This is a genomic window from Pseudonocardia halophobica (assembly GCF_050948485.1).
Classification (GTDB): domain Bacteria; phylum Actinomycetota; class Actinomycetes; order Mycobacteriales; family Pseudonocardiaceae; genus Pseudonocardia; species Pseudonocardia halophobica.
The window spans coordinates 4194049-4309391 of the sequence record NZ_CP192046.1 but is presented as its reverse complement, the minus strand read 5'-3'; the positions used below and the strand labels follow the sequence as shown (position 1 = coordinate 4309391).

Below are 115343 nucleotides of genomic sequence, written 5' to 3'. Positions count from 1 at the left end.
AGAACGACGACACCGAGAACGACGCCGCCGGTGGCGGTTTCGTCGAGCTGGGCCTCGCGCCCGGCATCCTCGGCGTGCTCGCCGAGCTCGGCTACGAGAGCCCCAGCCCGATCCAGGCCGAGGCGATCCCCTCCCTGATCGAGGGCCGCGACCTGCTGGGCCAGGCCGCCACCGGCACCGGCAAGACCGCCGCGTTCGCGCTGCCGATGCTGCAACGCCTGAGCGGAACCGACCGCCGGGGCGAGCGCCGCCCGTTCGGCCTGGTCCTCGCCCCCACCCGCGAGCTGGCCATGCAGGTCAACGACGCGATCACCCGCTACGGCGCCGAGATCGGCGCACGCGTGCTCGCCGTCTACGGCGGCGCCCCGATCGGCCCGCAGCTCGGCTCCCTCAAGCGCGGCGTCGACGTCGTCGTGGCCACCCCGGGCCGCGCGATCGACCTGATGAACCGCGGCGCGCTGTCCCTCGACGCGCTCGAGACCGTCGTCCTCGACGAGGCCGACGAGATGCTCGACATGGGCTTCGCCGAGGACATCGAGACGATCCTGCAGGCCACCCCGGACGAGCGGCAGGCGGTGCTGTTCTCCGCCACCATGCCGCGGCGCATCGAGTCGCTGGCCCGCGAGTACCTGCGCAACCCGGTCACCGTGCGGATCGCGCGCGAGGAGGTGCCGGCCGGCGAGGCGCCGCGCGTGCGGCAGACCGCCTACATGGTGCCGCGCACCCACACCACCACCGCGCTGGGCCGGATCCTGGAGCTCGAGCGGCCCACCGCCGCGATCGTGTTCTGCCGGACCCGGGCGGACGTCGACGCCGTCACCGAGACCCTCACCGCCCGCGGCCTGCGGGCCGAGGCGCTGCACGGCGGTATGGACCAGGAGCACCGCACCCGCGTCGTCGAGCGGCTGCGGTCCGGACGCACCGACCTGCTGGTCGCGACGGACGTCGCCGCCCGCGGGCTGGACATCGAGCAGCTCACGCACGTGGTGAACCACGACGTGCCGAAGTCGCCCGAGGCCTACGTCCACCGCATCGGCCGGGTCGGCCGCGCGGGCCGCGAGGGCGTCGCGATCACCCTGGTGCCCTCCGGCGCGATCCGGCACCTGCGCAACATCGAGCGGCTGATCGGCAAGAGCGTGCCGGTCGCCCCGGTGCCCACCGTCGCGGACCTCAAGCAGGCCCGCCTCGAGCGCACCCGCACCCAGCTGCACGAGCAGCTCGTCGCCGACCTGCGGGCCGACGCGGACTCGGACCCGGACGGCGTCCGGGCCATGGTCGAGTCGCTGGCCGGGGAGTTCGACGCGCTCGACGTCGCGGCCGCCGCGGTGCGGATCGTCCGTGCCGGCAGCACCACCGCCGACGACGAGATCGACATCCCCACGCTGTCCGCGCCCCGCGAGGGCCGTGGTCCCCGTGACCGGGCTCCGCGCGAGGGCCGTCCCGGTGGCCGGGGCCAGGGTGCCCGTCCGCCGAAGGCCGGGGCCACGCGCCTGTTCGTCTCCGCCGGGCGTGCCGCGGGCATCCGTCCGCAGGACATCGTGGGCGCGCTGGCCAACGAGTCGCGGCTGTCCGGCCGGGACATCGGGGCCATCCAGATCCACGAGCGGCACACGCTGGTCGAGATCCCCGAGCACGCGGCCGACGACGTGCTGCGCTCCCTGCGCGGCGTCACCACCCTGAAGGGCCGGCGGGCCAACGTCCGCCGGGACCGCGCCACGAGCTGACCCGCGCACGGCCGAAGGGCCCCGCACCTCCTCCGAGGTGCGGGGCCCTTCGTCGTGGAGCTAGTGGATCTCCACCTCGTCGCCGACCTCCAGGTCGGCGTACCAGGCGACGGCGTCGTCGTGGCCCAGGTGCACGCAGCCCGCAGACGGGTTCTGCGGGTTGCCCTCGTGGAAGGCGATGCCGCCGTCGGCGAAGAACACCGAGTACGGCATCGGGGCGTCGTTGAACTCCGCGGACCGGTGGTCCTTGTCCTTCCACTGGACCTCGAAGTCCCCGGTGGGGGTCTCCTTGCCCTGCCCGCCGTGCGAGATCCCGACCGGGCCGCGGGTGACCTCGCCGTCGTGGATCAGCCAGGCCTGGTTGTGGGCGAGGTCGACGCACGCCCGGGCGTGCTTCGAGCAGGGCGTGCCGTCGGTGTGGTTCCAGTGCCCGTCGTCGGCGAACGCCGCGCCGGTGAGGGCCGCCCCGCCGAGCAGCGCGGTGAGCGCGCCGGCCGCGGCGAACCCGGTGATGCGTCGCCGGCGGCCCTCGGCGCGCCGGGCGTGTCGTGCCATCTTCTCGTCGTCCCTTCGCCCGTTCCCGAAGCCGCAACGACGTCGCGCGATACAGGTGACGGGCCGTGACCGCAAGTCGACCGGACGTGCCCCGATTCCGGATCGTCCCCGTCGATCTTGTGCCTCCGAGGGGCTGCCGAGGCGGCCGTGAGGGAGCACGATGACCCCTGAGCCCACCACGGATCGCGATCGACGAGGAGCGCCGCCATGCCCGATCTGAAGCCCCGGTCCCACCAGGTCACCGACGGCATCGAGCGCACGGCCGCCCGCGGCATGCTCCGGGCCGTCGGGATGCGCGACGCGGACTTCGCCAAGCCGCAGATCGGCATCGCGTCGAGCTGGAACGAGATCACGCCGTGCAACCTGTCGCTGCAGCGCCTGGCGCAGGCGGCGAAGGAGGGCGTGCACCGCGCCGGCGGCTACCCGATGGAGTTCGGCACCATCTCGGTGTCCGACGGCATCTCCATGGGCCACGTCGGCATGCACTACTCGCTGGTCAGCCGCGAGATCATCGCCGACTCGGTGGAGACGGTCGTGGAGGCCGAGCGGCTCGACGGCACCGTCCTGCTCGCCGGCTGCGACAAGTCCCTGCCCGGGATGCTGATGGCGGCCGCCCGGCTCGACCTGGCCGGGGTGTTCGTCTACGCCGGGTCGATCCTCCCCGGCCACATCGACGGCCGCGAGGTCAACATCGCCGACGCGTTCGAGGCCGTCGGGGCGTGCGCGCGCGGGCTGATCAGCCGCGAGGAGCTGGTCGAGATCGAGCGGGCGATCTGCCCCGGCGAGGGCGCGTGCGGCGGCATGTACACGGCGAACACGATGGCCAGCGCGGCCGAGGCCCTGGGCATGGCGCTGCCGGGCTCGGCCAGCCCGCCCGCGGTCGACAGGCGGCGCGACGGCATCGCCCGCGCCTCCGGCGAGGCCGTGGTCGGGCTGCTGGAGAAGGGGATCACCGCCCGCCAGATCCTGACCCGGGAGGCGTTCGAGAACGCGATCGCGGTCGTCCTGGCGTTCGGCGGATCCACCAACGCCGTGCTGCACCTGCTCGCGATCGCCGCCGAGGCCGGGGTGCCGCTGGAGCTCGACGACTTCAACCGGATCGGCGAGCGCGTCCCGCACCTGGCCGACGTGAAGCCCTTCGGCGCACACGTGATGAGCACGGTCGACCAGGTCGGCGGTGTCCCGGTCGTGATGAAGGCCCTGCTCGACGCCGGCCTCCTGCACGGCGACGCCCTCACCTGCACCGGGCGCACGGTCGCCGAGAACCTCGCCGAGATCGACCCGCCGGGCCTCGACGGCACCGTGATCCGCGACCTCAGCGACCCCATCCACCCGACGGGCGGCCTGACCATCCTGCGCGGCTCGCTCGCCCCCGACGGCGCCGTGGTGAAGAGCGCCGGGTTCGACGCCGCCGAGTTCCGCGGGCGCGCGCGGGTGTTCGACGGCGAGCAGGGCGCGCTCGACGCCGTCACCGACGGCACCGTCGTTCCCGGCGACGTCGTCGTGATCCGGTACGAGGGCCCGCGCGGCGGGCCGGGGATGCGGGAGATGCTCGCCGTCACCGGGATGATCAAGGGCGCCGGGCTGGGCAAGGAGGTCCTGCTGGTCACGGACGGCCGGTTCTCCGGGGCGACGACCGGCCTGTGCATCGGGCACGTCGCGCCGGAGGCGACCGACGGCGGCCCGATCGCGCTGGTGCAGGACGGCGACCCGATCGTGCTGAACATGGCCACCAAGACCCTCGACCTCGACGTCGGTGAGGAGGAGCTGGAGAAGCGGCGGGCGGACTGGACGCCGCGCGACCCGGGGCGGCGTCTGGGCGTGCTGGCGAAGTACGCGAGACTCGTGGGGTCGGCGGCGCAGGGGGCGGTCTGCTCCCAGGACTAGCGCCGGAACGCGCACGAGGAGCGGTGTGGGGAAGAAGCAGCAGTCGCGGGGCCAGAAGCGGGCGGCGAAGGTCGCGGCGCGACGGAAGAAGGTCGGCCGGCCGCACGAGCCGCTGCGCCCTGTCACCACCCTGCCCGGCCTCGATCAGTACGGCCTCGATCAGTACGGCCTCGATCAGTACGGCCTCGATCAGTACGGCCTCGATCAGTACGGGCTCGACCACGATCCGGCCCAGGTCGAGGAGCTGCAGCCCGTCGACGAGATGCGCTACGCCGTCGCGGAGATCCGCACGGTACGCGCGGTCGGCCCGTACGACGGCAACCCGGAGTGGCTGGAGGTCCTGGAGGCCAACGTCGCCGCGCTCGTCGAGGCCGGGGAGGACGACCTGGTCGTCGAGATCATCGACGACCGGGTGCGGCGGGCCGTCGCGGACACCCTCGCCTCGTCGTCGCCCGGGCCGGCCCGGGAGGAGGTCCGGTGCCTGGTGGCGTCGGACGGCGAGACCGCGCCGGCCGACCTGGCCCCGGGCGAGCCCGGCGGCGCGCCCGCGCAGGCCCTGGCCTTCGCCGTCCTGCTCGGTTGGCTCGCCAACAGCGGTCCCCGGCCGATCCCGGCGGCCGCCCGCACGCGCGTCCCGGAGTGGGTCCGGTCGACCCTCGGCGAGGGGCCGGCCGCGGCCGTCGACCGGGTGATCGGGATCCTCGGCTCGGACGCCGACCGCGCGGAGGCGATCGGCCCGGTCGCCGAGGAGCTGGGCGACGACTACCTCGCCGCCCTCATGTGGATCTCCGCCGGCCTCGTCGCCCTCTACGGCGAGGGCTCCGTCGACGACTACCTGCCCCTGCCCGCCTGACGGTACGCACATCCGCGTATGGCCCGGCCCGAGGCACCGGCGGGACCATCCCGGCATGGCGACGGGGCCGATCGGGGCCGCGGTCATCCCCGGCGCGGGCTGGCGGGCGGCCGACGTGCGGGAGGTCGCCCGGGCGGCCGAGGACGCGGGTTTCGCGGCGGTGCTGAGCGCCGAGGTGAACAGCGACACGCTCACCACGGCCCAGGTCATGGGCGGCGCGACGAGCCGGGTCCGGGTCGGGACCTGGGTGGCCGACATCTAGGCGGTGCCGAGCCACCACGCGACGCTCGGGATGCACGCCGTCGAGCTGGCCGCTGAGGCCGCCGACGGGATCATGCCGACGATGTGGTCGCCGGAGCGGACGGAACGCAGCCGCGAGTCGATCGCCCGGGGCCGGCACCGGGCCCCGTAGCTCGGCCCGCTGGAGGTGACGCTCGGGATACCGACCTTCGTCGGCGACGACCTGCCCGCCCTCCGCGACCTCGCGCGGCAGAACCTCGCGCTGTACACGACCTTCCCGTTCTTCCGCCGGATGTGGCGCTCCGAGGGGTTCCACGAGGAGACCGAACGGATGGCGCGAGGCGAGGGCGGCGCCGCGCTGAGCGACCGCCTCCTCGACTCGTTCTGCCTGCTCGGCCCGGTGCCGCGGTGCCGGGAGCGGCTGGCGCGCTACCGTGAGGCCGGGGTGGAGCGGCCGATCCTCGTGCCGCCGATCGGTCCCGCCGCCGCCCTCGCCGTCCTGGACGCCCTCGTCCCTGGGTGACCGCTCACGCGGAACGGGTCCGGCCCTCCTCCCACGCCTTCTCCAGGAGCTGGAGGAGGGCATCGGCGGGCTGGGCACCGGAGGCGCCGTAGGTCGCGTCGACCACGAAGAAGGGGACGCCGGTGATGCCGTACCGGCGGGCCTGGTCCTCGTCGACGCGGACGGCGTCGAGGTATTCGTCGGAGCCCAGGAGGCGGTCGACGGCCGCGGCCGGCAGCCCGGCGTCGAGGGCGAGGCGGCGCAGGGCCTCGGGCTCGCCGATCGGCTCGCCCTCGGCGAAATAGCCGTGCTGCAGGCGCTCCTTGAGCGTCTCCTGCAGCGGCGCGCCGCCCTCGTCCCAGGCCAGGTGCAGGAGCCGGTGGGCGTCGACCGTCGACCCGTCCTGCGCCTTCTCGAACCGGAACTCGACGCCCTCCGCGGCACCCATGTCCGTCATCCGGTCGTGCATCGCGCGGACCTGGGCGCGGTCGCTGCCGAACTTCGCGGCGAGCCGCTCCTCGCGGTCGCCCTCGTGCCGCCGCGGCGCCCCGGGGGTCGAGCTCGAAGCTGCGGTAGCGCACCTCGACCTCGTCGGCGTGCGGGAAGCGGGCCAGCGCCGCGGCGAACCGGCGCCGGCCCAGCGCGCACCACGGGCAGACGACGTCGGACCAGATCTCGACCTTCACCCCTCGCCCAACCGCGGAGGCGTCAACCCGATTCCGCCGTCCGGCTCACAGGCTCCTCTCAGCGCCGTCCTACCGCTCGGCGAGCGGTTCGGGCCATGGTCGTGGGGTGGTGCTGAGGGGGAGACGGGAGACGGGGGAGCGCGCGAGACGGCCGGAGGGACCGGACCGGGAGATCGTGGCACGGGCGTCGGCGGGGGACCCGGCGGCCGCCGCGGAGGTCCTGCGGATCGTGCGGCCGTTCGCGCTGCGCTACTGCCGCGCGCGGATGGGGACGGTACTGCCGGGCCTGACGGCCGAGGACCTGGCCCAGCAGGTCTGCATCGGCGTGCTCGGGGCGCTGCCCCGCTACGAGGACCGCGGCCGTCCGTTCCTGGCGCTGGTGCACCGGATCGCCGTCCACGAGGTGGGCGACGCCTACCGCGCCGCCGCGCGCAGCCCGGAGCTGGCCGACCTGGTCCCGGACCGCCCGGACCGCTCGGCCGGACCCGAGGAGCGGGCGATGGTGCACGACGACGTCGCCCGCCTGCGGCCGGTTCTCGACCGGCTGAGCGCGGCCGCCCGCGAGGTCCTGGTGCTCCGGGTCGTCGTGGGCCTGTCGGCCGACGAGACGGCGGCGGTCGTCGGCAGCACGCCGGGCGCGGTCCGGGCGATGCAGCACCGCGCGCTCACCACCCTGCGCCGGCACGCGGAGGCGGAGGGGATGTCGCCGCCGACGAGCGCGGAGATCACATCCCGCTGAGCTGCGGCTCGGCGGGATGTCCGGCCCCCTTACCTCCCGGCAACACGCCGGACGCGGTGCCGACACACGGGAGATCCACCGTGGCGGTATGCAGGAGAGCGTCGGAGGCCCCGTGGGTGGCCCTGTGCACGGTGCGGAGGCCCTGGCCGCGTCCGGTCCGTCGCCGACCTCCGGGGTCGGCGTGATCGTGCCGTTCGACTTCGCGCTGGACCGCGAGCTCTGGCGCTGGGTGCCCGACGACGCCGCCCTGCACGTCACGCGCACGCCGTTCGTGCCGTCGCCGGTCACCGCCGAGATGGCGCGGGCGATCTCCGACCCGGAGCCGGTGCGCCGCGCCACCCGGGACGTGCTGGTCCCCGAGCCCGGGGTCGTCGCCTACGCCTGCACGTCCGGCAGCTTCGTCGACGGCGCGGCGGGCGAGATCGCGTTGACCGGGGTGATCCGCGAGGCGGGCGCGCCGCACGCGCTCACCACGGCCGGGGCGCTCGTCGAGGGCCTGCGGTCGCTCGACGTGAGCCGGGTCGCCGTCGTCACGCCGTACGTGGACGACCTCACCCGCCGGCTCGAGGAGTTCCTCGCCGCGCACGGGATCGACACGGTCGCGAGCGTCGGGCTGGGGCTGCTCGGCCAGATCTGGCGGGTGTCCTACGAGGAGGTCGTGCGCGCGGTCCGCGCCGCCGACCGGCCCGAGGCCGAGGCCGTGTTCATCAGCTGCACCAACCTGTCCACCTACGACGTGATCGCCCCGCTGGAGCGCCTGCTCGGCAAGCCGGTGATCACCGCGAACCAGGTGACGATGTGGGCCGCGCTGCGGGCGGTCGGGCACCGCGCCGTCGGGCCGGGCCAGTCGCTGATCCACGGCACCGCGGGATCGGTGCCGCCGCCGCACCTGCGCGTGGTGCCCGACCAGCCGATCCACGACGAGGAGCCCGGCGGTCGGGGTGGCGGCCCGGAGGACCCGCAGGTGCTGCACAAGGTCCGCGTCCGGCTGCCGGACGAGTCCGGCGCGCTCGCCCGGCTCACCGAGGCGGTCGCCCGCGCCGACGGCAACATCCTCGGGCTCGCGGTGCACGGGCAGGACTCGCGCTCGGTCGTCGACGAGATGTTCGTCGGGTCCTCGCGGGGTGCCGACGAGCTGGCCCGCGCCATCCGCGAGGGTCTCGGCACCCACGATCCCGGCGCCGTGCTCGTCACCCCGGCCGATCCGCACGACCTGGTCGACGCCCCCACCCGGGCCCTCGACCTCGCGGTGCAGGCGGTCGGCGGCGCGGCCGCGGGGGACGACTCCGCGCTGGCCCGCGGCCTGGGCGCGCTCGTCCACGCCGACGACGTCCGGTTCCGGCCGACCGAGCCCCCGCACCACCCGCATGTCCTGTCCGTGCCCGCGCCGAACGGCGGCTGGCTGGTCGCGCTGCGCGACTGGGCGCCGTTCACGGTCACGGAGCAGGCCCGCGCGGAGGCGTTCCTGCGCGCGGCGGATCTCGAGCCGGTGCGGCCGCGGTGGGACATCGTGCTGCTCTCCGGCGACGAGCTGGTCGCCGAGCCCGCCACCGGCGACGAGGTGGGCGCAGTGGAGGACCTGCTCTGCGCCTGCCTCGCCGCGCTGGGCCCGGCGGACAGCTACACCGCCAGCTGGACCGACCGCGAGCTGCGCAACCTGCTCGTCACGCCCCGGGGTCCGGCCCTCGTGGTGCGCGACGAGGCGGGCGCGCTCGTCGGGCTCGGTGCCGTGCTGGAGGGGTCGGCACCGGGCGCGGACGGCGAGCTGGTCCTGCTCGTGCACCCGGACTACCGCGGGATGCGGCTCGGGCGGTGGCTCCGCAAACGCCTCGCCGCGCGCGCCGTGGTGTGAGGGCGACGCTGAGGGACGTGTGGCGGATGATCCACCAGACGTCCCTTTAGGCTGAGGGTGTGCCGCTCCCCGAGAACTGGTCGCAGTGGAAGGACACGGTCGAGGTCGGCCGTTACGACGCGCGCTGGGACGCCCTCGCCGCCGCCGGGAAGAACGTCCACGGCGAGGCCGACCTCGTCGCCGCGTACTCCCCGGGATCGGTGCTCGACGGCGGCTGCGGCACCGGGCGCGTCGGCATCGAGCTGGCCCGCCGCGGGATCGCCGTGGTCGGCGTCGACCCCGACCCGGACATGATCGCCGCCGCGACGGCCAAGGCGCCGGAGCTGCGGTGGATCCGCAGCGGCCTGGAGGACCTGGACATCACCGACCGGTTCGACGTCGTGGTCCTGGCCGGCAACGTGATCCCCTACGCCCGGGAACGGGCCGGGGTCGTCGCCGGCAGCGCCCGGCACCTCGCGCCGGGCGGGCGGCTGATCGCCGGGTTCAGCCTGCAGGTGGGCTGGCCCGGCCTCGACGAGTACGACGCCTGGTGCACCGCCGCCGGGCTCGCGGCCGAGGACCGCTTCGCGACCTGGGACCGCGAGCCCTACACCGGCGGCGGCTACGCGGTCTCGGTCAGCCGGAAGCCCTCGTAACCCTTGGACGCGACGTCGTCGCAGATCTGCCGGTAGGGGCCCACCCCGCCGACGTACGGCAGCAGGACCCGCGGCTTGCCCGGCACGTTCGCGCCCAGGTACCACGAGTTCGCGTGGTGCATCAGGGTCTGCGCGCCGACCTCGGCGACGTGCGCGGTCCAGCGCTCCTGCGCCTGTTCGTCCGCCTCGATCGTCCGGCCGGCCAGCGCGGCGAGGCAGTCGGTGATCCAGTCGACGTGCTGCTCGATCGACACGAGCATGTTCGACAGCACGGACGGGCTGCCCGGCCCGGTGATGGTGAACAGGTTCGGGAAGCCGGCGATGCCCAGGCCCAGGTAGGTGCTCGGGCCCTCGGCCCACACGTCGCGCAGCCGCACGCCGTCCCGGCCCCGGACGTCGACGGCCAGCAGCGCGCCCGTCATCGCGTCGAACCCGGTGGCGAGGACCAGGTCGTCGACCTCGACGAGCTCGTCGGTGGTCCGCACGCCGGTGGGCTCGATCGCGACGATCGGCGTCTTCCGCAGGTCGACGAGCCGGACGTGCGGGAGGTTGTAGGTCTCGAAGTAGCCGGTGTCGAGGCAGGGGCGCTTGGTGCCGAAGGGGTGGTCCTTCGGGCCGAGCGCGTCGGCCGTCTCCGGGTCCGCGACGATCCCGCGGATCCGGCCGCGGATGTACTCGGCGACGGTGTCGTTGGCCTCCAGGGTGAGGCCGAGGTCGCCGAAGGACTGCCGGAACGACCCCAGCCCGCCCCGCTCCCAGGCCTGGTCGAACGCCGTGGTGCGCTCCTCGGGTGTCACGGACAGGGCCGAGACCTCGGACGGCGTGCCGAGCAGGCCGGCGAGCGACTCGCGGGCCAGCTTCCGGTAGGTGGGGTACTCCGCCTTGCGGGCGTCCTGGGTGGCGGCGTCGAGGGGGGCGTTGCGCGCGGGGACGACGTAGTTGGCGGTGCGCTGGTAGACGGTCAGCTCTGCGGCCTGCGTGGCGATCACGGGGATGGACTGCACGCCGGAGGAGCCGGTGCCGATCACCGCGACCCGCCGGCCGGTGAAGTCGACGCCCTCGTGCGGCCAGCGGGAGGTGAAGTACATCGGGCCGGCGAAGCTCCCGACGCCGGGCAGGTCGGGCTCCTTGGGCACGGACAGGCAGCCGGTGGCGAAGACGCAGTAGGTGGCGGTCAGCTCCTCGCCGCCGTCCGTCCGGATCTCCCAGTGGTCGTCCCGCCAGGTGGCGTGCGTGACCCGGGTGTCGAAGGTGATGTCGCCGCGCAGGTCGAAGCGGTCGGCGACGTGCTCGGCGTACCGGAGGATCTCCGGCTGGGCGGGGTAGCGCTCGGTCCACTCCCACTCCTGCTCCAGCTCGGGGGAGAAGGAGAACGAGTACTCGAGGCTCTCGACGTCGCAACGCGCGCCGGGGTACCGGTTCCAGTACCAGGTGCCGCCGACACCGCTGCCGGCCTCGAACACCCGCGCGCGCAGACCCAGCCCGCGCACCCGGTGCAGCTGGTACAGGCCGGCGAACCCGGCCCCCACGATGACGACGTCGGTGTCGGCCATCAGCACTCCCTCGTGTCGGCGGTCACTTGAATATGCCTCACGAACGGCTCCCTTGCTAAGCGTTCGTTCAGTCAATGTCGACGGGCCGCGCCACGGGCAGCGTCTCGCCACCCTCTGGTCGCTCGAACCCCACGTGTATCCGCAGCTGGGGAACGAGCCGGTCCGGGTCGATGCCGACGACTTGCATCTCCAGCCACGGGCCTTCGTCGAGTTCGACGAGGCCGACCGGAGTTCGAACGGTGCTTTCCTGCGACCGGGTGTGGACCACGGCCCAGGAGACGAGTACCCCCGTCCCGGCGGCCGGCTCCCAGTCCAGCTCCCGACCGGTGCAGGCGGGGCAGGTCTCGGTCGCGGGCTCCGAGGCGTGGCCGCAGGTGGTGCACCGGCGCAGCAGCAGCTCGCCGCGCGAGGTGCCGTCGAAGAACGCGGCGGAGGCCGCGTCCCGGTGGATGACTCCGACGGACATCTCGTCCTCCTTAGCTCGGACCCGTGCCGAGGATCAGGGTGCTGTGGTAGTCGAGGAAGCCGCCGTTGCCGCTCACCAGCACGACGTCGTGCCGTTCGGACTGGCGGTCGCCGCCCTGGCCGCGAGCCTGGATCACGGCCTCGGACAACGGGGTCATTCCCCAGAGGTAGTAGCTGGACAGCTCGCCGCCGCCGGTGTTGACCCGCAGGGAGCCGGACGGGCCGAGCGCCCCCGACTCCGCGAGGGGGCCGCCCTCGCCCTTCTCGCAGAAGCCGTAGTCCTCGAGCGAGACGATCGTCGTGTAGGTGAAGCAGTCGTAGATCTCGGCGACGTCGACGTCGGAGATCGTCACCCCGGCCATCTTCAGCGCCTCCGGCCCGGATCGGGTCGCGCCGGACACCAGTCCGAACTCGCTGTTCCGCTCCCGGATGTACCCGGGGTGGGCCTGCGCCCAGCCGAGGACGTGTACCGGCGGTTGCCGCAGGGCGGCCGCGCGGTCCGCCGAGGTGACCACCACCGCGATCGCCCCGTTGCTGACGAGGCAGCAGTCCAACAAGTGCAGGGGCTCGGCGATCCAGCGCGACGCCTGGTGGTCGGCGATCGTGATCGGCTCGCGCATCTGGGCGAGGGGGTTCCGGGCCGCCCACTCGCGGGCGGCGACCGCGACCGCGCCGAACTGCTCGCTCGTGGTGCCGTAGGCCTGCATGTGCCGGCGCGCCGCGAGCGCGTACATCGACGGTGCGCCGCGCAGGCCCGCCGCGAACGGCATCGCCGCGAAGCCGGCGGGGGTGGCCCGGCTGCTCGCGTAGGCGTCCCCGGTCCCGCCGCCCTCCTGCAGCGGGGCGTCGGCGAAAACGCACACGACGACGTCCACCATCCCCGACTCCACCGCCATCGACGCGTACTGCACCATCGCGCCCGCGGACGACCCGTACGCCTGGATCTCCGACAGCAGGCGCAGGTCGCGCAGGCCGAGGTCCTTCTGCAGGGACAGTCCGATGCCGCGGGTGATCCCCGCGTTGGTGAGCAGACCGTTGACGTCCCCGAGGGCGAGCCCTGCGTCGTCGAGTGCCAGCCGGACGGCGTCCACCGCGAACTGTGCTGCGGTGCGCCCGTAGATCCGCCGGGTCATGTCGGTGATGCCGAGGCCCGCGACGACGGGACGGCGGTGTGAGCGGGTCACGGCGGCTCCATGGGGTCGACGACGCCTGCCGCCCAGGTGTAAGCCGCCGCCCACCTGGGGATCAACGGCCTCCTCGGGATTCCGTGCAGAACCACGAATGGACGGCACCGACTTCGTGGCGTGCGCCAATCGACACCGAGTGTGACCTGGGTCATTCTCGTGGACGTCATGCCGCGCCGGTCCACCGGACCCGCGGCCGGGCCCCGCCGGTCGAGGCGACGGGTCCAGCCCTGCACCCCAAGCCCTGCACCCGAGCCCGAGGGGATCGCGCATGCCTTTCGCACCGCTGACCGGGGTCCGCGTCGTCGACTTCACCTGGAACGTCGCCGGGCCGACCGCGACGAAGGTCCTCGCCGCGCTCGGCGCCGATGTGGTCAAGGTGGAGTACCCGACCCGGCCGGACCCGGGCCGGGTGTTCTCGTTCTCACCCGTCGTCCCCGGCGTCTACGACAGCGGCGGGTTCTTCGCCGACCTCAACATCGGCAAGCGCAGCCTCACGGTCGACCCCCGGCAGCCGGCGGGACTGGCACTGGTCGAGGAGCTGATCGGCGCGGCGGACGTGTTGGTCGAGAGCTACTCGCCGCGCGTGATGGCGGGTTGGGGGCTGACCTTCGACCGGATGCGGGAGCTCAACGACCGGATCGTCTACCTGAGCATCTCCGGGTTCGGCCACTCCGGGCCGCACGGCAGCTACGTGAGCTACGGCCCCACCGCGCAGGCGGCCAGTGGGGTCACCTACGCGTCGGGCGAGCCGGGTCGCCCGCCCGCGGGCTGGGGCTACTCGTTCCTCGACGTCATGACCGGTTACCAGGCCGCCTACGCGGTCACCGTGGCGCTCGCCCCAACCGAGCGCGAGGCGACCCGGATCGACCTCTCTCAGGTCGAGACCGGTGCGGCGATGCTGGCCCCGCTCCTGCTTGACGCCGCGGTCAACGGCACCGACACCACCACTGGCGCGTTCCCGCCGGGCAACCGCAGCGCCTGGCCGGACGGCACGGTCGACGGCTACCGCTACGAACGCGGGGCCCCCTACGGCGTCTACCGCACCGCGGACGAGGGCACGGACGGCTTCTGCGCCATCACCGTGCTCGACGACGACCAGTGGGCCGCCCTGCGGGAGTGCCTCGGCGACCCGGAGTGGGCCCGCGACCCCCGGTACGCGACGGTGGCCGGTCGGGTCGCCGACCAGGACTCGCTCGACGCGCACCTCAGCGAATGGACCCGGACGCAGACCAAGTACGAGCTGATGGCGCGGCTGCAGTCGGCCGGCGTGCCCGCAGGGGCCGTGCAGAGCGGCCGCGACCGCCTCGAGCACGACCCGTCGCTCAGGGCCCGGGAGGTGTTCCAGCGCCGCACGCACGCGTGGGTGGGGGAGCACCGTTTCGGCTCGCTGCCGGTGCACGTCGACGGCGAGCCGCTCCCGCTCGCGGACCGCTGGCCGCTGCTCGGCGCCGACACCGACGCGGTGCTCGCCGAGTGGCTCGAGGCGGACCCGGCCCGCTGCGCCGAGCTGCGCGAGGCGGGCGTGACCTGGCCCGACGGCCTGCCCCTGCCCTCCTACTACCCCCAGGCGGTCTGAGATGTCCCTCCCGCTCGCAGGCGTGCGCGTGGTCGAGCTCGACGACGGCGACGCCCAGTACACAGGGATGCTGCTGGCGATCCTCGGTGCCGACGTGGTGAAGGTCGAGCCGCCGGGCGGCGCCCCGACCCGTTCGGCCGGTCCCTTCGTCGACGGGATCGACGACGGCGCGCACAGCCTGCCGTTCCTGCACTACAACACGGCCAAGCGGTCCGTCGTGCTCGACCTCGCACGGCCCGGCGACCGCGCGACCCTGCACGAGTTGGTCGCGGCGGCGGACGTGTTGCTGGACGGGCTCGGGCCGGACGGCGCTGCGGGCGTGGGGCTGGACGGCCGTACGCTCGAGCGTCTCGCGCCCGGCCTGGTGCACGTCGTGGTCACCCCGTTCGGCCGGACCGGGCCGTGGCGGGACTACCGGTCGTCGGACGTGGTGTCGATGTCGCTCGGCGGGGTCACCGGCCAGACCGGGTACGACGCGGTCGACGACGAGCCGGGCACCCCGATCACTCCGGTCGGGAACCAGCCCCGGCACTTCGGCGGCGTGCTGGCGGCCGTCTACGCGGTGGCGGCGCTGCGGGACCGGCCCGCCGTCGGCGTGCGGACGATCGACGTCGCGCTGCACGACAGCATCGCCGTGTCGACGGAGATCCCGGTCTCGGTGTGGGAGTTCGGCGGGCAGGAGGTGTTCCGCCACACCGGCCGACACGCGTCCGCGGTGATGCACAATCCGGAGTGGCAGTTCCGGTGCGCCGACGGCGGTTGGCTCTGCGCGCTCACGCTGTACCTGAACGACCGCCGGTTCGCAGCGGTCCTCGACTGGTTCGACGGCGCCGGGTTCGCCCACGACCTGCACGCCGAGCGGTTCGTCGCCGAGGCGGACCGGGTGGCGAACATGCCGGAGATCGTGGCCGCGATCGCCCGGTTCTGCGCGGAACGGGACAGCGTCGAGCTCTTCCACGAGGCCCAGCGCCGGGCGCTGCCGTGGGCCCGGGTCCAACCGGTGGCCGCCGTCACCGCCGACCCACACCTGCACGACCGGGACTTCTTCACCGCCGTCGAGGGGCCGGACGGGACGCCGCTGCCCCAGCCGGGGCTGCCCTGGCGGGGCATGCCGACGGTGTTCACAGCGGGGACCGGGCGCGTGCGTGCGCCGCGGCTCGGCGAGGACACCGCCGAGGTCGTGAGCGAGCTGCGCGCCGCCGACCCGGTGGCGGGGGGCTGAGCCGTGCGGCGACTCGCGCTCGCGGCCCTGTGCGTTCTGCTCCTTGCGGGGTGCGGTTCCGCCGCCGCGGCGCCGGGGAGCGACCGGATCCTGCGCTACGGCGCGGACCTCACACCCGGCGGCGGCCCGATCTTCGACCCCGTCCAGTCGTCCCGCTCCCTGACGCCCAACCAGAACTCGTGGCTGGACCTGATCTTCGACCGGTTGATCTACCGGAGCGACGACGGGACCCTGCGCCCGGGCCTGCTCGCGAAGTGGGAGGCGCCGGACCCGCTGACCGCGGTGCTCACCGTGCGGGAGGGCGTCCGGTTCCAGGACGGGACCCCGCTCGACGCCGAGGCGATCCGGTTCAACTGGGAGCGCGGCCTCGCCGAGCCCACCCTGTCCAAGACCCCGGACTTCCGGGCCTTCGAGTCGATGGAGGTGGTCTCGCCACTGGTGCTGCGGGTCCGTTACACCGCGCCCGTCACGGCATACGCGTTCAACGTGACGTTCACCCGGTCGTCGGCGTTCGGGCAGATCGCGTCCCCGACCGCCGTGCGGGAGAAGGGCGCCGGATTCAACGCGGCGCCGGTCGGGGCCGGGCCGTACCGATTCGAGCGGCTCGACCGCGGCGCCCTGCTGTCCGTGCGTCGGTGGGACGGCTACTGGGACCCTGCCGCGCAGCACCTCGACGGCGTCGACTTCGTGCAGAACGGCAGAGGCGCGCCGATGATCTCCGCACTCGCCGCCGGCCGGATCGACCTCGCCCCGGTGAGCCTGTCCGACATCCCGGTCGTCGACTCTCGCGAGGGGCTCACCACGCTGGTCAAGCCGGGGAACGAGGTCCTCTACTTCCAGATGCGGCTCGACCGGCCGCCCTTCTCCGTGCCCGAGGTACGGGAGGCGCTGTCCTGGGCCTTCGACCGGGACATGGTCAACGACGTCGCCTACGCCGGGGCGGGGCAGGCGACGCAGACCATGTACTTCCCCGGCTCGCCGTACCACTCCGCCGACCTGGAGGGGCCGCCACGCTACGACCCGGTGCGCGCCCGGGAGTTGCTCGCCGCGGCGGGATACCCGGAGGGCTTCCGTATCGGGATGCTCGTGCAGAACCAGCCGGTCATGGTCGCCGCGGCCGAGGTGCTGCAGGCCCAGCTCGACCAGGTCGGGGTCGAGGTGGAGATCAACGTCTCGCCGAACTACATCAACGACGCCCTGGCCAAACCGGACTCGATCATGGCGTCGACGATCAACTACTCGGTGCCGGACAGCTTTCTGGTCAGCAAGGCGCGACTCGGGCTCGGCTACAGCAGCCCGGCGTTCGACGCCGCGTACGCCAAGACCCTCGGCGCCACCGGCCGGGAGGCGGAGATCGCGGCGAACACCGCGCTGCAGACCGTCGAGGTGGCCGAGAAACCGATGCTCTTCCTCGCCCAGGAGCCCATCGCCGTCGGGATGCGGGCGGAGGTGGGCGGGGTCACCGAGGTCCGCGGCGACCTGGAGGGGCCCGACCTGCGCAACGCCTCGCTCGGCCCGCGCCCGTAGGAGGGGAACCCGTGCTCACACTCGTCGGCCGGCGGCTGCTGTCGCTCGTCCCGATCCTTCTCGTCGTCTCTTTCGCCGTGTTCATGCTGACCTCGCTTCTGCCGGGGGACCCGGCAGTGACCCTCGCGGGCGGACCCAACGCCACCCCACAGGCGGTCGAAGCGATCCGCGAGCGGCTGCACCTCGACCAGCCCTTCGTCCTGCAGTATCTGTACTGGCTCTGGGACGCCGTCCGGCTCGACTTCGGAACCTCGCTGTTCAGCGGGGTGCCGGTGATGGAGTCCATCGGGCAGCGGCTGCCCGTGACCGTCGGCCTCGTGATCGCGGCCGTCGTGGTGGCGCTGGTGATCGCAGTACCGCTCGGGGTGCTCGCGGGCACCCGGCCCGGCGGGATCGCGGACCGGGTCAACCGGGTCACCTCGACCCTCGGCGTCGGCGTCCCGAACTTCTGGTTCGCGGCGATCCTGATCGTGGTGTTCGCGGTCGGGCTGGGCTGGCTACCGCCCGCCGGGTACGTGCCCTTCACGGACTCGCCGGTCGGCTGGCTGCAGTCGATCCTGCTCGCCGCGATCGCGTTGGGCTTCTTCCTGTCCGCCGAGCTGTCCCGGCAGTTGCGCGCGGCGCTGATCGGCGAACTCGGCAGCAACTACATCCGCACGCTGTGGGCCAAGGGCGCGTCGGCCCGGCAGGTGATCGGCGGGCACGCGGTGCGCAACGCGGCGGGCCCGGCGATCACCGTGTTCGCGGTGCACGTCGGCTATCTGCTCGGCGGCACCGTGATCATCGAACAGATCTTCTCCATCCCGGGGCTCGGCTCGTACCTGCTCGACGGCATCGTCGGCGGCGACCTCCCGGTGATCCAGGGGGTGACCATGATCTTCGTCCTGTTCCAGGTCGGCATGAGCCTGCTCGTCGACATCAGCTACGCGCTGCTCAACCCGAAGGTGCGGGTGGCCTGATGGCGACCCCCACCCAGACGACGGCGCCGGCGGCCGCCGAGACCAGGAGCGTCCCGCAGCGACAGAGCCCGCCCGTGATCGCGGCCATGCGCAGGCTGTTCGCCAAGCCCGCCCCGGCCGCCGCGGCCGGATTCCTCGCACTCGTCCTGCTGGTCGCGGCGTTCGCGCCGTGGCTCGCGCCGCACGACCCGACCCTGCTCAACGTCGCGCCGCCGCTCTCCCCGCCGGGCCCCGGCCACTTGCTCGGCACGGACGACCTCGGGCGCGACATCCTCAGTCGGTTGATGTACGCGGCCCGGCTGTCGATGGCCGCGAGCTTCGCGACGGTCGGCATCGCCCTGGTGCTCGCGTTGGTCATCGGGTTGATCGCCGGCTACAGGGGCGGGTGGGTCGACAACGTCCTGATGCGGATCACCGACGCCGGACTGAGCTTCCCGCCGCTGGTCCTGGCGCTCGCGGTCGCCGGCATCCTCGGCGCGGGCCTGGACAAGATCATCCTGGCGCTGGCCGTGGTGTTCACCCCGGGCCTCGCCCGGCTCGTCCGCGGGCAGACCCTGGCGATCCGCGAGGAGACCTACGTCGAGGCCTCCCGGACCATCGGGACGCCGCGGCTGACGATCCTGCGGCACCGGGTGCTGCCCAACCTGCGGTCCCCACTGATCGTCTCGGTGTCCTTCTACCTCGGCACCGCGTTGTTGGCCGAGGCCGGGCTGAGCTACCTCGGCCTCGGCGCGCGGCCGCCGGAGGCGAGCTGGGGCAACATGCTGCGCCGCGCCTACGACCACGCACTGTTCACCGAGCCCTGGCAGCTCGTCATCCCCGGCCTGGCGATCACCCTGACCGTCCTGTCCTTCACCGTGCTGGCCGACGGCCTGCGCCGCGTCCTCGGCGGCGTGGACGAACCCCGGATGCAGCGCGGCGAGAAGCGCGGGCTGACGGTCGTCGACCGAGCGCCGGCCCCCACCGCGCCGGCGGGCGAGGGCTCGGCCCTACGCGTCCGGGACCTCGCGGTGCGATTCGCCCAGGGCACGGGGCACGCCGTCGTCGAGGGCGTGGACCTCGACGTCCCATCCGGTGCTGTTGTCGGGGTGGTGGGGGAGAGCGGGTCTGGCAAGTCCGTGACGCTGCTGTCCGTGCTGCGGCTGCTCCCACCCGCCGCCCGGATCACGGCGGGCCGGGTCGAGCGACGCGGCAAGGACCTGCTCGGCATGTCGTTCGACGAGATACGCGCGGTCCGCGGCAGCGACGTCTCGATGATCTTCCAGGACCCGATGACCAGCCTCGATCCCTCCCGCACCATCGGCAGCCAGGTCGCCGAGTCGGTGCGGCTGCACGGCGGTGCCGACCGGGCCACCGCGCGGTCCCGGGCGCTGGAGATGCTCGAGCGCGTCGGCATCCCTGCCGCTTCGGAACGGATGGACGACTACCCGCACCAGATGTCCGGCGGTATGCGGCAGCGCGTCATGATCGCGATGGCCTTGGCCTGTGAGCCCCGCGTCCTGATCGCGGACGAGCCGACCACGGCCCTCGACGTGACCATCCAGGCGCAGATCCTCGGCGTCCTGCGGGACCTGCAGCGCGAGCTGGACTTCGCGGTCGTGCTCGTCACGCACGACCTCGGCGTGGTCAGCGACCTGTGCGACCGCGTCGTCGTGATGTACGCGGGCGAGGTCGTCGAGGAGGGCGAGGTCACCGAGGTGTTCGCGCGGCCCCGGCACCCGTACACGGCGGGCCTGCTGGGCGCGATGCCGCAGGTCGGGCGCCGCGACGAGCGGTTGACCGTCATCCCCGGCACCGTGCCCGCGCTGGACCGGCTGCCGTCGGGCTGCCGGTTCCGGACCCGCTGCCCGTATGCGGTGGCCGCTTGCGCCGACGCCGTCGTCCCGCTGGCGGACCTCGGCGGCGGGGACCGGGTGCGGTGCCTCCGTTCGGACGAGCTGACCCTGGAAGGAGCCCGCTGATGACTGCGCCGCCCGTTCTGGCCCCGCCGCTGCTCACCGCGACCGACCTGACCAAGCGGTTCCCGATCCGCCGCGGGCTGCTGCGCCGCACCGTTGGTGAGGTCCGGGCCGTCGACGGCGTAGACCTCGCCCTGGCCCGGGGTACCACACTCGGGCTGGTGGGCGAGTCCGGCTCGGGCAAGAGCACCCTCGGCAGGCTGGTGCTGCGGCTGGCCGAGCCGACGTCCGGCTCGGTCGGGTTCGGCGGCCGGGACCTCGTCGGGTTGCCCGAGTCCGAGCTGCGGGGGCTCCGCCGCCGGATGCAGATGGTGTTCCAGGACCCGTACTCGTCCTTCGACCCGACCTCGACGCTGGCGGACAGCGTCGCCGAGCCGGTGCGCACGCACGAGGGCCTCACCACGGCCGCCGCCCGGCCACGGCTGGAGGAGCTGTTCGCGCGGGTCGGGCTGGCGTCGGAGCACTTGGACCGGTACCCGTCGCAGCTGTCCGGCGGACAGCTGCAGCGTGCGGCGATCGCCCGCGCGCTCGCCGTCGGTGCCGACCTGCTCGTCCTCGACGAGCCGGTCTCGGCGCTGGACGTCTCGACCCAGGCGCAGGTCGTCAACCTGCTCCAGGACCTGCAGCGGGACCTGGGCGTGACGTACCTGTTCATCGCGCACGACCTGTCGGTCGTCCGGCACGTCAGTGACCGGATCGCCGTCATGTACCTGGGCCGGATCGTGGAGGAGGGCCCCGCCGACGCCGTCTACACCGCGCCCCGGCACCCGTACACCGAGGCGTTGCTCGCGGCCGTCCCCGACCCGAACCCGCTCCGTCAGCGGGCTCGTGAACGGGTGGTGCTGCGGGGCGACCTGCCCTCACCGACCGACCCTCCCTCGGGCTGCCGTTTCCGCACCCGCTGCCGGTACGCGATGGACGACTGCGCTACGGAGCCGCCTGCCGGATTCGTGACGGATGACGGTGTGACCACGTACTGTCATCTGCACACCACGGGCCCGGAGCTGCGGGGTGCGCCCGCCGGGCGGCCTCCGCGACCGTGAGCCCGAGCCTCCGATGAGGGGGGCGGCGGGGTGCGCCCCGAGGGCGGCACGGAGGGCGGTGCGATGGCGCTTCGGACTCCCTCCGGTCCCGGCCGCCGCTTCCGCCGCCTCGGTCCTGTGGTGAGTGCGACCGAGCCGGTGCCGGTCGCCGACCTCTACGAGACCCTCGCCTCCTGGCTGCACACCCTCGGCGAGCTCGGGTCCGAGGTCGACCGGTTCACCGAGCTCGCGGACTTCCTCGACCACGTTGCAGCCACCGCGGTGACCATGCTCGGCTACGACCACGCCATGGTGCTGACCATGGACGACCGCGGCTCGATGCGCGCGGCGGGGTCGCACGCGCTGAGCCCCGACTACGTCCGCAACGTCTGGATTCCGCCACCGCGTGCGGGGACCCACCCCTGGACACCCGTCCGCGAGGCCTACCGGACGGGGGCACCATCGGTGGTGGCGGACGTCGAGCGGGAGCCGCGGCTCCACTACTTCCACGCGGTCTTCCGCCGTGAGGGCGTCCGGTCCTACGGCTGTTTCCCGCTCCGCTCGCGGGACGGCTGTCTCGGCGTGCTGACCGTCTACCTACGACGGGTCCACGAGTTCACGCCGCTGGAGACGACGGTGATGAGCGCCCTCGCGGGGTTTGCCGCATCCGCCGTGCGGGCCGCGACGCTGCGGCAGGAGAGGGACGCCCGGTTCGCCGAGCAGCAGGCCCTGCTGCGCTACCGCGAACGTGCCGCGGACATCCACGACACGCTGATGGGCGTCGTTCTTGCACGACGTGGCCTGTCCGGCGTGGTGGATGCACTCGCCCGGCTCCTCGAGGGCACTGTCGTCATCGGAGACCCAGCTGGGCGGGTCCTGGCGGTGGGCGACCGCCTCGACCGCCCGGCGGCGGTCCGCGATCTCGTGCGGGCGGTCTCAGCGACCGGAGCGGGCGCCGCACCGCCGGCCGGGGTGCAGCACGCGCCGGTGGCAGTGGAGGGGACGGAGGTCGGGCGCGTGTGGGCCGACGTTCCGCAGCACCTGGATCCCACGTTGGTCCGCCAGGCACTGGAGCATGGAGCTGTGGCGGTTGCCGTGCACATGCTGGGCGAGCGGGTCCAGCTGCAGAGCCGGCAGCGGGCGGACGCGGCGCTGCTCGGTGAGCTTGTCGCGGTACGCCCAGGCAGTGCTGTCGACGAGGTGCTCGACCGCGCCGACCGCCTCGGCTACCGCCTACGGGGACGGCTCGAAGTCCTGGTCGTCGGGACGGCGGGCCGGCTCGAACCCGAGGAGCAGGCGGCGCTGGTCCCCGCACTTCGGTCCCGAGTGGACGAGCTCGTCACGGGAGCGCTGGTTGCGGCGCACCAAGGGCGAATTGCCGCGCTCGTTCCGGAGACCGCTGAGCGGGTCGAGGACGGCCCCGCCCTGGTCGCCCAGGAACTCGCGAAGACGGCAGTCCGGTCCGCGCTCGACGGAGTTCGGGTGGTGGTCGCCGGAGCGTGCACGGACCTGGTGGAGCTCGACGAGCTGCTGGAGTTCGGGGATCGGATCGCGGCCTTGGCGGGTCGGGACCGCCGCACCGGACCGACCGTCGTCGACGGGCGCCGGTTCGGCATCTACCGAATTCTGTTGGCTTCGGCCTCTCCTGACCGGCTCTCCCGGCTGCGGGACGAGTTCCTCGGCCCCCTACTGGCCTACGACGCCGAGCATCGCACCGACCTGGTCGCGACCGTCGAGTGTTTCCTGCGGCACGGCATGCGAACGAAGGACACCGCCAGGGAGCTGGTCGTCCACGTGAACTCGCTGGCCTACCGGCTTCGTCGGGCGGAGGAGATCCTCGGCTTCGACGTCCGGGGTGCGGAGACCCTCGCACAGTTGCAGTTCGCGCTCCAGCTCGACGCGCTACTGCGGTCGGGTCCTGACTGAGCGAGGTCAGGCGCGCGCCAGGATCTCGCCGTGGGGGACGAGGAACCAGCCGTCGTCGTTTGCCGCCCAGGCCCGCCAGCCCTTGGACATGTCCTCCAGGTCGGCCCGGGTGGCGAGGCCGCGCTCCACCGCCTGTGTGGCGATCGACGACGACACGATCCGCTCCGCCCACAGCCCGCCCCACCAGGCACGGGTCTCCGGTGTGGCGTAGCACCACACCGAGGCGGACGGGGTGAGCTCGGTGAACCCGGCGGCCCGGGCCCAGGCGAGGAGGCGACGGCCGGCGTCGGGCTCGGCGTCGTTGCCGTGCGCCACGGCGCGGTAGAGGGCGAGCCAGGCGTCGAGCCGGTCGTCGTGGGGGAACCACGTGAAGGCCGCGTAGTCCGCGTCCCGGGCGGCGACGACCCCGCCGGGCCGCGCGACCCGGCGCATCTCGCGCAGCGCGGCGACCGGGTCGGAGAGGTGCTGCAGGACCTGGTGCGCGTGGACCACGTCGTAGGACTCGTCGGGATCGGCGAGGCCGTAGACGTCGTCGACGGCGAACTCGACGGCTCCGCCGAGCGCGCGGGCCTCGACCAGCGGATCCTCGACGACGTCGATCCCGCGGACCCGGCCCGGCGCGACGCGGGCCGCCAGGTCGTGGGTGATGGTGCCGGGGCCGCAGCCGACGTCGAGCAGGTCCAGCCCGGCGCGGAGCAGCGGCGCGAGGTAGGCGGCCGAGTTCTCGACGGTCCGGTTGCGGTGCGAGCGCAGGACCGAGTCGTGGTGGCCGTGGGTGTAGGTGTCGCTCACTCAGCGGACCCTACGGATCCTGATCGGTCCGCGGGCCGTGTCCGGGTCGACGACCTCGCCCTTCTGCGTGATCTCCACCTTCCCGGCCGCGACGAGGCGGCGGGCCGCGGCGCGGACCTCGTCCATCCGGTCCCGCCAGCCGTCCGGATCGACGGCGCGGGCGGCGTCCGACGGGCAGATCGTGCCGGTGCGGGGGGCCAGGAGATCGAGGATCGCCCGCTCGGCGGCGTCGGTCACGGGGCCGAGCATCGCACGAACGGCCCGTTCGTGCGGTAGGTCCGCACGAACGGGCCGTTCGTGCAACGGGAACTCAGGAGCGGGCGAGGACGGCCTCGTCGAGGGCGGTACGCATGGCCTCGACCGGGCCGGGGCGGCCGGTCATCAGCTCGACCTGCGCGACCGCCTGGTGCAGCAGCATGTCCAGCCCGCTGGCGACCCGGCAGCCCGCGGCCGCCGCACCGGCACCGAGGGCGGTCGGCCAGGGCGCGTAGATCACGTCGAGAACCACGGTGGTGGGGTTCCAGCGGAGGCCGCCGAACTCGTCGGCGGCACCGGCGGGCAGGGTCGACACGACGACGTCGGCCTCGGTCAGCAGTCCCGACGCGGCGGCGAGGTCGGTGCCGGCCCCGCCCAGCAGGGCGCGGACCTCGGGCTGGACCTCGAGGCGTTCGGCGGCGGCCGTCAGCTCACCGGCGCGGCCGGCGTCGCGGACCAGGACGACCGGGTCCTTCGTGCCCAGTTCGCGCAGCGCCGCGAGCGCGGCCTGCGCCGTGCCACCCGCGCCCAGCACGACGGCCCGCTCGACCGCCGAGACACCCGCCGCCTGCAGCGCGCGGACGATCCCGGCCACGTCGGTGTTGTCCGCCAGCCGCCCCTCGGGGCGCAGGACCAGGGTGTTCGCGGCACCGGTGGCGGCGGCGAGCGGGCTGACCCGGTCGGCGACCTCCAGGGCGACGCGCTTGAGCGGCATGGTCAGGGAGAGCCCGGCCCAGGTGCCGTCGAGCCCGTCGACGAACGCCGGGAGCCCGGCCTCGTCGACCTCGTGCGCGGTGTAGGACCAGCCGGCGAGGCCGAGCGCGTCGTAGGCCGCGCGGTGCAGCACCGGGGACAGCGAGTGGCGGATGGGGGAGCCGAGCACCGCGGCCCGTCGTTCGCCGGTCACCGGGTCAGTATGGTCCAGCGCCCTCCTAGCGGCGGAACGCCTCCAGCGTGACGTGCTCGTCGGCGGCGAACCGGGCCGCCGCCTGCTCGATGCCCGCCATGGTCGCGACGGACTGGGCGCAGCCGAAGCCGTACTTCTGCCGGACGCGCTGGTCGGCGATCCGCATGCAGGTCCGGCTGGTGTCGACGAAGTCGCCCACCGGGTACGTGTGACCTGCGTGGAAGTACTCCTCGACGATCAGCGACGGGGAGTAGAAGGACTGTGTGGAGCCGTCCGGCCAGCGGACGTCGAAGAGCACCTCGGGCACGGCTCGACGGTAGGTGGGCCGTGTTTCGCGGGTGTTGCGCCGCGCCGTCTACCTCATCGTGACGAAACGGCCGCGTTGGTGCTAATGGCCCCACCGCGGTCGCGATGGGCAGGGTGTCCGGCACCGCTCCCGAGGGGACCCCGATGACCACCACCCAGCCCGAGCGCACGGCCCCGAGGGCCGGCGTCCTGCCCGACGAGGTCGTGCGGGGCGAGGTGGCCGAGGACCCGACGATCGCGATCCCCGTGGTGCCGCGGCAGTACGCGCCGGTCCCGGCGCCCCACCCGCGGCCGATCGCCGACCCGTACGGCCCGCCCGCCGGCCTCGGGCCCGTGGCACCGCCGCCGGGCTACGGCTCCCTGCCCTACGGCGGGCCGATGTTCGAAATTCCCGGTGCCCCCGCTCCTGTGCGCTCCCGCAAGGGCGTGTTCGTCGGCGGGATCGCGGCCGGGTTCGCCGCGCTCGGCCTGGTGATCGGGATCGGGGCGGTGGCGTCCGCGGCCTCGTCGATGGACGTCACCGGCACCTTCCGACTGGTCGACGACGGCTACTACGGCTACGGCGGCTTCAGCTCCGGCTCCGTGTGCAGCGGAGACGGGGGCTACTCCGACATCCACGCCGGCACCGGCGTGACGATCGCGAACGCCGCGGGCGCCGTGATCGCCACCGGCTCGCTGTCGTCCGGCCGTGTGAGCAGCTCGACCACCTGCGACTTCACCTTCACCGTGGCCGACGTCCCGGCCGGCGAGGACTTCTACAGGTCGAGGTCTCGCACCGCGGCACGCTGACCTGCACCGCCGACGAGCTGCGCGCGGGACTCGGCCTCTCCCTCGGCGACTGACCGCCCCTGCGAGACTCCCGCCCGTGACCGGGACGCTGCTGGTGCTGGGTGGGCGGAGCGAGATCGGGGTCGCGGTGGCGCGGCGGCTGGCGGGGCGCGAGGCGTCGACCGTGGTCCTCGCCGCGCGCCGCAGCAGCGACCTCGACGCTGAGGAGAAGGTGGTCCGGGAGCAGGGGGCCCAGGTCGAGCGCGTCGAGTTCGACGCCGACGACCTCACCGCCCACCGCCCCCTGCTCGACGACGTGGTGGCGCGCCACGGCTCCGTCGACACCGCCGTCGTCGCCTTCGGGCTGCTCGGCGACCAGACCCGCGCCGAGGCCGACCCGGCGCACGCGGTGCAGATCGTGCACACCGACTACGTGGCGCACGTGCAGGTCCTCACCGAGCTGGCGCAGATCATGCGGGCGCGGGGGAGCGGCACGATCGTCGTGTTCTCGTCCGTGGCGGGGGCTCGCGTCCGGCGCGCGAACTACGTCTACGGCAGCGCGAAGGCCGGACTCGACGGGTTCGCCTCCGGCCTCGCCGACGCGCTGCACGGGTCGGGGGTCCGCCTCGTCCTGGTGCGGCCGGGCTTCGTGATCGGGCGGATGACCGAGGGCATGCGACCGGCCCCCTTCTCCAGCACCCCGGACCAGGTCGCCGACGCCACGGTCGCCGCGCTGCGCGCCGGGCGGGACGAGGTGTGGGTGCCCCGGGTGCTGCGGCCGATCTTCGCCCTGCTCCGGCACGCGCCTCGCGCGCTCTGGCGCCGCATGCCCCGCTGAGACCGGGCCCCGGTTCGTCGGCCCTGCCCCCTCCGACAGGGCCTGGTGATCTCTGCTTGCCGTCGGCCGGAACGAGCGGTCAACGCCCGGCGACGGGCTGAGCTGCCTCGGCGCCCAGAGGTTGAACGAGTGTTCAGCATGGTGCACGGTGAGGTGGGCGCCGCGGGGCGGTGCCGGACAGCGAGGTCGGAGGAGAGCGGTATGCGCACAGCCACCCGTGGCGCCGTGGTTCGCCAGGCGCCGGGCAAGTACGAGGTCGTCGAGCTCGAGGTCGACGACCCGAGGGACAACGAGATCCAGGTGAAGATGGTCGCCTCGGGGATGTGCCACTCCGACGACCACATCGCCACCGGGGACTGCCCGGTGGGCACCTACCCCATGGCGGGCGGTCACGAGGGTGCCGGGATCGTCACGAAGGCCGGTCGCAACCAGAAGGGCATCCAGGAGGGCGACCACGTCGTCTTCTCGTTCCTGCCCTCGTGCGGGCACTGCCGGTACTGCGCCAACGGCATGCAGAACCTCTGCGACCTCGGCGCCGGCATCCTCGCCGGGCCGCGCTGGACGGATCCCTCCAGCTACGTCCTGCAGATGCCCGACGGCACGCCGGTCGGGCAGATGGCGGGCATCTCGACCTTCGTCGAGCTGACCACGGTGTCCGTCGACTCCGCCGTCAAGATCGACGACGACATCCCGCTGGACAAGGCCTGTCTCACCGGGTGCGGGGTGGGCACGGGCTGGGGCTCGGCCGTCAACGCCGCGAACGTGCAGCCGGGGGACACCGTCGTCGTGATGGGCATCGGCGGAATCGGGATCAACGCGGTGCAGGGCGCCCGGCACGCCGGGGCGTCGAACATCATCGCGGTGGACCCGGTGGCCTTCAAGCGCGAGAAGGCGCAGGAGCTGGGTGCCACGCACGCGGTCGACTCGATGGAGGAGGCGGGCGAGCTCGCCCGGCAGTTCACCAACGGCCAGGGCGCGGACTCGGCGATCGTGACGGTCGGCGTGACCACGGGCGAGCACGTCGCCCAGGCGTTCGCCACGACCCGGAAGGCGGGGACGACGGTCGTCACGGGGCTGGGCGACTTCTCCGAGGTCGGGCTGCCGATCGCGATCTCCGAGCTGACCCTGTTCCAGAAGCGGCTGCAGGGGGCGCTGTTCGGCAACTCCAACCCGAACTACGACATCCACCGGCAGCTGGAGCTGTACAAGGCCGGCGTCCTCAAGCTCGACGAGCTGGTCACCCGGACCTATACCCTGGACCAGGTCGCCGAGGGGTACCAGGACATGCACGACGGCAAGAACATCCGGGGCGTCATCCTGTACTGATTCCCGTACCGAGCTGCGGGGCCGGGTGGTCGACGTTCTTCATCGACGTGACGCCGGACCACCCGGCTCTTCCCCTTTGGTGACCCCGGTCATAGGGTCGGGTGCGCATCTCCCCATGTGACGACGGTGTCCCAGGAGGAACACGAAGTGCAGACCCGCGGAGCAGTGATTCGGCAGGCGCCGGGCAAGTACGAGGTCGTGGACCTCGAGGTCGACGACCCCCAGAACGGCGAGATCCAGGTCCAGATGGTCGCGTCCGGCATGTGCCACTCCGACGACCACGTGGCCACCGGCGACATCCCGGTCGGCGTCTACCCGTTCGCCGGCGGGCACGAGGGCGCCGGCATCGTGACCAAGGTCGGCCCGGGAACGCGGGGCTACAAGGAGGGCGACCACGTCGTCTTCTCGTTCCTGCCCGGCTGCGGCCGCTGCCGCTGGTGCGCAACCGGCCAGCAGAACCTGTGCGACCTCGGCTCGACCCTGCTGCAGGGGTCGCGCTGGGACGACCCGGAGAGCTTCCGGCTCCACCTCGACAACGGCCAGCCCGTCGGCCAGATGTGCGGCATCTCGACCTTCTGCGAGACCACCACGGTCGCGATCGACTCGGCCGTCGTGGTGCCGGACGACATCCCGCTCGACAAGGCCTGCCTGGTCGGCTGCGGCGTCGGCACCGGGTGGGGCTCGGCGGTGAACTCCGCGGAGGTCAAGCCCGGCGACACCGTGATCGTGATGGGCATCGGCGGCATCGGCATCAACGCCGTGCAGGGCGCCCGGCACGCCGGCGCGTCGAACATCATCGCGGTGGACCCGGTGGCGTTCAAGCGGGAGAAGGCGCAGGAGCTGGGCGCCACGCACGCGGTCGACTCGATGGAGGAGGCCACCGAGCTCGCCAAGCAGTTCACCAACGGGCAGGGCGCCGACTCGGCGATCGTGACCGTCGGCGTGACCAAGCCCGAGCACGTCGGGCAGGCCTTCGCCGCGATCCGCAAGGCCGGCACGGCGGTCGTGACGGGCCTGGGCGACATCTCGGAGGTCGGCGTGCCGATCGCCATCTCCGAGCTGACCCTGTTCCAGAAGCGCCTGCAGGGCGCCCTGTTCGGTGCCTCGGCGCCGAGCTTCGGCATCCTGCGCCAGCTGGAGATGTACCAGCAGGGGCACCTCAAGCTCGACGAGCTGATCACCAAGACCTACTCGCTCGACGAGATCCAGCAGGGCTACCAGGACATGCACGACGGCAAGAACATCCGCGGCGTCATCATCTACTAGGACGACCTAGCCGCTGCGGGCCTCCAGCCGTTCCCGCACCTCCCCGGGCAGCAGCTCGCGCAGCTGCTCGGGGAGGAGGGGGAGGTCCAGCAGGCTCAGCTTGACCCGGCTGCGCTGGGCGTGGACGTCCGGATCCAGCCGGACCACCCGCCCGGCCGCGGCCTGCACGGAGATCTCCACCCGGTCCCCGGGCCCGACCTCGCCGTGCCCGATCCCGTCCGCCTCCAGGGCGAGCGCCCCGCACCGCGGGTTGAGCTCCAGCTGCAGGGTGTCCGCCTCGGACAGCACCAGCGGCCGGGAGATCCCCGACATCGGCGCCGAGGGCGTGACCACGATCCCGCCCACCGACGGCGACACCAGCGGCCCGCCCGCCGCGTAGCTGTACGCCGAGGAGCCGGCCGCCGTGGCGACGACCAGGGCGTCGCAGCGGTAGTAGCCGTACCGCAGGCCGCTCACGGCGAGGGTGGCGTCGACGGTCCCGCGCCCGGGGTGCCGGGCGAGGGCCAGGTCGTTGAACGCCACCGCCCGCCGCTCGCCCGCGCTGATCCGCAGGGCGCTGTGCGGCTCCTCCACGAAGTCCCCGTCGAGCAGCCGGGCCAGCGCCGAGTCGAGCTCCGACGGGTGCACCTCGACGAGGAAGCCCAGGTTGCCGAGGTGCACGCCGAGGACCGGGACCGGTTTGTCGGCGACCAGGCGCAGGGCGCCGAGCATGGTGCCGTCGCCGCCGAGGCTCACCACGCCGTCGGCCTCCGCGGCCAGCTCGTCCGAGCCGACCGGGACCGCGCCGGGGACCCGGCCCGCGTCGAGGGCGCGGACCAGCACCTCGACGCCGTGGGCGTTCGCCAGCCCGACGACGCGTTCGGCGACCTCCGTGACGTCGTTGCGCGGGTGCAGGACCAGGGCCACGCGGGCCACGCGGGGGGAGCCGTCCACGTGGCCCAGTCTGCCGGTCCGCGATCACCGGTGCACACTGCTCGGCTGTGCACGCCACCGACCTGCTCTCCGGCACCCCGCTGATCGACGGCCACAACGACCTGCCCTGGGCGCTGCGCACGCTCGGCGAGCCGGAGCCGGACCTGGCCCGGGGCGAGCCGCGGCTGCACACCGACCTGCCGCGGCTGCGCGCCGGGAAGGTGGGCGGGCAGTTCTGGTCGGTCTACGTGCCGTGCTCCTACACCGGCGACGCCGCCGTCCGGGCCGTCGTCGAGCAGGTCGAGCGGGTGTACCGGCTCGCCGACACCTACCCGGCCGACCTGCGCGTGGTCACGACGGCCGACGAGGTGGAGGCCGCCTTCGCCGACGGATGGATCGCCTCGCTGCTCGGCGCCGAGGGCGGGCACAGCATCGGCGGGTCGCTGCAGGTCCTGCGGGCGTTGCGCCGCTCGGGGGTCCGCTACCTGACCCTGACGCACAACCTGAACACCGAGTGGGCGGACTCCGCGACGGACCAGCCGGTGCACGGTGGGCTGTCGGACTTCGGCCACACCGTCGTCGCCGAGATGAACCGGATCGGCATGATCGTGGACCTCTCCCACGTCGCCGCCACGACCATGCGCGCGGCCCTTGCGACCACCACCGCGCCCGTGCTGTTCACGCACTCGTCGGCCCGCGCGGTCACCGACCACCCCCGCAACGTGCCCGACGACGTCCTGGAGTCGTTGCGTAACAACGACGGCGTCTGCATGGTGACCTTCGTCCCGCGGTTCGTCTCGCGCGCCGTCGCGGACTGGGACGCCCGGCTCGCGGACGCGATGGCCGCGGCCGGACAGGACCACCGGGACCTGCGGGCGCGGGAGGCCTTCGCCGCGGGCTGGGACGGCCCGCCGCCGCCCGGGGCCACGCTCGACGACGTCGTGGCCCACCTCGAGCACGTGCGCGAGGTCGCCGGGATCGACCACATCGGGATCGGCGGCGACTACGACGGCGTCGCCGAGCTGCCCGCCGGGCTGGAGGACGTGAGCGCCTACCCGCGGCTGTTCGACGCCCTGCTCGCCCGCGGCTGGAGCGCCGCGGACTGCGGGAAGCTGGCCGGCCGCAACGCCCTTCGGGTGCTCCGCGCGGTCGACGAGGCGGCCGACTGATCAACCACGCAGCGCGGGGCGGAGGTCCTCGGACGTGACGTCGTCCGTGCTGCCCGCCCGCTCGATCCGCGCGGCGAGGGCGAAGCCGTGGTCCTGCAGGCCGCGCAGGTCGAGGCCCGCCGGCGGGTCGCCGACCCAGCGGGCGATCCCGTCCGACGCGCGCTCGAGCAGCGAGACGGCCCCGCGGGCGTTGCCGCGCTGGGCGTGCGTGAGCCCGGCCCCGTACTGGGCGAGCGCCCGCCACAGGTCGCGGGTCTCGGGCCCGGACGACTTCCAGGCCGCCTCCAGGACCTCGTGCGCCTGGAAGGGCAGCCCCTCGTCGAGCAGCCGCTGGGCCTCGGTGACCGTCTCCTCGGGGGTCAGGTCGAGATCGTCGGGAATCTGCGGGACGCCCGGGGTGCCGTAGGGAAGGGGCCGCCCGGCGGCGTCCCGGGGGCGGGCGTTGCGGGCGCGGCCCGCCTCGTCTCGATCACGGACCCGTCGGACGCTCACGTGTCGGAACCCTGCCACACCGGCCGCCCGCCCTCACGTCCCGGCGTTCAGGTCTCGGCGTTCACGTCTCGAGGGGGCGCAGCTCCTGGTCGAACGCGTCGAGGAAGCCCTGCCACGAGGCGACCGGCGTGGCCGGGCGCACCACGAACTTGGTCAGCCCGGCGTCGACGTACTCGCGGATCCGGTCGCGCGCCTCGGCCCAGCCGTGCGCCACGATCTTCTGCGGGTCCACGTCGGGCCGCCGGTCCAGCGATGCCGCGAGGGCCGCCTCGACCTGCCCGACGGTCGCCTCGGGCGGGACCACGGCGAGGTTGGTCCCGTAGTGGTCCTCCTCGATCTCCCGGCCCGCGGCCGCGGCGGCGCGCTCGATCGTCTCCCGGCACCCGGCGGCCTCGGCGGGGGTGACGAAGCTCCCCAGCCAGCCGTCGGCGAGCCGGCCGATCCGCTCGAGGCCGACGGGCGCGCGCCCCCCGAGCCAGAGGTCGAGGCGGCCGGGCGGACGGGGACCGATCGTCGCGTCGTCCAGGTCGAAGAACTCGCCGTGGTGCGTGACGCGCTCCTCGGCCAGCAGTCGCCGGACCACGACCAGCGCCTCCTCGAACACCGCGGCGCGCTTCCCGTCGGGCACGGGGTAGAGCTGGCGCTCCGGTGCCCGGGCGGGGCGCACGCCGAAGGCGGGCAGGATCCGCTTGGGCGCCAACGCTGCCAGGGACGCGAGCTGCGCCGCGACGAGCGCGGGGTTGCGGCCGGGCAGCACGAGCACGCCCGTGCCGACCTTGAGCGAGCGCGTGCGGCCGACCGCGAAGGCCATGCCCGTCAGCGCGTCGACGGAGTCCGTGCCGACCAGGTCGGGCAGCCAGAGCGAGTCGATCCCGCGGGCCTCCAGCTCGTCCACCAGCTCCGCGAAGCCGCCGTCCCCGGTCGCCGGCGTGGGGAGCGACCCGATCCCGATCCTGACCTTCACCCGGACGACGCTAGGTCGCGCCCGGGGCGGTGTCGACCGACCGTCGGGCGGGGATCGTCACGTCCCGTTCGGGCGGGTGGCCTCCGTGGCGGGGGCGGTCTCCGTGGCCGGGGCCGTCGCCGCGGGCGCCGCAGGTGCCGTCGGCCCCGCGGGTGCGGTCGGTGCGGCCGGGGCGGGCACGGTGTCCTCCGCCCGCAGCTCGGCCTTGAGGATGCGGGCGGAACGGCCGAGTCCGCGGGCCGCCTCGGGCAGCTTGCGGGCCCCGAACAGCAGCACGAACACCCCGATGACGACCAGCCAGTGCCAGACGCTCAGCTCACCCATCGTCGTCCCTCCGCCCTCGTGCGACCCGTCCAGTGTGCGCCTCCGCGGAATCGCACTCCAGAGCCGGGTGCGCAATTCTCCGGCGTCCGCGGGAATTGCGTACGAATTGCCGATGATCGTCCGGAAGGGGCGTTTCGGGATGATCCTGGGCTCACCGGCGGTTGACGGTCCCTGCTGGTAGACAGTGCACCCGTGGGTCTCGCGTGGGGTGTGCGACGGCTGGCGGTGCTGGTCGTCGTGGCCGGTGTCCTGGTCGCCGGAATGTTGTTCCCGTTCGCCGGCGGAATCGGGCTCCTGGCGGGCGCGGTGAGCGATTCCGCGGTGGGCACGAACGCGGATCTGAAGGCGGGCGTGCTGCCCGCGGTGACCACGGTCGAGGACGCCACGGGCCGGACCGTCGCGTCGCTCTACGACCAGTACCGCGTCCCGGTCGAGAGCGATCGGATCTCGCAGGCGATGAAGGCGTCGATCGTCGCGATCGAGGACCGCCGCTTCTACGAGCACGGCGGGTTCGACCCGATCGGCGCCGCCCGCGCGCTCGTCAACAACTCGAACGGCGGAGCCACACAGGGCGCGTCGACGCTCACCGAGCAGTACGTGAAGAACTACGACCTCTACGTCGCCGCGCGGACGGACGCCGAGCGGCAGGCCGCGGTGGCGCCCAGCTACGCGCGCAAGCTCAAGGAGGCCGAGCTGGCGGTCAGCCTCGACCACGAGCTGTCGAAGGACGAGATCCTCACCCGCTACCTCAACCTCGTGTACTTCGGGCACGGCGCCTACGGGGTGCAGGCCGCGGCGCAGGCGTACTTCGGGGTCGACGCCGCCGCGCTGACCGTCCCGCAGGCCGCGCTGCTGGCCGGGATGGTGCAGAGCCCGGCCGAGTACGACCCCGTCACGCACCCGGACGGCGCCACCGGACGGCGCAACGTCGTGATCGAGGCGCTGCGCCAGCAGGGGTCGATCAGCCAGGAGCAGGCCTCGGAGGCGGCGACCGCGCCGCTCGGCGTGGTGCCGGACCCGACGATCCCGGCCGAGGGGTGCATCGGCGCGGGCGACGCCGGCTACTTCTGCGACTACGTGCTCGCCTACCTCAAGCAGTCCGGCTTCCCCACCGACGACCTGTCGGGCGGCGGGTACACCATCCGGACCAGCCTGGATCCCGACGCGCTGGCCAAGACCAAGGCGGCGGTCGACGGGCAGGTGCCGCCGACCCAGCCGCACGTCGCCGACGTCATGGCCGTGGTCCGCCCCGGCACGGACGCGCACCAGGTCGTCGCGATGGCGGCCAACCGCACCTTCGGCAACAAGCAGGGCGAGTCGAGCTACGGGCTGCCTTACGAGCCGGAGAACATGGGGGCGGGGTCGGTCTACAAGATCTTCACGGCGGCCGCGGCCATGGAGCAGCACCTGATCGGCATCGACACCGTGATCCCGGTGCCGCCCAGCGGGTACACGTCGCCGATCTACAGGAACGGGGCCGGGCGCCCGATCCCGGTGGGCAACGCCGGCAACTACCGCACGGCGCTGACCCTGCAGGACGCGCTCGCCGAGTCGCCCAACACGGCGTTCGTGAAGCTGGAGGAGAGCACCGGGATCCCGCCGGTGGTGGACATGGCGGTCCGGCTGGGGCTCACGTCGCTGGCCGAGACGCCGTACAGCGGGAAGCCGGGGACGGCGTCGATCGCGGACGTCATGAAGCAGCAGAACCAGGCGTCGTTCACCCTGGGCGTCACGCCGACCAGCGCGCTGGAGCTGGCGAACGTGCAGGCCACGCTCGCCGGCCACGGCACCTGGTGCCCGCCCTCGCCGCTGCAGTCGATCACGGACCGCACCGGTGCGTCGGTCCCGGTCACGCAGGCGGCCTGCCGCCAGGCGCTCGACCCGGCCATCGCCGACACACTCATGACGGGCCTGTCGAAGGACGACGCCGCGGGCGGCACCTCCGCGGCCGCCGCCAGGCAGATGGGGTGGAACCGGCCGATCGCGGCGAAGACCGGGACGACGCAGGAGTACAAGTCGGCGGCGTTCGTGGGCGCGACGCCGCAGCTCGCGGGCGCGGCGATCGTGTTCGACGACTCCAACTCGCCCAGGCCGATCTGCGACGGCAGCCCGCCGCGCACCTGCTCGGGCGGCAACATCTACGGCGGCAAGGCCCCCGCGCGCACCTTCTACCGCGCCTTCGGCGACATCCTCGCCGGCCAGCCGGTGGTCCCGCTCCCGCCCACCGACCCCCAATACCTCACCGGCACCATCCCGTCCGTCCAGGTCGTCGCGCCGCCCGCTCCGGATCAGGGCCGGGGCGAGACCGCCCCCACCGGCCGCCCCACCGACAACGGCAACCGCGGCGGCGACAACGGCGACAACGGCGGCGAGAACGGGGGCGGAGGGAACGGCGGCGACAACGGCGACTGACCCGCGAGTCGCGCCCTGCCCCCCGCGAGTCGCGCTCTCCGGCACCGCGGGTCGCGCTCTCCGGCACCGCGAGTCGCGCGTTCTCACACCGCGAGTCGCGCGTTCTGACACCGCGAGTCGGCAGTTCAGGGCGACGACTGGCGGGGGTGTCAGCGGGGGCCGAGGGTCGCCGTCAGGGCCTGGTCGAGGTCGGCCACCAGGTCCCGCGGATCCTCGAGCCCCACCGAGAAGCGCAGGTGACCCCAGCGCCGGAACTCCTCGGGGTAGGCGCCGGCGCGCTCGTCGTCGCCCGAGACGTGCACGACGAGCGACTCGTCGTGGCCGAGCGACACCGCCGACGTGATCACCCGCAGGTGCGCGACGAACCGGTTCTGCGTGTCCGCGTCGCCGCGGACCGCGAAGGCGAGCATCCCGCCGAAGCCGGTCATGGTGCGGGCGGCGAGCGCGTGCTGAGGGTGGTCGGGCAGGCCGGGATAGGCGACATAGGCCACCCGCGGGTCCGCGTGCAGGAACTCCGCGACCGCCTGCGCGCTCTCGCAGTGCTGGCGCATCCGCAACGGCAGGGTCACCGCCCCGCGCATGATCAACCAGGCGTTGAACGGGCTGATGGCGCCGCCGACGTTGACCATCGCGTCGGCGCGGATCCGGTCGGTGAGCGTGCGGTCGCCGATGACCGCACCGCCCATCGCGTCGCCGTGTCCGTTGAGGTACTTGGTCAGCGAGTGCACGACGAGATCGGCGCCGAGCGCGAGCGGGCGCTGCAGGACCGGCGTGGCGAAGGTCGCGTCGACGCTGAGCAGGGCACCCGCCTCGTGCGCGATCCGTGCGACGGCCTCGACGTCCGTGATCCGCGTCGTCGGGTTGGCCGGGGTCTCGACGTGCACGAGCCGGGTCTCCGGGCGGACCGCGGCCCGCACGGCCTCCGGGTCGGACGAGTCGACGAGCGTCGCGGTGATCCCGTACTTCTCCGGCAGCAGCTCGGTGAGCAGCCGGTACACCGCCACGTACGTGACGTCCGACGACACCACGTGGTCCCCGCTGCGCAGGAACGTGAAGAACACCGCGTGCAGGGCCGCGACCCCGCTGGCCAGGGCGACGGCGTCGACGTCACCGCGCTCGCCCGCGGTCTCGAGCAGCGCGAGCTTCTCCTCGAGCCAGCCCTGGTTGGCCCCGCCGTTGCGGGTGTAGAGGGGCGTGCCGAAGTCCGACCAGCTCAGCGCGGAGGGGTCGTCCGGCAGCGCGTACGAGTTGGCCATGACGACCGGGCGGCGGATGGCGCCGGTGCCGGGGTCCACGTCGTTGCCCGCGTGGACGCTGAGGGTCTGCAGATGGGGCCGTTCCACGGCGGCATTCTCGCCGCCGCGCACCCCGCTATCCGTTCGGGGACCAGCGCGGGTCGCGGCCGGCGTAGCCCAGCACCCGGTGGAAGACCGGGGCGCCCTCGCCGACGGGCACGGCCGGGCCGAACAGGCCGTCGACCGCCTCGCCCTGGGCGAACGACGAGCAGAACTCCAGGCACGCGGCCGCGCTCGCGGCATCGACCGAGAAGCGCTGGCGCGTGGCGCGGGCCAGGTCCCAGCCGTGCACCACGATCTCGTTGAGCGCCACGATGCCGTGCACCTGCGCCGGCAGCACGACGCCGCCCGCTTCGGTCTCGCCCTCCCACGCGGCGGGCTCGCGCCACGCGGTGACCAGGGCGGCCAGCCGGTCCGGCAGCTCGGTGCGCCAGTCGGGGTCGAGGTGCGCGGCCGACGGGACGGGCGCGCCGCCGCCCGCCGGGGTCTTGTGCGCGGCGTCGGTGAAGGCGGTCGTGAGCCCCATGAGGTGGTCGAGCAGGGTGGCCACGGTGAAGTCCGGGCACGGCGTCGGGTCCGCGAGCTGCTCGGCGCGGATCGCCGGGAGCAGCGCGGCGAGCCGGCGGGCGGCGGGCTCCAGGTCGAGGGTCGGGACGGTGCTGGCGGTCGCGGCGGTCACGGGTCCTCCTCGGTGGTCGGTCTGCTCGTACGACCGCGGCCGCGCCCGGAAGTCATCGGCGGGCGTGGAGTTCGACACCCGGTAGAAGTTTCGCGCGCGTGATGGGGCACCATGGACGGTGAACCGTCGATCCGGACAAACCAGACTGGGAGTGCGATGAGCACGAGCACCGACACCGCCGCCACGGGCACCGCCGTCACCGGTATCGGCCGGCTCTTCCGCGCGGTCGCCATCGCCGAGGCATGCTCGTGGGTGGGCCTGCTGATCGGCATGTTCTTCAAGTACGTGGTGGTGCAGAACGAGATCGGCGTGCAGATCTTCGGCCCGATCCACGGTGCCCTGTTCGTGCTCTACGTGGTCGTGACGCTGCTCGCCGCGCGCCGCCTCCGCTGGGACGCCGGCGCCCTGGTCCTCGCCCTGATCTCCAGCATCCCGCCGCTCATGACGGTGTGGTTCGAGCGCCGCGCCGCCCGTCAGGGCAAGCTCCAGGCTCACTGACCGTCCGATTGTGGTGCAGGAGCCGCTCCACAGCGGCTCCTGCACCACAACTCGTTCACGCCGCTGCGGACAGGGCGGCCTGGATCTCCCGCAGGACCGCGGCCGGGCGGTTGTGGAGGTCGTGCCAGGTGAAGCGGAGCGGGATCCAGCCGGCCGTGACCAGCGCGTTCTGCTTCCGGCGGTCCGCGCGGAACCGCTCGACGTCCTGGTGCCAGGCCCATCCGTCGACCTCGATGGCGATGCGGGCCCGGGGAAAGGCGAGGTCGACGGTCCAGGGCCCCACCCGCAGGCCGAGCGTCCAGCCACCAACCTCGGCGCTCGTCAGCAGGCCGATCAGGAGTCGCTCGGCCGCGGACTCGGCGCCGTCGGCCGCGGCGTCGAGGAGCAGCCGCACGGCGCGCCAGCCGCGCGCACCCCGATTGCGGTCGAAGCAGTCGACCAGCTCCTCGAACCGGACGTGCTTCTGCAGTGCCCGGTCCAGGAACACCGAGCCCTCGCAGAGGGTCGCCGCGGTCTCCAACACGGTGAGCGCCCTGCCGGTGAGCGGTAGCCCGCCGACCACGGCGACGTCGGCCGGGCCGAGGTCGCGCCGCCGGACGCGGATGCCGGTGGATGCCCGCGGATGACGGTTGCGCGGCACGGTGATCTCGACGATGGCGGGTGCGCGCAGCAGCATCCCGTGGCACCACGCCGCTGCCTCGCCCGACACCACGGCCCGGTCACCGGCCCACAACTGCGCGCCCCAGATCCGCGCGGCATCGGTGAGCCGGTGGCCGCCAACGAGGTAGACGGCAGGATGCAGCCGGGTCCACTCGCCGACCGCGGCACGCCGCTGCGGGACGTCCGGCGACAGCCCGCATGCCATGGCCTGGGTCAGCGAGACGACCCCGGCCTGGCGCTCGAGGACCCGACGTAGGTGCACCTCGGAAGCATCGTCGAGTGGGGCCGGTACGGTCGCGGGTGCGGCCGGATCCGGCGCCGGGAACCGCGCCCGTCCGGATCGTGGTGCAGGAGCCGCTTCCAAGCGGCTGATGCGCCGCAACCCGTCCCGCCCTGCCCCCTCGATGACGGGGGGAGAGGGGGTCGTGTACCCTGCGGAATGCGACCACCCCGTCGCGCGTTGAACCGCGCGTCAGGGCGATCAAGTGGAGCCCCGCTCCCACCCGTTCACCGTATGCAAGGTGTCCGGGTCCCGGTCGGCGGTCCGCGTCATCGCGGGCCGCTCTGATCGACGGGTCTTTGCTTGTCGTCGCGAGACATGACGGCACAACGAGGAGACCCCATCACCACAGAGACTCGCATCAACGACCGCATCCGCGTTCCCGAGGTCCGACTCGTCGGCCCGAACGGGGAGCAGGTCGGCATCGTGCGTATCGAGGACGCCCTGCGGCTGGCACAGGAGGCCGAGCTCGACCTCGTCGAGGTCGCGGCCCAGGCCCGCCCGCCCGTCTGCAAGCTCATGGACTACGGCAAGTTCAAGTACGAGAGCGCGCAGAAGGCCCGGGAGTCCCGGCGGAACCAGCAGCTCACGGTGATCAAGGAGCAGAAGCTCCGGCCGAAGATCGACACCCACGACTACGAGACCAAGAAGCGCAACGTCGTGCGCTTCCTCGAGGGTGGCAACAAGGTCAAGGTCACCATCATGTTCCGCGGTCGCGAGCAGAGCCGCCCCGAGCTGGGGTACCGGCTGCTGCAGCGGCTCGCCGAGGACGTGCAGGAGCTCGGTGTCGTCGAGGCCGCCCCCAAGCAGGACGGTCGCAACATGACGATGGTGATCGCTCCGACCAAGAAGCCGGTGAAGCGCTCGTCCTCGACGCCGGATGCGGCGCAGGCCGAGTCGACCTCCGAGCCGACCTCCGAGCCGACGCCCTGAGGCCCAGCCCGAAGTAGTACGCCCGGCACCCCTTGCCCCGAGGGGCGCCGCGACACCGAACGGATCAGCCATGCCCAAGAACAAGACGCACAAGGGAACGGCCAAGCGGGTCAAGGTGACCGGCAGCGGCAAGCTCCTGCGCCAGCAGGCCGGCCTGCGCCACCGCCTCGAGGTCAAGTCGAGCAAGGAGACCCGGGACCTCTCCGGCGTCGTCCCGGTGAACAAGGCCGACGTCAAGCGCGTCAAGAAGCTGCTCGGCCGCTGAGCCTCACCGCACCCACCCGCTGAACCGGCCTGCCCAGCCCCCCGGGCCGGCCACCCGAGAGACAGGACAGACCCATGGCACGCGTGAAGCGCGCGGTGAACGCCCAGAAGAAGCGCCGGACGATCCTCGAGGCGTCCGCCGGCTACCGCGGTCAGCGGTCGCGGCTCTACCGCAAGGCCAAGGAGCAGCAGCTCCACTCGATGACCTACGCCTACCGGGACCGTCGCGCCAGGAAGGGCGACTTCCGGCAGCTGTGGATCACCCGGATCAATGCCGCGGCCCGCGCCAACGGCATGACCTACAACCGCTTCGTGCAGGGCCTCAAGGCCGCGGGCGTCGAGGTGGACCGCAAGAACCTGTCGGAGCTCGCGATCAGCGACCCGACCGCGTTCGCCGCGCTGGTCGAGGTCGCCAAGGCCAACGTCCCGGCCCAGGCGTCGCAGAACGAGAGCGCCGCCTGACCGAGCACATGCTCGGAACGGAACGCACCCCGCGCGTCGTGGCAGCCCGCAAGCTGCTGCGGCGCGCGGGTCGTGAGAAGGCCGGGCGCTTCCTCGTCGAGGGCGCCCAGGCCGTGCGCGAGGCCGTCACCGGCGAGGTCCGGGTGCACGAGCTGTTCGCGACCCCGCTCGCGGTGGAGCGCAACGCCGACATCGTCGGCATCGCCGAGGGCCAGGGGATCCCGGTGACCGTGGTGAGCGACCGGGTCGCCGAGGTCCTCTCCGACACGGTCACGCCGCAGGGCCTCGTGGCCGTCTGCGACCTGATCGACGTCCCCGTCGCCGCGGCGCTCGACGGCTCCCCGCACCTCGTCGCCGTCCTCGCCGGCGTGTCCGAGCCCGGCAACGCCGGCACCGTCCTGCGCGCCGCCGACGCGGCGGGCGCCGACGCGGTGCTGCTGGCCGGGGACAGCGTGGACCCGCACAACGGCAAGGCCGTCCGGGCCTCCACGGGCAGCGTCTTCCACCTGCCCGTCGCCCGGGACCGGGACACGGCCGGCGTGCTCGCGGCGTGCCGCGCCGCCGGGCTGACCCTGCTCGCGGCCGACGGGCACGGCGAGCTCGACCTGCACGCCCCGGAGGCCGAGGAGGTCCTCGGCGGCCGGGTGGCATGGATTTTCGGTGGCGAGGCACACGGCGTCCCGGAGACCGTGCTGGCGGCGGCCGACCACCGCGTCCGGGTCCCGCTCTACGGCCGCGCCGAGAGCCTGAACCTGGCCGCCGCCGCGGCGGTCTGCCTGTACGCGAGCGCCGCGCACCGGCGTTCTAGGATCACCGACCGTGCATGAGGGAACCCGATGACCGAGAACCTGCTCGACGCCGCGTCGCTCGACGCCGCCGTCAAGGCCGCGGTCGAGGCGTTCGACGCCGCCGGTGACCTCGACGCCCTGGCCGCGGCCAAGCCCGCGCACCTCGGCGACCGGGCACCGGTGCTGCTGGCCCGCCGCTCCCTCGGCAGCCTGCCCGGCCCCGAGCGGGCCGACGCCGGCAAGCGCGTCAACGCCGCCCGCCAGGAGGTCCAGGCCGCGTTCGACGCCCGCCGAGAGGTGCTCCTCGCCGAGCGGGACGCCCGTGTGCTGGCCGAGGAGTCCGTCGACGTCACCCTGCCCTGGGACCGGCGGCCCCGCGGCGCCCGGCACCCGATCACGCAGATCGCCGAGCGGATCGCGGACGTGTTCGTCGCGATGGGCTACGAGGTCGCCGAGGGTCCCGAGGTGGAGTCCTCCTGGCTGAACTTCGACGCGCTGAACTTCGGCAAGGACCACCCGGCGCGCACCATGCAGGACACGTTCTACCTCGGCGAGGGGCAGGACTCGGGCACGGTGCTGCGCACGCACACGTCGCCGGTGCAGGTCCGGGCCCTGCTGGAGCGCGAGCTGCCGGTGTACGTGGTCTGCCCCGGGCGGACCTTCCGCACGGACGAGCTCGACGCCACCCACACGCCCGTCTTCCACCAGGTCGAGGGTCTGGCGGTGGACAAGGGCATCACGATGGCGCACCTCAAGGGCACGCTCGACGCGTTCGCCCGCGCCATGTTCGGGGCGGAGTCGACCACTCGCCTGCGGCCGAGCTTCTTCCCCTTCACCGAGCCGTCGGCCGAGGTCGACGTCTGGTTCCCGGAGAAGAAGGGCGGCGCCGGCTGGGTCGAGTGGGGCGGCTGCGGCATGGTCAACCCCAACGTGCTGCGCGCCTGCGGCGTCGACCCGGAGGTCTACTCCGGCTTCGCCTTCGGCATGGGCCTGGAGCGCACCCTGCAGTTCCGCAACGGCCTGCCCGACATGCGGGACATGGTCGAGGGCGACGTCCGGTTCAGTCGCGCGTTCGGTATCTGAGGAGAATTCGGTGCGAGTCCCCCTGTCCTGGCTGCGCGACCACGTCGCCGAGGTCCCCGCGGACGCGGAGGCGGTCGGCGAGGCCTTCGTGCGCGTCGGCCTGGAGCTCGAGGAGATCCACGGGACCCCGGAGCTCACCGGCCCGCTGACCGTCGGCCGGGTCGCGGAGATCGAGGAGCTCACCGAGTTCAAGAAACCGATCCGGTTCTGTCGGGTCGACTTCGGCGACACCACGCGCGAGATCGTTTGCGGCGCGCGGAACTTCGTGGTCGGCGACCTGATCGTCGCCGCGCTTCCCGGCGCGGTCCTGCCCGGCCCGTTCCCGATCTCGGCGCGGAAGACCTACGGCCGCACCTCGGACGGCATGATCTGCTCCGCCAGGGAGCTGGGCCTCGGCGCGGACCACTCGGGCATCCTCGTGCTGCCGCCGGGCACCGCGGAGCCGGGCACGGACGCGCTGCCGCTGCTCGGTGTCGACGACCCGGTCGTCGAGCTGGCCATCACCCCGGACCGGGGCTACTGCTTCGCCGTACGCGGGATCGCGCGCGAGCTGGCCGCGTCGCTCGGTGAGGACTACACCGACCCGGCGCGACGCGTGCGGGTCCCCGAGGCGGAGGGCCCGGCCTGGCCGGTCCGCATCGCCGACGAGGCCGGCTGCCCGCGGTTCGTCACCCGCCGCGTCACTGGCGTCGACGCCAGCGCGCCCACCCCGTGGTGGATGCAGCGCCGGCTGCTCGCCGCCGGCATGCGCCCGATCTCGCTGACCGTCGACGTCACCAACTTCGTGATGCTCGACCTCGGCCAGCCGATCCACGCCTACGACGCGACCCGGCTGCAGGGCGGGATCGTGGTGCGCCGGGCCGAGGCGGGGGAGAAGCTCCGGACGCTCGACGACGTCGAGCGCACCCTCGACCCGGACGACCTGGTCATCACCGACGACTCCGGCCCGATCGGCCTCGCCGGTGTGATGGGCGGCGCGTCCACCGAGATCCCGCTCGACAAGACCGGCTCGGTCGACGTCGTGATCGAGGCCGCGCACTTCGCGCCGACCGTGATCGCGCGCGCCGCCCGCCGGCACAAGCTGCCCAGCGAGGCGTCCAAGCGCTTCGAACGGACCGTCGACCCGCAGCTCCCGCCGATCGCGGCCGAGGCCGTCGCGAACCTGCTGGTGGAGCACGGTGGCGGCCGCATCGAGCCGGGCCGCACCGACGTCGGCGCCGCGCCGGTGCTCCCGCCGGTCCGGATGCCGCTGGACCTGCCGGACCGCACCGCGGGCGTGACCTACGAGCGCGGGGCCACGGTCGCGCGGCTCACCCAGGTCGGCTGCGCGGTGGAGCTGGAGACCGGCGGAGACGGCCGGACCGGTTCGACCACCCTGGTCGTCGCCACGCCGCCGTCCTGGCGGCCGGACCTGGACCTGCCCGCCGCGCTGGTCGAGGAGGTCCTGCGGCTCGAGGGCTACGAGACCATTCCGTCGACCCTGCCGCCGGCGCCGGCCGGGCGCGGGCTCACCCCCGCCCAGCTGCGCAAGCGGGCCGTGTCCCGCGCGCTGGCCGAGGCCGGGCACGTCGAGGTGGAGCCGTTCCCGTTCGTCGGCGACGCGGCGTGGGACGCGCTGGGCCTGCCCGAGGACGACGTCCGGCGGCGGACCGTCATCGTGGCCAACCCGCTCGACGCCGACCGCGACCGGCTCGCGACCACCCTCCTGCCGGGCCTGCTCGAGACGCTGGTCCGCAACAAGGCCCGCGGGTTCGACGACCTCGCGCTGTACACGCTCGGCCAGGTCGTGCTGCCGCACCGCAACCCCGTGCCGATGCCGGACCCGGGCGTCGACCGGCGGCCCACCGACTCCGAGATCGCCATGATCCGGGCGGCGTTGCCCGCGCAGCCCGTGCACGTCGGCGTCGTGCTCGCCGGGGACCGCGAGCCGCGCGGCTGGTGGGGCCGCGGGCGCCCGGCCGGCTGGCAGGACGCGATCGAGGCGGGCCGGCTCGTCGGCGCCGCCGCCGGTGTCGAGCTGCGGGTGACCAAGGCCGAGCTGGCGCCGTGGCACCCGGGCCGGTGCGCCGCGCTGCGGGTGGGGGAGTGGGTCGTCGGGCACGCCGGCGAGCTGCACCCGAAGGTCGTCGAGGCGCTGGGCCTGCCGCCGCGCACCTGCGCGATGGAGCTCGACCTCGACGCGATCCCGCTGCAGGACGCGCGGCCGGCGCCGCGGATCTCGCCGTACCCGCCGGTGTCGGTCGACGTCGCGCTGGTCGCCGCCGAGACGGTGCCGGCCGCCGAGGTGGCCGCGGCCCTCACCGAGGGCGGCGGCGAGCTGCTCGAGGAGGTCCGGCTGTTCGACGTCTACACCGGTGCCCAGGTCGGCCAGGGGAACCGCTCGCTCGCCTACGCCCTCCGGTTCCGGGCGCCGGACCGCACGCTGACCAACGAGGAGGCGAACGCGGCCCGCGACGCCGCCGTCGCCCTCGCCGCCGAGCGCCTCGGGGCCGTCCTGCGGTGACGCCCCGGCGTCGGCCGGCCGGGCTCAGACGTCGTACCCGCCGGTGATGCCCAGCGCGTTGGTGACGCGGTCGCCGATGAACGGCACGACCACCCAGACCGCGAACGACCAGAGGTCGAGCAGCGGGAACAGCGGGACGGACACCAGGAAGGCGAACCCGGTGATCGCCGACGGCACCCAGCCGTAGCGCACGAGCTGCCGCGGCGTCCCGGGGATGTACGCCCGGGTGCGGCCGAGGACCGCGACGATCGCGGCGAACGTGCCGATCTGCAGCGTCTCGGCCAGGGCGTACACGGCGAAGCGCGCGAAGTCGACGTGGTCCTCGGCGATGAACCGCGTGAAGAACGGCGTGAGCACGATGATCAGCAGCCACAGCATGTTCAGCCAGGTCAGCGGTAGTGAGGCGCGCCCGACGTACCGGAACACCCGGTGGTGGCTGATCCAGTGCCGGGCGATCACCGCGAAGCTGATGAGGAACGCCAGATACTCGGGACGGTTGGCCGCGAACCCGGCCGCGAGCTCGGCGGCGGTGTCGCCCTGCGGCACCTGCAGGTCGATGGCGAGCAGCGTGATCGCGATCGCCACGACGGCGTCGGAGAAGAAGATGAGGCGCTCGGCCGCACCGCGCTCGGTCGGCGCGAACTCGTCCTCGGTCTCGTGCGCGGACGCCTCGGCCATGGGCGGACTCTAGCGATCTCCGTGCGGTGCGCACAGGCGTCGCGTGCTACAGCCCCTGGCCGCCCAGCGGGCCGTCCGCGGCGCCGGCGGCGGGGTCCTGCCCGACGGCGTCGAACGCCCGCATGATCTCCAGGGCGATCATCAGCATCCAGCCGGAGCCCTCCACCGTGCCCCCGAGCAGGTCCTCGGCCTGCTTGACGCGGTAGGCCACGGTCCCGGGCGAGACGTGCAGCTGGTCCGCGGCGGCGACCCGGCTGCGCCCCACGGCGAGGTACGTGGCCAGGGTCTCCCGAAGCCGCCGGGCCTTGGCCGACGCGGCGCACAGCTCGGCGCCCAGGGTGTCGAGCGCGAACCGGCGGGCGTGCTCGGCGTTGGCGGTGAGCAGGCCGGCGACGGAGGACTCGCGGTGCCCGACGACGCCCCCGTGCCCCAGCCCGGACAGCCGTGCGGCCTCCTGCGCGGCGACGTGGCTCCAGCGGAACCCGCCGACACCCTCGGCGGCAGGCCCCACGGCGGCCCGCACCCCGACGGCGAGCGGCCCGCCGGCGCGAATCCGCCCGGCCGGCTCCTCCGCCGGTCGCGCGGGCCAGTGCAGCCAGCCCCACAGCGTGGTCGGTGACCGGTGCAGGCCGACGGTCCCGTCGGCGCCGAGGACCCCCGCGAGCCGGGTGAGCTCCCCGTCGAGCCGGACCGCCGGACGGTCCGCGGTGAGCAGGACGGCGACGTGCCACCCGCCGAGGGAGTGCCCGAGCGCCGCCTCGGCCGCGCCCCGGTCGACCGGCCCGCCCGCCAGGATCTCCTCGACCGCCTCCGTCCGCGCCGCCGCGGCCGAGCCGGTCCAGTCGGAGAGCTCCGCGGCGTACCGGCGCTCGACGGCATCGCTGAAGGCCTCGACGTAGCCGAAGGACTCGGTGGTGAGCGCACGGGCCTCCGCGGCCGCCTCCACGGGCGGCACGACGGCCTCCGTCACGGCAACCAGCGCATCGAGCGCGGCGAAGTGCGCGGTCCACATCATGCGCAGCAGCCGCGGCAGCGGCACGCCACCGCGGACCGCGCCGCGGACCGAGACCAGCAGCTCGCCGGGGACGGCGAGGTCGGCGGGCGCCGTCTCCGTGCGCAGCCCGCGGAGCACGGCGAGGAAGCAGCCCTGGCAGGCGCTGAGCAGCTGGCGCACGGTCTCGGCGGTGCGCGGCCCGCCCTCGATGGCCGCCTCCGCCCCGCGCTGGGCGGCCTCCAGACCCCAGCGCGCCGCGGGCAGGCCCAGAACGGCGACCGTCTCCTCGAACGTCCGTGGCGCGCACCGGACCTCGACGACGGTCCCGCCGGGTTCGAGCGCGTCCATCCACGTCCGGCCGGCGAGCGGGCGCGGTGCGCTGTGCGCAGGGATCGGGTCCACCTCCGGGTCGGCGTTGTGCCGGGGCGACAAGAGGTCAGCGGGACGTTGGCGTGCGAGGCGAAGAATAACCGCACCGCGATGGTGTCGGATGGTCACGACGGTTCCGGAGGGGACCAGGGCCGTCGACTCGGCCGGGGGAGGGGGGCCTCTCGCCGGTGGCCCCGCGGAGCAGGGCACGGCTCCGCGGGGCCTCGCGGCGTCGTCACCACTACGCCCGGGCGAGCCGCAGCAGCTCGCGGGTCGAGGTGTCCGGCAGGTAGGCCCGGGTGAGTGCGACGCCGACCCGCGGCAGGTCCGCCTCGTCCCGGAACACCAGGTGCATCGGCTCGTACCGCGGCTGGAACTTGGCCTTGAAGGCGTGCAGCGAGCGGAATCCGTACAGCGGTTCCAGCCGGGCGCCGAGCGTGTCGAGGAGGCGGTCGAGCACCGCGGTGTCGCCGGAGGCGTCGGTGCGGGCCAGCGGCGCGCCGGAGAGCGAGACGACCGTCGCCCCCTCCTCGCGGAAGGCCAGGCAGGCCGACGCGATGAGGAACTCGACGACGGGCCGGAACCCGCCCTCCCGCCGCCGCATGACGTCGAGCGTCCAGCCCGTCACGGTCCCGCCCGGTGCGTGCACCGGCAGCCACGACGTCACGCCGTGCACCAGGCCGTCGGCGTCGACGGCGAGGCCGACCCGGACGTGCGGGTCGAGCGCCTCGTCGACGCCGCCGAGGGTGAACCCCATCTCCGGGAGGCCCTTGCCGCCGACCCACTGCTCCGAGAGCTCCCGCACCTGGTCGACGACGGCGTGCCGCTCGTCGGCGAGCCGGACCAGCCGGTGCGTGATCCCCTGCTTGCCCGCCTTGTTCAGCGCGGAGCGCACGTCCTGCCAGGCCTTGCCGCGGAACTCCAGCTCGGGCAGGTCGACGAGGGTGTCCTCGGCGACCTGCGCGGTGAACCAGCCGGCCTCCCGCGCCGCACGGGCGGTCCGGTCCGAGGCGGAGAAGAGGCACGGGATGAGGCCGGCCGTCTCGCTGCGCACCCCGAACTCCTCCAGGTTTGCGACCGGGTCCGGCCCGATCGGGTCGCCGAGGCCGACCGCCACACCGGCGTGCCGCTGGAACGCCACGCAGGAGTCGCCGTCGGCGGTCACGAACCACTCGTTGTCCGACCAGGTGGCCATCCAGGAGACGGTGCCGCCGCCGTGCTTCTGCAGCAGCGCCACCGCGGTGCCGCGGTCCGTCACGCCGCCGACCGCCCGCCGGACCCGGCGCGAGGGCACCCGCCACGCCCGCCGCCCGACCAGCAGCAGCACGAGCAGCGCCGTCCAGGCGAGCCGGTCGGCCACGAACAGGCCCGGCTGGTCGAGGACGGCCTCGGCGTTCTCCACGACCGCCGCCAGCGCGAACAGCACGCCGGCCAGCAGCCCGACGGCGACGTTGAGCCCGGCGAGCCCGACGGCCCACCGCCACGCCACGCGCCGGCCCTTGCGCAGCCCGTTGACGAGCAGCGCCGCGCCGACGACCGTGATCGCCAGGTCGACCCAGCTCGCCTCCGGGTCGCCGGTCGGGCCGAGCGGGCCGTCGTTCGGCAGCAGGAAGCTCAACACCGAGCCCGCCACCATGAGCACCAGCAGGAACACCGCGAGCAGCCGCCACTCCCGGCGGCTCGGCCGGGTGGCCGGCACCGCCCGGGCACGGACCAGCCGCGGCCCCACGACCAGCGCGATCAGCACGGCGACGAGGTGCTCGAGGTCCGCCAGCGAACCGAGGTAGACCGCCGACGCGAGGACGTAGAGGGCCAGGGCGAGCCGCAGCCGCAGGCGCCACGGAGGGCGCAGGGTCGCGCTGGTCACCGCGAGCGCGGCGAGCGCCCCGGCCGAGAACCCGACGTCGAGCAGCCGGCTCGTGGCCTCCGCCCACGGCCAGCCCGTGCCGCGCACCACGAGCAGGAAGCCGAGCGCGGTGAGGATGCCCACCAGCTGCCCGGCGACGGCGGTCAACGCGGCCAGCCCGGTCCCCAGCCGCCACTCCGCCCAGCCGACGAAGAGCGCGAAGCTGCCGGTCATGACCAGGTAGAAGGGCGGGATGACGGCGAGGAACGGCCCGGTCAGCAGCGTCCACCAGCGGCCGTTCTCCAGCGCCGGCACCCCGTAGGCGACCCAGGGGTACCAGGCCTGGTCGGCCGCGGCCCGCCAGAAGGCGCCGGTGGCGAACCCCGCCACGATCATCACGAGCACGACCGTGCTGGTGAACGGGGTGCGGCGGACCAGCGTGCCGACCCTGGCGGCCGGCGCGCCGAGGGCCGGGAGACCCCGTGCCGGGCGGGCCGTGGTGCCGTCGGTCATCGTCGCCTCCCGCGGCGGGGTGCCGGGACCGCCGTCGTCTGCGTGCTGTTCGGGGGATCGGGGGCGGCGTTACGGTGCGGCCATGTGCGACGGACACGCGAGCCGGGCCGAGGTCGCGCAGGGCGTCCCCCGTCCCGTCGAGGGCCCGGCGGTCGACCCGATCCACCTCGAGCCCGTCGACGAGGTACGGATCACCACGCTGGTGGAGAACGTGTTCGACGCCCTGCTCCCCGCCGACGAACGGGTCTCGCGGGTGGGTCTCGGGGCGGGCCGGGCCACCGCCGCGCAGTTCGTCGGCGGCGCGGCGGACGTCGGCCTGATGGCCGAGCACGGGTTCGCCGCCCTGGTCACGGTGCGGCGCGGCGCGGCGACCACCTCGCTGCTGTTCGACGCCGGCCTCTCGCCCGACGCGCTGGTGGTCAACGCCGGGCGGGTCGGCGCGGACCTCGACGTCGTCCAGGGGATCGTGCTCAGCCACGGGCACCCGGACCACGCCGGCGGGCTGGCCGGGCTCGCCGGCCGCAAGGGGACCCGTGCGCTGCCGATGGTGCTGCACCCGGCCGCATGGACCCGGCGTCGGTTCGCGGTGCCGGGCGGCGAGACCCGCGAGCTGCCCACGCTCAGCCCGCGGGCGCTCGCGGGCGAGGGGTTCGAGCTGGTCGAGCGGCGGGTCCCGTCGGTGCTGCTCGACGGCGCCGTGCTGATCACCGGCGAGGTGGACCGGACCACGGAGTACGAGCGGGGGATGCCGCCGGCACACCAGGCGTGGACCGGGTCGGCCTGGGAGCACGACGCCGCCGTGGTCGACGACCAGGCGCTGGTGGTGCACGTGAAGGACAAGGGGCTGGTGGTGCTGACCGGGTGCGGGCACGCGGGCGCGGTGAACATCGTCCGGCAGGCGCAGCGGCTCACCGGGGTTCCGGAGCTGTACGCGCTGCTCGGCGGCCTGCACCTCGGCGGCCCGTACTTCGAGCCCGTGATCCCGCCGACGGTGGCGGCGCTGCGCGAGCTGGCCCCGGCGGTGCTGGTCCCCGGGCACTGCACCGGCTGGCGGGCCCAGCACGCCCTGGCCGCCGCCCTGCCCGACGCCTGGATCGCCCCCAGCGCCGGCAGCACCTACACCCTGTGACCCGCGAGTCGGGCGGTCTCACGCGACCGAACCGGACATGCCGGGAGGTCCCGGGATGTGCGGTTCGGGACGCGGAAGTGCCGACTCGCGGGACTAGAGGTGCTTGAGGGCTTCCTTGCGGGACAGGGGCGAGAGCTCGGGGTGACTGTCGACGAACTCGCGCACCCAGAGGGGGTCCGTGCGCGCGTGCTGGCGCAGCGCCCAGCCGATCCCCTTGCGCAGGAAGAAGCCCTCGTCCTTCAGGCTGGCCTCGATGGCGTCGGCGAGGAGCTCGACGTCCGTGTCGCCCTTGGACTGCAGCTGACAGAGGATCGCAGTCCGGCGCAGCCACGGGTCGGGGTCGGTGGCCCAGCGCCGCACGACCGGCGTGACCTGCACAGGATCGGCCCGTAGCACCGGCCCGACCAGGCGGGACGCGATCTCGTCCACGTGGTCCCACCAGGCGCCGCTGACCACCCAGTGCCGGTAGCGGGGGAGCCAGTCGGCGTCCGGCCAGCGCGCGTAGTCGCGGTACCCCGCGAGCGCGGTGGCCAGGTAGCGCTCCTCGCGGAACTGCGCGCCGTCCCACAGCGCGTCGGCCGTGGCGGCCAGCGCCCCGCGCGTGGGCGGCGGCTGGTCCTGCACGCCCTCGCGGAGGATCCGGGCCCGGACCGGTTGCGGCACGCCACGGAAGGGCATGTCCGACCTCATGTACGCCCGCATGACGGGCGCGGCCTCCGGGTCCGCGGCCGCCTCGAGCCCGGCGCGCAGCGCGTCGGCCAGGGTGGTCATGAGATCAGCCTAGGCCCGGGCGCCACCCTTCCGGGGAGGGCGAGCGGGAATGCCTTTGCATGAGATTTCACCGCGGTGCATAATCTTGCGCGTGGTACGGATCGCGGTGGCGGGAGCCAGTGGGTACGCCGGGGGAGAGCTGTTGCGGCTCCTCCTGCCGCACCCCGAGGTCGAGATCGGTGCGCTGACGGCGGGCGGCAACGCGGGGCGACGACTGGGCGAGTTCCAGCCGCACCTGCTGCCCCTGGCCGACCGCGTCCTCGAGGAGAGTACGGCGGAGGTGCTCGGCGGGCACGACGTCGTCTTCCTCGCGCTGCCGCACGGCAGGTCCGCGGAGATCGCGGCGCAGCTCGGGGACTCCACGCTGGTGATCGACTGCGGCGCGGACCACCGGCTGCAGGACGCCGACGCGTGGGACCGCTGGTACGGCGGCGAGCACGCCGGCCACTGGCCGTACGGCCTGCCCGAGCTGCCCGGCGCGCGGGACGCGCTGCGGGGCACCACCCGGGTCGCCGTGCCGGGCTGCTTCCCGACGGTCTCCTCGCTCGCCCTCGCGCCGGCCCTCGCGGCCGGGCTCGTCGGCCCGGAGGTCGTGATCACGGCCGTCACCGGGACGTCGGGCGCGGGCAAGTCCCTGAAGCCGCACCTGCTCGGCGCCGAGGTGATGGGTTCGCTCTCCGCCTACGGGGTGGGGGGCGTGCACCGGCACACGCCGGAGATCGCGCAGAACCTGTCGGGGGTGTCCGGTAAGCCCGTCTCCGTGAGCTTCACCCCTGTCCTCGCGCCCCTTCCCCGGGGCATCCTCGCGACCTGCACCGCGCCCCTGACCGGCGACGGCGCGCAGGCGCGGGAGGTCTACGACAAGGCCTACGCCGCCGAGCCCTTCGTGCACCTGCTGCCCGAGGGCCAGTGGCCCACGACCAAGGCCACGCTCGGGTCGAACACGGTCCACCTGCAGGTGGCGGTCGACGCCGACGCGGGCCGGCTCGTGGTCGTCGCGGCGATCGACAACCTGGCCAAGGGCACCGCGGGCGGGGCGATCCAGTGCATGAACATCGCGCTGGGCCTGCCCGAGGTCACCGGTCTGCCGACCACGGGGGTCGCGCCGTGAGCCTCACGGGTCCCCGGGGTTTCCGGGCCGCCGGGATCACCGCCGGGATCAAGGCCAGCGGCAAGCCGGACCTGGCCCTCGTCGTCAACGACGGGCCGGAGCAGACCGCCGCGGCCGTGTTCACCCGCAACAAGGTGAAGGCCGCCCCGGTGCTGTGGTCCCAGCAGGTCCTGACCACCGGCACGCTGAAGGCCGTCGTCCTCAACTCCGGCGGGGCCAACGCCTGCACCGGCCCCGAGGGCTTCCAGACCGCGCACGCCACCGCCGAGAAGGCGGCCGAGGTGCTCGCGACCGGAGCCATCGAGGTCGCCGTCTGCTCCACGGGCCTGATCGGCGCCCAGCTCCCGCGGGACGTGGTGCTGGCCGGGGTCGAGAAGGCCGCCGCGGCGCTGGAGGCCACGCCCGACGCGGACCTGGCCGCCGCCACGGCGATCATGACCACGGACACCGTCGCCAAGCAGGCCCTGTCCGAGCAGGCGGGCTGGTCGGTCGGCGGGATCACCAAGGGCGCCGGGATGATCGCGCCCTCGATGGCCACGATGCTGTCCGTGCTGACCACGGACGCGTCGGCCGACGCCGCGACCCTGGACCGCGCGCTGCGGTCCGCCGTCCGGGTCAGCTTCGACCGGCTCGACGTCGACGGCTCGATGTCCACCAACGACACCGTGATCGTCCTGGCCTCCGGGGCCTCCGGCGTCACGCCGTCGGAGCAGGACCTGACCGCCGCGCTCACCGAGGTTGCAAGGGACCTCGCGAAGCAAATGCAGGCGGACGCGGAGGGCGTCACCAAGCGGATCCTCGTGCGGGTGACCGGGGCCGCGAGCGAGGACGACGCCGTGGTGGTCGCCCGGACCGTCGCCCGGGACTCGCTGGTGAAGACGGCGCTGTTCGGCTCCGACCCCAACTGGGGCCGGATCGCCGCGGCCGCCGGCTACGCCGACGCCGACCTCGATCCCGAGAAGCTCGACGTCACGGTCAACGGCGTCACCCTCTGCCGGGGCGGCGTGGCGGCCGGGGACCGCGGGCTGGCCGACCTCTCCGGCGAGGACGTCCTCGTCGAGGTGGAGCTGGGCCTGGGGGCCGGCGAGGCCGAGATCCTCACCACCGACCTCTCGCACGCGTACGTGGAGGAGAACAGTGCCTACTCCTCCTGAGATCCCCACGCCCGACCCGCACGGCCGGCTCAAGCGGGCGGGGGAGAAGGCCGGGGTCCTGGCCGAGGCCCTGCCCTGGCTGCAGCGGTTCCACGGGCAGGTCGTCGTGGTCAAGTACGGCGGCAACGCGATGGTCGACGAGGAGCTGAAGGAGGCGTTCGCGCAGGACATGGTGTTCCTGCGGCTCGCCGGCATCCACCCGGTCGTCGTGCACGGCGGCGGCCCGCAGATCAGCGCGATGCTGAAGCGGCTGGGCCTGCCCGGCGAGTTCCGCGGCGGGCTGCGCGTGACCACCCCCGAGACGATCGACGTCGTCCGGATGGTGCTGGTGGGCCAGGTCGGCCGCGAGCTCGTCGGGCTGATCAACCAGCACGGGCCGTACGCCGTCGGGCTCTCCGGCGAGGACGCCGGCCTGCTGACCGCGGAGAAGCGCACCGCGCTCGTCGGCGGCGAGCCGATGGACATCGGCCTGGTCGGCGACGTGGTCGAGGTCAACCCGGCTGCGGTGCTCGACATCGTGCGGGCCGGCCGGATCCCCGTCGTCGCGGGCGTGGCGCCGGGGGCGGACGGCCAGGTCTACAACATCAACGCCGACAGCGCGGCCGCCGCGCTGGCGGCCGCCCTCGACGCCGCGAAGCTCGTGGTGCTCACGGACGTCGAGGGGCTGTACGCGAACTATCCGGACCCCGAGTCGATCATCTCCGCGCTCACCGCGGCCGAGCTGGAGCCGATGCTCCCGGAGCTGGAGAGCGGGATGGCCCCGAAGATGGAGGCGTGCCTGCGCGCGGTGCGCGGCGGGGTCCCGCAGGCGCACGTGATCGACGGGCGGGTGCCGCACTCGGTGCTGCTCGAAGTGTTCACCAGTGAGGGTGTCGGAACGATGGTGGTGCCGGAATGACCAGCTACGCCGAGCGGTGGCAGCACGCGCTCATGAACAACTACGGCACCCCGCCGCTCACCCTCGTGCGCGGCGAGGGCGCCGAGGTGTGGGACGCCGAGGGCAACCGCTACGTCGACATGCTCGGCGGGATCGCGGTGAACTCCCTCGGGCACGCCCACCCGGCCGTCGTCGAGGCCGTGACCCGGCAGATCTCCACGCTGGGCCATACCTCGAACCTCTACATCACCGAGCCGCCGCTGCAGCTCGCCGAGAAGCTCCTGGAGCTGCTCGGGCAGGAGAGCGCGCGGGTGCTGTTCTGCAACTCGGGCGCGGAGGCCAACGAGGCGGCGTTCAAGATCACGCGCCGGACCGGTCGGACGAAGATCGTCGCGTGCGAGAACGCCTTCCACGGCCGGACCATGGGGGCGCTCGCGCTCACCGGCCAGCCGGCCAAGCGCGAGCCGTTCGAGCCGATGCCCCCGGGCGTCGTGCACATCCCGTTCGGGGACGTGGAGGCCCTGGAGGCCGCGGTCGACGACACGACCGCCGCGGTGTTCCTCGAGCCGATCCTCGGCGAGGCCGGTGTGATCGTGCCGCCGGAGGGCTATCTCGCCGCCGCCCGGGAGATCACCTCCCGGCACGGCGCCCTCCTGGTGCTCGACGAGATCCAGACCGGCATCGGCCGCACCGGCGCGTGGTTCGCGCACCAGGCCACCGGCGTGGTGCCGGACGTCGTGACCCTGGCCAAGGGCCTCGGCGGCGGGCTGCCCATTGGCGCCTGCATCGGCATCGGAGAGGCCGCGGGCCTGCTCGAGCCCGGCCAGCACGGCACCACCTTCGGCGGCAACCCGGTGAGCTGCGCCGCGGCCCTGGCCGTGCTCAGCACGATCGACAACGACGGGCTGCTCGAGCACGTCGACCGGCTGGGCAAGGAGATCCGCGCGGGGATCGAGGGGCTCGGCCACCCGCTGGTCACGGACGTGTCCGGCGCCGGCCTGCACATCGGCGTCGGCCTGAACCAGCCGGTGTCCGCCGCGGTGGCCGCGAAGGCCCGGGACCGGGGCTACCTGGTCAACAACGCGGTGCCCACCCGCGTGCGGCTCGCGCCTCCGCTGGTGCTCACCGAGGCGCAGGCCCAGGGCTTCCTGAAGGAGCTGCCCGGGATCCTCGACGAGTCCGGCGGGACCGTCTGATGAGCGTCGTGGGCGGTCCGGCGCGCGGCGGCGGAACGGGCAGGCCGCGGCACTTCCTGCGGGACGACGACCTGTCGGCCGAGGAGCAGGCCGAGGTCCTCGCCCTGGCCGCGGACATGAAGGCGGACCGGTTCGCGCACCTGCCGCTGATCGGCCCGCGGCCCGTGGCGGTGCTGTTCGACAAGTCGTCGACCCGGACCCGGGTGTCGTTCGAGGTGGGGATCACCCAGCTCGGCGGGCAGCCGGTGATCCTCGACGCCGCGGGCAGCCAGCTCGGCCGGGGCGAGACGATCGAGGACACCGCCCGGGTGCTGTCCCGGTTCGTCGACGCCGTGGTGTGGCGGACCGCTGGTCAGGCCCGGCTGGAGGCCATGGCCTCGGCGTCCCGTGTGCCGGTGGTCAACGCCCTCACCGACGAGTTCCACCCCTGCCAGGTCCTCGCCGACCTGCAGACGATCCGGGAGCGGTTCGGGCGCACGGCCGGGCTCACGCTCGCCTACCTCGGCGACGGCGCCAACAACATGGCCCACTCGCTGCTGCTCGGCGGCACGCTCGCCGGGATGCACGTGCGGATCGGGGCGCCCGCGGGATTCACCCCCGACCCGGACGTGCTGCGGGACGCGAAGGCGCACGGCTCGGCGACCGGCGGATCGGCCGAGGTGGTGGCCGACCCGGTCGCCGCGGTCGAGGGGGCGGACGTGGTCGTCACCGACACGTGGGTCTCGATGGGCCAGGAGGCGGACGGGTTGGACCGGGCGGCGCCGTTCCGGCCGTTCCAGGTCAACGCCGCGCTGCTCGCCCACGCGAACGAGCGCGCGATCGTGCTGCACTGCCTGCCGGCGCACCGCGGCGACGAGATCACCGACGAGGTGCTCGACGGGCCCGCCAGCGTGGTCTGGGACGAGGCGGAGAACCGGCTGCACGCCCAGAAGGCCCTGCTGGCGTGGCTGATGGACCCGGCCCGGGCATGACGGCGGTGGGGCGATGACCGCGGCCACCCGGGTGGCCCGCCAGGCGCGGATCGTCGAGATCATCGCCCAGCAGGCGGTGCGCAGCCAGGCCGAGCTGCTCACCCTGCTCGACGCCGAGGGCATCGGCACCACCCAGGCCACGCTCTCCCGGGACCTCGACGAGCTGGGCGCGGTCAAGGTCCGCGGTGCGTACGTGATCCCGGACGACGGGAGCCCGGTCCGCGGCCTGGCCCACACCCCCGAGGGCGGCACTGCCCGGCTGTCCCGGTTGCTGGGGGAGGTGCTCGTGTCCGCGGACGCGAGTGGCAACCTTGCCGTCCTGCGCACCCCGCCCGGCGCGGCCCACTACCTGGCGAGCGCCCTCGACCGTGCCGCCCTGAACGACGTCGTCGGCACGATCGCGGGCGACGACACCGTCCTGCTGGTGGCCCGCGAGCCCCTCACCGGGGCCCAGGTCGTCGCGCGACTGCTCGAACTCTGACCCTGCGCGTTTCTGATCAAGGAGAACCATCGAAGTGAGCAAGGTCCTGACCTCCCTCCCGAAGGGCGAACGCATCGGCATCGCCTTCTCCGGAGGCCTCGACACCTCCGTGGCGGTCGCCTGGATGCGCGACAAGGGCGGGATCCCGTGCACCTACACCGCCGACCTCGGCCAGTACGACGAGGCGGACATCTCCGGCGTCCCCGACCGCGCGAAGCAGTACGGCGCCGAGATCGCCCGCGCGGTCGACATCAAGCCGCAGCTGGTCGACGAGGGCCTGGCGGCGCTGGCCTGCGGCGCCTTCCACATCCGCTCCGGGGGCCGGACCTACTTCAACACCACGCCGCTGGGCCGGGCCGTCACCGGGACGCTGCTGGTGCGCGCCATGCAGGCGGACGGCGTGAACATCTGGGGCGACGGCTCGACCTTCAAGGGCAACGACATCGAGCGGTTCTACCGCTACGGCCTGATGGCCAACCCCGAGCTGCGCATCTACAAGCCGTGGCTCGACGCCGACTTCGTCCAGGAGCTGGGCGGGCGGGACGAGATGAGCCGGTGGCTCACCGCCCACGGGCTGCCCTACCGGGACTCCGCCGAGAAGGCGTACTCCACGGACGCGAACATCTGGGGCGCGACCCACGAGGCCAAGACCCTCGAGCACCTCGACGTCTCCCTGGAGACCATCGAGCCGATCATGGGCGTCAAGTTCTGGGACCCGGCGGTCGCGATCGAGGCCGAGGACGTCACCGTCACGTTCGAGGCGGGGCGTCCGGTGGCGATCAACGGCAAGCGCTTCGACGACCAGGTGGACCTCGTCCTGGAGGCCAACGCCATCGGCGGGCGGCACGGCCTGGGCATGTCGGACCAGATCGAGAACCGGATCATCGAGGCCAAGTCGCGCGGCATCTACGAGGCGCCCGGGATGGCGCTGCTGTTCGCCGCCTACGAGCGGCTGCTCAACGCGATCCACAACGAGGACACCCTCGCGAACTACCACTCCGAGGGCCGCAAGCTCGGTCGGCTGCTCTACGAGGGCCGCTGGCTGGACCCGCAGGCGCTGATGATCCGCGAGTCGATCCAGCGCTGGATCGCCTCGCTGGTGACCGGCACCGTCACGCTGCGCCTGCGCCGCGGCGACGACTACACGATCGTGAACACCGAGGGCACGGGCTTCTCCTACCACCCGGACCGGCTCTCGATGGAGCGTGTGGAGAACGCCGCCTTCGGGCCCACCGACCGGATCGGTCAGCTCACCATGCGCAACCTCGACATCGCCGACTCCCGCGCCAAGCTGGAGGCCTACGCGGACCAGCCGGCCGAGCAGGGGACGGTGCTCGTCGAGCACGGCACGTTGTTCGGCGAGCTGCCCTCGGGCGGCTTCGACCGGATCGCCGCCATCGACCGGGCCGGTGAGGGCGAGTCGGAGAAGTCCCTCGACGCCGCCGCCCTGGAAGCGGGGAACGACTGATGGCGGGCTCCGGGCTGTGGGGCGGGCGGTTCAGCGGCGGCCCGGCGGACGCGCTGGCCGCGCTGAGCAAGTCCACCCACTTCGACTGGCGGCTCGCGCCGTACGACATCCGCGGCTCGAAGGCGCACGCCCGCGTGCTGCACCGGGCCGGGCTGCTCAGCGACGCAGAGCTGGACGGGATGCTCGAGGCGCTGGGCAAGCTCGCCGCGGACGTCGAGTCGGGCTCGTTCGGGCCCGCGCCCGCGGACGAGGACGTGCACAGCGCCCTGGAGCGCGGCCTGATCGAGCGGGCCGGGCCGGACCTGGGCGGCAAGCTCCGGGCCGGCCGGTCCCGCAACGACCAGGTCGCCACCCTGTTCCGGATGTGGCTGCGCGACGCCGCGCGCCGGATCGCGTCGGGCGTGCTCGACGTGGTCGACGCGCTCGTCACGCAGGCCACCGCCTACCCGGACGCCCCGATGCCGGGCCGCACCCACCTGCAGCACGCCCAGCCGGTCCTGCTCTCGCACCAGCTCGCCGCGCACGCCCAGGCTCTGGTCCGGGACGTCGACCGCCTGCGGGACTGGGACAAGCGGGCCGCCGTGTCGCCCTACGGGTCGGGGGCGCTCGCCGGCTCGTCGCTGGGGCTCGACCCGGAGGCCGTGGCCGCCGAGCTGGGCTTCGACTCGTCGGCCGAGAACTCGATCGACGGCACCGCCGCGCGGGACTTCGCGGCGGAGGCCGCCTTCGTGCTGGCCATGGTCGCGGTCGACCTCTCGCGGCTGTCCGAGGAGGTCATCCTCTGGGCCACGGCGGAGTTCTCGTACGTCACGCTCGACGACGCCTTCTCCACCGGCAGCTCGATCATGCCGCAGAAGAAGAACCCGGACGTCGCCGAGCTGGCCCGCGGTAAGGCCGGCCGGCTGATCGGCAACCTCGCCGGGCTCATGGCCACGCTGAAGGGCCTGCCGCTGGCCTACAACCGGGACCTGCAGGAGGACAAGGAGCCGCTGTTCGACTCCGCCGAGCAGCTCGAGCTGCTCCTGCCGGCCGTCGCGGGGATGGTCGAGACGCTGGTCTTCCACACCGACCGCCTCGCCGAGCTCGCGCCCGCGGGCTTCACCCTCGCCACGGACGTGGCGGAGTGGCTGGTGCGGCAGGGCGTGCCGTTCCGGGTCGCGCACGAGGCCGCGGGCGGCTGCGTCCGGGCGGCCGAGGCGCGTGGCGCCGGGCTCGAGGACCTCACGGACCGCGAGCTGGCCGCCGTGCACCCCGCGCTCACCCCCGCGGTGCGCGAGGTGCTCACCGTCGAGGGCTCCATCGCCTCGCGCGACGCCCGCGGCGGTACCGCGGGCGAGCGCGTCGAGGAGCAGCTCGACGGCCTGCGCCTCGCCTCCGCGGACGCGCGGGCCTGGGTGGGCGCCCCGGCGGTGAGCGGCTGAGTGGCGGCCCCGACCCGGCCCCTGATCGCGCGTGCGGAGCTCGCCGCGGACGTGCTCCCCGCGGCGGCCCGGCTCCTGGGCTGCACCGTCGAGGCGGACACGCCCGAGGGCCCGGTGGCGGTGGAGCTCGTCGAGGTGGAGGCCTACCGAGGGGCGGACGACCCGGCGTCGCACAGCTACCGCGGCCGGACCCCGCGCAACGCCGTGATGTTCGGCCCCGCCGGGCACCTGTACGTCTACTTCGTCTACGGCATGCACTTCTGCGCCAACGTCACCTGCCTGGAGGACGGCGAGGCCGGCGCGGTGCTGCTGCGCGCCGGGCGGGTGGTGTCGGACCCGGGGATCGCCCGGGTCCGGCGGCCGACCGCCCGGCGGGACGCCGACCTCGCCCGCGGGCCCGCCCGGCTGGCGTCGCTGCTGGGGCTGGGCCGCGAGCACAACGGCGTCGACGTCACCTCGCCCGAGTCGCCGGTGCGGGTGGTGGCGGGGAAGCCCGTGCCGGCCGAGCGGATCCGCACGGGGCCGCGCGTGGGCGTCGCCGCCGCGCACGACACTCCCTGGCGGTTCTGGGTGGACGGGGCGCCCGAGGTGAGCCCGTACCGGCCCGGCCGCGTCCGAACCGTGACCTCGCGCGGCCGCACAGAAGTGGACACTCAGGAAAGGCCATCCTAACCTTCCTGCCGTGTTCGTTGATCGTCGGCCAGGCCGACTCCTCTCGCTCGTCGGCCTGCTGCTCGCCGGCGCTCTCGTCCTCGCCGGGTGCGGCGACTCCGGTGGGGAGCAGTCCGGGTCGGGCAGCACGGCGCCCTCCGGCACGTCGGGTGCGTTCCCGGCGACCGTCACGCACAAGTTCGGCTCCACGACCGTGCCGGCCGCACCGCAGCGCGTCGTGTCGCTGGGCTACACCGACCAGGACGCGATCCTGGCGCTCGGCGTGGTCCCGGTCGCCATCCGCGAGTTCACCGGGAACAAGCCCTCCGCCACCTGGGACTGGGCGCAGGACGAGCTGCAGGGGCAGCAGCCGCAGGTGCTGCCCGTCGGTGAGGTCGGCACCGAGGCGATCGCGGCGCTGCGGCCCGACCTGATCGTCGGGATCTCGGCGGGCCTGAGCCAGGAGCAGTACGACACCTACTCGAAGATCGCCCCGACGATCGCGCAGCCCGCCGGGTTCGTCGACTACGGCACCCCCTGGCAGGACGCGACCCGCCTCACCGGGCAGGCGCTGGGCAAGCCGGCCGAGGCCGAGCAGCTGATCTCCGACCTGGAGGCGAAGTTCGCCCAGGTGAAGGCCGCGAACCCGGGGTTGCAGGGCAAGTCGGTGGCCGGCGTCCGGCCGAGCACGGCGGACAACGCGTCGTTCTTCGTGTGGGGGAGCCAGGACCTGCGCGCCCGCTTCTTCCAGGCGCTGGGCATGACCGTCCCGCAGGAGTTCGACCAGCTGGCCGGGTCGAACTTCTACGCCACGATCTCCACCGAGGAGATCTCGAAGCTCGACTCGGTCGACTCGATGGTGCTGATCACCGCGAGCGACGCCGAGACGCAGGCCTTCCAGAAGCTGCCCGGCTACTCCGGGCTGACGCCGGTCCAGCAGGGCCACGCGTTCACTCCGACGCCGGAGCAGTCCGCGGCGATGTCGTTCTCCAGCGTGTTGAGCCTGCCGGCGCTGCTCGACACGCTGCCGGCGGACATGAACGCGAAGCTGGCCTGATCCCGCCCGACCTGCGGCCCGTTCCCCGGAACCCGGGGGACGGGCCGTCCGCGTATCGGGGAGGATTGGGGCGTGAGCATCCTCGACGAGCTGGAGTGGCGCGGCCTCATCGCGCAGACCACCGACCTCGACGCCCTGCGCAAGGACCTCGAGGGACCCGAGCCGCTCACCCTGTATTGCGGGTTCGACCCGACCGCCGCCAGCCTGCACGCCGGACACCTGATCCCGCTGCTCACCCTGCGCCGCTTCCAGGAGGCCGGCGCCCGGCCGATCGTGCTGGCCGGCGGGGCGACCGGGCAGATCGGCGACCCGCGTGACGTCGGGGAGCGCTCCCTCCACAGCGTCGAGACGGTCACGGAGTGGGCCACCCGGATCCGCGGGCAGCTGGAGCGGTTCGTGACCTTCGACGACTCGCCCACCGGCGCGCTCGTCGCGAACAACCTGGACTGGACCGGGAACCAGGGGGTGCTGACCTTCCTGCGGGACATCGGGAAGCACTTCTCGGTCAACGTCATGCTGTCGCGGGAGACGGTCAAGCGCAGGCTGGCCGGGGACGGGCTGTCCTACACGGAGTTCAGCTACCTCCTGCTGCAGTCCCAGGACTACCTCGAGCTGTACCGCCGCTACGGCTGCCGCCTGCAGATCGGCGGGTCGGACCAGTGGGGCAACATCGTCGGCGGGGCGGACCTGATCCGCCGGGTCGACGGCGGCAGCGCGCACGCCCTGACCACCCCGCTGGTCACGGACTCCGAGGGCCGCAAGTTCGGCAAGTCGACGGGCGGGGGCAACATCTGGCTCGACCCGGAGCTGACGTCGCCGTACGCCTGGTACCAGTACTTCGTCAACGTCTCCGACGCCGACGCCGGCACGTACCTCCGGCTGTTCACCTTCCTGCCCCGCGAGGAGATCGAGGAGCTGGAGAAGGAGACGGCGGAGCGGCCGCACCTGAGGCTGGCGCAACGCCGACTCGCGGAGGAACTGACCACCCTCGTGCACGGGCCGGACGCCACGGCCCAGGTGATCGCCGCGTCGTCGGCGTTGTTCGGGCGGGGGGAGCTCGGCGGGCTCGAGGCCGGGACCCTCACCGCCGCGATGGCCGAGGTGTCGACCATCGACACCTCGCTCGGGGCGGGCGCCACGGTCGTCGACCTCCTGGTCGGTACCGGGCTCGTCGAGAGCAAAGGGGCCGCGCGCCGCGCCGTGAAGGAGGGCGGGGCGTACGTGAACAACACGAAGGTCGACGACGAGGAGTGGACCCCGTCGGAGGGGGACCTGCTCGCGGGTGGCTGGCTGGTGCTGCGCCGCGGCAAGCGGAACCTCGCCGGCGTGCGCGTGGAGCGCTGACGACGCGAGGTCGCCGAGATCACACGGACGGAATTCGGGCCCGGCACGAACCGCCGCGGGGTGTGCCGGGCCCGTTCGCATCCGGGGCCGTCGGGACCGGGCCGGGTCGACCGCGGGAGTCCACCGCGGCGGGCGGGTCGAGGGGCCGTCGCGGGACGATCGCCGATAAGCCGCCCGTGACCTGCGCGAACGTCGAAAGTGACCCCCCGGTTTTCGCGGCCCCGGAGCGGGTGTGTAACTTTCTCTCTCGTCGCCACGGCGGTCAGCACGACAGACCGGGACGGTTCTCCGGCCCAGAGTCAGACCGCAGGCGGGCGACGACAATCGGTTCGGCCGAGCCCCCCGGGGCCCGAACGGACCGGCGCGGGCCTTCGGTGCTTGACCCGGCCGGGGGACATGCGTAAGATAGGGGAGTTGCCTCCGAGCGGATCGCTCTGGTAGCGTGACAATCCGAGAAGGAAGCCCCGGATCGAGATCGCGGACGCGGTCGAGTGATGGTGTGCGGGTGTCTTTTGAGAACTCAACAGTGTGTCGAGCTAAGTGTTCTGGTGGTTTTTGTGCCAGTTCATGTTTGGTCTGCTGCCGGCCCCGTCCGGTGGGTGGACTGTTTTTGAGAGCCAGTTTTTGTTGGAGAGTTTGATCCTGGCTCAGGACGAACGCTGGCGGCGTGCTTAACACATGCAAGTCGAGCGGTAAGGCCCTTCGGGGTACACGAGCGGCGAACGGGTGAGTAACACGTGGGTGACCTGCCCTCAGCTCTGGGATAAGCCTGGGAAACCGGGTCTAATACCGGATAGGACCTTCTCCTGCATGGGAGTGGGTGGAAAGTTTTTCGGCTGGGGATGGGCCCGCGGCCTATCAGCTTGTTGGTGGGGTGATGGCCTACCAAGGCGACGACGGGTAGCCGGCCTGAGAGGGCGACCGGCCACACTGGGACTGAGACACGGCCCAGACTCCTACGGGAGGCAGCAGTGGGGAATATTGCGCAATGGGCGGAAGCCTGACGCAGCGACGCCGCGTGGGGGATGACGGCCTTCGGGTTGTAAACCTCTTTCGCCAGGGACGAAGCGTGAGTGACGGTACCTGGATAAGAAGCACCGGCCAACTACGTGCCAGCAGCCGCGGTAACACGTAGGGTGCGAGCGTTGTCCGGAATTATTGGGCGTAAAGAGCTCGTAGGCGGTGTGTCGCGTCGGCCGTGAAAACCTGGGGCTTAACTCTGGGCTTGCGGTCGATACGGGCATCACTGGAGTTCGGCAGGGGAGACTGGAATTCCTGGTGTAGCGGTGAAATGCGCAGATATCAGGAGGAACACCGGTGGCGAAGGCGGGTCTCTGGGCCGATACTGACGCTGAGGAGCGAAAGCGTGGGGAGCGAACAGGATTAGATACCCTGGTAGTCCACGCCGTAAACGTTGGGCGCTAGGTGTGGGGGCCATTCCACGGTCTCTGTGCCGCAGCTAACGCATTAAGCGCCCCGCCTGGGGAGTACGGCCGCAAGGCTAAAACTCAAAGGAATTGACGGGGGCCCGCACAAGCGGCGGAGCATGTGGATTAATTCGATGCAACGCGAAGAACCTTACCTGGGTTTGACATGCACCAGACATCCCTAGAGATAGGGCTTCCCTTGTGGTTGGTGTGCAGGTGGTGCATGGTTGTCGTCAGCTCGTGTCGTGAGATGTTGGGTTAAGTCCCGCAACGAGCGCAACCCTTGTTCCATGTTGCCAGCACGTAGTGGTGGGGACTCATGGGAGACTGCCGGGGTCAACTCGGAGGAAGGTGGGGATGACGTCAAATCATCATGCCCCTTATGTCCAGGGCTTCACACATGCTACAATGGCCAGTACAGAGGGCTGCGAGACCGTGAGGTGGAGCGAATCTCTTAAAGCTGGTCTCAGTTCGGATTGGGGTCTGCAACTCGACCCCATGAAGTTGGAGTCGCTAGTAATCGCAGATCAGCAACGCTGCGGTGAATACGTTCCCGGGCCTTGTACACACCGCCCGTCACGTCACGAAAGTTGGTAACACCCGAAGCCGGCGGCCCAACCCTTGTGGAGGGAGTCGTCGAAGGTGGGACTGGCGATTGGGACGAAGTCGTAACAAGGTAGCCGTACCGGAAGGTGCGGCTGGATCACCTCCTTTCTAAGGAGTCTCACCGTGTGGTGGGCGTCCCCAGGTTTCTGGGGTCCTTTCACTGATACGCCTCCGGATGGCGCCGGCTGCTGTGGCAGTGGGTGTGGGGGCGCTGGGTGGAACGCAAAGAGTTCTGCTGGGACATGTTTGAGGCTTGGCACACTGTTGGGTCCTGAGGAGACACCTGTGGGTGTGTTCTTGGTGGCCGCGTCCGGTCTGGTTCATCTAACGCCCGCCGTTGTGTGGGTGGTGGTGTGACGGGGGTCGGGGTGTGGTTGTGTGTTGAGTGTTGCATAGTGGATGCGAGCATCTTGTTGTGGTCAAGTGTGTAAGGGCACATGGTGGATGCCTGGGCATCAGGAGCCGATGAAGGACGTGGGAGGCCGCGATAGTCCTCGGGGAGTTGTCAACCGAGCTGTGATCCGAGGGTGTCCGAATGGGGAAACCCAGCGCCCGTCATGGGGCGTTACTTACATCTGAATTCATAGGGTGTAAGGGGGAACGTGGGGAAGTGAAACATCTCAGTACCCACAGGAAGAGAAAACAACCGTGATTCCGTGAGTAGTGGCGAGCGAAAGCGGAGGAGGCTAAACCGTGTTCGTGTGATACCCGGCAGGGGTTGCGGATGCGGTGTCGTGGGTTGTGGTCGTCGGGGTTCTGCCGGACCTCGGATTGTGTGGTTGTGTGTTAGTGGAAGACTTCTGGAAAGGGTCGCCGTAGTGGGTGAGAGCCCCGTACGCGAAAACGCGCAGCGCATGATGGACCGCATACCCGAGTAGCAGCGAGCTCGTGGAATTTGCTGTGAATTTGGCGGGACCACCCGTTAAGCCTAAATACTTCCTGGTGACCGATAGCGGACGAGTACCGTGAGGGAAAGGTGAAAAGTACCCCGGGAGGGGAGTGAAATAGTACCTGAAACCGTGTGCCTACAAGCCGTCAGAGCCTTTATCGGTGATGGCGTGCCTTTTGAAGAATGAGCCTGCGAGTTATGCTTCGTGGCGAGGTTAACCCGTGTGGGGTAGCCGTAGCGAAAGCGAGTCTGAAGAGGGCGTTGAGTCGCGGGGTGTAGACCCGAAGCGGAGTGATCTACCCATGGCCAGGGTGAAGCGTCGGTAAGACGTCGTGGAGGCCCGAACCCACCAGGGTTGAAAACCTGGGGGATGAGCTGTGGGTAGGGGTGAAAGGCCAATCAAACTCCGTGATAGCTGGTTCTCCCCGAAATGCATTTAGGTGCAGCGTCGCGTGGTGGGTACCGGAGGTAGAGCACTGGATGGCCTAGGGGGCCGACAAGCTTACTGAAGTCAGCCAAACTCCGAATGCCGGTACTGTTAGCGCGGCAGTGAGACTGCGGGGGATAAGCTTCGTAGTCGAGAGGGAAACAGCCCAGATCACCGGCTAAGGCCCCTAAGCGTGCGCTAAGTGGGAAAGGATGTGGGATCGCCGAGACAACCAGGAGGTTGGCTTAGAAGCAGCCACCCTTGAAAGAGTGCGTAATAGCTCACTGGTCAAGTGGTCCTGCGCCGACAATGTAGCGGGGCTCAAGCGCACCGCCGAAGCCGTGGCAATCCGACATTCATCCGCCGGGGCCTTTTTGGGGCGTTGGTGTAGTGGTTGGGTTGGGTAGGGGAGCGTCGTGCATCCGGTGAAGCCGCCGAGTGATCGAGTGGTGGAGGGTGTGCGAGTGAGAATGCAGGCATGAGTAGCGAATGCAGAGTGAGAATCTCTGCCGCCGGATGACCAAGGGTTCCTGGGCCAGGTTGTTCCGCCCAGGGTGAGCCGGGACCTAAGGCGAGGCCGACAGGCGTAGTCGATGGATAACGGGTTGATATTCCCGTGCTCGTGATAGTGCGTCCATGCCGAGGCTGTTGATGCTAACCATCCGAACCCGCCTCTGAGTCCTTCGGGACGAGGGGGAGTGGGGGAGCGTGGGATCCGATTCGGTAGTAGGCAAGCGATGGGGTGACGCAGGAGGGTAGCCTCGCCACGCGGTGGTTGTCGTGGTGTAAGCCTGTAGCCCGACTCCCAGGTAAATCCGGGGGTCTGCCTTGAATGGCGGGGGTGAGAGGTGATGCGTAGCCGATTGAGGCGAAGTAGGGTGATCCCATGCTGTCGAGAAAAGCCTCTAGTGAGTGCTGTTGCGGCCCGTACCCTAAACCGACACAGGTGGTCAGGTAGAGAATACCGAGGCGATCGAGTGAACTCTGGTTAAGGAACTCGGCAAAATACCTCCGTAACTTCGGGAGAAGGAGGGCCGGTTGCCTTGAAGCCCCGTGCGGGCTAGGGGTGGCCGGTCGCAGAGACCAGGCCCAAGCGACTGTTTACTAAAAACACAGGTCCGTGCGAAGTCGCAAGACGATGTATACGGACTGACGCCTGCCCGGTGCTGGAACGTTAAGAGGACCTGTTAGCCGATTCGTCGGCGAAGCGGAGAATTTAAGCGCCAGTAAACGGCGGTGGTAACTATAACCATCCTAAGGTAGCGAAATTCCTTGTCGGGTAAGTTCCGACCTGCACGAATGGCGTAACGACTTGGGCGCTGTCTCGACCAGAGACTCGGCGAAATTGCACTACGAGTAAAGATGCTCGTTACGCGCGGCAGGACGGAAAGACCCCGGGACCTTTACTACAGCTTGGTATTGGTGCTCGGTTCGGCTTGTGTAGGATAGGTGGGAGACTGTGAAGCGGTCACGCTAGTGGTTGTGGAGTCGTTGTTGAAATACCACTCTGGTCGAATTGGGTGTCTGAACCTCGGGCCATGATCTGGTTCAGGGACAGTGCCTGGTGGGTAGTTTAACTGGGGCGGTTGCCTCCTAAAGGGTAACGGAGGCGCCCAAAGGTTCCCTCAGCCTGGTTGGCAATCAGGTGTTGAGTGTAAGTGCACAAGGGAGCTTGACTGTGAGACTGACGGGTCGAGCAGGGACGAAAGTCGGGACTAGTGATCCGGCACCTCCTGGTGGAAGGGGTGTCGCTCAACGGATAAAAGGTACCCCGGGGATAACAGGCTGATCTTGCCCAAGAGTCCATATCGACGGCATGGTTTGGCACCTCGATGTCGGCTCGTCGCATCCTGGGGCTGGAGTAGGTCCCAAGGGTTGGGCTGTTCGCCCATTAAAGCGGTACGCGAGCTGGGTTTAGAACGTCGTGAGACAGTTCGGTCCCTATCCGCCGCGCGCGTAGGAGACTTGCGGAAGGCTGTCCCTAGTACGAGAGGACCGGGACGGACGAACCTCTGGTGTGCCAGTTGTACCGCCAGGTGCATGGCTGGTTGGCTATGTTCGGAAGGGATAACCGCTGAAGGCATCTAAGCGGGAAGCTCGTTCCAAGATGAGGTCTCCCACCACCTTTGCGTGGGTAAGGCTCCCAGTAGACGACTGGGTTGATAGGCCAGAGATGGAAGCCCTGTGAGGGGTGGAGTTGACTGGTACTAATAGGCCGAGGGCTTGCCACAACATGTTGTTCGCATCCACTGTGTGACCCTGAGCACACGACCAGTCCGGCCCGGTTTCGGGTCGGTGGTTGGTGTTCGACCCGGTCCATTCCCCCGGTAGAACGGGGGGTGGGGTGGGATAGGTGAATAGTGTTGTCGGTGGTCATTGCGGAGGGGGAACGCCCGGTCCCATCCCGAACCCGGAAGCTAAGCCCTCCAGCGCCGATGGTACTGCACTCGCCAGGGTGTGGGAGAGTAGGTCGCCGCCGACATCAAACATCGAAGAGCGTCCCCACCGGGTAGGTGGGGGCGCTCTTTTTCGTATCTTCTCCGACGGCTGGAATCGCGCTCGCGATCACGGCCAGCGACGCGACGAGAACTGGAATTTCTCAGTGACAGATCGGGATGACAAGCGCGACGATCGACGCGAAGACGGTTCGCGCCGGCGCTCCGCCGAGCGCCGGGACCGCGACGACCGCCGTGACGACCGCCGTGACGGCCGCGGTGACGGCCGCCGTGACGACCGGCGGGGCGGTGGCCGGGTAGGGACCGGCTGGGGCGGCTCGGACGACCGGCGTGCTCCGCGCGACGACCGCTCCGACGCCGGGCGTGGCTCGGCCGGCGATCGAGGGCGCGGCGGCTTCCGCGGCCGGGAGACGGGCCGGGACGACCGCGGCGGCTCTCGCGGACGTGAGGACCGCCCGGCCCGCGGCGGCCGCAGCGAGGGCAGCGAGAAGGTCTTCGTCGACCGCTGGGGCAACGACGACCGGCGCGGTGGCCGCCCGCAGCGCGACGACCGGCGCGGCGGCTACGGACGCGACGACCGCCAGGCTGGGCGGAGCGACCGGCCGCGCGGGAACTACGGCGACGACCGCCGTGGCGGGAACTCCGACCGCAGGGACCGGTTCGACCGCGACGACCGCTCGGGCGGCTACCGGCGCGACGACCGTCCCCGGGGCGGGGACCGCGGCGACCGGCCGCGCACCGGCCGCGACGACCGCCGCGGCGGCTACTCCGGCGGCGGCTACGGCTCGAGGGACCGCGACGACCGGCGCGGCTCCTTCAGCCGGGAGGACCGCGGCGGGCGCGGCGTCGGCCGGGACTCCGGCGACTCCCGCGGTCAGCGCGCGGCCCGGGACGACCGGCGTGGCTCGTTCGACCGGGACGACCGGCGCGGTGGCCAGGACCGTGGGTCCCGTGGGGGAGGCCGGTTCGACCGCGAGTCGCGTGACGTCCGCGGGCCCCGCGGCGACCGCGACGAGCGTCGTGAGTTCCGCTCCGGCCCGCGCGAGGACCGCCGTGGCGGCTTCGACCGCGAGGACCGCTCCGGCGGGTTCCGTCGCGACGACCGTCGTGGGGGCTTCGACCGGGACGACCGGCGTGGCTCGTCCGACCGCGGCAACCGGTCCGGTGGCTTTCGGCGCGACGACCGTCCCCGGGGCGGCGACCGCGACGATCGCCGTGGTGGGTTCGACCGGGACGACCGGTCCCGTGGCTTTCGGCGCGACGACCGTCCCCGGAGCGGCGACCGGGACGACCGCCGTGGTGGCTACTCGGGCGGGGCCGGCGACCGCGGTGGCCGGTTCGACCGCGAGGGCGGCACGCGCGGATTCGACCGCGACACCCGTGGGGGCGACCGTCGGGAGCGGGGCGGCCGCCGTGACGAGCACCGTGACGAGCGCCCTGCCGCCTTCCGCCGTGAGGAGCGCGAGTCCCGGCCGGACCGTGGCGACGGCATCGGCGGGCCGAACCGCGGGGACCGGGGCACGGACGTCCGCGACCGCGGCTTCGAGCGGCGGGAGCGTCCGACCGGCGGCGACCGCGGCTCCCGCGGGGACCGGGTCGGGCCGGTGCGGGGCCGTCGCGACGGCGACCCCCGCGACAGCGACCGCCCGGGCCGCGGCCCCCGCGACCGTGGCGACCGGGGCGGCGACCGCGAGCGGCGCGAGCGCCGCGCCGAGGGCGTGCCGACCACCTTCATGGCCGAGCCCGAGCTGCCGGAGGGCCTGCGGCCCAACGAGCTCGACGCGGACGTCCGGCGCGACCTGCGGGGCCTGCAGAAGGAGACCGCGGAGAAGGTCGCCCTGCACCTGGTGGCCGCGGGCATGCTCGTCGACGACGATCCCGAGGAGGCGCTCGAGCACGCGCGGTACGCGCGGAAGCGGGCGTCGCGGATCGCCGTGGTCCGCGAGGCCGCGGGCATCGCGGCCTACCACGCCGGCGAGTGGAACGAGGCGCTCGGCGAGCTGCGGGCCGCCCGGCGCATGGGCGGCGGGCCCGGGCACATCCCGGTGATGGCCGACATCGAGCGCGCGCTCGGCCGGCCCGAGCGGGCCCTGGAGCTGGCGCGTGGTCCGGAGGCCAAGGAGCTCGGCCACGCCGAGCGGGTCGAGCTCGCGATCGTCGCCGCCGGTGCCCGGCGGGACCTCGGGGAGATCGACGCCGCGGTCGTCGGGCTGCAGGGTGCCGACCTGGATCCGCGCAAACGGGATCCGTGGAGCGCGCGCCTCTTCTACGCCTACGCCGACAACCTGCTGGCCGCGGGGCGCGAGTCCGACGCGGTGCAGTGGTTCGTCCACGCCTCCGACGCCGACGCCGCGGGCGAGACCGACGCCCGTCGCCGGCTCGCCGTGCTGACCGGCGAGGAGATCGAGGACACCGACGACGGCTTCTCGATCGGCGAGGTCCACGAGGAGGACGACCCCACCGCCTCCCGTGCCACCGCCGCTCGTCCCGCCGCGGACGACGAGCTCGACGCGGACGAGGACGACGAGATCGAGGACGAGAGCGACCTCGACGAGACCGACGACCTCGACGAGACCGACGACCTCGACGAGACCGACGAGCTCGACGACGCCGACGACGAGACCGACGATGACCTCGACGAGGACGACACCGACACCGATCTCGTCGACGAGGATGACGACCTCGGCGACGAGGACGACGAGATCGCGGACGACGAGGACGACGACGCGACCGAGGCCGACCTCGACGAGTCCGACGAGGTCGAGGACGACCTCGACGAGGAGGCCGACCTCGACGACGCCCTCGACGAGACCGAGGACGACGACCTCGACGAGGCCGACGACGAGGACATCGCCGAGGGTGCGGACCGCGAGGGCGACAACCCCCGCCCCACCCCGGTCATCGCGCAGGAGTCCGCCGAGCCCGACGAGGACGGCGACCCCGAATCTCCCGTCGACACCTGGCCCGCGGAGGGTCCGGAGGGTAAGCCGTCCTCATGAGCGACGACCTCCTCTCCCGGTTCGACGTCCTGCTGGTGGACCTCGACGGCACCCTGTACGCGGGTCCGTCGGCGGTCCCCGGCGCCGTCGAGGCGATCGCGACCGCGCAGGACCGCGGCGTGCGGACCTCGTACGTCACGAACAACGCCTCGCGCCGGCCGTCGGACGTCGCGGCGCACCTCGCCGAGCTGGGCTTCCCGGCGACGACCGAGGACGTGCGCACCAGCTCCCAGGCCGGGGCCGCGATGCTCGCCGCGCAGCTGCCCGAGGGTGCGCGGGTGCTGGTCGTGGGGACGAGCGCACTGGCGGAGGAGGTCACCCGCCGGGGCCTGCGGGTCGTGGACTCGGCCGACGGTGCCGACGCCGTGGTCCAGGGTCACTCGCCCGACACCGGCTGGCGGAACCTGGCCGAGGCGACGCTCGCGATCCGGCAGGGCGCGCTGTGGGTCGCGACGAACGTCGACCCCACGCTCCCGACCGACCGCGGGCCGATGCCGGGCAACGGATCGATGGTGGGCGTCGTGCGGATCGCAAGCGGGGCGGAGCCGCAGGTCGCGGGCAAGCCGGCGCCGACGCTGATCCAGGAGGCGCTGCGGGCCTCGGGTCGCGAGCGCGGCCTGGTGGTCGGCGACCGGCTCGACACCGACATCGAGGGCGGCAACGCGGCGGGGCTGCCGACGCTCGTCGTCCTGACCGGGGTGTCGACCCCGCGGGAGGTGCTGGAGGCGCCCGAACCGCAGCGCCCGACCTACCTCGGCGCGAACCTCGGCGCGCTGTTCCAGCCGGCGGAGGACCTGGCCCCGGGCAGCCGCGACGGCTGGGCCGTGGGCGACGACCTCGCGCTGTCCGGCGAGGGCGACGACCTCGACGCGCTGCGGGCGCTCTGCGCGGTCCACTGGGCGGCCGGCGGGGGAGCGGCGCGGGTGCGGGCCGAGGGCGACGCGGCCCGGGCGGCCGTCGACCGGCTCGGCCTGGCGTGACCGGGGCCGGGCGCGCCCGTCGCCGGCCCGGTGCCCGCCTCGGCTACCGTGGCGATCACGCCGACGTCGTGAGTCGGATCCCGACCGGAGAGCACGACCGATGACCGTCCCCGTCCCGGGCGATCCCCGCCCGATGTCCGCGCGGCCGCTCGAGGCCGTGCGCGCCGACGTCGAGGCTGCTCTCGGCGCCCTCGACGCCCTGGCCGAGCAGCCCGCGGAGGAGCACGTCGCGGTGTTCGAGCGGGTCCACGCCGCGCTCGGCGCCGCGCTCGCGGCCGGCTCGCCCGAGCGGGCCTGAGCGGCGAGGACAGGCGAGGACCGCCGTGCCCACCCGTTCCCGGCTCGACGCCGAGCTCGTCCGGCGCAAGCTCGCGCGCTCGCGCCAACACGCGGCCGAGCTGATCAGCGCGGGCCGCGTCACCGTCAACGGGCTGCCCGCCGGCAAGCCCGCGACCCAGGTCGACCGGGCGACCCCCGTCGTCGTCGAGGAGCGGACGGACGAGCGGGACTGGGCCTCCCGCGGCGCGCACAAGCTGCTCGGGGCGCTCGACGCGTTCCCCGACGTCGTGGTCGAGGGCCGGCGTTGCCTGGACGCCGGAGCGTCGACCGGGGGGTTCACCGACGTGCTGCTGCAACGCGGCGCGCGCGAGGTCGTGGCCGTCGACGTCGGGTACGGCCAGCTGATCTGGCGGCTGCAGTCGGACCCGCGGGTGCACGTGCACGACCGCACCAACGTCCGGGCGCTCGAGCCGGACGGGATCGGCGGGGTCGTCGACCTCACCGTCGCGGACCTGTCGTTCATCTCGCTGCGCACGGTCCTCCCCGCGCTCGTCGCGTGCACGGGGCCGGGTGGCACCCTGGTACCGATGGTCAAACCGCAGTTCGAAGTGGGCAGGGAGCGGCTGGGTGCGGGCGGGGTCGTCCGCGACCCCGAGCTGCGCCTCGCCGCGCTGACCGAGGTCGCCGACGCCGCGCGGGCCCTGGGCCTCGCGGTGCGCGGCGCCGTCGCGAGCCCGTTGCCCGGCCCGTCGGGCAACGTCGAGTACTTCCTGCGCCTCGCCCGGGGCGAGGGGGAGGACGTGGGCGACGCGCCGCTCGCGCGCGCCGTCGAGGAGGGCCCCCGATGAGGGAGGTGCTGGTCGTCCTGCACGCCGGGCGCGCGACGAACCGGCGGGTCGCCGCCCGCGTCGCGCACCGCCTGGCGAAGGACGGCATCCGGCTGCGGGTGCTGGCGGACGAGTGGTCCGAGGTCGACAACGGCACCGACATGCCTCCGGAGCTGCGCCCGGTCGTCGTCGACGGGACGCCGGCCTGCGCGGCCGAGACCGAGGCGGTCCTGGTCCTGGGCGGCGACGGCACGCTGCTGCGCGCGGCGGATCTCGCCCGGCCCGCGAAGGTGCCGCTGCTCGGGGTCAACCTCGGCCGCATCGGCTTCCTCGCCGAGGCCGAGCAGGAGTCCCTGGGCGAGGCGCTCGACGCGATCGTGGCCGGGCGCTACGAGGTCGAGGAGCGCATGACGATCGACGCGGTGGTGCGCCACCACGGGCAGATCCTCGACCAGACGTGGGCGCTCAACGAGGGCGTGGTCGAGAAGAGCACGCGCGAGCGGATCCTCGAGGTCGTGCTGGAGATCGACGGCCGCCCGGTCTCCAGCTTCGGCTGCGACGGCGTGATCTGCTCGACCCCGACCGGCTCCACCGCGTACGCCTTCTCCGCGGGCGGGCCGCTGATCTGGCCGCAGGTCGAGGCGATGCTGGTGGTGCCCAGCAACGCGCACGCGCTGTTCGCGCGGCCACTGGTCGTGTCGCCGTCGAGCCACGTCGCCGTGGAGATCGACGCCACCGGGCCGCCCGCCGTCCTGGACTGCGACGGGCGCCGGGTCATCGACCTGCCGCCGGGCGCGCGCGTCGAGCTGTGCCGGGGCATCGAACCCGTGCGGATGATCCGGCTGCAGGCGCAGCCCTTCGCCGACCGGCTGGTGCGCAAGTTCGATCTTCCCGTCCGCGGCTGGCGGGGCGCACCGGACACGCCCGACGAGCACTGAGCCGTCCGCGACCCTCCGGACACGCCCGGGCACGCCCCGCCGCGGTCTGCGCGCGGATCTGTCGGGGGTGGCCCGTATCGTGCGGCCCATGCTGGCCGAGATGCGCATCCAGGGCCTCGGCGTGATCGACGACGCCACGCTCGAGCTGGACCCGGGCCTCACCGTGCTGACCGGTGAGACCGGTGCGGGCAAGACCATGGTGGTGACCGGGCTGTCGCTGCTGGGCGGCGGCCGGGCCGAGGCGTCGCGGGTCGCCGAGTCCGCGTCGCGGGCCGTCGTCGAGGGCCGTTTCGAGCGCAGCGGGGCCGCCGCACTGGAGCTGGCCGAGGAGGTCGGCGCGGAGGCGGACGAGGACGGCACGCTGATCGCGGTGCGCACCGTGTCGGCGGACGGGCGGTCCCGCGCCCACCTCGGTGGGCGGTCGGTGCCGGTGGGCGTGCTGGGCCGGCTCGCCGAGGCCACCCTCGCCGTCCACGGGCAGAACGACCAGCTCCGCCTGCTGCGCCCCGCGGACCAGCGCGCGCTGCTGGACCGGTACTCGGGCGATGCGGTGGCCAAGCCGCTCGCCGCGTACCGCGAGATCCGGGCGGAGTGGCAGGCCGTGTCCGCCGAACTGGTCGAGCGCCGGGACAACGCGCGCCGGCTGGCCCAGGAGGCGGACATGCTCCGGCACGGGCTGACCGAGATCGAGGCGGTCGGGCCGGAGCCGGGGGAGGACCGCGAGCTCGTCGAGGAGGCGAAGCGGCTCGCCGCGGCGGACGACCTGCGGGAGGCCGCCGGGCTGGCCCGGGCGATGCTCTCCGGCTCGGACGACGGGGAGACCCCCGGCGCCGTCGGGCTCGTCGGCGAGGCGCGCAACCGGCTGCACTCCGGCGGGGACCCGGAGCTGACGGCGCTGGACCCGCGGCTGGGGGAGGCCCTCGCCGTGCTGACGGACGTCGCGGGCGAGCTGTCGTCGTACCTCGACCGGCTCGACGCGGACCCCGAGCGGCTCGCCCAGGTGCTGTCCCGGCAGGCCGAGCTCAAGGCGCTGACCCGCAAGTACGCCGCGGACATCGACGGTGTGCTGGAGTGGGGCGCGCAGGCGCAGGAGCGCCTCGCCGGGCTCGACACCTCCGACGAGGCGCTCGCCGCGCTGGCCGCCCGGCGGGACGCGCTCGCCACCGACCTGGCCGGACACGCGGCGATCCTGAGCGCCGCGCGGGCCGAGGCCGCCGGCCGTCTGGCCGCGGACACCACCGCCGAGCTGGGCGGGCTCGCGATGAAGGACACGGAGCTGCACGTCTCCGTCGCGCCGCGGGCGGCCACGGGACCCGATGCCGCCGACGCACTGCTGGTCGAGGGGCGTTGGGTGGTCGCCGGGTCGGACGGGGTGGACGAGGTGGAGCTGCGGCTCGTCCCGCACCCCGGCTCGGCGCCGCAGCCGCTGCACAAGGGCGCCTCGGGCGGCGAGCTGTCCCGGGTGATGCTGGCCCTCGAGGTCGCGCTCGCGGGCGCCGACCCGGTGCCCACCATGGTGTTCGACGAGGTCGACGCGGGCGTGGGCGGCCGCGCCGCGGTCGAGATCGGCCGCCGACTGGCCCGGCTCGCGGCGCGGCACCAGGTCATCGTGGTCACGCACCTGCCGCAGGTCGCCGCCTACGCCGACCGGCACCTCGTGGTGCAGAAGAAGCGCGGCGAGGGCGTCACCCGCAGCAGCGTGCGCACGCTGCCCGAGGCCGACCGGATCGTCGAGCTGGCGCGGATGCTCGCGGGGCTCGACGACACCGACACCGGCCGCGCCCACGCCGAGGAGCTGCTGGCCGCGGCCCGCACGCACCGCGAGGAGGACCGGGCCGAGCCCCGCAGGCGCCGCCGGAAGGGCTGAGCACCGACCGAGGGGGCGTCAGCGCTTCCCGACCCATCCCGTCACGGCGTCGAGGACCGCGGGGGCGATCGTCGTCTCGATCGCGGCGTACTCGGCGGGCGATCCGGTGGGAGCGGGCTGCATGAGGTGGTTGAGCCCGTCGAAGGTCCGGACCGTCGCGTCGGGCGAGCCGGCCAGCGCCTCGCGCATCGGGCCCTCGCTCTGCGCCGGCGGGACCTGCAGGTCCTTCGACCCGAAGAACGCGAACACCGGGATCCGCAGCGCGGCGAGGGCCGGCCGCGGGTCGTAGGTGAGGAACGGGACGAGGCTCGGAACCTGCGCGGCCGCCGCGTCGGCCTGCTCCGCAGGCAGCCCCTGCGCTGCGGCCTGCTCCCGGGCCGTCCGTTCCGCCCCCGCCACGTCACCGGCCTGCACCTGCGTGATCATCTGCCGGACCCGGCCGACCTGCGCCTCGACCTGGTCGGCCGGGGCCCCGGCCGCGGTCAGGATCAGGCGGTTCTGCTCCACCAGCACGTCGCCGCCCGGCACCGAGGGACCGGCCATGAGCACGGCGAACGCGATGTCGCCGGGTGCGGAGCGCTGCACCGCCAGCGGGGCGAGGTAGCCGCCCTCGCTGTGCCCGAACAGGCCGATCCGCGCGGGGTCGACGTCCGGCCGGGTGCGTAGGTGGGCGACTCCGGCGCGGGCGTCGTCGGCGAGGTCGGCGTAGGGGGTGCCCGCGAGCGTGCCGCCGGACCCCCCGACGCCGCGGTCGTCCGTGCGCAGCACCACGACCCCGGCGCGGGTCAGCGCGTCGGCGAGCACGAGGAAGGGCTTGTGCCCGGCGAGCGTCTCGTCGCGGTCCTGCGCCCCGCTGCCGGTGATCATCACGACGGCGGGGAACGGGCCGGGACCCTCGGGTGTGGTGACCGTGCCGGCAAGGGTGACGTCGCGGCTGGGGAAGGCCACGTCCTCGCTGCGGTAGGGGTACGGCGGGACCGGGTTCTGGGGCCGGGCCGGCGGCGGCAGGGTGCCCCTGGTCAGCGAGAACGGGAAGGTCCGGCCGGACTGCGTGAAGTCGCCGCGGAGCGCGTCGCCGTCGACGGTGCCGCGGAAGGCGGGGTCGCCGGGGATGCCCGGGACGGCGAAGGACACCGCGTCGCCGTCGACCCGGACCGCGGACAGCGCCGTGCCCGTGAGGCCCTGCGAGGGGATGTCGATGGTGCCCGAGGCCCCGTCCGGCCCATCTGTCACGGCCAGGTGCACGCCGATCGCCAGTGGGGAGCCCGGGACCTCGACCGCGCCCTGCCAGTCCCCGGCGGCGGAGGCGCCGGCCGGGCCCGCGCAGCCCGTCGTCACCACTCCCAGCACGGTGAACACGGACAGGAACAGGACGAACGACCCCCGACGGACCATGAACACGATCATGCCCGAGCGTGGCGCCGGGTGGGTCGAGTCTCCGCCGCCTTCCCGTCGCCGCGATCGTCGGGCCGGGTGACGGGGCGGTCACGGTGCGGCGCGCCTTCACCGATCCGAGTCGGGGCGGTGCCAGGGTGCGCGGCATGAAGCTGACCGGCCTGCTGCACCGCTCGCGACCCGAGCTGCCCGGGCTCGCCGGGACCGCGCGCGTCGACAAGCGCACGGACGCGTTGCTCAAGCGGCTCAAGCCGGGCGAGATCGCGGTGCTCGACCAGATCGACATGGACCGCGCGACGGCCGACGCGCTGATCGCGGCGGACGTCGCCGCCGTCGTCAACGCCTCGCCGTCGATCTCGGGGCGGTTCCCGAACCTGGGGCCGGAGGCCCTGCTGGCGGCCGGGGTCCCGTTGATCGACGCGACCGGCCCCGAGGTGCTGCACGACGTGCGCGACGGCGCGCGGATCCGGGTGCACGAGGGCGTGGTCTACGCGGGCGAGCTGGAGCTGGCCCGCGGTACCGAGCAGACGGCCGAGTCGGTCGCCGACGCCCTGGTCGAGGCCAAGGCCGGACTCACCCACCAGCTCGAGGCGTTCGCCGCCAACACCACCGAGTTCATGCGGCAGGAGCGGTCGCTGCTGCTCGACGGGTACGGCGTGCCGGAGGTCGACGTCGCGCTGCGGGGCCGGCAGGTCCTCGTGGTCGCGGCGGGCTTCGACCACGCCAAGGACCTCGCGCGGCTCGGGCACTACATCCGCGAGTACCAGCCCGTGCTGCTCGGCGTCGGGGCGGGCGCCGACGCGCTGCGGGCCGCCGGGCACAAACCGGACCTCATCGTCGGGGACCCGTCCGACATCTCGGACGAGACGCTGACCAGCGGCGCCGACGTCGTCGTCCCGGCTTTCGCCGATGGGCACGCCCCCGGCCTGCACCGGGTCCAGGACCTCGGCGCGAGTGCGGTGACCTTCCCGTCGTCGGCGAACCCCGAGGACCTCGCGCTGCTGCTCGCGCACCACCACGGGGCGGCGATGATCGTGACTGTCGGGCTGTCCGCGACCATGGTCGAGTTCCTCGACCGGGGCCGCTCCGGCTCCAACGCCTCGACCTTTCTCACCCGCCTGCAGGTCGGCGGCCGGCTGGTCGACGGGCGGGTGATCGCCCAGCTCTACCGCAGCCGGATCTCCACCGGTGCGCTGCTGCTGCTCATCGGGGCGGCGCTCGTCGCGGTCCTGGCCGCGCTGCTCATGTCGCAGGCCGGGGACGCCGTCCTGACCTGGATCACCACGACGGCGGCCGCCGTGTTCGAGACGATCAAGGGGTGGTTCGGCCGGTGATCTCGCTGCGCTACCACGCGGTGTCCATCGCGGCGGTGTTCCTCGCGCTCGCGATCGGCGTGGTGCTCGGCGCGAGCGGTCTGTCCGACCGGCTGCTCGCCGCGGTCTCGACCGACCGGGACGCCCTCTCCACCCAGGTCGACACGCTCACCGCCCAGCGCGACGCCCTGCTCGACGAACAGGCCGCGGCGGACCAGTTCGCGAGCCGGGTCGGCCCGGCCGCGGTGCGCGGACTGCTGGCGGGCAAGAGCGTGGCGCTGGTACAGGCGGGCGGCGAGCAGGCCGACGCCGAGTCCGTGATCCGGCTCGTCGGGCAGGCGGGCGGCACGGTGACCGGCTCGATCACGCTCACCGACGCCGTCGGCGACCCGGCCCGGTCGGACCAGCTCAACGCGCTCGCCGCCGAGCTCCTGCCGGCCGGCGCCCAGCTGCCGGCCGCCTCCGACACGGGCAGCCTCGCGGGCGGCCTGCTCGGCAGCGTGATGAGCACGAAGAGCGCGCCGAACGCCGACCAGGCGGGCGCGGTGTGGACCGGGCTCACCGACGCCGGGTTCGTGCAGCCCGGCACGGCGCCCGGCCCCGCGGACCTCATCGTCGTCCTGACCGGCGGCGCCGCGCAGGGGACGGACGCCGGCGACTCGGCGGCCGTGCTCGCCCGGCTCGCGGCGCAGCTGGACCGCTCCGGCGCCGGCGCGGTGCTGGCCGGCCGGGAGGGGTCGGCGTCGGCGACGGGGCCCATCGGCGTAGCCCGGGCGTCGGGCGGGTCGACGGCGGGCCTCTCGACCGTCGACGACGTCCAGACCGGCTCCGGGCGCGTCGCCACCGTGCTGGCGCTCAAGGAGCAGCTCGACGGCGGGGCGGGCAGCTACGGCTCCGACCGCACCGCCTCCGGGGGCGCGGCCCCCGGCGCCTGACAACGGGCTCCACGAGCGGCGCTCTCGTTCACATGTAGTGAGCGAGAGCGCCGTTCGTGCGTTCCGGGAAGGGTCGCGACACGCGCGTGGGCGGTCCGTCCGGGCTGCCGGGAGGGTCCGGGTACACTGAAGTTCCGTGCAGACTCGCGCGACCCGTCATCTGTTCGTCACCGGCGGGGTCGCATCCTCGCTGGGTAAAGGCCTCACCGCGTCGTCCCTCGGCCAGCTGCTCACCGCGCGCGGGCTCCGCGTCACGATGCAGAAGCTCGACCCGTACCTGAACGTCGACCCCGGGACGATGAACCCGTTCCAGCACGGCGAGGTCTTCGTCACCGAGGACGGCGCCGAGACGGACCTGGACATCGGCCACTACGAGCGGTTCCTCGACCGGGACCTGCACGGCCGGGCCAACGTCACCACCGGCCAGGTGTACTCCGAGGTCATCGCCAAGGAGCGGCGCGGCGAGTACCTGGGCGACACCGTCCAGGTCATCCCGCACATCACGAACGAGATCAAGGACCGCATCCTCGCGATGGCGGAGCCCGACGCCGACGGCGTCGTCCCGGACGTCGTGATCACCGAGGTCGGCGGCACCATCGGCGACATCGAGTCGCTCCCGTTCGTCGAGGCGGCCCGCCAGGTGCGGCACGAGGTCGGCCGGGACAACTGCTTCTTCCTGCACGTCTCGCTGGTGCCGTACCTGGCGCCGTCGGGCGAGCTGAAGACCAAGCCCACGCAGCACTCCGTCGCCGCGCTGCGCAACATCGGCATCCAGCCCGACGCGCTCGTCCTGCGGGCCGACCGGGAGATCCCGGACGCGATGAAGCGCAAGATCTCGCTGATGTGCGACGTCGAGGTGGACGGCGTCGCGGCCTGCCCCGACGCCCCGTCGATCTACGACATCCCGCGGGTGCTGCACCGCGAGGCGCTCGACGCCTACGTGGTGCGCCGGCTCGGACTGCCCTTCCGGGACGTCGACTGGACCGTCTGGGGCGACCTGCTCGACCGCGTGCACAACCCGGACGAGAAGGTCACGATCGCACTGGTCGGCAAGTACGTCGACCTGCCGGACGCCTACCTCTCCGTCACCGAGGCCCTGCGTGCCGGCGGGTTCGCGCACCGGGCAAAGGTCGAGATCCGCTGGGTCGTCTCGGACGACTGCGAGATCCCGTCCGGCGCCGCGAGCGCCCTGGAGGGCGTCGACGGCGTGCTGATCCCGGGCGGGTTCGGCATCCGCGGCATCGAGGGCAAGCTCGGCGCGATCACCCACGCCCGCACCCGTGGCATCCCGACCCTGGGGCTCTGCCTGGGCCTGCAGTGCATGGTGATCGAGGCCGCGCGGAACATGGCGGGCCTCGAGCACGCCAGCTCCAGCGAGTTCGACCCGCGCACCCCGCACCCGGTGATCTCGACGATGGCCGAGCAGCTCGACGTCGTCGCCGGCGAGCGGGACATGGGCGGGACCATGCGGCTCGGCGCCTACCCGGCAGCGTTGGGGGAGGGCAGCGTCGTCGCGAAGGCGTACGGCAGCCGCGAGGTGTCCGAACGGCACCGGCACCGCTACGAGGTCAACAACGGCTACCGGGACCGGCTCACCGAGGCCGGGCTGGTGTTCGGCGGCACCTCGCCGGACGGGAAGCTCGTCGAGTTCGTCGAGCTGCCCGCCGAGACGCACCCGTTCTTCGTCGGCACACAGGCGCACCCGGAGCTGAAGAGCCGCCCGACCCGCCCGCACCCGCTGTTCGCGGCGTTCGTGAAGGCGGCCCTGCGGTACAACGCCGAGGACCGGCTGCCTGTCGAGATGCCGTCGCGGGCCAAGTCCAACGGCAAGGCGGAGCGGACCGAGCGGGCCGAGGCCGTCACCGAGCCGGCCGAGGTGGGTTCGTGAGCCGGAGCACCCCCGGCACGCACGGCTTCCCGATCACCGCCTCGCGGGACATCTACGAGGGCCGCGTGATGGCCGTCCGGGCGGACACGGTCCGCATGCCCGGCGGCCGGGAGGCGACCCGCGAGATCGTCGAGCACCCCGGAGCGGTCGCGATCGCCGCCGTCGACGAGCAGGACCGGCTGATGATGATCCTGCAGTACCGGCACGCCGTGCGGCGCCGGCTGTGGGAGATGCCGGCCGGGCTGCTGGACCACGCCGGCGAGGACCCGGTCGCCGCGGCGGCCCGGGAGCTCGCCGAGGAGGTCGGCCTGGCGGCCGAGCACTGGTCGGTGCTGGTCGACGCCGTGCCCTCGCCGGGCTTCTCCGAGGAGGCCATCCGGGTCTTCCTGGCGACCGGGCTGACCGAGGTCGACCGGCCCGACCTGGGCGACGACGAGGAGTCCGAGCTCGAGCTGCGCTGGATCCCGCTCGCCGAGGCGGTCGACATGGCGTTGCGCGGCGAGATCGTCAACGCCACGGCCGTCGCGGGCGTCCTCGCCCTGCAGGCCGTGCGGGACGGGCACGGCGGGACCCGGCCGGTCGACGCGCCGTGGCCGGACCGCCCGACCGCCTTCGCGAAGCGCAAGTCCTGACCCGATCGCACGAACGGCACTCTCGTGCGGTAGGTCCGCACGAAAGTGCCGTTCGTGCAATGACCCTTCAGCCGGCGGCGCGCTTGCGGTCGTCGTCGGGAAAGGTGCCGGCCTCGATGCAGCGCGCCGACCAGCGGTGCAGGTCGGCGACCAGGGCGTCGAGGTCCGGGAGGGCGGCCACGAGGTCCTCCTGGGAGGCGTCCGTGGCGTCCTCGATGTCGCCGCGCAACTCCCGGCCGGCGGTGGTCAGGGCACCGTCGGCGAGCAGGCCGTCGCGTTCGAGGTGGGCCGCCGCGGCCGCGCGGACCTCGTCGGACCAGCCGCGCGTCGCGCTGTACTCGCCCACCGGGTAGCCGACCCACAGCTCCGCGAGGATCGACGCGCGCACCGGATCGAGCCCGGTCGCGACGACGGCGGCCAGGTGTCCGTCGCCGCGGTGCTCGCGGACCAGGTCGGCGACCCGCCACAGCCGGCCGAACGGGTCGGCGAGGCGGGGCTGGGCGCGCAACGCGGAGAACAACGGCCGGGCGGTGCCGTCGACCGCGTCGACGGCCCGCTCGAGCGCGGCGGCGACCTCGACAGCCCGCTCCTCCTCGGCCTCGCCGAGGGTCTCCCGCAGACTTGCCGCCGTGGCCCGGTCCCGCACCGCGATGAGGTCGGCGAGCGGGAGCAGGGCCCGGCCCGCCGTCCAGAGGCGGTCGACCAGGCCGGGCTCGAACACCCCGAAGGTCGCTGTGACCAGGGCGGGCGGCACCTCGCCGAGCGGGGCGGCCCGGCCGGTCAGGTAGCCGGTGAGGAAGTCGTAGCCGTGCGGTGCGAGGGCCTCGTGCACCTGCGCCGACCACACGGCGTGCATCGCGACGGGCTCGAGGGCGTCGCGGAGCCGGCGGGCGGGCGAGGTGGCGGGGCCGGTCGCGGAACCGACGGCGGTGTCGGTGGTGTCGGCGCTGTCGTCCACCCGGCCAGGCTAGGGCCGGAGCCGGCCGCCCGCGCCCTGCCGACCGGCACGGCGCCGACCGGCGGTGACGGGGCGGGAGGGCCTCGACCCGGTCGACCGGGCGCCGCGGCCTCGATGACGGCGACCGTGCGCCGCGGCGTCAGCCGGCGGTGACGGCGCGCGCCATCCCGCGCCGGACGTACGGGGCGACCGGGCTGAGCCGCAGGGCGTCGGGTAGCCGCAGCACCACGTCCCGGCGCCCGGTCAGCGACAGCCGCCCGTCGCCGCGGACCGCGGCGAGGTCCAGCGCGCCGTCCCACACCTGGTAGAGCACGCCGAGTGGGGCCTCGATGACCGCGTCGACCTCGTGGCCGGGGTCGGTGAAGCAGAGCGACACGTCGTGCGGCTGGATCACGAACCAGTACCGGCGGCGCCGGCCGTCCGGCACGTGGACGTGCAGCACGGTCCGCTTCGGCCCGAAGGGCGCCGGGTCGATGCCGCCGCGGATCCACCACATGAGAGTGGTGGGGTCCAGCTCGTCCGGTCGCGGTTCGCCGAAGGCCCACCGCGCGCCCCACTCCGCGAGGCCGAAGAGCAGCGGCATCAGCTCCTCGCAGGCGGGCGTCGGGTGGTACGCACCGTCGGCGTGCACCACGAGACCGGCGCGTTCGAGCTGGCCGAGCCGCTTCGAGAGCAGCGCCCGGGACATCCCGGGCAGCCCGCGGGCGAGCTCGTTGAACCGGGTGGCACCGACGAGCAGGTCGCGGATCACGAGCAGGGTCCACCGGTCGCCCAGGATCTCCAGCGACCGCGTGATGGGGCAGTACTGGCCGTAGCGGGACATGGCCGCACATCCTCCTCGGCCCGGTTCATTTTCGGAACTATGCGGCAACTCGGATGCGCCTGATCCTGCCGTCATGACAACTCTCGAGCAGGTCCCCACCGGCGTCCTCACCGACTCCGACGTCCTGGCCCTCGCCGAGGCGGTCGGCCGGGCGGCCGCCCCCTTCGACGCGGCGCACGACGTCGGCGCCGATTTCGTCACTGAGGCCTACGCGGCCATGACCGAGCTCGGCTACCTGCGCCTCGGCGTCCCGGTCGAGTTCGGCGGGCTGGGCGCGACGCTGCGGCAGGTCGTGCTGGCCGAGGAGGAGCTCGGCCGGTGGTCCGGCTCCGCCGCGCTCGCCGCCGCGATGCACCTGTACCTCACCCGCATGCAGGTGTGGCGGCACCGGCGGGGGAAGCCGGACGCGGCCGGGGTGCTCCGCCGCGTCGCCGAGGAGGGCCTGGTCCTCGCGACCAGCGGCGGCTCCGACTGGGTCTGCCCGACAACGACCGCCGTTCCGGTCGAGGGCGGCTACCGGTTCGACGGTCGCAAGACCTTCTGCAGCCAGGCCCCGGTCGCAGGGGTGCTCGCCACCTCGGCGGTGCTCGGCGAACCCGGCCCCGACGCCGTCGTGCTGCATGCGGGGGTGCCGTTCTCGGCGCCGGGCGTGAGCATCGTCGAGACCTGGGACACCCTCGGCATGCGCGGTACGGCCAGCCACGACGTCGTGCTCGACGGCGTGTTCGTGCCGGAGGAGAAGGTGCTGGGCACCCGGCCGTACGGCGCGCTCGCCGGTCCGCTGCTGGTCGCCGTGATCCACTTCGCCCCGATCGCCGGGGCGGCCTATCTCGGGGTGGCGCGCGGGGCGTGCGAGGAGACGGAGCGGCTCGTCGCCGCGCGGTCGGAGGTCCCGGCCGCCGCGGTCCGGGGGATCGGCGAGATGCGCGCGATGCTGCGGGTCGCCACGTGGGCCCTCCTCGGGTCGGTCGACGACGTCGGCGACGACCCGCCCGCCGACGACGCCACCCTCGACGCCGTCCTGACGGCCAAGCGGCACGCCGTCCTGGAGGCGCGGACGGTCGTGGACCGGGCGCTGGAGGTCGCGGGCGGCCAGGCGTTCTTCCGCCGCTCGCCGCTCGAGCGGGCGTACCGGGACGTGCGGGGCGGGCCGTTCCACCCGCTCACCCCGGAGGCCACCCTCGCCCGGCTCGGCGAGGCGGCGCTGGCGGCACGACGGGGTTGACCGGGGTCAGGGCCGGAGGGGGCGGCCCTGCGCGTCCGTGGACCGCCCGGCCAGCAGCACGATGCCGTCGATGAAGCCCCAGACCGCGCCGAGCCCGAACGTCACGATCGTGACGATCAGCTGGGCGATCGCGATGCCGGTGTGCCCGGTGTAGAAGCGGCCGATCCCGGCGCCGCCCAGGAACAGCTGCAGCAGGCCCGCGGCGAGCTTGGACTTGTCCGAGTAGGGGGCGCCGGTGCCCGGCTCGCGGCCGTAGGGCGCGTCGGGGGTGCCGCCGGGGGCGTGGTGCGGCAGCCCGGGGGCACCGTAGGTCGGGCTGCCGTACTGGGCGGAATGGGGTCCGGGGGAATAGGGCACGGCGCCGTAGCCGGTGAACGGCTGCGGCGACTGCCCGGTGTACGGCCCGCCGGCGTACCCGGAGGGAAGGCCCGCCGGTGGGCCGTAGGCCTGCCCGTACCCGGTGTGCCCGCCGGACTGTCCGCCCGGGCGGTTCCACAGCGCCGCGGGGTGCGGCGCGGGGAGGTCGGTGAAGAGACCGCCCAGGTCGTCGAGCGTCCGGGCGGCCCAGACCTGCGCGACCCGCTCCTCGTACTCGGCGCCGTCGAGCCGGCCGTGGGAGAAGTGCTCCGCGAGCGCCTGCGCGGCGTCCTCGCGCTCGGCGTTGCCGATCCTGACCTGCGGGGGTTCGGGGCGGGGCTCGGACTCGCTCACGGGACCGACCGTACCCCCGGGGCGGGAGGTGGGCGGGGGCACCGCTCGGCGTGGGAAAGCCGGGCACGGGGCGTCCGGTCAGACGGGCACAGCCCGCGGGCGCCGCCGGACAACCGGGAGAACAGCGTGGCCGTCGGGTATCTCTCGTACGGCCCGGCGCGCGGTGGGTCCCGGTCCTAGGCTCGGCCCATGCGCTTCGGTCTCTTCGTTCCCCAGGGCTGGCGGCACGACCTCGTCGGCATCGACCCCGCCGAGCAGTGGGCGGTGATGAAGGGGCTCGCGGCCCACGCGGACGCGGGTCCGTGGGAGTCGATCTGGGTCTACGACCACTTCCACACGGTCCCGGCACCGACCGACCAGGCCACGCACGAGGCGTGGACGTTGATGGCGGCGTTCGCGGCGTCGACCGAGCGGGTCCGGCTCGGCCAGATGTGCACGTGCATGGCCTACCGCAACCCGGCGTACCTGGCGAAGGTCGCCGCGACCGTCGACGTCGTGTCCGGCGGGCGGGTCGAGATGGGCATCGGCGGCGGCTGGTACGAGCACGAATGGCGCGCCTACGGCTACGGCTTCCCGCCGCCGCGGGACCGGCTCGGCATGCTCGACGAGGGCGTGCAGATCTTCCGCCAGGCCTGGCAGAAGGGCGTCGCGACGCTCGACGGCACCCACTACCAGGTGGACGGGGCGATCTGCGAGCCGCGGCCGATCCAGGCCGGCGGCATCCCGCTCTGGGTCGCGGGCGGCGGGGAGAAGGTCACCCTGCGGATCGCGGCGCGGTACGCCGACTACACCAACTTCGACGGCAGCCCGGACGGCTTCACCGCGAAGTCCGAGATCCTGGCGAAGCACTGCCGGGAGCTGGGCACGGACTTCGGGTCGATCGTGCGGACGGCGAACTACAACGTCGCCATCGGCAGCACGGAGGCCGAGGTCTCCGACCGGCTGCGGCAGGTCGTCGACCGGCTCACCCCGTACGTCGGCAAAGAGAGGGCGGAGTCGCAGCTCGGCGCGTTCCGCGGGCTGCCGGGCGTGGGCACGCCGGAGCAGATCGTGGAGAACCTGCGCGGGATGCAGGAGCGCGGGATGACCTACGGCATCTTCTACTTCCCGGAGGCCGCGCACGACCGCTCGGGCATCGAGCTGTTCGAGCGCGAGGTCATCCCGAACCTCGCCTGATCCGCGCGTTATGGATCCGTACTGCGTGTGGGGCCCGGCCCGAGCGCGTTGTGGATCCATAATGCGGCGCATGGGGACGCGGGTCGCGGACGGGGTCGAGGCCTTCCTGGCGCACCTCGCCGTGGAGCGCGGCAGCTCGGCCAACACGCTGCGCTCCTACACGACCGACCTCGACCGCTACGCCGCGTACCTGCAGGGCCGGGGGATCGACGACCTCGCCGCGGTCGCCGAGTCGGACGTCAGCGACTTCGTCGTGGCGCTGCGCAGCGGGGAGGCGCCGCTCGCGGCGTCGTCGGCGGCCCGGGCCCTCGCGGCGGTCCGCGGGCTGCACCGGTTCGCGGCCCGGGACGGGCTGGTGCCGGTCGACGTCGCGCGCGCCGTCGCCCCGCCCGCCCTGCCCCGCCGGCTGCCCAGGGCGCTGACGATCGACCAGGTCGAGCAGCTGCTCGCGGGGTGCGTGAGCGACGGGCCGACCGGGCTGCGCGACCGCGCCCTGCTCGAGCTCCTCTACTCGACGGGCGCGCGGATCTCCGAGGCCGTCGGGCTGGACCTCGACGACCTGGACACCGACTCGCGGACGGTCCTGTTGCGCGGCAAGGGCGGCAAGCAGCGGATCGTGCCGGTGGGCCGGCCCGCGCTCGCCGCCGTCGACGCCTACCTGGTGCGGGCCCGGCCGGACCTGGCCGCCAAGGGCCGCGGCACCCCGGCCCTGCTGCTCAACGCCCGCGGCGCCCGGCTCTCCCGGCAGAGCGCCTGGCACGCCCTGCGCACCGCGGCCGACGCGGCGGGCCTCGATCCGACGGCGATCTCGCCGCACACCCTCCGGCACTGCTTCGCCACCCATCTGATGGCCGGCGGCGCCGACGTCCGCGTCGTCCAGGAGCTGCTCGGGCACGCGTCCGTGACCACCACGCAGATCTACACCCACGTGACCGTCGACGCCCTCCGCGAGGTCTACGCGACCGCGCACCCGCGGGCCCTCGGGACCGGGCGCACCGGGCGGACCGGGCACCGCTAACGTCCCCGGGCGATGATCGCGACACGGGCGCCCCGGCTGGTCCTGCTCCCCGTCCTCGCCGTGCTCCTCGCCGGCTGCGGCGGCGTCACCCTCACCACGGACACGGGGTCCGACCCGGGCGGCAGCCCGGGGGAGGCCATCCCCGAACGGGGCACGGACCGGCACGACGGCGCCGTCGCCCGCGTCGAGATCGTCTCCGACTCGGGCGACGTCACCCTCCGCTCCGGGGCGGAGGGATCGGCCACCGTGGACCACGAGATGCGATGGACCGGACCACGACCCGAGCTCACCCAGGAGCTGGCGGGAGACGTCCTGCGGATCACCGCCCGCTGCCCGGAGCCGGGGGAGCGCTGCGAGACCCGGCTGACCGTCACGGCCCCGGCGGCCGCGGCGTCGAGCGTGGACCTCGCGGCGGGCGACGTCCGCGTCGACGGCCTGACGGGTGCCCACGATCTGCGGACCGCCGGCGGCGACGTCACCGGCTCCGGGCTGGCCGGCCCGCGGGTGTCGGCGACCAGCACGGCCGGGGACGTCGCGCTGGGCTTCGCCGCCCCGCCCGCCGCCGTCGTCGCGGAGTCGACGGCCGGGGACGTCGAGGTGGTCGTCCCGATCGGCCCGGTGTACCGCGTCGACGCCGGGACGACCGTCGGCTCGGTCGAGGTCGGCGTCGCGGACGACCCGGGCGCCGACGCGACGATCTCGGCGCACAGCACCGCGGGGGACGTCCGCGTGACGCACGGGTAGGCGCGCGGCTGACCAGCACGAACCCTTGCGTCGCGGCTTCGGGCCGATCCGGCATCGCCGAGATTGTTCACATCTCAACGTAGTGGATCTGTCGCGCTCTGTTGTCTTCCTCACCCGAACGGCCGTGGTCCCGCCCTTGCATACGGCCCTGCCGCCTGGTTTGTTAAGTAAGCCTAACCGCGTGTGAACACAGGCTTCCCGGTCGTGCACCGGGGTCGTTGGCGGGCCCCGTGGCTGCCCCCTGCGCGCGTGCCGGCCCGATGAACTCGACGAGAGGCGGTGTCACGAGTGAGCGTGCCCCCCGCACTCGGTACCCGTACCGGCGCGACGCTCGCCCTGTCGGCCGCGCAGCTCGGGGTGTGGAACGCCCAGCGGCTGGATCCGGAGTCGCGTGGCTACCTCGTCGGCGAGGTCCTCGAGATCTCCGCCGGCGAGGGTGGCGACCCGATCGACGTCGCGGCACTCGGCGACGCCGTGCGCGCGACGATCGACGAGGCCGAGACCCTGCGCCTGCGCCTGCACGACACTCCGGACGGTCCACGCCAGACGGTGTCCGACGAGCCCGCGGCGCCGCCCCGCGTCGTCGACCTGCGCGGGGAGCGCAACCCGGTCGCGGTGGCGCACGCCCTGGTCGACGCCGAGCGCTCGCGCGCCGCCGAGGCGTGCCGCGGCATGGTGGACCGTCCCCTCTGCACCTACACGCTGGTGCGGCTGTCCGATCAGGACGTCTGGTGCATCCAGCTGTACCACCACCTCGTCGTCGACGGCTACAGCGCGGCGATGCTCTCCCGCCGGGTCGCGGCCCACTACACCGCGCGGGTCCGCGGCACCGAGCCGCCGAAGGCGACCTTCGGCGCGATCGCCGACCTGATCGCGAAGGACCTCGAGTACGAGGCGAGCGAGCGGTTCACCCGGGACCGCGAGTTCTGGCGCGACCTGCTCACCCCGCTGCCCGAGCTCGGCGGCCGCCGCGACGCGCCCGAGGGCCCCGCGGACCGCACGCTGCACGCGCGGGCCTTCGTCTCCGGCGAGACGCTCGACCGGCTCGTGGCGCTGGCCGACGACACCGGCACCACCTGGGCCGAGGCACTCATCGCCTGCTACGCGGGTTTCCTGCACCGTCTGCGCGGCGAGTCCGACCTGGTCGTCGCGCTGCCGATGATGGCGCGCACCGGCGCCGCGGCGCTGCGGACACCGGCGATGGCGGTCAACGTCCTGCCGCTGCGCGTGACCGTCCGCGGCGGCGACCGGCTCGGCGACCTCGCCCAGCAGGTGGGCCGCGCGATGCTCGGCATGCGGGCCCACCAGCGCTACCGCGGCGAGAACCTGCCGCGCGACCTCGGCGTCCCCGGCGCGGGCGCGCTGCTGCACGGCATCGGGATCAACGTCAAGGCCTTCGACCTCGCGCTGGACTTCGCCGGCGCGGTCGGCATCCTGCGCAACGTCGCCGGCGGACCGCCGGAGGACCTCGGCCTGACCGTCACCCCGCAGCGCGACGGCGGGCTGATGCTCGGCTTCGAGGTCGACGCGCGGACCACCTCGCAGGCCACCGTCGACCGGCGGATGGCCGCCCTCGTGCGGATGATCGAGGGCCTGACCGGGGCGGACGACCCGGCCGTCGGCCAGGTGGACCTCCTCGGCCCGGAGGAGCGGGCCCGGCTGCTCGCCGAGCGCACGCCCGCCGCGCTGCCCGGCACCCCGGAGCTCGTCCCGGCCGTCCTCGACCGCCTCGCCGCCACGCAGTCCGATGCCACCGCGCTGGTCCACGACGCCGAGCAGCTCACGTTCGCCGAGCTCGCCGGTCGGGTGCACCGGCTCGCGCGGGCGCTGCGGCACAGGGGGATCGGGCCCGACGACGTCGTCGCGCTGGCCCTGCCCCGCTCGGCCGACCTCGTCGTCGCGCTGCTCGCGGTGCTCGACGCCGGCGCCGCCTACACCGTCCTCGACCTCGACCACCCCGCGGAGCGGCTGCGCACGCTGCTCGACGACACCCGCCCCGCGCTGGTGCTGGGTTCCGGTGTGCCCGAGGCGGAGATCCTGGAGACCGAGGGCCTCGCCGACGGCCCGTTGACCGAGACCGAGCTGGCCGCCCCGCGGGACCCCGAGCACCTCGCCTACGTGATCCACACCTCCGGGTCCACCGGTACGCCCAAGGGCGTCCTGGTCCGGCACGCGGGTCTGGCGGCATTGCTGCACCACCACCGCACCACGCTCTACGCCGCGGCGGAGCAGCGCGCCGGGCGGCGGCTGCGGACCGCGCACACCGCCTCGTTCTCCTTCGACGCCTCGCTCGACCAGCTCATCTGGCTGCTGTGCGGGCAGGAGATGCACCTCTACGCCGGCGACCTGGTCAAGGACGCCGCCGGGCTGGTCGCGGCGTTCGCCCAGGACGGCATCGACTGCGTGGACCTGACCCCGTCGATGGCCGCGGCGCTCGTCGACCACGGCCTGCTCGACGGCCCGCACCGGCCGGTCCAGCTCGTGCTGGGCGGCGAGGCGGCCCCCGCTGCGCTCTGGGAGAGGATCACGCGCTCCGGGGTGGTGGCGCACAACCTGTACGGGCCCACCGAGGCCACCGTCGACGCCACCGCCGCGCCGGTCGAGGGCGCCACCCCGACCATCGGCCTGCCGTTGGCCGGCACCCGCGCCTACCTGCTCGACGGCGCGCTGGCCCCGGTGCGGGACGGCGAGCGGGGCGAGCTCTACCTGGCCGGCCCGCACCTGGCCCGCGGCTACCTGGGCCGGCCGGGCGCCACCGCCGAGCGCTTCCTGCCCGACCCGTTCGGCGCCCCCGGCGACCGCATGTACCGCACCGGCGACGTCGCCGTGTGGACCCCGGGCCACGGGCTGGAGTTCGCCGGCCGCGGCGACGGCCAGGTCAAGATCCGTGGGTTCCGGGTGGAGCTCGGCGAGGTCGAGTCCGCGCTGAGCGAGACCGAGGGCGTCACCGCCGCGGCGGCCGTGGTCCGCACGGACGGCGGGCGCTCGATGCTGGTCGGGTACGTGACCGGCGCGGTCGAACCGGACCGGGTGCGGTCCGCGCTGGCCGCGCGGCTGCCGGAGCACCTGGTGCCCGCGGCCGTCGTGGTGCTCGACGCGCTGCCGGTCACGGTGAGCGGCAAGGTGGACCGCGCCGCGCTCCCCGCGCCCCGGCTCACCGGCTCCGGCCGGGCCCCGGCCACGGTGCGCGAGCGCGTGCTGTGCGAGGTCGTCGGAGAGGTGCTCGGCCAGGAGGGCGTCGGACCCGACGACGACTTCTTCGGCCTCGGCGGGGACAGCATCACCGCCATCGGTGTGAGCAGCCGGGTCCGCGCCCGAGGCCTGGACCTGCGTCCGAAGGACCTGTTGTCCCGCCGCGACCTCGGTGCGCTGGCCGCGGAGGTGCGCGAGGTCGAGACCGGCCGCCCCGCCGCCCCGGACGTGGCGACGGGCTCGGCGCCGGCCACCCCGATCGTTCGCGCGCTGGTGGACCCGAACCCCGCTGACGAGGCGATCGCCGGCTACGCGCAGTGGACGGCGGTGCAGGTGGACGAGCCGATCGAGCTCTCCGACCTCGTGGCCGGTGTCCAAGCCGTCGTCGACCGGCACGACGCCCTGCGGATCGTGCTGCGCGACAGCGGTTCCGACGCCGAGCTGATCGTCCGGGACGGCGGTGCCCTGCGGGCGGCGGAGATCGTGCACGAGGGCTTCGGCGAGCCCGCGGACGTCGCCGCGCGGGAGGCCGCCCTGCTCGACCCGCGGGCGGGGGAGACCCTGCGCGTGGTGCTGCTGCGCCGCTCCTGCTCCGGGCCGGACGAGATCGTGGTCGTGGCGCACCACCTCGTCGTCGACGGGGTGTCGTGGCGGGTGCTGCTGCCGGACCTGCAGGAGGCCTGCACCGCCGCCCGCGAGCGCCGCGGCCCCCGGTTCGCCCCGCGCGGCGGCTCGTGGCGCCGGCACGCGCTCGCGCTGGCCGAGGAGGGCGCGTCCGGGGTGCGGCGTGCCGAGCTGGCGCACTGGCGCTCCACGCTGGCCGCGGTCGCGCCGCTCGGGGAGCGGCACGTCGGCCCGGCGGACACCGTCGCCACCGCGGCCCGCACCCGCACCACGCACGCGCCCGAGGTCGCCGACGCCCTGCTCACCGTGCTCCCGGAGAAGTACCGGGCCGGAGCGGAGGACGTGCTCCTCGCTGCGCTCGTGCTCGCCGTGCGCTCGTGGCGCGGCCCGGCCGAGGCCCGGGCGGTCTCGCTGGAGCGGCACGGCCGCGAGTACGGCGACCTGGACCTGGCCGGCACCGTCGGCTGGTTCACCAGCGAGTTCCCGGTCCGGGTGCCGGACGGGCTCACCGACGCCGACCTCGACGACGCCCTCGCGGGCGGCCCGGCCGCCGGGCGCCTGCTGCGTGCGGCGAAGGAGGCCCTGCGCGCGGTGCCGGGCGAGGGCGCCGGGTTCGGGGTGTTGCGCTATCTCGATGCGGCGACCGTGCCGGAGCTCGGCGCGGCACCCACACCCGCGCTGCTGCTCAACTACCTGGGCCGGTTCGCCGCGCTCCCGGGGTGGCGGCTGCCCGCCGAGGACCCCTTCGGCGTCATCGAGCCGGCGGGCAAGCGGCTGGCGGAGACTCTGGCGCTCAACGTCTTCGTGCACGCGGACGGCCGGCTCGCGGTCGAGTGGACCGCCGCGTCCGCGGTGCTCGGCCCGGGCGATGTCGACGCGCTGCAGGAGCACTGGGACCTCGCGCTGGAAGCGCTGGCCGCGCACGCCGCGCTCGCGCCGGGCGGGTTGACGCCGTCGGACTGCCCGGGCACGGGCGTCGACCAGGCGGGCGTCGACGCGCTGGAGGCCGCGCACGGCCCGCTCGCCGAGCTGCTCCCGCTCTCCCCGCTGCAGGAGGGCCTGCTGTTCCACGCCGTCCGCGACGGCGCCCGGGACGTCTACACCCTCACCGCCCGTTTCGACCTCGCTGGCCCGCTCGCGGCCGACCGGCTCCGCAGCGCCGTCGAGGGGCTGCTCGCGCGGCACCACAACCTGCGGGCCGCGTTCCACTTCGAGGAGCTCGACCGCCCGGTGCAGGCGGTCCCGCGCACGGTCTCGCTGCCGTGGCGCGAGGTCGACCTGACCGCGCTGCCGGAGCGCGCGGCCGCCCGGGCCGCGGACCGGCTCGAGGACGAGGCCGCCACGCACGTGTTCGACGTGCGCGTCCCGCCGCTGCTGCGCGGCCTGCTGATCCGCCTGCCGGGCGAGCGGCACCGGCTGGTGCTCAACGCCCACCACCTGCTCACGGACGGCTGGTCCACGCCGATCGTGCTGCGCGACCTGCTCGAGCTCTACCACCGCGGCGCCGACCACCTGCCGGCCCCGGCGCCCTACCGGACCTACCTCGCCTGGCTCGCGCGTCGCGACCGGGCGGCGCAGCAGGCCGCCTGGGCGGACCGGCTCGCGGGGCTGGGCGCGCCGACGCTGGTGGCCACCGGTGCGCCGTCGGAGGAGCGGGTGCGCCTCGCCGTGCCGCTCGACGCGGAGACCGCCGGCGCGCTGGCCACGCTCGGCCGTGAGCGCGGGCTCACCGTGAACACGCTGGTCCAGGGCTCGTGGGCGGCGGTGCTGGCCGAGACCACCGGGCTCGACGACGTCGTGTTCGGCGCGACCGTGTCCGGCCGGCCCGCGGACCTGCCGGGCGTCGAGGGCATGGTCGGACTGTTCAGCAACACCATCCCCGGGCGGCTCGCGCTGCGCCCGGACCGGTCGCTGCTGGCACAGTTCACCGAGCTGCAGGCGGCCCAGTTCGCGATGCAGGAGGTCGAGCACGCGAGCCTCGCGGAGATCGAGCGCGCGGCGGGCCGTGGGCAGCTGTTCGACACCCTCGTGGTGTTCGAGAACTTCCCGGCGGGCCCGGCGCGCGCTGCCGGCGACCCGCTGCGGGTCGAGGACGTCACCCACCGCGGGGTCACGCACTACCCGCTGACGCTGCTGGCCCCGCCGACGGCTCCCGGCGCGGACCTGGAGCTGGTCCTCGACCACGACCCGGGCGCCGTCCCCGCCGACCGGGCCGAGCGGATGGCCACCCGGCTCGCCGAGGTCCTGTCCGGGATGCTCACCGGGCCGGAACGGGCCGCCGGCGAGGTGGTGCGTTTCGGTGCGGGCGAGGTGCGGCCCGAGATCGCGGTCGATCGATCGGGTGACGTCGCGGATCCGGTCGGGACCCCGGTCGCCGACCCTCCGACCACGCCGGACGGGGCGGTCCTCGCCGTGATCTGCGAGGCCGCGGCAGCGGTCCTGGAGATGCCCGCGGTGGGCGCCGACGAGGACTTCTTCGCGCTCGGCGGGCATTCGCTCACCGCGATGCGGCTGGTCGGGCGGCTCCGCCGGACCGGGGTGCGGCTGACCGTGCCGCAGGTGTTCGAGGCGCCGACGCCGCGGGCCCTCGCCGGGCTCGCGGAGGTCGACGAGGAGCGGCTGGCGGTTGCGGAGACCCGCACCGGCGCCCCCAGCGCCGTCGTCCCCGTGCACGCAACGCGTGCGGTCCGGGCCGAGCGGGGTCGCCCGGAGACCGACCCCGACGCCGTGCCGCTCTCGCCCGCCCAGGAGCGGCTGTGGTTCCTGCAGCAGCTCGAAGGCCCCTCGACCACCTACGACGTCCCGGTGGTGGCCCGGATCCACGGCGCACTCGACGTCGCGGCCTTCGCCGCGGCGTGGGCGGACGTCCAGGACCGGCACCCGATCCTGCGCACGATCTACCCGGCCGACGCGGAAGGCGCCGCCACGACCCGCGTGCTCGCCGAGCCCGCCGCGCCGGCGGTGCGCACCGTCGACGCCACCGCGGTCGAGGCCGAGATCGCGGCCTGTCAGGCCCGGCCGGTCGACATCACGACGGACGTCCCCGCCCGCGCGACGCTGTTCGTCGTCGGGCCGGAGGAGCACGTCCTGGTGCTGGTGGTGCACCACATCGCGATCGACGAGGGCTCGATCCGCCCGCTGCTCGCCGACCTCGACCGCGCCTACACCGCGCGGAAGGCGGGAGTCGCACCGGAGTTCGGACCGGCCGGTCCGGCGTACGCCGACCACGCCCGCCGGGAGCGCCGGCTGCTCGCCGAGGACGCGCTCGCCGAGCAGGCCGCGTACTGGCGGGGGCGGCTGGCCGCGTTGCCGGTCGAACTCGACCTCCCGTTCGACCACCCGCGTCCGACCCGCACCGCGCACCGCGGCCGCACCCTGCTCCGTCCGCTCCCCGCCCACGTCCGCGCCGCGATCACCCGGGTCTGCGCCGAGCAGCACGTCACGCCGCTGATGGTGCTGCAGGCCGCCGTCGCCCTGACCTGGAACCTGCTGGGCGCGGGCCGGGACGTCCCGCTCGGGTCCACGGTCGCGCGCCGCGGCCTCGAGTCCGGCCTGCCGAACGAGCACGACTTCACCGACACCGTCGGGTACTTCGTGAACACCCTGGTGGTGCGCTGCGACCTGTCCGGCAGGCCGTCGTTCGCCGAGCTGCTGGACCGCGTCCGGGACACCTCCCTCGAGGCGCTGGCCCACCAGGACCTGCCCTTCGAGCGGCTGGTCGAGCTGCTCGCCCCGCCGCGCAGCACGGCCCGGCACCCGCTGTTCCAGACGGCCGTCGCGCACGAGGGCCGGGTCGCGCCGAGCCCGCTGGCCGACCTGGTGCTGGAGCCGGTCGACCCGGTCCGCGAGGACGCGCGGTTCGACGTCGCGGTCCGGCTGGTCGACGACGAGCACGCGTCCGACGAGGGCGCCGCGCTGCGGCTGGTCGCCGATGCGGAGCTGTTCGACGAACCCACCGTCGGCTTCCTGGTCGACGCGCTCGTCCACGTCCTCGAGCAGGGCCTGGCGGCGCCGACGGCACCGGTCGGCACGATCACGTTGCCGCACGGCGAGACCGCCGATCCGCCCCGGCGCGTGGCCGTGCCCGCGGGCGTCGCGGCCGGGTTCGCGGCGCAGGCTCGCCGCATCCCGGAGGCGCCCGCGCTGGTCGCCGACGGTCGCACGCTGACCTACGGCGAGCTGGCCGCCCGCGTCGACGCGCTCGCCGCCCGGCTGCACGCCGCCGGCGCCGGACCCGAGACCGTGGTCGCGGTGGCGCTGCCGCGCTCTGCCGAGCTCGTCGTCGGGCTGCTGGCGGTGTTGCGGACAGGGGCGGCGTACCTCCCGCTCGACGTCGACTACCCGGTCGAGCGGCTGGTGCACATGATCGACGACGCCCGTCCGGTCGCCACTCTGACGAGCGCCGACGTCGCGGACCGGTTGCCGCGCAACGCCCCCGCCGCGATCCGGGTGGACGAGGCGGACGGGGCCGCACCCGAGGGCGGGGAGCTCCCGGAGCCGCCCGCCCCGGGGGACCACCTCGCCTACGTGATCCACACCTCCGGGTCCACCGGGCGTCCCAAGGGCGTCATGGTGACCACGGCCAACCTGGCCGCGTTCGTGGAGACCGTGGTCGGCGAGGGCTGGGTCCGCCCCGGCGACCGGCTGGTGGCGGTGACCACCGTGTCGTTCGACATCGCCGTGCTGGAGCTGTTCGCGCCGCTCGTCGCCGGCGCGACCGTCGTGCTGGCGGACCGGGCCACCGTGCTCGACCCGGACGCCCTGCACGCCCTCGTCCGCACCGAGCGTGCCACTGTCCTGCAGGCGACGCCGTCCCTGTGGCGGGCGCTCACCGAGCACGAGGACGCCCCGCAGCTCGCGGGGGTCCGGGCCCTGGTGGGCGGCGAGGCGCTGCCCGCCGACCTCGCGGCCGACCTCACCGCGCGGTGCGTCTCGGTCCGCAACGTCTACGGCCCCACCGAGGCCACGGTCTGGGCCACCTGCGCCGACCTCGCCCCGGGCGACCCGGTCACGATCGGCGCGCCCTGGACGGACGTCCACGTGCGGATCCTCGACGACGACCTGCGCGCGGTGCCGGACGGCGTCGCCGGCGAGCTGTACCTCGGCGGCGCCCAGGTGGTCCGCGGGTACCTCGGCCGCGCCGGGATGACCGCGGCGCGGTTCGTCGCGGCGCCCGGCGGCGAGCGCCTGTACCGGACCGGCGACCTCGTGCGCCGCCGGGCCGGACGGATCGAGTTCCTCCGCCGGGTCGACGACCAGGTGAAGGTCCGCGGATTCCGGATCGAGCTCGGCGAGGTGGAGGGCGCGCTCGCGGCCGTCGACGGGGTGGCGCGCGCCGCCGCCGTCGTCCGGGCGGACGGCGCCGGGACGGGCCGCCTGCTGGGGTACGTGGTCCCGGAGGCGGGGCGGGCGGTCGACCCCGCCGAGGTCCGCGCCGGGGTCGCGCGGCTGCTGCCGGACTACATGGTCCCGCAGGTCGTCACGGTGCTCGACGCGCTGCCGCTGACGCTCAACGGCAAGGTCGACCGCAAGGCGCTGCCCGAGCCGGCCGTGGCGTCGGCCGGCCGCGCGCCGCGCACCGAGGCCGAGCGCGTGCTGTGCGAGCTCGTCACCGAGATCCTCGGCGTGCCCGCCGCGGGCCCAGACGACACGTTCTTCGGCCTCGGCGGCGACAGCATCAGCACCGTCCGGCTGGCCTCCGCGGCCCGCGCCCGAGGCCTCGGACTGACGGTCGCGGACGTCTTCGCCAGGGACACGCTCGCCGATCTGGCCAGGTCGGCGGCGGTCGTGAGCGCCGACATCCCCGCTGGGGGCAGTCGCCACTCACGGGAGTGGGGGGAGCTGCCGCTCGGGCCGCTGCAGGAGGGCATGTACTTCCAGTCGACGCTCGACGCGTCGGGCACGGACGTCTACCTGGTGCAGCAGCGGTTCGACTTCGCGCGCACCCCGGACGTGGCGCGGTTGCGGGCCGCGGGCGACGCGCTGCTGCGGCGCTACCCCAACCTGCGCGCCGGATTCACGCACGCCGGGCGGACCGAGCCGGTCCAGGTCGTCGGGCCCGAGGTGCCGATGCCCTTCCGCGAGGTCCACCTGGCCGACGAGGCCGAGCTGGAGGGCCTCGACGAGCGCGAGTTCGCCGCGGGCTTCGACCTGGCCGAGCCGCCGCTGGTCCGGATGCTGCTGGTGCACCTGCCCGACGGACGCGCGCGGCTGGTGTTCACCCAGCACCACCTGCTGGTCGACGCCTGGTCGATCACCGTGCTGCTGGGCGAGCTGTTCGCCCTGTACGAGGGCCGGGAGCTGCCCGAGCCCGCGGACTTCCGGGACTACCTGGACTGGGCGTCGGCCGCGGACCGGCCGGCGGCGGAGGAGGCGTGGCGGGCCTATCTCGCCGGCCTCGCGCAGCCGACCCTGGTGGCGGGCGAGCGGCGGGCCGCCGCCGTGGAGCGTGCTCCGCTCCCGGTCCGCCGCCACGTCGAGATCGACGCGGAGACCACCGCGGCGCTCTGGGACCTGGCCGCGCGGCTCGGCGTGACCCGATCGACGGTGATCGCGACCGCGTGGGGCCTGGCGCTGCGCGCCGCCACCGGTGTCGACGACGTCGTGTTCGGGGCGACCGTGTCCGGGCGACCGGCCGAGGTCGACGACGCGGACCGGATGGTCGGGCTGCTGCTCAACACCGTGCCGGTGCGGCTGGCCGTCCGGCCCGGCGAGCGGGTCGCGGACGTGCTGCGGCGGGTGTTCGCCGACGCCGGCCGGCTCACCGCACACCACCACCTGGGCCTGGGCCGGTTGCAGCGGGCCGCGGGCCACCCGACGCTCTTCGACACGCTCTACGTCTTCCGCAACGCCCCGCGGAACTCCGCGCAGCGCCGTGAGGTGCTCGAACGGCACGGGATCAGCACGGTGGAGGCCGTCGACGGCACCCACTACGCCCTGACCCTCGACGCCGACCCGGCCGGCGGCGACGACGGCGAGGCGCTGGCGATCGCGATCGAGTCCCGCCCGGACCTCGTACCCGACGCCGACGCGGCCGCCCACCTGGACCGGCTGGTCGCCGTGCTCCGGACGCTGACCGACCCGGAGGCCCGGGTCGCCGGCACCGCGGTCCCGCCCGCCGGCACGCCGGTCGAGTTCGCGCCGCCGCGGGTGGCCGTGCCGGTGCCGGGGGAGCCGGGCGGCAGCGTCGACGCGCTGCTCCGCGAGCGGGCCGCGGCGACCCCGGACGCCACGGCGCTCGTGTTCGGCGACACCAGGCACACCGCGCGGGAGATGGACGAGCGGGTCACCCGACTCGCCCAGGTCCTCGCCGACCGCGGGGCCGGCCCGGGAGGGACCGTCGCGCTCGCCCTGCCGCGCACCGCCGACCACGTCGTCGCGATCTTCGCGGTGATGCGGACCGGGGCGGCGTACCTGCCGCTCAACCTGGCCGACCCGGCCGCGCGCCGGGCCGAGCTGGTGGCCGACGCCGGCGCCGTGCTCGTCGTCACGACGCGGGCGGAGAGCGGGACCGCGGGGGTGCCCGAGGTCCTGCTGGAGGAGGTCGCCGCCGTCCTCGACGGGACGGTCCCGGCCCCGGACCGCGAGGTTCCCGGGCCGGCCCACCCGGACCAGCCCGCCTACGTGATCTACACGTCCGGCTCGACGGGCCGGCCGAAGGGCGTCGTCGTGGGGCACCGCGGGCTCACCTCGATGTACCACAACCACGTCGCCGAGATCTTCGCGCCGACAGCCCGGGGCCGGAGCCGGCTCAGGATCGCGCACACCGTGTCGTTCTCCTTCGACATGTCCTGGGAGGAGCTGTTCTGGCTGCTCGCGGGGCACGAGGTGCACGTGATCGACGAGCAGGCGCGGCTCGATCCCGCCTCGCTCGTGCGGCACTACCGCGAGGTCGGCATCGACGTGGTCAACGTGACCCCGTCCTACGCCCGCGAGCTGCTCGCCGGGGGTCTGCTCGACGGCGAGCGGCATCCCGCCCTGGTCATGCTCGGCGGGGAGGCGGTGCCGCCGGAGCTGTGGACGCGGTTGCGGGAGCAGGAGGGCGTCGACGGCTACGATCTCTACGGGCCCACCGAGTTCACGATCAACGCCATGGGCTCGCCCGTGCAGGGCAGCGCCACGCCGTGCCTGGGCCGTCCGGTCCGCAACGCCCGCGCCCGCGTCCTGGACAGCGGGCTGCGCGAGGTACCGGTCGGCGGGGTCGGCGAGCTGTACATGTCCGGCGACGGCATCGCGCACGGCTACTTCGGCCGGCCGGGGCTCACCGCCGCGTCCTTCGTGGCGGATCCGTACGGGAGCGGCACGCGCATGTACCGCACCGGCGACCTGGTACGCCGTCGCCCGGACGGGGAGCTGCAGTACCTCGGTCGCACGGACGGCCAGGTCAAGGTCCGCGGCTTCCGGATCGAGCTCGGCGAGGTCGAGGCCGCGCTGGCCCGGTGCGAGGGCGTGACCCGGGCCGCGGCCGCGGTGAAGGACGGCCGGATCGTCGGGTACGTGATCGGCGAGGCCGGCGTCGATCAGGCGGTCGACCTCCGGGCCGCCCTGCGGGAGACCCTGCCGGGTCACCTCGTGCCGTCCGACGTCGTGTCGGTCGCGTCGATGCCGTTGACGCCCAACGGGAAGCTCGACCGCGCGGCCCTGCCGGCACCGCCGCCCCGGTCCGCCGCCCGCGCGCCGAAGGACGACGGCGAGCGGGCGCTGTGCCGGCTCGTGGGCGAGGTCCTGGGTCTGGCCGAGGACACGGTCGACCCCGAGGAGTCCTTCTTCGACCTCGGCGGCGACTCGCTCACCGCGATGCGGCTGGCCGGCGCGATCGAGCGGGACCTGGGCGAGGCGGTCGGGGTCGGGGCGCTGATGGCGCACCCGACGGTCGCGGAGCTCGCGGCGCAGCTGGGCGCCGGCACCGACGCACCGCTGGGCCGGGAGCACGTCCTCACGCTGCGGCCCGGCGGCGACCGGGAGCCGCTCTTCTGCGTCCACCCGGCCGGCGGGTTCGCCTGGCCCTTCGCCGGCCTCGTCCCGCACCTGCCGGGGGATCGGCCGGTGCTGGGCCTGCAGCTGCCGAGCCTGTCCGGTGCCGAGCTCCGCGAAAGGACGGTCGACGAGCTGGCCTCCCGGTACGTCGCCACGGTCCGGGAGTTCCAGCCGTCCGGCCCCTACCACCTGCTCGGCTACTCGTTCGGCGGCGCCGTCGCCCACGCGATGGCCGCGCAGCTGGTGGAAGCGGGGGAGCGGGTCGCCTTCACGGGCCTGCTCGACAGCCGCCCGCCGGGCCCGGCGTACGCCGACGACCCGGGGCCGGAGGCCGAGCTGCCCGCCGAGGCCGGGGAGGACCTGCGGTCCGCGGTCCGCGCGGCCACCACGACCTGCCTGCGCCTCGGCGCGGCGTCCCGACCGGCGCGCTACGGCGGCCCGGTCACCCTCGTCGAGGCCACCGGAGGAGCCGGGACCGCGGCGACCACCGATCCCGCGGACCCGGGTCCGCTCGCCGCGGCATGGCGGGGCATGCCCGGCGGCGCACTCACCGTGCACCCGGTCCCGCTGGACCACGCCGGGCTGGTGTCCCCGGCGGGATGGGCCCGAATCGGGCCCCTGATCGCGGCCGCGCTGTCGTCACCGGACGACGGCACGGCCGGCGACACCGCGTCGCCCACCCGGGTCGACGCCGATCCGGCGACCCCCGGGTCGCCCTGATGAGAGGACCGAACGGACCGATGTCCAGGCTGTCCCGGACACCCCGACGCTGGGGAGTCACGGTCGCAGTGGCCGCAGCCGCGCTGCTCGCGCCGGCCGGCTGCTCGTCCACCCCGACGGAGTCGGCGGACCCCGCCCCCGCGGGCCCACGCACCGTCCAGACCGAGCAGGGCCCGGTCGAGGTGCCCGCTCAGGCGCACCGCATCGTCAACCTGTCGGGCGGGTTCGGCGGCTACCTCTACGCCGTCGACGCCCCCGTCGTCGCCACGGACACCCGGGTCCTCGGCGTGACCGACCTCGACGGCGGGTTCCCGCCGGCGTGGGCGGACAAGGCCCGGGCCGCGAACACCGAGGCCCTCCCGGCCGGCGAGCAGCTCAACATCGAGGCCGTCGCGGCCGCCCGGCCGGACCTGATCATCGGCGGTGGCCAGGGCATCACCGCGGTCCAGGCCAAGGAGAACTACGAGAAGCTGAAGGCGATCGCCCCGACCGTCCTCGTCCCGACGACGGTCACCGGCTGGGAGGACCAGCTGCGCCAGGTGGCCGACGCCGCCGGCCGCGGGGACCGGGTCGACGCCCTGATCCGGGGCTACGACGACAGGCTGAACCAGGTCAAGGGCGCCATCCAGGTCCCGGCCGAGCCGTTCGCGATCCTGCTGTCGTTGCCCAACCAGAAGCCGTACCTGATCCCGGAGACCGCGGCGCTGCCCCAGCAGCTCGCCGCGCTGGGCTTCACGATGGACGGCGTCCTGGCCAAGGCCGGCAACCCGCAGCTCTACGGCAGCGGGGACTCGTTCGAGGTGAGCCCGGAGCTGCTGGGCAAGGTCGCCGACGCCCCGCAGGCGTTCGTGATCAACCTGTCCGGCCGCACGGTCGACCAGCTCAGGGCCGACCCGCTGTACGCCGCGCTGCCGGCGTTCCAGGCGGGCAAGGTCCACGAGCTCCCGGCCACCAGCTACCGGCCGGACCTCGACGGCGCCACGAACACCCTGACCGTGATCGACCAGGAGTTCTGACCCGTGAGACTCGGCGGGCTGGTGATCGACACCTCGCCGCTGCGGACGAGCCGGCCGTTCCGGTTCGCGTTCGCCGCGCGGCTGGTGTCGCTGCTCGGGATCGGCCTGCTCGTCGTGGCGGTCCCGGCGCAGACCTACGCGCTCACCGGGTCCTCGCTGCACGTCGCCGGCGTCGCGACCACGATGGGCATCGGCCTGTTCGTGGGCAGCATCGGCGGCGGCGTGCTGGTCGACCGGTTCGAGCGGCGGCGGACCATCCAGCTGGCCCGGTCCGCCGCCGGCCTCGCCTTCGTCGTCCTCGGGGTGAACGCCCTGTTCCCGGAGCCGTCGCTCGCGGTGGTCTACGTGGCCTCCGCGATCGACGGGTTCGCCGGCGGCGTCAGCGGCACCGCCCTGATGGCCGTCATCCCCACGATCGTGCCGCGGGACAAGCTCGCGGCGGCCGGGGCGCTCACCGCGCTCACCACCGACCTCGGGACCATCGCGTCCCCGGCGGTCGCCGGCGTGATCATCGCGTCCGGCGGCATCGCCACCACCTACTTGGTGGCCGCCGTGGCGACCGTGCTGACGGTCGGCCTCATCCGCGGCATCGGGCCCTCGCCGGCGCCGGGGGAGACCCACGAGCGGCCGCTGCGGGCCCTCGTGACCGGGCTGCGGTACGCCGCCGGGCACCGGGTCGTGCGGGCGGTGCTCGTCGTCGGGCTGCTGACCATGCTGGTCAGCGGGCCCACCGTGCTGCTGCCCGCCTACGTCGACCAGACCCTCGGCGCCGGACCGGAGGTGCTCGGCCTGCTCTACGGTGCGCCGGCCGTCGGCGCGGTGCTCGGCTCGCTGACCAGCGGCTGGACCGGCCGCGTGCGGCGCAGCGGGATCGCGCTGCTCGCCTCCGTCGCCGTGATGAGCGCCGGGATCGCGGTCCTCGGGGTGGCGGGCGGCGCCGTCGTCGCCTTCCTCGCGCTGGCCGGCCACGGGCTCGGCCGCGCGCTCACCGACATCCTGCGCTTCGCGGTGCTGCAGCAGAACACGCCCGACGAGCTGCGCGGCCGGATCTCCAGCCTCTGGCAGGCCCAGGTCGTCGTCGGGACGTCCGTGGGCTCGATCCTCGCCGGCCTGCTCGGCCGCTGGTTCGCCCCGGACACCGCACTGTTCGTCTACGGCCTGGGCGGGGTGGTGCTCGCCGTGCTGCTGGTCGGCGTCCTCGGCTCGCTGTGGCGGGCCACCGACGACCCCCAGCCGATCGATCCGGAGGTGTCCGCATGACCGGTTCCGCATTCGTCACCGGTGCGGCGCAGGGGATCGGGGCCGCGGTCGCGGCCGCGTTCGCCCGCGCCGGCATGCCGGTCGCGCTGCTCGACCGCGACGAGGGTGTCGAGGTCACCGCGGAGAAGCTCCGGGCCGACGGCGGCACCGCGCTCGCACTCGTCGCCGACGTCACCGGCCCGGCCGCCGTCGAGGCCGCGGTCGACCGCGCCGAGGCCGAGGTCGGTCCGATCGCCGCGCTGGCCAACGTCGCCGGCGTGCTGCGGACCGGCGGCGTCCTCGACCTGCCGGACACCGCGCTGGCCGAGAGCCTCGCCGTGAACACCATCGGCGTGTGGAACACCGGGCGGGCCGTCGGCCGCCGGATGCTCGCCCGGCGCGCGGGCTCGATCGTCACGGTGGCCTCGAACGCCGCGGTCACGCCGCGCACCGGCATGGCCGCCTACTCCGCCTCCAAGGCCGCCGCGGCCGCGCTCACCCGGGCGCTCGGCCTCGAGCTGGCCCCGCACGTGCGCTGCAACGTCGTGTGTCCCGGCTCCACGGACACCCCGATGCTGCGCGGCATGTGGGCCGACCCCACGGACGAGTCCACCAAGGACCGGGTGATCACCGGCACCCCCGGCGAGTACCGCCTCGGGATCCCGTTGCAGCGCATCGCCGATCCCGCCGACGTCGCCGACGTCGTCCTCTTCCTGGCGAGCGACGCCTCCCGCCACGTGACGATGCAGTCCCTCACCGTCGACGGGGGCGCCACCCTCGGCACCTGACGAGCGCCTCGGGTCGAGCTCCCTGTCCTCCTCGCCTCCCCCACGAGAGGAACCACCGTGACCACACCGGCTCTGGAACGGCCGCCGCGCCCGGCGCCCCGGCACCGCGCGTCCGACCTCCTCGCCGCCTACCTGCCGGGCTCGTTCTTCTACTCCTCGACCCGCGGTGCCCTGCTGGCGGACGGCGTGCACGCCACGGTCCCCACGGGATCCGGGCCGCGCGCGACCGCCGTCGCCGAGGCCCTCGAGGCCGCCGGCGCGGCGGGCGTGCGCGACCCGCTCGTCGTCGGGGCCCTGGGCTTCGGTCCGGACGCCGAGTCGAGCCTGGTCGTTCCGGCGGTGGTGCGGCGGGCGGACCCGCTCGGCGCGGCCCCGCCGGCCGAGCCCGGGCCGGCCGAGTCGCTGCAGGGCTGGGCGGTGCGCCAGCGGCCCGCGCCGGAGGAGTACGAGGCCGGCGTCCGGCGCGCCCTCGCCCTCATCGACGACGGCGGGCTGCGCAAGGTCGTCCTGGCCCGCTGCCTGGAGCTGACCGCGGGGCAGGAGGTGCCGGTCCCCGCGCTGCTGCGCCGGCTGGCCCGGGCCAACCCGACCGCGCACGCCTTCGCCGTCGACGTCACCGCGCCCGGCGACCCGGCCACCCGCACGCTCGTCGGGGCCAGCCCGGAGCTGCTGGTCTCGCGGCGGGGGAGCGAGGTCGTCGCCAACCCGCTGGCCGGGTCGTTGCCGCGCGTTCCCGGGACGTCGGCCGAGGCCGAGACCGAGAACCGCCGCCGGGTCGCCGCGCTGCGCGCCTCGGACAAGGACCGCCGCGAGCACGCCCTGGTCGCCGCGCAGGTCGGCGAGGTGCTGGGTCGGTTCTGCACCGACCTGCACGTCCCGGCCGAGCCCGAGGTCATCGGCACGCCCACCATGTGGCACCTGTCCAGCCGGATCACCGGCCGGCTCCCGGACGGTCCCGCGGTGTCGTCGCTCGCCCTCGCCGAGGCCCTGCACCCGACGCCCGCGGTCTGCGGCGTGCCGGTGCCGGAGGCCCGCGCGGTGATCGCCGACCTCGAGCCGGTCGACCGCGGCTACTTCACCGGGCTCGTCGGCTGGGCCGGCACGGACGGCGACGGCGAGTGGGTCGTCACGATCCGCAGCGCCGAGGTCAGCGAGCGGACCGTCCGGCTCTTCGCCGGCGCCGGGATCGTCGAGGGCTCGCAGCCCGAGGCGGAGCTCGCCGAGACCAGCGCCAAGTTCCGGACCCTGTTGCGCGCCATCGGGATGGAGGACGAGTGACCCTTCCGGATCTCGACCACACGCCCTGGCCCCCGGAGGTCGCGGCACGCTACCGCGCGGCCGGGTACTGGCGCGGGCAGACCTTCGGGTCGCTGCTCACCTCGCTCACCGCCGCCCACGCCGGGCGGACCGCGGTCATCGGCGAGGAAGCCAGGTGGACCTTCGCCGAGCTCGACGACCGCGCCCACCGGATCGCCGCCGGGCTCGTCGCACGGGGGATCCGCGCCGGCGACCGGGTCGTGGTGCAGCTGCCGAACGTGCCGGAGTTCCTCGCGGTGGTCTTCGGGCTGTGGCGGGCCGGCGCGTGGCCGGTGTTCGCCCTGCCCGCGCACCGCGAGTCCGAGCTGCGGCACTTCGCCGGCCAGGCCGAGGCCGCCGCGATCGTGACGCTCGGGGTGCACGAGCGGCACGACCACGCCGCCACCGCCCGGGCGGTGGCCGACGAGGTCCCGTCGGTGGAGCACGTGCTCGTGCTCGACACCCCGGAGTGGGCCGAGCTGGCCGGGACCGCCCCGCGCGAGCTGCCGGACCCGGACCCGGAGGGCGTCGCGTTCCTCCAGCTCAGCGGGGGCAGCACGGGCCTGCCGAAGCTCATCCCGCGCACCCACGACGACTACCTCTACAGCGTCCGGGAGAGTGCCCGGATCTGCCGGCTCCGGCCGGACAGCGTGTACCTGGCGGCGCTCCCGGTGGCGCACAACTACCCGCTCAGCTCCCCGGGCGTGCTCGGCGCGCTGCACGCGGGCGCGGCCTCGGTGCTGTCCCCGCGGCCCGACGCCGACACCGCGTTCCGGCTCATCGAGCGCGAGCGCGTGACGATCACCGGCGTGGTCCCGCCGCTGGCCGCGGCGTGGGTCCAGGCGGCGGCGCGGACCACGCGCGACCTGTCGTCGTTGGAGGTCCTGCTCGTCGGCGGGGCCAAGTGCGGGCGCGAGCTCGCGGCCCGGATCGGCCCGGCGCTGGGCTGCACGCTGCAACAGGTCTTCGGCATGGCCGAGGGACTGGTCAACTACACCCGGCTGGACGACCCGGAGGAATTCATCCTCGGCACCCAGGGCCGGCCGATCTCGCTCGACGACGAGATCCGCGTGGTCGACGAGCAGGACCGCGACGTGCCGCCCGGGGAGACCGGGGCGCTGCTCACCCGCGGTCCGTACACGATCCGGGGCTACTACCGCGCCGGCGCGCACAACGCGACCGCCTTCACCGCGGACGGCTTCTACCGCACCGGGGACCTGGTGCGTCGCAACCCGTCCGGGCACATCGAGGTCGTCGGGCGGGCCAAGGAGCAGATCAACCGGGGTGGGGAGAAGGTCGCAGCCGAGGAGGTCGAGGACCACCTGATGGCCCACCCCGGGGTGCTCGACGCGGCCGTCGTCGCCGTGGCGGACCGGTACCTCGGCGAGCGGACCTGCGCCTACGTGGTGCCCGCCGAGGGCGCCGCGCCGACGGCGCCGGAACTGCGGAAGTTCGTGCGGCAGCGCGGGATCGCGGCGTTCAAGGTGCCGGACCTCGTGGAGATCGTCCCGGCCTTCCCGGTCACGGGGGTCGGCAAGACCAGCAAGCGCGAGCTGCGGGCGGCCCTGTCGGAGCTGGCCGCGCTCGAACCCGACCAGAAGGGGTGAGCACCGTGTCTCTGCCCAGCATTTCGCCCTACGCGCTGCCCGGCGCGGCCGAGCTACCCGCCGGGCGCGTCGACTGGCGGCCCGACCCCGACCGGTTCGCGCTGCTCGTCCACGACATGCAGCGGTACTTCCTGGCGCCCTACGCCGGTGCCCCGGTCCCGGACGTCACGGCGAACATCCGGGCGCTGATCGGCGCCTGCCGCGAGCGCGGCGTCCCGGTCTTCTACACCGCCCAGCCCGGCCGGCAGGCCGCCGCCGACCGCGGCCTGCTCACCGAGTTCTGGGGCGACGGCATCGGCGCCGTGATCGACGCCGACCCGCAGGCCGAGGAGGTCGTCGACGAGCTGGCGCCGGCGCCGGGCGACACCGTCCTGACCAAGTGGCGCTACAGCGCCTTCCAGCGCAGCGACTTCGCCGAGCGGCTCGCCGCCGCCGGCCGCGACCAGCTGCTGATCACCGGCATCTACGCGCACATCGGCTGCCAGGCGACGGCGCTGGAGGCGTTCATGCGCGACGTCGCCCCCTTCCTGGTGGCCGACGGCGTCGCCGACTTCTCCCGCGCGCGGCACGACCAGGCCTGCGAGTACGTCGCGCAGCGCTGCGGGGCCCTGACCACCACGGCCGACGTGCTCGCCGCGCTGGCCGCCGTCCCCGCCGGAGCCGCCCGATGAGCACCGCCGCCCCCCTGACCGCCGACCGGCTCCGCGCCGACGTCGCCGAGCTGCTGGCCTGCGACCCGGCCGAGATCGACCCGGACGAGGACCTCCTCGACCGCGGCCTCGACTCGGTGCGGCTGATGTCGCTGGTGGAGAAGTGGCGCGAGGCCGGCGCCACCGAACTGGAGTTCCCCGATCTGGCCGAGCAGCCCGAGCTGGGCCACTGGACAGTGGTGATCGAGAAGATGATCGGGGGGAACGCATGAGCACCAACCCGTTCGACGACGCCGAGGGCACCTTCCGGGTGCTCGTCAACGACGAGGAGCAGCACTCGCTCTGGCCGGACTTCGCCGAGGTCCCCGCGGGATGGCGGTCGGTGTTCGGGCCGGACGGGCGCGACGCCTGCCTCGCGTACGTCGAGGAGCACTGGACCGACCTGCGGCCGCGGTCGCTGCGCGACGCGATGGGGGTCACGTGACCCGGCGCACCGACGACCGCACCCGCCACCGCGAGCGGCTCGCCGAGGTCCGGGCGGGCACCGTGGCGGCCAAGGTGCCGTACCCGATCCGGATCCGGGAGATGGAGGTCCGCGGGACGCAGCGCATCGGCGCCGGGCTGGTCCGCGTGACCCTCGGCGGCGACGGGCACGCCGGGTTCGAGAGCCACTCGCCCGACGAGCACGTCAAGCTGATCTTCCCCGACGAGGACGGCAGGCTGCGCCTCCCGGTGGAGAACGGCGTGATGCTCGACTGGCCGCGGCCCTTCCCGGTCTCCCGCGAGTACACGGTCCGCCGCTACGACGCCGAGGCCGGCGAGATCGACCTCGACATCGCGCTCCACCCGGGCGGGCTGGGCTCGGACTGGGCGGAGGCCGTGCGGCCGGGGGAGCGGATCCACGTCGCCGGCCCGCCCGGCGGGCTGATCGTGCCGCACGCCTACGACCGCTACCTGCTCGCCGGCGACATCACGGCGCTCCCGGCGATCGCGCGGTGGCTCGAGGAGCTGCCGCGCACGGCGGCCGGCTGGGCGTTCGTCGAGGTCCGCGACGCGGCCGAGGAGATCCCGCTCACCGCCCCCGAGGACGTCGAGGTGCGGTGGCTGCACCGCGGCGACGTTCCCGCAGGGCGGTCCGACCTGCTCGAACGGGTGGTGCGGGCGGTCCCGGTCCCGGACGGCGAGCGGCTCTACGTGTGGCTCGCGGGCGAGGCGACGACGCTGAAACCGTTGCGGCGCTGGGTGAAGAACGACCTCGGGCTCGGCCCGGAGGACAGCGACGTCACCGGCTACTGGAAGCGGGGCGTCGCGGACTTCGACGAGGACCACGAGGACGAGCACGGCCACGGGCACGGCCACGACGACGATCACGACGACCACGACGACCACGACGGCTGACCCGCCCGGGGCGCCACGGCGGGGCCGGACGAGGCAGCGAGACGAGGAGCGGATGAGCACGGAGACGGTGACGACGGACGCGGACCGACGGGCCGCGCCGGCCGCGGAACCGCCGGCGCTTCCGGCGCGGCACCCCCGGGAACCGGACCCGGCCGACGATCTCGTCGTCCGGCTGCGGCTGCGCGGCGTCCTCGACCCGGAGGCGCTGAGCGCCGCCTGGCGGGACGTCCTGGACCGGCACACGGTCCTCCGCACACTGACGCCCGGACCGGCCGACCCCGGGCCGCGGGTGCTGGAGGCGGTGGCCCTCGCACGGGTCCGCCGCCGGCCGGTCCGGCCCGAGGACGTCGAGGCGGCGGCGGCGGAGGCGCTCGCCCGGCCGGCCGCGCTCGGGACCGAGGGGCCCGCCCGGGCCACGCTGCTGCGCGTCGGGCCGGAGGAGCACGTGCTGGTCCTCGCCGTGCACCGCAGCGCGATCGACGACCGCTCGGTCCGGCCGCTGCTCACCGACCTGGCGACCGCCTACTCGGCCCGGCGGGCCGGCGGGGCCCCGGTCTTCCCGCCGACCTCGGGGTTCGCGGAGTGGCTCGCCCGGCGGGACGGCGACATGCAGCCCCGCTCGCGACTCCGGGCGGACCCCGTCGGGCGTTGGATCACGGTCGACCGCGCCCTGCCCGGCGGGGCGGCGGAGGCCCTGGCCGCGTTGCGCGCCTCCCACGGCGCCGCCCCGCTCGCGGCCGTGCTCGCCGCGACCGTGGTGGTGGAGGACGGCGCCCCGCTCGACGCCGAGGACCCCCGCCGCGACGGCGGGTTCGAGGGCGCGGTGGGCCCGTTCGCCACGGTCGCGCGGGTCGCCTGCCGGGCGGGCGGCACCGGTACCGAGGTCCTCGGCCGGGTCCTCGCGGCCCTGACCGGCCACCGCGCCGCGCACCCGGGGCCCGCCCGCACCCTCGTCCGCCACGAGCCCGGCGGCGAGCCCCCGGCGCTCGACGGCCTGGTCGTCGACCGGGAGCCCGCCCCGGCCGGTCCGGCGGGGTACGACCGCGTGGTCACGCTGGTCGAGGGCCCCGACGGCGTTGCGGTCCGGCTCGCCGTCGACGCCGTGTCGGGCGACGCCGCCGGCGCCGCGGCGCGCGTCCGACGGCTGGCCGGCACGCTCGGGCACCTGCTGCGCGAGCCGGCCGCCCCGCTGACGTGAGTGCGCCCACCCGGCGACGCCCTCGCCGTGGCCACGGCCCTCGTGGCACTGCTCGCCGCGGACGCGCGCCCCTCGTGCTGTTCGGGCACAGCCTCGGGGACACGCTGGCCTACGAGGTCGCCCGGCGGCTGCCGCGGCCGCCGAAGCGGCTCGTCGTCTCCGCGCGGATCGCCCCGACGGTCCCGCCCGCGACCGTCTTCCGCGGCGGGACCGACGAGGAGCTCGCCGCGGAGCTGTGCCGGCTGGGCGGCACGGACGCCGCCGTCCTCGGCCACCCGGAGCTGCGCGCCCTCGTCCTGCCGGCCTTCCGTGCCGACCTGAGGGCGGCCGACGGGTACGTCCACCCGCCCGGCCCGCCGCTGCGCTGCCCGGTCCACCTGCTTCCGGGCGCCGACGACCCTGCCGTGGCGGAGGCCGACGCGCTGCGCAGGGCCGAGGTCGCGCCGGCCGGGTTCACCCACCGCGTCCTCCCGGGCGGGCATTTCTACCTGCACGAGCAGCGTGACGAGGTGCTCGCCGAGATCCTCCGGCCCTGATCACGGCCCGTCGCCACCGGTTCCCGACCCACCCGGAGGGACGCTGCTCCTTGTGGGCTAGCGTGCCGTGAGTTCGACCGGAAGTTCGACCCGCCCGGGCGTGGCGCGTTGCCGTGCCCGGAAGTGGTTCCTAGTCTGCGCCCGAGGTAGACCCGGCACGGGAGACGGCAGGAATCGACGCCCGAGGGATCGACACCGGATTTCGACACGAGGAGACCGGAGCCCGCATGGACACAGCACCCGACGGGGACGGTGCGGGGCCCGACTACGACCCGACCGTCGAGCCGGGCCTGGAGGACACCCCCAGGCCGGGCGGGCGGCACCGCGTGGGCGCGCCGCAGCCGGCCCCGCTCACCGAGCACGGGCCCGCCCGCGTGATCGCGGTGGCCAACCAGAAGGGCGGCGTCGGCAAGACGACGTCGACGATCAACCTGGGCGCCGCGCTCGCCGAGTACGGGCGCCGGGTGCTGCTGGTCGACTTCGACCCCCAGGGCGCGCTCTCGGTGGGGCTGGGCGTGCAGCCCCACCAGCTCGACGCGACCATCTACAACCTGCTCATGGACCGCGGCGTCGAGCCGGACGACGTCATCCTCAAGACCTCCGTCGCGGGCATGGACCTGCTGCCGAGCAACATCGACCTGTCGGCGGCCGAGGTCCAGCTGGTCACCGAGGTCGGCCGCGAGCAGGCACTCGGCCGGGCGCTGAAGGGCGTGCTGGACCGCTACGACGTCGTGCTCATCGACTGCCAGCCCAGCCTCGGCCTGCTCACGATCAACGCCCTGGCCTGCGCCGACAGCGTGCTCATCCCGCTGGCCTGCGAGTTCTTCAGCCTCCGCGGCGTCGCGCTGCTCATGGACACGATCGACAAGGTGAAGGACCGGCTCAACCCCGACCTCGACCTCATCGGCATCCTGGCCACGATGTTCGACTCGCGCACGGTGCACACCCGCGAGGTCCACCAGCGGGTGATCGAGGCCTTCGGCGACCTGGTGTTCGACGCGGTCATCAACCGCACCATCCGCTTCCCCGAGACCACGGTCGCGGGCGAGCCGATCACGACGTGGGCGCCCAGCTCCAGCGGCGCGGAGGCCTACCGCATGCTGGCCCGCGAGGTCATCGCCCGGTGACCCTGGCCGACGACCGACCCACCGCCGGGACCCCGGAGGTCAGGCCCCGCTTCACGGTGCGCCTGGTCAACTTCGAGGGCCCGTTCGACCTGCTGCTGCAGCTCATCGGCAAGCACGAGCTCGACGTCACCGAGATGGCGCTGCACAAGGTCACGGACGACTTCATCGCCCACCTCGCCGCGTTGGGGGACGACGCGGACCTCGACGAGACCACCGAGTTCCTCGTCGTCGCGGCCACGCTGCTGGACCTGAAGGCGGCCCGGCTGCTGCCGGCCGCCGAGGTCGAGGACGAGGAGGACCTCGCGCTGCTCGAGGCGCGGGACCTGCTCTTCGCCCGGCTGCTGCAGTACAAGGCGTACAAGCAGGTCGCGGGCCTCTTCGCCGAGCTGGAGAAGACCGCGCTGCGCCGGTTCCCGCGGTCGGTGGCGCTCGAGCCGCGGTTCGAGGGCCTGCTGCCCGAGGTCCTGCTCGGGATGGACGCCGGGGCCTTCGCCGAGCTCGCCGCGAGCGTGTTCCGGCCCAAGCCGCCGCCGGTCGTCGGCACCGACCACATCCACCAGCACGACGTCTCGGTCCCGGCGCACATGGCGATCCTGCGCGAACGGCTCGCCGAGCTGGGGGAGGCGACCTTCGCGGCCCTGACGGCGGACTGCACGTCCCCGATCGAGATCGTCGCCCGGTTCATGGCCGTCCTGGAGCTGTACCGGGAGCGGGCGATCGAGGTGGAGCAGCCGGAGCCGTTCGGGGAGCTGACCGTACGCTGGACCCCCGCCCAGTCCACCCCGAGTGAGCCGATCAGTGAGCCTGCCGAACCCGGAACCTGACCCGGACGCCGCCGCCGACACCGCCGACGACATCGCCGACGACATCGCCGACGACACGGCCGGCGAGCTGGAGGTCGAGGGCCTCCCCGGCCTGGCCCGCGAGGACGAGCTGACCGCCGCGCTGGAGGCGTTGCTGCTGGTCGTGGACTCCCCGACGGACGAGCAGGCCCTCGCCGCCGCGCTCGACCAACCCGTCGGCCGGGTGGAGCGGGCGGTGCGCCGGCTCGCCGAGAGCTACCGCGAGCAGGGCAGTGGCATCGACCTGCGCCGCGTGGGCGAGGGCTGGCGGTTCTACACCCGCGACCTCTACGCCCCGTACGTCGAACGGTTCCTGCTCGACGGCCAGCGCGCCAAGCTCACCCGG

Annotated in this window: 93 protein-coding genes, 3 rRNA genes and 2 pseudogenes (2 of these 98 only partly in view); 73 read left to right on the top strand and 25 right to left on the bottom strand. The window is 73.9% G+C overall.

Annotated features, from left to right (window positions below; translation table 11 throughout):
* Positions 1-1724, top strand: partial view of a DEAD/DEAH box helicase gene (locus ACQP04_RS20525; protein WP_433502176.1) — the 3' portion only. Its footprint begins 88 nt before the window's first position; only the last 1724 of its 1812 coding nucleotides appear in the window; its start codon lies off the left edge, out of view; its stop codon occupies positions 1722-1724.
* Between the two features lie 60 nt (positions 1725-1784).
* Here the strand turns inward: ACQP04_RS20525 and ACQP04_RS20520 are convergent, their stop codons facing one another.
* Positions 1785-2279: a L,D-transpeptidase gene (locus ACQP04_RS20520; RefSeq protein ID WP_433502175.1), complete on the bottom strand. Its 495-nt coding sequence runs from the start codon at positions 2277-2279 to the stop codon at positions 1785-1787.
* A gap of 207 nt (positions 2280-2486) precedes the next feature.
* Between ACQP04_RS20520 and ilvD the strand changes: the two genes are divergently transcribed.
* From ilvD to ACQP04_RS20495, 5 genes are read left to right on the top strand one after another with little or no spacing between them, the layout of a single operon-like run.
* On the top strand, positions 2487-4166 hold the full coding sequence (gene ilvD / locus ACQP04_RS20515) for a dihydroxy-acid dehydratase (RefSeq protein WP_433502174.1): 1680 nt from the start codon (positions 2487-2489) through the stop codon (positions 4164-4166).
* Positions 4167-4191: 25 nt separating this feature from the next.
* A complete protein-coding gene (locus tag ACQP04_RS20510; protein WP_433502173.1) occupies positions 4192-5019 on the top strand; it encodes a hypothetical protein in 828 nt (275 codons plus the stop codon).
* Between the two features lie 55 nt (positions 5020-5074).
* On the top strand, positions 5075-5281 hold the full coding sequence (locus tag ACQP04_RS20505) for an LLM class flavin-dependent oxidoreductase (protein ID WP_433502172.1): 207 nt from the start codon (positions 5075-5077) through the stop codon (positions 5279-5281).
* A gap of 3 nt (positions 5282-5284) precedes the next feature.
* Positions 5285-5431, top strand: coding sequence for a hypothetical protein (locus ACQP04_RS20500; protein ID WP_433502171.1), 147 nt, complete (start codon positions 5285-5287; stop codon positions 5429-5431).
* A gap of 15 nt (positions 5432-5446) precedes the next feature.
* The gene (locus tag ACQP04_RS20495) at positions 5447-5782 is read left to right on the top strand and encodes a hypothetical protein (protein ID WP_433502170.1); all 336 of its coding nucleotides are present in this window, start codon (positions 5447-5449) and stop codon (positions 5780-5782) included.
* A gap of 4 nt (positions 5783-5786) precedes the next feature.
* Here the strand turns inward: ACQP04_RS20495 and ACQP04_RS20490 are convergent, their stop codons facing one another.
* On the bottom strand, positions 5787-6230 hold the full coding sequence (locus ACQP04_RS20490) for a DsbA family oxidoreductase (protein WP_433502169.1): 444 nt from the start codon (positions 6228-6230) through the stop codon (positions 5787-5789).
* A gap of 136 nt (positions 6231-6366) precedes the next feature.
* Positions 6367-6447: pseudogene (locus tag ACQP04_RS20485) on the bottom strand (DsbA family protein); the annotation flags it as partial.
* Positions 6448-6622: 175 nt separating this feature from the next.
* Between ACQP04_RS20485 and shbA the strand changes: the two are divergent.
* From shbA to ACQP04_RS20470, 3 genes and pseudogenes are all read left to right on the top strand, one after another.
* Positions 6623-7186: an RNA polymerase sigma factor ShbA gene (gene shbA / locus ACQP04_RS20480; RefSeq protein ID WP_433502168.1), complete on the top strand. Its 564-nt coding sequence runs from the start codon at positions 6623-6625 to the stop codon at positions 7184-7186.
* An 88-nt stretch (positions 7187-7274) separates the two neighbouring features.
* Positions 7275-8039 (top strand): annotated as a pseudogene (locus ACQP04_RS20475) (maleate cis-trans isomerase family protein); the annotation flags it as partial.
* 1058 nt (positions 8040-9097) lie between these two features.
* The gene (locus ACQP04_RS20470) at positions 9098-9673 is read left to right on the top strand and encodes a class I SAM-dependent methyltransferase (RefSeq protein ID WP_037051949.1); all 576 of its coding nucleotides are present in this window, start codon (positions 9098-9100) and stop codon (positions 9671-9673) included.
* Here ACQP04_RS20470 and ACQP04_RS20465 read toward each other — a convergent pair.
* From ACQP04_RS20465 to ACQP04_RS20455, 3 genes are all read right to left on the bottom strand, one after another.
* Positions 9640-11226, bottom strand: a complete 1587-nt coding sequence (locus ACQP04_RS20465) for an NAD(P)-binding domain-containing protein (protein ID WP_433502167.1) — start codon at positions 11224-11226, stop codon at positions 9640-9642. The two genes, ACQP04_RS20470 and ACQP04_RS20465, sit on opposite strands and share 34 nt — an antisense overlap.
* Positions 11227-11293: 67 nt before the next feature.
* Positions 11294-11692, bottom strand: a complete 399-nt coding sequence (locus ACQP04_RS20460; RefSeq protein ID WP_433502166.1) for a Zn-ribbon domain-containing OB-fold protein — start codon at positions 11690-11692, stop codon at positions 11294-11296.
* Positions 11693-11702: 10 nt separating this feature from the next.
* Positions 11703-12875 (bottom strand): thiolase family protein, encoded by a 1173-nt coding sequence (locus tag ACQP04_RS20455; protein WP_433502165.1) that lies wholly within the window; start codon positions 12873-12875, stop codon positions 11703-11705.
* 271 nt (positions 12876-13146) lie between these two features.
* On the opposite strand from ACQP04_RS20455, the gene ACQP04_RS20450 reads away from it, so the two are divergent.
* The 7 genes from ACQP04_RS20450 to ACQP04_RS20420 all read left to right on the top strand — a co-directional run bounded on the left by ACQP04_RS20450 (position 13147) and on the right by ACQP04_RS20420 (position 23068).
* Complete coding sequence (locus tag ACQP04_RS20450) at positions 13147-14454, top strand: CaiB/BaiF CoA transferase family protein (RefSeq protein ID WP_433502164.1); 1308 nt, start codon at positions 13147-13149, stop codon at positions 14452-14454.
* 1 nt (position 14455) lies between these two features.
* The gene (locus tag ACQP04_RS20445; protein ID WP_433502163.1) at positions 14456-15676 is read left to right on the top strand and encodes a CaiB/BaiF CoA transferase family protein; all 1221 of its coding nucleotides are present in this window, start codon (positions 14456-14458) and stop codon (positions 15674-15676) included.
* A gap of 3 nt (positions 15677-15679) precedes the next feature.
* Complete coding sequence (locus tag ACQP04_RS20440; RefSeq protein WP_433502162.1) at positions 15680-17203, top strand: ABC transporter substrate-binding protein; 1524 nt, start codon at positions 15680-15682, stop codon at positions 17201-17203.
* Positions 17204-17214: 11 nt separating this feature from the next.
* Complete coding sequence (locus ACQP04_RS20435) at positions 17215-18162, top strand: ABC transporter permease (protein WP_433502161.1); 948 nt, start codon at positions 17215-17217, stop codon at positions 18160-18162.
* Positions 18162-20123, top strand: a complete 1962-nt coding sequence (locus ACQP04_RS20430) for a dipeptide/oligopeptide/nickel ABC transporter permease/ATP-binding protein (protein ID WP_433502160.1) — start codon at positions 18162-18164, stop codon at positions 20121-20123. The genes ACQP04_RS20435 and ACQP04_RS20430 overlap by 1 nt, the downstream gene beginning before the upstream one ends.
* On the top strand, positions 20123-21163 hold the full coding sequence (locus ACQP04_RS20425) for an ABC transporter ATP-binding protein (RefSeq protein WP_433502159.1): 1041 nt from the start codon (positions 20123-20125) through the stop codon (positions 21161-21163). The genes ACQP04_RS20430 and ACQP04_RS20425 overlap by 1 nt, the downstream gene beginning before the upstream one ends.
* A gap of 120 nt (positions 21164-21283) precedes the next feature.
* Entirely contained in the window at positions 21284-23068 is a 1785-nt protein-coding gene (locus ACQP04_RS20420) for a helix-turn-helix domain-containing protein (RefSeq protein ID WP_433502158.1), read from the top strand.
* A gap of 6 nt (positions 23069-23074) precedes the next feature.
* On the opposite strand, the gene ACQP04_RS20415 is transcribed toward ACQP04_RS20420, so the two are convergent.
* From ACQP04_RS20415 to ACQP04_RS20400, 4 genes are all read right to left on the bottom strand, one after another.
* Positions 23075-23860, bottom strand: a complete 786-nt coding sequence (locus ACQP04_RS20415; protein ID WP_433502157.1) for a methyltransferase domain-containing protein — start codon at positions 23858-23860, stop codon at positions 23075-23077.
* On the bottom strand, positions 23861-24097 hold the full coding sequence (locus ACQP04_RS20410) for a DUF3253 domain-containing protein (protein ID WP_433502156.1): 237 nt from the start codon (positions 24095-24097) through the stop codon (positions 23861-23863).
* A gap of 73 nt (positions 24098-24170) precedes the next feature.
* Positions 24171-25022: a shikimate dehydrogenase gene (locus tag ACQP04_RS20405; protein WP_433502155.1), complete on the bottom strand. Its 852-nt coding sequence runs from the start codon at positions 25020-25022 to the stop codon at positions 24171-24173.
* A gap of 25 nt (positions 25023-25047) precedes the next feature.
* Positions 25048-25329: an MSMEG_0570 family nitrogen starvation response protein gene (locus ACQP04_RS20400; RefSeq protein ID WP_433502154.1), complete on the bottom strand. Its 282-nt coding sequence runs from the start codon at positions 25327-25329 to the stop codon at positions 25048-25050.
* 143 nt (positions 25330-25472) lie between these two features.
* Here ACQP04_RS20400 and ACQP04_RS20395 point away from each other — a divergent pair, with 143 nt between their 5' ends.
* The 4 genes from ACQP04_RS20395 (at position 25473) to ACQP04_RS20380 (ending at position 29526) form a co-directional block, all read left to right on the top strand.
* The gene (locus ACQP04_RS20395; protein WP_433502153.1) at positions 25473-26117 is read left to right on the top strand and encodes a hypothetical protein; all 645 of its coding nucleotides are present in this window, start codon (positions 25473-25475) and stop codon (positions 26115-26117) included.
* Positions 26118-26193: 76 nt separating this feature from the next.
* Positions 26194-26934 (top strand): SDR family NAD(P)-dependent oxidoreductase, encoded by a 741-nt coding sequence (locus ACQP04_RS20390; RefSeq protein ID WP_433502152.1) that lies wholly within the window; start codon positions 26194-26196, stop codon positions 26932-26934.
* A 201-nt stretch (positions 26935-27135) separates the two neighbouring features.
* On the top strand, positions 27136-28260 hold the full coding sequence (locus ACQP04_RS20385) for an NDMA-dependent alcohol dehydrogenase (protein ID WP_433502151.1): 1125 nt from the start codon (positions 27136-27138) through the stop codon (positions 28258-28260).
* A gap of 147 nt (positions 28261-28407) precedes the next feature.
* Entirely contained in the window at positions 28408-29526 is a 1119-nt protein-coding gene (locus tag ACQP04_RS20380) for an NDMA-dependent alcohol dehydrogenase (protein ID WP_433502150.1), read from the top strand.
* A 6-nt stretch (positions 29527-29532) separates the two neighbouring features.
* On the opposite strand, the gene ACQP04_RS20375 is transcribed toward ACQP04_RS20380, so the two are convergent.
* Positions 29533-30459, bottom strand: coding sequence for an NAD(+)/NADH kinase (locus tag ACQP04_RS20375; protein ID WP_433502149.1), 927 nt, complete (start codon positions 30457-30459; stop codon positions 29533-29535).
* A gap of 47 nt (positions 30460-30506) precedes the next feature.
* Here ACQP04_RS20375 and ACQP04_RS20370 point away from each other — a divergent pair, with 47 nt between their 5' ends.
* Positions 30507-31607: a dipeptidase gene (locus ACQP04_RS20370; RefSeq protein ID WP_433502148.1), complete on the top strand. Its 1101-nt coding sequence runs from the start codon at positions 30507-30509 to the stop codon at positions 31605-31607.
* On the opposite strand, the gene ACQP04_RS20365 is transcribed toward ACQP04_RS20370, so the two are convergent.
* The 3 genes from ACQP04_RS20365 to tatA all read right to left on the bottom strand — a co-directional run bounded on the left by ACQP04_RS20365 (position 31608) and on the right by tatA (position 33387).
* The gene (locus tag ACQP04_RS20365) at positions 31608-32099 is read right to left on the bottom strand and encodes a DUF309 domain-containing protein (RefSeq protein WP_433502147.1); all 492 of its coding nucleotides are present in this window, start codon (positions 32097-32099) and stop codon (positions 31608-31610) included.
* A gap of 61 nt (positions 32100-32160) precedes the next feature.
* Positions 32161-33063, bottom strand: a complete 903-nt coding sequence (locus tag ACQP04_RS20360) for a TIGR03854 family LLM class F420-dependent oxidoreductase (RefSeq protein WP_433502146.1) — start codon at positions 33061-33063, stop codon at positions 32161-32163.
* Between the two features lie 57 nt (positions 33064-33120).
* Positions 33121-33387, bottom strand: coding sequence for a Sec-independent protein translocase subunit TatA (gene tatA, locus ACQP04_RS20355; protein WP_433502145.1), 267 nt, complete (start codon positions 33385-33387; stop codon positions 33121-33123).
* A 192-nt stretch (positions 33388-33579) separates the two neighbouring features.
* On the opposite strand from tatA, the gene ACQP04_RS20350 reads away from it, so the two are divergent.
* A complete protein-coding gene (locus tag ACQP04_RS20350) occupies positions 33580-35799 on the top strand; it encodes a transglycosylase domain-containing protein (protein WP_433502144.1) in 2220 nt (739 codons plus the stop codon).
* A gap of 149 nt (positions 35800-35948) precedes the next feature.
* Here ACQP04_RS20350 and ACQP04_RS20345 read toward each other — a convergent pair whose 3' ends face one another.
* Together ACQP04_RS20345 and ACQP04_RS20340 are read right to left on the bottom strand one after the other, a co-directional pair.
* Positions 35949-37142: a trans-sulfuration enzyme family protein gene (locus ACQP04_RS20345; protein WP_433502143.1), complete on the bottom strand. Its 1194-nt coding sequence runs from the start codon at positions 37140-37142 to the stop codon at positions 35949-35951.
* Between the two features lie 28 nt (positions 37143-37170).
* Positions 37171-37773 (bottom strand): TIGR03086 family metal-binding protein, encoded by a 603-nt coding sequence (locus ACQP04_RS20340; protein WP_433502142.1) that lies wholly within the window; start codon positions 37771-37773, stop codon positions 37171-37173.
* A gap of 156 nt (positions 37774-37929) precedes the next feature.
* Here ACQP04_RS20340 and ACQP04_RS20335 point away from each other — a divergent pair, with 156 nt between their 5' ends.
* On the top strand, positions 37930-38271 hold the full coding sequence (locus ACQP04_RS20335) for a DUF3817 domain-containing protein (RefSeq protein ID WP_433502141.1): 342 nt from the start codon (positions 37930-37932) through the stop codon (positions 38269-38271).
* Positions 38272-38326: 55 nt separating this feature from the next.
* On the opposite strand, the gene ACQP04_RS20330 is transcribed toward ACQP04_RS20335, so the two are convergent.
* A complete protein-coding gene (locus tag ACQP04_RS20330; RefSeq protein WP_433502140.1) occupies positions 38327-39193 on the bottom strand; it encodes a DUF559 domain-containing protein in 867 nt (288 codons plus the stop codon).
* Positions 39194-39529: 336 nt separating this feature from the next.
* Between ACQP04_RS20330 and infC the strand changes: the two genes are divergently transcribed.
* From infC to pheT, 6 genes are all read left to right on the top strand, one after another.
* Positions 39530-40144, top strand: coding sequence for a translation initiation factor IF-3 (infC, locus tag ACQP04_RS20325; RefSeq protein WP_433502139.1), 615 nt, complete (start codon positions 39530-39532; stop codon positions 40142-40144).
* A gap of 70 nt (positions 40145-40214) precedes the next feature.
* Positions 40215-40409: a 50S ribosomal protein L35 gene (rpmI, locus tag ACQP04_RS20320; RefSeq protein ID WP_232872832.1), complete on the top strand. Its 195-nt coding sequence runs from the start codon at positions 40215-40217 to the stop codon at positions 40407-40409.
* A gap of 74 nt (positions 40410-40483) precedes the next feature.
* Positions 40484-40870: a 50S ribosomal protein L20 gene (gene rplT / locus ACQP04_RS20315; protein WP_433502138.1), complete on the top strand. Its 387-nt coding sequence runs from the start codon at positions 40484-40486 to the stop codon at positions 40868-40870.
* An 8-nt stretch (positions 40871-40878) separates the two neighbouring features.
* A complete protein-coding gene (locus tag ACQP04_RS20310; protein ID WP_433502137.1) occupies positions 40879-41697 on the top strand; it encodes a TrmH family RNA methyltransferase in 819 nt (272 codons plus the stop codon).
* Between the two features lie 9 nt (positions 41698-41706).
* Complete coding sequence (pheS, locus tag ACQP04_RS20305; RefSeq protein ID WP_433502136.1) at positions 41707-42741, top strand: phenylalanine--tRNA ligase subunit alpha; 1035 nt, start codon at positions 41707-41709, stop codon at positions 42739-42741.
* A gap of 10 nt (positions 42742-42751) precedes the next feature.
* Positions 42752-45244, top strand: a complete 2493-nt coding sequence (gene pheT, locus ACQP04_RS20300; RefSeq protein ID WP_433502135.1) for a phenylalanine--tRNA ligase subunit beta — start codon at positions 42752-42754, stop codon at positions 45242-45244.
* 24 nt (positions 45245-45268) lie between these two features.
* Here pheT and ACQP04_RS20295 read toward each other — a convergent pair whose 3' ends face one another.
* The 3 genes from ACQP04_RS20295 to ACQP04_RS20285 all read right to left on the bottom strand — a co-directional run bounded on the left by ACQP04_RS20295 (position 45269) and on the right by ACQP04_RS20285 (position 49644).
* Positions 45269-45922 (bottom strand): TMEM175 family protein, encoded by a 654-nt coding sequence (locus tag ACQP04_RS20295; RefSeq protein ID WP_433502134.1) that lies wholly within the window; start codon positions 45920-45922, stop codon positions 45269-45271.
* 46 nt (positions 45923-45968) lie between these two features.
* Positions 45969-47264 (bottom strand): PucR family transcriptional regulator, encoded by a 1296-nt coding sequence (locus tag ACQP04_RS20290; protein ID WP_433502133.1) that lies wholly within the window; start codon positions 47262-47264, stop codon positions 45969-45971.
* Between the two features lie 262 nt (positions 47265-47526).
* Positions 47527-49644 (bottom strand): bifunctional lysylphosphatidylglycerol flippase/synthetase MprF, encoded by a 2118-nt coding sequence (locus ACQP04_RS20285; RefSeq protein ID WP_433502132.1) that lies wholly within the window; start codon positions 49642-49644, stop codon positions 47527-47529.
* Between the two features lie 82 nt (positions 49645-49726).
* Between ACQP04_RS20285 and ACQP04_RS20280 the strand changes: the two genes are divergently transcribed.
* Entirely contained in the window at positions 49727-50773 is a 1047-nt protein-coding gene (locus ACQP04_RS20280) for an MBL fold metallo-hydrolase (protein WP_433502131.1), read from the top strand.
* A 93-nt stretch (positions 50774-50866) separates the two neighbouring features.
* On the opposite strand, the gene ACQP04_RS20275 is transcribed toward ACQP04_RS20280, so the two are convergent.
* A complete protein-coding gene (locus ACQP04_RS20275; protein ID WP_433502130.1) occupies positions 50867-51544 on the bottom strand; it encodes a DNA alkylation repair protein in 678 nt (225 codons plus the stop codon).
* A 49-nt stretch (positions 51545-51593) separates the two neighbouring features.
* On the opposite strand from ACQP04_RS20275, the gene argC reads away from it, so the two are divergent.
* The 20 genes from argC (at position 51594) to recN (ending at position 76970) form a co-directional block, all read left to right on the top strand.
* A complete protein-coding gene (gene argC, locus ACQP04_RS20270; RefSeq protein WP_433502129.1) occupies positions 51594-52655 on the top strand; it encodes an N-acetyl-gamma-glutamyl-phosphate reductase in 1062 nt (353 codons plus the stop codon).
* Positions 52652-53809, top strand: coding sequence for a bifunctional glutamate N-acetyltransferase/amino-acid acetyltransferase ArgJ (gene argJ, locus ACQP04_RS20265; protein WP_433502128.1), 1158 nt, complete (start codon positions 52652-52654; stop codon positions 53807-53809). The genes argC and argJ overlap by 4 nt, the downstream gene beginning before the upstream one ends.
* 1 nt (position 53810) lies before the next feature.
* Positions 53811-54707, top strand: a complete 897-nt coding sequence (argB, locus tag ACQP04_RS20260) for an acetylglutamate kinase (protein WP_433508405.1) — start codon at positions 53811-53813, stop codon at positions 54705-54707.
* Positions 54704-55882, top strand: coding sequence for an acetylornithine transaminase (locus ACQP04_RS20255; protein WP_433502127.1), 1179 nt, complete (start codon positions 54704-54706; stop codon positions 55880-55882). The genes argB and ACQP04_RS20255 overlap by 4 nt, the downstream gene beginning before the upstream one ends.
* Positions 55882-56853: an ornithine carbamoyltransferase gene (gene argF, locus ACQP04_RS20250; protein ID WP_433502126.1), complete on the top strand. Its 972-nt coding sequence runs from the start codon at positions 55882-55884 to the stop codon at positions 56851-56853. The genes ACQP04_RS20255 and argF overlap by 1 nt, the downstream gene beginning before the upstream one ends.
* Before the next feature lie 13 nt (positions 56854-56866).
* Entirely contained in the window at positions 56867-57334 is a 468-nt protein-coding gene (locus tag ACQP04_RS20245) for an arginine repressor (RefSeq protein ID WP_433502125.1), read from the top strand.
* Between the two features lie 34 nt (positions 57335-57368).
* A complete protein-coding gene (gene argG / locus ACQP04_RS20240) occupies positions 57369-58802 on the top strand; it encodes an argininosuccinate synthase (RefSeq protein WP_433502124.1) in 1434 nt (477 codons plus the stop codon).
* Positions 58802-60223, top strand: a complete 1422-nt coding sequence (gene argH / locus ACQP04_RS20235; RefSeq protein ID WP_433502123.1) for an argininosuccinate lyase — start codon at positions 58802-58804, stop codon at positions 60221-60223. The genes argG and argH overlap by 1 nt, the downstream gene beginning before the upstream one ends.
* Positions 60224-60895 carry a DNA-3-methyladenine glycosylase gene (locus ACQP04_RS20230; RefSeq protein ID WP_433502122.1) on the top strand — a complete coding sequence of 224 codons (672 nt, stop codon included), beginning with the start codon at positions 60224-60226 and terminating at the stop codon, positions 60893-60895. It begins immediately after the preceding gene.
* A 10-nt stretch (positions 60896-60905) separates the two neighbouring features.
* Positions 60906-61931, top strand: coding sequence for an iron-siderophore ABC transporter substrate-binding protein (locus ACQP04_RS20225; RefSeq protein WP_433502121.1), 1026 nt, complete (start codon positions 60906-60908; stop codon positions 61929-61931).
* 72 nt (positions 61932-62003) lie between these two features.
* Complete coding sequence (tyrS, locus tag ACQP04_RS20220; protein ID WP_433502120.1) at positions 62004-63275, top strand: tyrosine--tRNA ligase; 1272 nt, start codon at positions 62004-62006, stop codon at positions 63273-63275.
* A 624-nt stretch (positions 63276-63899) separates the two neighbouring features.
* A 16S ribosomal RNA gene (locus tag ACQP04_RS20215) occupies positions 63900-65416 on the top strand.
* A 309-nt stretch (positions 65417-65725) separates the two neighbouring features.
* Positions 65726-68855: ribosomal RNA gene (locus tag ACQP04_RS20210) — 23S ribosomal RNA — on the top strand.
* Between the two features lie 134 nt (positions 68856-68989).
* A 5S ribosomal RNA gene (gene rrf / locus ACQP04_RS20205) occupies positions 68990-69106 on the top strand.
* The 16S, 23S and 5S rRNA genes sit together here, the layout of an rRNA operon.
* Positions 69107-69226: 120 nt before the next feature.
* Complete coding sequence (locus ACQP04_RS20200) at positions 69227-72079, top strand: hypothetical protein (RefSeq protein WP_433502119.1); 2853 nt, start codon at positions 69227-69229, stop codon at positions 72077-72079.
* Positions 72076-73059: an HAD-IIA family hydrolase gene (locus ACQP04_RS20195; RefSeq protein ID WP_433502118.1), complete on the top strand. Its 984-nt coding sequence runs from the start codon at positions 72076-72078 to the stop codon at positions 73057-73059. The genes ACQP04_RS20200 and ACQP04_RS20195 overlap by 4 nt, the downstream gene beginning before the upstream one ends.
* A gap of 100 nt (positions 73060-73159) precedes the next feature.
* Entirely contained in the window at positions 73160-73357 is a 198-nt protein-coding gene (locus tag ACQP04_RS20190) for a hypothetical protein (RefSeq protein ID WP_037038496.1), read from the top strand.
* 25 nt (positions 73358-73382) lie between these two features.
* Positions 73383-74186 carry a TlyA family RNA methyltransferase gene (locus ACQP04_RS20185; RefSeq protein WP_433502117.1) on the top strand — a complete coding sequence of 268 codons (804 nt, stop codon included), beginning with the start codon at positions 73383-73385 and terminating at the stop codon, positions 74184-74186.
* Positions 74183-75103 carry an NAD kinase gene (locus tag ACQP04_RS20180; RefSeq protein WP_433502116.1) on the top strand — a complete coding sequence of 307 codons (921 nt, stop codon included), beginning with the start codon at positions 74183-74185 and terminating at the stop codon, positions 75101-75103. The genes ACQP04_RS20185 and ACQP04_RS20180 overlap by 4 nt, the downstream gene beginning before the upstream one ends.
* 88 nt (positions 75104-75191) lie before the next feature.
* Positions 75192-76970 (top strand): DNA repair protein RecN, encoded by a 1779-nt coding sequence (recN, locus tag ACQP04_RS20175; protein ID WP_433502115.1) that lies wholly within the window; start codon positions 75192-75194, stop codon positions 76968-76970.
* Positions 76971-76988: 18 nt separating this feature from the next.
* On the opposite strand, the gene ACQP04_RS20170 is transcribed toward recN, so the two are convergent.
* Positions 76989-78365 carry an alpha/beta hydrolase family protein gene (locus ACQP04_RS20170; RefSeq protein ID WP_433502114.1) on the bottom strand — a complete coding sequence of 459 codons (1377 nt, stop codon included), beginning with the start codon at positions 78363-78365 and terminating at the stop codon, positions 76989-76991.
* 146 nt (positions 78366-78511) lie between these two features.
* Here ACQP04_RS20170 and steA point away from each other — a divergent pair, with 146 nt between their 5' ends.
* The 4 genes from steA to ACQP04_RS20150 all read left to right on the top strand — a co-directional run bounded on the left by steA (position 78512) and on the right by ACQP04_RS20150 (position 83133).
* Complete coding sequence (steA, locus tag ACQP04_RS20165) at positions 78512-79699, top strand: putative cytokinetic ring protein SteA (RefSeq protein WP_433502113.1); 1188 nt, start codon at positions 78512-78514, stop codon at positions 79697-79699.
* Positions 79696-80613, top strand: coding sequence for a copper transporter (locus ACQP04_RS20160; RefSeq protein ID WP_433508404.1), 918 nt, complete (start codon positions 79696-79698; stop codon positions 80611-80613). Before steA ends, ACQP04_RS20160 begins: the two co-directional genes overlap by 4 nt.
* Positions 80614-80749: 136 nt before the next feature.
* On the top strand, positions 80750-82501 hold the full coding sequence (locus ACQP04_RS20155) for a CTP synthase (RefSeq protein WP_433502112.1): 1752 nt from the start codon (positions 80750-80752) through the stop codon (positions 82499-82501).
* Entirely contained in the window at positions 82498-83133 is a 636-nt protein-coding gene (locus tag ACQP04_RS20150) for an NUDIX domain-containing protein (protein WP_433502111.1), read from the top strand. The genes ACQP04_RS20155 and ACQP04_RS20150 overlap by 4 nt, the downstream gene beginning before the upstream one ends.
* A 67-nt stretch (positions 83134-83200) precedes the next feature.
* On the opposite strand, the gene ACQP04_RS20145 is transcribed toward ACQP04_RS20150, so the two are convergent.
* Complete coding sequence (locus tag ACQP04_RS20145; RefSeq protein ID WP_433502110.1) at positions 83201-84091, bottom strand: SCO6745 family protein; 891 nt, start codon at positions 84089-84091, stop codon at positions 83201-83203.
* A gap of 139 nt (positions 84092-84230) precedes the next feature.
* Entirely contained in the window at positions 84231-84914 is a 684-nt protein-coding gene (locus ACQP04_RS20140; protein WP_433502109.1) for a winged helix-turn-helix transcriptional regulator, read from the bottom strand.
* 73 nt (positions 84915-84987) lie between these two features.
* On the opposite strand from ACQP04_RS20140, the gene ACQP04_RS20135 reads away from it, so the two are divergent.
* On the top strand, positions 84988-86139 hold the full coding sequence (locus ACQP04_RS20135) for an acyl-CoA dehydrogenase family protein (protein WP_433502108.1): 1152 nt from the start codon (positions 84988-84990) through the stop codon (positions 86137-86139).
* Between the two features lie 6 nt (positions 86140-86145).
* On the opposite strand, the gene ACQP04_RS20130 is transcribed toward ACQP04_RS20135, so the two are convergent.
* Complete coding sequence (locus ACQP04_RS20130; protein ID WP_433502107.1) at positions 86146-86850, bottom strand: DUF1707 domain-containing protein; 705 nt, start codon at positions 86848-86850, stop codon at positions 86146-86148.
* Between the two features lie 189 nt (positions 86851-87039).
* On the opposite strand from ACQP04_RS20130, the gene ACQP04_RS20125 reads away from it, so the two are divergent.
* The 18 genes from ACQP04_RS20125 to scpB all read left to right on the top strand — a co-directional run.
* Positions 87040-88026 (top strand): LLM class F420-dependent oxidoreductase, encoded by a 987-nt coding sequence (locus ACQP04_RS20125; protein ID WP_433502106.1) that lies wholly within the window; start codon positions 87040-87042, stop codon positions 88024-88026.
* A gap of 70 nt (positions 88027-88096) precedes the next feature.
* Positions 88097-89044, top strand: coding sequence for a site-specific tyrosine recombinase XerD (gene xerD, locus ACQP04_RS20120; protein ID WP_433502105.1), 948 nt, complete (start codon positions 88097-88099; stop codon positions 89042-89044).
* Positions 89045-89056: 12 nt separating this feature from the next.
* Positions 89057-89788: a DUF4097 family beta strand repeat-containing protein gene (locus tag ACQP04_RS20115; protein WP_433502104.1), complete on the top strand. Its 732-nt coding sequence runs from the start codon at positions 89057-89059 to the stop codon at positions 89786-89788.
* 288 nt (positions 89789-90076) lie between these two features.
* The gene (locus ACQP04_RS20110; RefSeq protein ID WP_433502103.1) at positions 90077-103300 is read left to right on the top strand and encodes an amino acid adenylation domain-containing protein; all 13224 of its coding nucleotides are present in this window, start codon (positions 90077-90079) and stop codon (positions 103298-103300) included.
* 68 nt (positions 103301-103368) lie between these two features.
* Positions 103369-104316, top strand: a complete 948-nt coding sequence (locus ACQP04_RS20105) for a Fe2+-enterobactin ABC transporter substrate-binding protein (RefSeq protein WP_433502102.1) — start codon at positions 103369-103371, stop codon at positions 104314-104316.
* A 3-nt stretch (positions 104317-104319) separates the two neighbouring features.
* Positions 104320-105576 (top strand): enterobactin transporter EntS, encoded by a 1257-nt coding sequence (entS, locus tag ACQP04_RS20100; protein WP_433502101.1) that lies wholly within the window; start codon positions 104320-104322, stop codon positions 105574-105576.
* Complete coding sequence (locus ACQP04_RS20095) at positions 105573-106343, top strand: SDR family oxidoreductase (RefSeq protein ID WP_433502100.1); 771 nt, start codon at positions 105573-105575, stop codon at positions 106341-106343. Before entS ends, ACQP04_RS20095 begins: the two co-directional genes overlap by 4 nt.
* Positions 106344-106400: 57 nt before the next feature.
* Complete coding sequence (locus ACQP04_RS20090) at positions 106401-107621, top strand: isochorismate synthase (protein WP_433502099.1); 1221 nt, start codon at positions 106401-106403, stop codon at positions 107619-107621.
* Positions 107618-109246, top strand: coding sequence for a (2,3-dihydroxybenzoyl)adenylate synthase (locus tag ACQP04_RS20085; RefSeq protein WP_433502098.1), 1629 nt, complete (start codon positions 107618-107620; stop codon positions 109244-109246). The genes ACQP04_RS20090 and ACQP04_RS20085 overlap by 4 nt, the downstream gene beginning before the upstream one ends.
* 5 nt (positions 109247-109251) lie before the next feature.
* Positions 109252-109917 (top strand): isochorismatase family protein, encoded by a 666-nt coding sequence (locus tag ACQP04_RS20080; RefSeq protein ID WP_433502097.1) that lies wholly within the window; start codon positions 109252-109254, stop codon positions 109915-109917.
* Entirely contained in the window at positions 109914-110168 is a 255-nt protein-coding gene (locus ACQP04_RS20075) for a phosphopantetheine-binding protein (RefSeq protein WP_433502096.1), read from the top strand. Before ACQP04_RS20080 ends, ACQP04_RS20075 begins: the two co-directional genes overlap by 4 nt.
* The gene (locus ACQP04_RS20070) at positions 110165-110380 is read left to right on the top strand and encodes an MbtH family protein (RefSeq protein ID WP_433502095.1); all 216 of its coding nucleotides are present in this window, start codon (positions 110165-110167) and stop codon (positions 110378-110380) included. Before ACQP04_RS20075 ends, ACQP04_RS20070 begins: the two co-directional genes overlap by 4 nt.
* Positions 110377-111294: a siderophore-interacting protein gene (locus ACQP04_RS20065; RefSeq protein ID WP_433502094.1), complete on the top strand. Its 918-nt coding sequence runs from the start codon at positions 110377-110379 to the stop codon at positions 111292-111294. Before ACQP04_RS20070 ends, ACQP04_RS20065 begins: the two co-directional genes overlap by 4 nt.
* A gap of 52 nt (positions 111295-111346) precedes the next feature.
* The gene (locus tag ACQP04_RS20060) at positions 111347-112492 is read left to right on the top strand and encodes a condensation domain-containing protein (RefSeq protein WP_433502093.1); all 1146 of its coding nucleotides are present in this window, start codon (positions 111347-111349) and stop codon (positions 112490-112492) included.
* Positions 112489-113028, top strand: a complete 540-nt coding sequence (locus tag ACQP04_RS20055; protein ID WP_433502092.1) for a thioesterase II family protein — start codon at positions 112489-112491, stop codon at positions 113026-113028. The genes ACQP04_RS20060 and ACQP04_RS20055 overlap by 4 nt, the downstream gene beginning before the upstream one ends.
* 227 nt (positions 113029-113255) lie before the next feature.
* Complete coding sequence (locus tag ACQP04_RS20050) at positions 113256-114155, top strand: AAA family ATPase (protein ID WP_433502091.1); 900 nt, start codon at positions 113256-113258, stop codon at positions 114153-114155.
* Positions 114152-114979: a segregation and condensation protein A gene (locus tag ACQP04_RS20045; RefSeq protein WP_037038524.1), complete on the top strand. Its 828-nt coding sequence runs from the start codon at positions 114152-114154 to the stop codon at positions 114977-114979. Before ACQP04_RS20050 ends, ACQP04_RS20045 begins: the two co-directional genes overlap by 4 nt.
* Positions 114942-115343 carry the 5' portion of an SMC-Scp complex subunit ScpB gene (gene scpB, locus ACQP04_RS20040; RefSeq protein ID WP_433502090.1) on the top strand. The gene runs 270 nt beyond the window's last position, so 402 of the gene's 672 nt are visible here — the first part of the coding sequence; its start codon is at positions 114942-114944; its stop codon lies beyond the right edge, outside the window. Before ACQP04_RS20045 ends, scpB begins: the two co-directional genes overlap by 38 nt.

Bases quoted from the DNA above. Each gene is read 5' to 3' on its own strand.
- ACQP04_RS20520 (WP_433502175.1), bottom strand. From the start codon at position 2,279: ATGGCACGACACGCCCGGCGCGCCGAGGGCCGCCGGCGACGCATCACC.
- ilvD (WP_433502174.1), top strand. From the start codon at position 2,487: ATGCCCGATCTGAAGCCCCGGTCCCACCAGGTCACCGACGGCATCGAG.
- ACQP04_RS20505 (WP_433502172.1), top strand. From the start codon at position 5,075: ATGGCGACGGGGCCGATCGGGGCCGCGGTCATCCCCGGCGCGGGCTGG.
- ACQP04_RS20490 (WP_433502169.1), bottom strand. From the start codon at position 6,230: ATGCACGACCGGATGACGGACATGGGTGCCGCGGAGGGCGTCGAGTTC.
- ACQP04_RS20465 (WP_433502167.1), bottom strand. From the start codon at position 11,226: ATGGCCGACACCGACGTCGTCATCGTGGGGGCCGGGTTCGCCGGCCTG.
- ACQP04_RS20460 (WP_433502166.1), bottom strand. From the start codon at position 11,692: ATGTCCGTCGGAGTCATCCACCGGGACGCGGCCTCCGCCGCGTTCTTC.
- ACQP04_RS20450 (WP_433502164.1), top strand. From the start codon at position 13,147: ATGCCTTTCGCACCGCTGACCGGGGTCCGCGTCGTCGACTTCACCTGG.
- ACQP04_RS20445 (WP_433502163.1), top strand. From the start codon at position 14,456: ATGTCCCTCCCGCTCGCAGGCGTGCGCGTGGTCGAGCTCGACGACGGC.
- ACQP04_RS20430 (WP_433502160.1), top strand. From the start codon at position 18,162: ATGGCGACCCCCACCCAGACGACGGCGCCGGCGGCCGCCGAGACCAGG.
- ACQP04_RS20425 (WP_433502159.1), top strand. From the start codon at position 20,123: ATGACTGCGCCGCCCGTTCTGGCCCCGCCGCTGCTCACCGCGACCGAC.
- ACQP04_RS20395 (WP_433502153.1), top strand. From the start codon at position 25,473: ATGACCACCACCCAGCCCGAGCGCACGGCCCCGAGGGCCGGCGTCCTG.
- ACQP04_RS20385 (WP_433502151.1), top strand. From the start codon at position 27,136: ATGCGCACAGCCACCCGTGGCGCCGTGGTTCGCCAGGCGCCGGGCAAG.
- tatA (WP_433502145.1), bottom strand. From the start codon at position 33,387: ATGGGTGAGCTGAGCGTCTGGCACTGGCTGGTCGTCATCGGGGTGTTC.
- ACQP04_RS20335 (WP_433502141.1), top strand. From the start codon at position 37,930: ATGAGCACGAGCACCGACACCGCCGCCACGGGCACCGCCGTCACCGGT.
- infC (WP_433502139.1), top strand. From the start codon at position 39,530: ATGACGGCACAACGAGGAGACCCCATCACCACAGAGACTCGCATCAAC.
- rpmI (WP_232872832.1), top strand. From the start codon at position 40,215: ATGCCCAAGAACAAGACGCACAAGGGAACGGCCAAGCGGGTCAAGGTG.
- rplT (WP_433502138.1), top strand. From the start codon at position 40,484: ATGGCACGCGTGAAGCGCGCGGTGAACGCCCAGAAGAAGCGCCGGACG.
- ACQP04_RS20310 (WP_433502137.1), top strand. From the start codon at position 40,879: ATGCTCGGAACGGAACGCACCCCGCGCGTCGTGGCAGCCCGCAAGCTG.
- pheS (WP_433502136.1), top strand. From the start codon at position 41,707: ATGACCGAGAACCTGCTCGACGCCGCGTCGCTCGACGCCGCCGTCAAG.
- ACQP04_RS20295 (WP_433502134.1), bottom strand. From the start codon at position 45,922: ATGGCCGAGGCGTCCGCGCACGAGACCGAGGACGAGTTCGCGCCGACC.
- ACQP04_RS20290 (WP_433502133.1), bottom strand. From the start codon at position 47,264: ATGGACGCGCTCGAACCCGGCGGGACCGTCGTCGAGGTCCGGTGCGCG.
- ACQP04_RS20285 (WP_433502132.1), bottom strand. From the start codon at position 49,644: ATGACCGACGGCACCACGGCCCGCCCGGCACGGGGTCTCCCGGCCCTC.
- ACQP04_RS20280 (WP_433502131.1), top strand. From the start codon at position 49,727: ATGTGCGACGGACACGCGAGCCGGGCCGAGGTCGCGCAGGGCGTCCCC.
- ACQP04_RS20275 (WP_433502130.1), bottom strand. From the start codon at position 51,544: ATGACCACCCTGGCCGACGCGCTGCGCGCCGGGCTCGAGGCGGCCGCG.
- argC (WP_433502129.1), top strand. From the start codon at position 51,594: ATGCCTTTGCATGAGATTTCACCGCGGTGCATAATCTTGCGCGTGGTA.
- ACQP04_RS20255 (WP_433502127.1), top strand. From the start codon at position 54,704: ATGACCAGCTACGCCGAGCGGTGGCAGCACGCGCTCATGAACAACTAC.
- argF (WP_433502126.1), top strand. From the start codon at position 55,882: ATGAGCGTCGTGGGCGGTCCGGCGCGCGGCGGCGGAACGGGCAGGCCG.
- ACQP04_RS20245 (WP_433502125.1), top strand. From the start codon at position 56,867: ATGACCGCGGCCACCCGGGTGGCCCGCCAGGCGCGGATCGTCGAGATC.
- argH (WP_433502123.1), top strand. From the start codon at position 58,802: ATGGCGGGCTCCGGGCTGTGGGGCGGGCGGTTCAGCGGCGGCCCGGCG.
- ACQP04_RS20195 (WP_433502118.1), top strand. From the start codon at position 72,076: ATGAGCGACGACCTCCTCTCCCGGTTCGACGTCCTGCTGGTGGACCTC.
- ACQP04_RS20190 (WP_037038496.1), top strand. From the start codon at position 73,160: ATGACCGTCCCCGTCCCGGGCGATCCCCGCCCGATGTCCGCGCGGCCG.
- ACQP04_RS20180 (WP_433502116.1), top strand. From the start codon at position 74,183: ATGAGGGAGGTGCTGGTCGTCCTGCACGCCGGGCGCGCGACGAACCGG.
- recN (WP_433502115.1), top strand. From the start codon at position 75,192: ATGCTGGCCGAGATGCGCATCCAGGGCCTCGGCGTGATCGACGACGCC.
- ACQP04_RS20170 (WP_433502114.1), bottom strand. From the start codon at position 78,365: ATGGTCCGTCGGGGGTCGTTCGTCCTGTTCCTGTCCGTGTTCACCGTG.
- steA (WP_433502113.1), top strand. From the start codon at position 78,512: ATGAAGCTGACCGGCCTGCTGCACCGCTCGCGACCCGAGCTGCCCGGG.
- ACQP04_RS20140 (WP_433502109.1), bottom strand. From the start codon at position 84,914: ATGTCCCGCTACGGCCAGTACTGCCCCATCACGCGGTCGCTGGAGATC.
- ACQP04_RS20135 (WP_433502108.1), top strand. From the start codon at position 84,988: ATGACAACTCTCGAGCAGGTCCCCACCGGCGTCCTCACCGACTCCGAC.
- ACQP04_RS20125 (WP_433502106.1), top strand. From the start codon at position 87,040: ATGCGCTTCGGTCTCTTCGTTCCCCAGGGCTGGCGGCACGACCTCGTC.
- xerD (WP_433502105.1), top strand. From the start codon at position 88,097: ATGGGGACGCGGGTCGCGGACGGGGTCGAGGCCTTCCTGGCGCACCTC.
- ACQP04_RS20115 (WP_433502104.1), top strand. From the start codon at position 89,057: ATGATCGCGACACGGGCGCCCCGGCTGGTCCTGCTCCCCGTCCTCGCC.
- ACQP04_RS20095 (WP_433502100.1), top strand. From the start codon at position 105,573: ATGACCGGTTCCGCATTCGTCACCGGTGCGGCGCAGGGGATCGGGGCC.
- ACQP04_RS20075 (WP_433502096.1), top strand. From the start codon at position 109,914: ATGAGCACCGCCGCCCCCCTGACCGCCGACCGGCTCCGCGCCGACGTC.
- ACQP04_RS20070 (WP_433502095.1), top strand. From the start codon at position 110,165: ATGAGCACCAACCCGTTCGACGACGCCGAGGGCACCTTCCGGGTGCTC.
- ACQP04_RS20060 (WP_433502093.1), top strand. From the start codon at position 111,347: ATGAGCACGGAGACGGTGACGACGGACGCGGACCGACGGGCCGCGCCG.
- ACQP04_RS20050 (WP_433502091.1), top strand. From the start codon at position 113,256: ATGGACACAGCACCCGACGGGGACGGTGCGGGGCCCGACTACGACCCG.